Here is a 115,343-nt window from a genome sequence, read left to right on the forward strand (position 1 = left end):
ATTTTTGTTCTTGTCTGCAGGTGGATAATTAGCATAAAATGAAGCTTTATGACATTCTAATCAAAAAATAATTTTTTTAAGGGCACCATTAAACCATAATATGCCAAATTATAAAACGCTGCCAAAGCAGCTACTTCCGTTCCGAAAAATTGAGATGCAAATACAACTACAAGGGTATTATTTACATAGCTCATGATTACAAAGGCAGCAACTCTGGATGATTTATCCTTTTTTCCAATAATATAGGATGTAAAATACCCTATCAATCCATACACAAAGAACAAAACAAATGCTGCAATAATCATTGTTGTTACGAATGAATACTCAGAAATGAAATAGTTAGAGAATTTTGCATATATTCCTAGATTCATAAACGATATCAAGATGACCGAAGGGAGGAAAGAACTAGATTCAATTTTTTTTGCGATCTTTGGAACCTTGCTCTTCACCAGCCAACCTGCAAACAGGGGCAGGAAAAGGGCTTCAGCTAATAATATTATCATATCTAAAAAAGGGATATGGAATTTTTCTACATCAACCAAAAAGTATACCAGAGATGGCAAGACAAATGGAACAACAACAGATGATGCAATAATCATTCCAACAACTAGGGGTAATTGATGGCTTCTCTCAAAAACGTTGATTACAAACGGTGCTCCTAAACCCGTTGATATTCCTGAAAGAAGTAATACGGGAATAGCAAGTGATGGATAAATAATACTTGTAACTCCAAACAAGAGAAGAGGAATTGCAAAAAGTTTGATTGCAGTAAATAGAATAATAGGAATGGGTTTTTTAAACTGTAATCCTAGCTCTTGAGGATCCATCTTGATTAAATTTAAGAATAATAAGAATCCAAGTAGAACCAGAAGATGGGGTTCAAATATTATTCCAAATGATGGTACCAATATGCCTATTACTGTTGAAACTGCAATTGCAACAAGGAGGGTTAAATCGTCTTTCTCCAATCCTACTGTCTGTAAGTACGAGTCGGCTCTCCCTTTTGGCACTTTTCTTGCTCTTTTTTATTTATTTACAATGTATTTTAATAGTATCATTAGTTAAAAATACCTAGTTAAAGATTGGAGCGTTATAAATTACAATTTCATGTTAAATCTGTTTATATAATGTTATTATCGACGACAACTCAATGATCATCACTGAAACAACTAACACATCACTTGACAAATGATTTTTGATGAACTAATACTCCAATTTGCTGTGCCCATAGTCATTGCATCACTTTTTCCATACTCATCGGCTGGATACTGCTTATATCGATCGAAATTCATTGTTATTTGATGCCTTTCAAACGTATACTAGTGCCTTTTGATACTTCGAAGTTGTCAATTAAGGCCTTGGAAAAAGCTGTAGAATTGTCTATGATGAATCAATCTCAAATTTTCATACTACATGTAATTACCGAAATACCATTACCAATTCATTATTCAAAAATAGAGTCAAAAAATAATGAGGTGATTATCACTCCGCTAGTTAATAGACTCCATGAGGAGATAAAAAACGAAATGATTGTGATTCTGGAGGATGTGAAAGATACAGTATGTCTCAAACCCAACGTTTCTATTACAACAGAAATTAAAATAGGTGAGCCCGCAGAAACAATCGTTAATTTTACAAAACAGAATAATATCGATCTCATTGTTATGGGCAGTATTGGACATAAGGGAATTACAGGAATGTTCAAAAGATTAGGAAGTGTTGCAAGAAAAGTTGCCGAAGAAGTGGACTGTGCATTGTTGATAGTAAGATGACTGTCGAATGTCTCTACTGGTAACATAATAACGTCAGATTTGTATGGAATAAAAGAAATCGACAGATTCACTTATGTTCTTTTAATCCAAGGCATTATAATTCGAATCATAAAATAACTATTATTTATATAAAATTTTCAACCTTTTTAGATTTTTTGTAGAGGGGATAAGAATTCTGGCCTAAAGAGCGGGTTTTGAAATATTTTGAATTAATCTATGAATGCTTTCTCTTGCTCTATGAAATTGTAGACTACCTAGATAGCATAAAACTATAATGTTTTATTTACTATATTCCTAATAAACTACATGGTCGTCTCTATCATAATCTTGTTTTAGACAAATAGCAAATCCGACATGACCACAATCATCAGTATTACAGGTTATACACCAAGGCATGCCGTCTCTATAAGCAACTATAACATCTCTTGGAGATACTTTTGTCAAACAATATGACATATTTATTATCAAAGTAGTCTTTTACCGCTACCAAAGTGTCTCCAGAATTTGTATCTTTTGATATTAACCATTTCATGAACTCTGCAGTACCTAAATCAAGGGTAGACAATTCAGAATTATTCTCAGATGCTTTGGACCTTCCAGACAAGTCTTCTTTTATCTTTCCTTTCCAATATAGCGTAGGGGCAAAAAAGGTATTAAGGATATCTATCTTCTGTCTTAGTTAATTTATAACTTACCTTCTTACTTTAAAGCGATAGCATTCTATAATAATCAAAGATTTCTTTTTAACACTGCTAAGATGTTACTATAAACAATATTTTCCCGTTAATCTCTGATCGAATTAATGCGCCAGTGATTAAGACATACGATCCTTACAATTGCAGTGTCTAAAATAGCCTTAATGAAATCTATAATTAAAATTTCTCATTATGGAGGCTGCTTATTTGAAGTATCATCTGTGTTAGAAGGCGGCTGCTGCTTATGACGCTTGCTCATCGTCTTTGTCTTGTGACTTTGCAAATTTCTCTGTAAACCTCCATCCATATTTGATTACATACGGCGCGATGAAGGTTGTTATGATCGTCATTGTGCCAATCATTGGAAGAATAATCGGAGTCGCTGCTCCCACATCGATTCCCCCTTTTGCTACTACAAGCGCTATCTCACCACCAGAAGAAGAACATCCCAAGGCGGTTCTCGCTGAAGTAAGATTGTTTAGCTTCTGAATTCTAGATGAAACATATACGGTCAAAAATTTGGCACCTATCGAGACGCCTATCAATATCAATGCTGGTACTATAAACTGAGGGATTAGTGAGAAATCCATTAATGCGCCAACAGATACAAAAAACAATGCAGCAAAAATATCTTTTACTGGATTAGCTAAAACACTTGTTACCGAGTGCGATCTAGATTCTGCAACAAGAACACCTGCAAAAAAGGCACCAGCGGCTACAGAAATTCCCAATTGAAATGATACAAAGGCTAATGCAAAAGCCACCCCTACTGCTGCGACTATTAGTACATCGTGCTGATTGGTTCTTGCAACTACGTCCATCAATCTCGGAATAATTTTAGAACCTATTACTAGTACTGCTGCAATGAAACCTATGGTTATCCCTACGGAAATTATGATTTCATTAATAGAAAATTCTCCACTCGCACCTGCGGATTGAAATATTGCTAATAGTGAAATTATAATGATATCTTCAATGATTGTTGTCCCTAAAATTAAAGTAGCAGACTCGTCTTTCATCATTCTGAGCTCTCCAAGAACTCTCATTATGATAACAGTGCTTGTTACTGATATGGCAAGTGCGATAAATAAACTATCGTAAAATCCTAATCCCAATGATTGTGCAACAACAAAACCTATGGCTAGTGTTCCAAACGCTTCGCTTGAGGCTATAACAATTGCTTTTCTTCCAACCTCTTTTAGTTTTTGGATTGGAAATTCCATTCCAACTGTAAAAAGCAATAGTATTACACCCATCTCAGCAAATAGATTGAGTACATCTAAGTTATGGATTAGGCTAAAGGGTGGGCTATACGGACCGATTATAATACCCGCTACTATGAATCCTATGACCACGGGTTGTTTTAACCTGTAAAAAACCAGAGTCATTACAGAGGCAATAATCATTATAACGGCAAAATCTTGCAATATTTGTCCGATTGGTGCTTCCACGATAAGAATAGTATATCACGCTATTTATAGAGTTTAAAAGAAAGAGGGTGATCTATATTGAATTGTTATGATTTTCGGTAAATATTAGATTCGTGGATTTGGTTCAATGCCTTTTCGATCGACTTTTTAACTTCAATTAATAATTCTTTTAGTATCTTCTTGTCGAATTCATTTTTCTTAACCAACTCTAATTCACTATTATAGTATTTCATCCGTGAATATGCTCTTTGAATTGTTTGGAATAGTTGAAAGTCCAAAAGAGAGTGTTTACCGGCAATTATAACTGCGTCCCACATGTCGGTAAGAAATGGTTTATAATTTTCATCATGTAAGGATTCGTCTACAAATTTATCCCTGTGTTTTAGATCATCTTCTATAAATTTGAAAATGTTTATTAGATATTTTTCATCCTGCTTTTTCCTGGATCGCTGAAAAGCCCAGTGCTCAATATATATAGAAAACCATATTATTCCTGCCAATAGAACCATTTCTATTGTTAAAGAATCCCATTGAATAGTCATGATACTTTACTTCTGGCATTTCTTCAATTTCCAGATTTAAATATTCTAAGGTGTTCCTAAAATAACAGATAAAGGTATAAACCCATCACTTAAATTTTCCTAATTTACATTGTGTAAGAAAAAAAATCGGTATCTCTTCCTTATCCTAATCATGCCAAATGTTATGGTTCTTTATAGTTCTTATCAATCTTGTTTGTATTTCCTTCTCTTTCCCTAATCTCCCTCTCGATTGTTTTTTTGCCTAAAATTTGCATTTTCATAAACATAGATATAGTGAGTCAGTCAGTAGCGAAATGATGAATTTTCTTAATTTCGATATTTTGACCCTTCTTATGATTTTTGTATTTCGAAGAATCTTTTTAAGTTGGGTTTTCGTCCATTCATGATATTCAATTTAATCACAGACAATGATGTAAAGGGATTCTCATCATCCTAATGGTTTATGTAATCGAGATAACGATTGCAATAACAACAGCATTCTTTTTAATGGTCTGCTGTAATTATAATGATGATTCAAGATTCTGTTGGTGCAACAGCATTCAATTTTGGGCTAGTCGTAATTGACATGCAAAACGGCTTTGTAAGCAAAGATGGGTCCTATGACCATCTTGGAATGAACATTAAAGAATATCAGAGGATCATTCCAAAAATAAAGGAGCTTATTACATTTTGCAGGGCCAAGAATATACCGATTTTTTATACCGAGGCTGTTAGAGAGGCAAGTGGTGTCGACCTATTAACTAGGTTTCACAGACTTTTACCCTTAGCAAGGGAAGAACGGCTTAAAGTTCCTATCACTGTAAGAGGCACGTGGGACGCTCAAACAATAGATGAGATTAAACCCGTGGACAATGATCTAATAGTTATTAAGAGAAGAGATGGCGCTTTTCAAGATACTGAACTGAGGGTTTGGCTTCAAAGTGAGGGAATTAATACGTTAGTATTCTGTGGAATCGATACCTCTATTTGTGTAGAAACATCATTACGTGAAGCGTTTAACATTGGGTATGATGTAATTTTGGTGTCTGATTGTACTGCTTCGGGAAACAAAAGACATTACGAAACAACATTAGAAAGAGTTAGGGATTATTATGGCCTGGTACTCGATACAGAACGTTTCTATAAATTAATAAATTCACTTGAAGACCTGAAATTAGGCAAAATGGATGGCAATGAACTCGATAGGAGATATGAGAAGTTTCTAAACGAATTTCGATTGATAGATGTCAGGAAAAAATAATCTTTGAGTTCCACCAGATTACAGGCCTTTTTTTTAGCTATCTAGATTTATTTAAAAACAGTGACATTTAGTTAAAAGATGAGAATCCTGCCCATAAATACTAAATTTCAATAGATACATATATCTACATTATTAACATCAATCTACCAACAAATCCATTTTCAATCTAATCTAAAATCTAATAAATATTCGTTAGAAGTTTACTAATTTTGTTTTGTCAATAAATTGGATTCAGACGTGTTTGATATTGTATAAAGTATTTGTTAAAGTGCACTTATTCTTTGCTAAAACCTTCTTTATGTATCCAGTAGTAAGAAACTTTGTCAGCACCTATCCAATAGGTCTCTGTCCCTGCATCAATTACGATCTCTTTTGAATTATCATCGAATGTTACATTGTGTTTATGCAGTTAAATACTTTCATTATCGTCTAGCCTATGCATTACTTCTCCATTTTGGTCCAAACAATTTTTTATATTTTCATAATTTGCCATAATTGATGTTGGTTAACATCTTTTATAAGGTTTAAAATCTCACTTCCGTAGTCAAGATACTTTAATCTAAGGTTATGTATTTTTCAGGGTCGATTTAGTGGATTTGCCATCTTGGTTCAATTTTTTCTTAGTGTTTTCATAGCCGAAGCCCAGGCGATTACCTCGTCTAACATGTTGTTAGCGGATTTCTCGTGAATCTTATGGGGTTTAAATGTTGAAAAGTTTTCAAAATCTGTAAAAAGAGATAATTGCACCTGAGCCCTTACTGTTGCAACCTTGACCTCTGCCATGACCAAACGCAGGTGTTCAACTGCACGGACACCTCCGGCGCTACCATAACTAACAAATCCGGCAACTTTATTGTTCCATTCTTTGAATAGAAAATCTATAGCATTTTTTAATGCTCCTGAAATTCCGTGGTTGTATTCTGGTGTTACAAATACATATGCATCGAAGGAGTCAATTTTCGTAGCCCAAACCTTGGTATGTTCCTTTGAATATTGACCCATAGAAGGTGGAATCGGTTCATCAAGTAAAGGAAGATTGTAATCTTTGATATCCACTAACTCGTATTCGGCGTCGTCTCTCTGCTTGGCCAGGTCATATATCCATTGGCTTACTGCTTCGCCATTGCGTCTGGGTCTAGTACTTCCAATAATGATGGCAATCTTTAGCCTTGGGTTATCATATAGCATTAACATAGTTATATCAATTATAGTTTATAATCTTCTAATTCCTCAGTCAGGAGTTGAATTCTATTTCGTTTTACAAATGTTAGCAGGCATTCATATCATCAGTGAAAAAGGTTAACATGATAGTGATAAGAGTCGCCACGACGTTCTTAGAATACTTAGATTATACATCAGTAACAGGCCATCTCAAAAAAAATATCGCTTTATGCACTGTTTTCATGATTTTAGAATCTCTTCCCAATTCATTCTCTGAGTAGCAAAGCCATGGGTAAAAAGGATTTACTAGGTGTAGAACTCCAAGGTAAGTTCGAAAAACTTTTGATATTAAATACATCTAAGCCATAGTATATCTATGGATAATAATACTGCTTTCAACATTAATGGCGATGAAGCTTCTTTTATTGCCGATCCTTCTCTAAAGATCGACCACGTGCATCTGAAGGTATCGGATTTGAAAAATTCTATGCATTTTTATCAATCAATTCTGGGGTTTAATGTAATAGATAAGGATTCAAAAGAAGATACGGTGTATCTTGGATCGCAAACAGCACCCGATGATGACAAAAAAATTCCTCATTCAATATTGATTCTAACCCAAATAAATAATGGCACAAAAGTGATCTATCAACCAAATAACCTAAGAAAGGAGGCAGGACTTTATCATTTTGCGGTATTACTCCCTGAAAGGAAATATTTGGCAGTATTTCTACAGCATATTCAAAAGAATCTTGATCCTCAATTTTATGAAGGCATGGCAGATCACGCAGTATCCGAGTCTATATATCTTCATGATCCTGATAACAATGGGATTGAAGTCTATAGGGATAGAAATCCATCCGAATGGAAATGGTTAGATCAAAACAAGGTACATATGGTAACAGAACCACTCGATGTACAAGGCCTATTAAGTCAACATGGTAATGAAAAGTGGACTGGATTACCGTTACATACATCAATAGGTCATGTTCATTTACATGTATCAAATCTTACTAAAGCTAAAAAATTCTATCAGAGATCACTTGGTTTACACCATACTGCCACTTATCCTGGCGCTTACTTTTTTGCTGCAAATGGCTACCACCACCATATAGCTACAAATACTTGGATCGGAACAAACTTAGAACCAAATAGCGCAAATGATCTTCAAAAACCTGGTCTTGCTCATTATGCAATAAGACTACCTCCCGAAGAAAACACTATAAAACAATTAAAAAATCATTTAACTAAAAATGGGGCTGTTATTGATGAAAAAGGAACCGATGTCAATAAATACGATAATTCATCATTTTATGTTTACGATCAAGACGGAATAAAAATACAATTTCTATTCGGATAGGTGTTGGACTTTTGAAAATATTTTAAATTTTATCTGTCAGTTTATTTTACCAATGACTTGATGAATCTGAATCTTTGCTTAATTCAATATATGATCAGAAGGTCCGTTTAAAGAAGGATCTATATTGACAAAATTTGCTCTCAGATAACTCACTAGGAATAAGGGAATATCATCAATCTAAGGGTATTAGCAATGGGTGATAGGGACGGATCACACCTAGCCTAATATTTCATTAGACTAAATCATGCAGGATCGATAATATAAAATTGATCTATTTCCTTTAGAAGACTAGGATGTTGTCTGTTCTTACTTCTGATATTCTCTATAAGACATCTTGATGTCTAACAATTTTATCGTCCACATCAAGAATCTGTTTGTTATTTGTATTTGTTCTGTCCCTTTTGTGATGATATTAAACAATAGATAAAATTGTCAATAATTAGTTTATTATTATGCTTTTCTTATAGTTGTTCGTGTCTAATTCAAAACCTGAAAATACAAGAAAAGCCGATCATGATATCGATTCTATTTTTGTCAACAGGTGGTCACCAAGGTCGATGACTGGAGAAGTTCTAGATGATAATGTTTTGATGAGCTTATTTGAAGCAGCAAGGTGGGCCCCTTCTTCTTTTAATAATCAACCTTGGAGATTCATATATTCCAAAAGAAATAGCACCAAATGGCACGAATTTTTGAACCTCTTAAATGAGGGTAACAGAATTTGGGCTAAAGATGCTGGAGCCTTAGTAGTAATAATATCGAGGAAGAACTTTGAGTATAATGAAAAACCCTCAATAACTCATCAATTCGATACGGGTGCTGCTTGGGAAAACTTGGCTTTGGAAGCATCAATCAGAGGAATTGTCGCACATGGAATGCAGGGTTTTGATTATCAAAAGGCCAGAGAGAATTTGAAAATTCCAGAAAATTTTGATATCATGGCAATGATTGCGATTGGTAAAAGGGGGCCCATCGAAAAATTACCTCCAAAGTTACAACAGGTAGAGCATCCTAATGATAGAAAACCGTTAAGCGAGATTATTATGGAGGGGAGTTTTAGATAGATAAATAGTATCTAAAATACAAATCAAAAAGAATGGATAAGAAAGCCGTTTCGATAAAGTGCAGGAAAATTTTCACCTGATACACATCGAAACTCAATGGGAGAACAAGTTAGATTCTAACTATGTTGTTTTTTAATGTTATCCGTGCTATTATAGCAAAACTAACAATAGAATATTTCAAAATTAATATGTCCAGTAATAATTGTCCCTTTGTGAGGCCAGATCTGCAAAAATAGATCGGTAAATTATTTTTTGAAACCGTGTCTAACCTATACTTTTAAGATTAATATTTAACAATAGCTGGGAATTCTTCACCTGCATACATGATTATAATATATACTGAATATTAACAGGTGAAATGGTCAACACAGATTCATCCTTATCAGATTTAAATCTAGAATCCAGTATGAAAGCTAATCGAGCTGAGAGTGGTTCTGGGTGGTCAGAAATAGACGAATGGGGCCCCGAAAAAGTATTGCAGGTATACGATCCTGACACGGGTATGCAGGGGGTTTTGGTTATCGATAATACATCCACAGGTCCTGGTAAAGGAGGAATAAGGTTTGCAGAAAGTGTTAATCCTACAGAGATATTCAGGCTAGCAAGAACAATGACTTGGAAATGTGCCTCAGCAGGACTACCATTTGGTGGCGCAAAAGGAGGAATTATAGCGAATCCAAGTAATGTAAACAAAGTAGAATGGGTGAAATCCTTTGCTAAAATGATAAGCCCCTATTGTCCTTCACAATATATTGCTGCCACTGATGTAGGCACAACCGAATTGGACATGGCAGTATTTGCTCATGAGATAGGAGACATGCGTGCATGTACGGGCAAGCCACAGGAACTTGGAGGCATTCCTCACGAACTCGGAACAACTGGATATGGAGTCAGTGTTGCCCTCAGAACCACATTAGATTTTCTAAAAGATATAAAACGTAAAGGATTACCTGTATCATCCAAGCCTCTACTTAATCTCATAAACAGCTTTGATACAAAAAATAAAGATATCAGAGTAGTTATTCAAGGATTTGGTAACGTTGGTTCGTTTACTGCAAAGTTTCTAGATGATATTGGTATAAAAGTTATAGGCGTTAGTGATGTTTCGGGATTTGTATTTGAGGAAAAAGGTTTGAATATTCCTCAACTGATGAACGATATGAGAGACAAGTCTAAGTTAAGTGATCTTTCAGTATATAGCAAACAGGGCGATCAACAAGAGCACCATTATGAAATCTCGGACAAAGACGAAATTTTTAATGTTGATTCGGATATTTTTATTCCTGCGGCAATGACTGGTGTTATTAATGATGAGACTGCCCCCAAGTTATTGAAACATGATGTAAAGGTCATTGTGGAGGGAGCAAATATTCCTACCACTCCATCGGCCGATCAGCGTTTGGTAGATAATCATGTTCTGATCATCCCGGATTTTCTTGCAAATTCTGGTGGGGTAATAGGATCATTTGTCGAATATCAGGGTAGAACGGAAAAAGAAGCCTTTGACCTGATAGAATACAAAATTACAAATAATGTCAAGAAGGCACTTTATAATTCGCTCTTAATAGAAGATCCGGGTGGCGATACTTCACAGTTTGATGTAAGAAAGGTTGCGATGGAAACAGCAAAACAAATAGTGTATAGGGCAATGCTGTTGAGAAAGGGAGCAATTAGTGTTGCAAGAGAAGCTTATGCAAGAAAGGAGCGAGCAATTTACTAGGTTTTGAATAAATAACTAAATAAAATCGACAATAAGGGTTTATCCGCCTATTTATGATCTAATCATTTGATAAAATCTTAGGCGGGTCTCAGCGTCACAAAAGTCTTTTATCTGTAATCTATATCTAAGGTATTGTAATTAATCAAATTATAATGCCTGTATTTCACAAGCAATACTTAATTTATTTTAAGGATTTTCCAAGCTATTGTTATACTCAGTTATCTATTACGATTACGAGATTGCAGGTTCTAAAGCATTATAAACAATGGTTAAAGTTACGTTCTGCTGACTCGAGACCAAATTATAGCAAAAGAGATCATATCTGGACTTTTATCTAAGAAATTCTGTAATCATAGTATTATAATGAAATGATGCTTCGAAAAAAAAGATAAAGAACGTTGATTAGACATTATTGTCTGACTTGATCATGGATCGATAGTTATAGGATTCTGTTGCTTCTCAGTTAAGAGGCCTTTCCAGTACGTTGGCAGGTTCTGCACCCAACCATCGTAAACATTAGGAATTGCCAATACGCCCTGACCTCCTGTCCCTTCTAGATCTGTTATTTCATCATCTACTTTTGTATCGTTTGAAGCAACAAGTGAAAGCTTTCCCGCAATCGATGCATCCACTGGATTTCCATCACCGTTTGGGTCCCCATCTACTACTATAGCCTCATTTGAAAAAGTACTTGAAACATATGCGTAATATCCGCCACCTTTCTTGGCACCGAAATTAACTCCATGGCATCCGGGGTCACAGGGTAACTCTTTTACTATTTGATCTGTGTCAGTATCCAGTATTGTGATTGTTCCGCCGGTATTAGCTGTTACCATGTATTGACCATCCGGGCTGACAGGGGTCTGTATTGGAAGAAAACCTACTGGTCCAGTTGTATTACCCGTAATTGGATCATAATTTGCAAGTAGATTAATTTTCTTGATTAGCGTAGCATTAGCAGTATTTATGATACTCATAGTACTATCAAAAAAGTCGGCTACATATGATTTGCTACCATCTGGCATCATTCCGACAGCTACAGGAGAGACACCCGTCTTTACTTTTCCTACTATTTTGTCTTGCATCATATCATATATGGTTGTGGTTCCAGTAAGTGCATCTGGAGTTACCATGAACCTGTCATCCGAACTCATCCAATGGCCATGTGGATGAGTTGAAGGGGCAGCTGGGGATTGTAACAAGATGTAATTTGTGAGATTAAAGCCCGGATTAGATGATACCACCGTAACACCATCTTCACCGTTTAATGCTATATACAGTTCATCTGATTTCGTTCCAGTCATTACGTGTGAGGGATCGTCACCAACTTGTAAGTCCTTTACGAGGTGACCAGTTGTGCGGTCAAATATGGTTGTCCTGTTGTCAAACCACTGGGTTTGGTAGATGAGGTCTTGGTTCTTGTCTGTCCACATATTGTGGGGATTATTCATGTTGATTTCAGGAAGTGAAACCTTCTTACTTACACTCCATGTAGTACCATTAATTGCAGTAGCAGTTCCAGGTTTAGTCTTGCCAGCAGTTTTTTCAAATTGTGTATCAATCCAAATTTCTCCTACTGCAGGAACGGTCGGATTTGACAAAGGAGCCAAAGTAATGTTTTGTCCATATGTCTTTTCTAATACATCTTTGACATTAACGACAGTCCCATTTGTTACTCTGACATCTACATCAGGATATGAAACATGCCATGGTTGGGAGACATTTGTATAATCCTGCCAGTTTGATGGTGATGTTGCGATGAAGAATGTCTTTAACAACTTTAGGGCCAATTCACTATTTGTAGGAATTGTAGCTCCATTTACCAGAGTAAGCTCTTCGCCTAGGTCCAGTCCCTCTGTATCCGGATCATCAACTATGACCGCAGCTAGCATAAATGGATGGAGACTGCATGCAAATACATACAGACCTGGTTCCTCCAAGGCGACAATGGCTCCCCCTTTATACGCCATCATTTGGCTAAATGGCATGTGGCTAGCGTTCTTAGGATTTATTATGCTAGTTACAGTGTGAACTCCGTTTGTACTATCCATCATGAAATTAACTGTTCCTGATTTGTTAATTATTGCTAAAGATTCACTTCCAGTATTTGATATATCTCCCTTTAGATTCTTAAACCATTTTGCTGGCTCATCGCTAACAGAAAACGATGCGAAATTGTGATAGGGAGAAGCACCGGGGATACTATTTTGAACTCTTGTATCGTTACTCAACGTTGTATTTGCAGGAAGTATTCTAAATGTAGACATCATGCCTGCTTCCATATGAGAGAAGACATGACAATGATATTGCCAGTCTCCTGGTCCTACACCATCACCTGCATCTATGACAAATACATGGGTCTTACCCGGATGTATTTCTTTTACATCAATGATATTACTAGTACCCGGATCGACCCATCTATGAGCGTGAAGATGAAATGTATGAGAGTGACCATTGGGATTGGATGACGGGCCTATTCCAACAATGTGGAAGCGAATCTTTTGATTCTCTTCTGCCACTGGTACTGGGTTTGTCCACAGAGGAGTTTGAGTACCATTCTTAGCAATTTCCATTCCCCAAAAGGTGGACCCTACCATGAATAGTAACACTTCCTTATCCAATTCATCAGTAGATATAGAAGTGATATTTCCGTTTATTAGCGCCTCTATCATTTTGTCTTGTGGATTTACGATTACTACACCGTAAAGTCCTCTGTCACCTAATTCGTCATCTTGATATACGTATGTTCCGGGATTAGATGCAACAAAATCTTCTCGAGTAATATTCCCATCCAGATGGTTAATCGTCACATGAGCACTATCACCTTCGCTTATCACTATAGCAGGTCCAGGAATAGTGGCTATAGTGCTATAGTTATTTGTGATATTTAATTTAGTGCCATTAGATTGATTAACCATATGTTGAATCATCTTATATGCTGGCTCTCCATCTGGAAGTACCTGCTCTTGTATCACTATATCATGTACGTCTGAACTTGAATTTAGAAGCGGGTTTCTGTAAGCTGTATTTGACGAAACTTTCGATGATAATGTGTCAAATACCTTGCCGTCATTGTTATTTGTCTGAGTTATTGGAATAAATGATTCAGTTCCTTTTGCTACCCCTACAGATGTTATTGTCGAAGTAAAAATTAACGATGCTATAACTGCCGCAAAAAGAATATTTGTTTTCTTTATCCATCTATTATGATTATTATAATAGTTGTGTATCATTTCAAAATGCCTCCCTATTGATTGAATTCTCAGTTGCTTGTTCACCTACAGAATTGGTTACTACAAAATTCCCCTTCATACCCCCAAGAAGGTTAATTGTCGAATTGTCATAGTAGCTTGAATTTTTGTTTGCTTCAATAGTAAAAACATGGTTTGCAAGAGGGCCTATTACGTGAGATTTGATGACTTTATTTGTTCCCGGACTAAGCCATTCGATATTATCCATTGTGAAATTGTGAAACTCGTTTCCTATCGATTGAATGTTAAATCTAACGATGCTGTTACTGGGTGCAGTTAATGTCGGATTAGTTCCTAATTGTGTATGCTTTCCGCCCTTTGAATAATCTATTTCAGTTCCCCAAAACACATCGTCGTTAACATATAAAATATAGTCTTTGTAAATATCGCTTACATTTACTTGTTTTGGAACACCATTAATCAAAGCATTTACTTTTCCATCAGAGGGATTTATTATTATACTTGAAAAAAGCCCCACTGTTTCAAGGCCATCCATGCTCTTCCCTAAAACGTTTCTCCCGATGGTGTGATCATGAAAAGGCCATGAACCAGCCGTTCCATTTGCAGCATCCCATTCGAAAGTAAATGGTTTTGTGGGAGAAGCGGCCTGATCAGAAACCTTGTTTAATTCCTTTAATGTCCCATCGCTAGTTATTTTATAATGAGCACCATGGGTATGAACACCTGGAAAACCCCATCCCATTTCATTAACTAAAGTTATGATTACCTCATCACCCTCATTTACTATGATGGTAGGTCCAGGAATAGTGGTCTCGTTTGTATAGTTTGAAGTGATATCGATAGTTTCATTACTGGCAACATCTCGAACTAAATAACTGTTAAGATTATAGGCAATTCTATCGTCGCTTAGTTCATCCACGCCGATCTCAATTTCATGGGATCTCACATGATGGTTTTCTTGTTCTATTTTTGGATTAGATTGAGCAAATACATTAGCAGCACTATTTGTCGGTATGGAATTTGCAACAATCAAACCAACCGCAAGTGCTGTTACTATACTTTTCAATTTAATTAGATTGTATACATACAATAACCTGATCGAATAAATAATAAAACGGTGTTATATAATAGATCGGTATCGGATGCAAACCTCCGTAATTACTAGCAAACATTTGTGCACACAAACAAAAAAATTTAGATCGTTGCTGTATTCCTGTTCTGCTTTAATATTATAGGTGATGGTGGCACTGGATCAAAATAATCAATAATGGATTGTTTAAGTATGTCCTTATGATATACTTCAAGATAGTTATTGGAACCTACGACTGACAATTACTAAATAGCCCTTTGAAATATTATTGTTATTTTAATAAATACCATGTAACACAAGTGATTGCAATTGCTTAATACGCAATCCTTAGTTTAGAAACCTTATTATAGGAATAATCCTAACTAATTATACCTGCCTGTTTAGCAGCTTGAGCAAAACCGTTTACATACTCATACCAAAACACAAGTGATTGCAAATACGATGGTTTGCCAAATTAAGCCAACAGAACGAAGATTCATGCATGGGTGATGGGATATAATTCAATAACTCCTAGTACTTTCAACAAATCAAAGATATTCTATTGTATTCCATCACTCATTTATTTTGACGACAATTTCTAACAGGGATACACCTTTCCTATAGAAAATAAAATACTAAGGGGAAACAACATAACTGTTATTCTTGAAGAAAACAGAAATTGTGTCCCTAGTTATGCAGCTTCTGACATAATTTATTTTGATGATTGCATACGTTTGCAACACAAACGTCATGTTTATCTTATTTAATAATCAAAAGTTCCTATGCCAATAGATCCAGACTTTCCAAAAAACCACCAACCTATGGGTAGACATCAGCATACGGATAAGGAACATTATCACTTCGTATGGGGACCGGGAAGACCTGATGCGGAATCCGCCACTAATAGAGAGGTACAGGATGCGTACAAAGCTAGAGGAGAGGAGTATGTTCCTCTGGGTATTCATGGAACCATGGTAGCAGTCGACTGGGACTCATGTGTAGCAGATGGAGCATGTATTGAAGCATGTCCTGTACAAGTATTTCAATGGTACAGAACAGAAAATGATATTCCTGGTATTGAAATGATGAATGCTACTAGTGAGGGCAACGGGGAAAACCAAGACAGAGAAGGCAGAAAGGATTATACGGACAAATCCGATCCGATCAGAGAACATGATTGTATCTGGTGTATGGCTTGTGTATCTGTCTGTCCCCCTCAGGCTATTAAAGTGGATCAATCTAATTTGGAATTCCATGAAAGAGAATCTGGAACATTTAATGAGGCCCTATCCAAAGGAAGTGCACCTCCTCCACATAGTCATTAAATGCTCGAGATACTTTTCCTACAGATGAGGTTATGAATAATGATTATAGTAATAGCTAAATTTCCAACAGTATATTATGGCCGAGAAGAGGAATTTAAAAAATGGTTCGAGTGGTCAAATAATCTCTTAAAGGAAACGCCTGGGTTGATTTCAAGAAAACTTGCAAAAGACAGAAATCAAAACTACATTGCAATAGTCGAATTTGATTCTTTTGATTCTTTTAAAACTATGCATTCAAGCAACAAACATAAAATAATTCATGAGAGAACCTCCTCGCTATTTAGTGGAATACCCAAACCAGAATTCTTCGAGATAATAAACACAATATCTGGATTGTAAATCGATTTTTTGAGCAAAAAAATAAAGTCTTGTCAATCATCATAAAAAGATTAAGAGGAAGAATGGCGATTCTAATTACCTTATCTGCTTGGCTTTCCTTCCAAGTTCAATTACTAATATCAGAGTTTAAAATATGTTAACCCGTGTCTATAATCAATCGTAAATACTATTCAATTATTTCATCCAGTTCTGTTCTTCTAAATAATTTATTAATCTGAGCATTTCCTTTATCCTGATTTCTCCACCCACTTGATTTTTACATGCTTCATAGTGCTTTAGTAGGCCTTTGTCTTCTTCTTCAGACAGCAAATTGCCCGATTCTATCAAATCAAAGAATTTGTCCTCTTTCCCGGTATGATCATCAATGAAGACCGCATATGATTTTAGGAATCTTGCCACCGGTTCGTTTAGTTTGCTCTCATTATATGGTAACACTTTGTTGTCCTCTTTCCCGCGATTTTCTTTTAATACATTTATTTCTCTTCTCAACATTTTTGCTATCCTTCTTCCTAACTCATGTTCGATCAAGAACTTACGAACATCTTCCGCAAGACCGTCTTTTACTTTTGTTTCTGGAAAGTATGCTGTTTCTTCTTTACCGTGATGAAAGTTATCCACAAACTCTTCTATAATTACAGATATGATTTCAACATGTTCCAAGGGAACTTTTTTATTTGCATATAAATTCTCCGAACATTTCTGCGCAATATTTCTTACTCTTCTTATTGTTATATGATCGTTTTTCAGATTTTTGGTAGAACTCAAATGACTTTGTTAATTGAATTATGGTTTTTATCTTTTATTTTTCTAGATCTGGCCGAACTGATTCACTTTTCTGTGAAAAAATTGCAAAGGAAGCAATTTTATCTTGATATATTTAATTATTTCAAAGAAAAGTATTATATGGTTAAGTAGAATATTAAATTAAATTTATTGATGAAATTTTTCAAAGCAATATTATTCACAGCTATAGTGTTAACCACGCTTATATCTATAGGATATATTTCCAGTACTGTAATTGCCTCTCAATCTAATCTTTCTGGTCTTAAAAGCGCTTTTGGACCCGTTATTGGATTGAGTGTAAATGACACCGGAAATGTAGATTGGCTAATGTCTGGGACTTGGAGATCATTATTAACTGGAGATCCAACTGGCGATCTTATTTTATCGAACCAGTCTTCAGGAGCGTTTACTGCTGCAATCGAGATGATAAAACCCGACGGTACTGCTAGACATACTCATGCTCTAACAGATTTTGTTGTAACCGACAGAACACAAAATGCTGATAATAATTCTACTATTATTAATGGTACTTCTACTATAAGCTTGCTAGAGGGTCCTGCAGTTGCTATTCCTACCACAATTGAAAGATCAAATAACTGGAATGTTTTTATAATAATGATCGATCCCGAAAGCGTTGATTATCATTTTGGCAAATCGCCATACATATATGGCATCAGTGCCAATCCTGAATTTATGAAAGGTCTCCATTCTCCACGATAGAATTGGTCAATCCTAAGTAAAAAAATATTCATCTTTTAATTTTTCTTAATAATGTATTTTGAACCTGTTTCAAGAAGTACTAAGTGCACTTGTCATGCATCTAATATTGCCTCATCTTATCTACTTGTGGTTAGAAAAATCTATCATTCGGACCTTGATTAGTAATATTATTGGAATTAATTCTACCTGAAGAGATATAATGTATTTCTAATGCTTTTTCTATCATCCTCATTTGCAATATTATTGATGGGTCATTATGGATAGTTTCACAACATATTGAGAAGGTGGTCCACAACCTGGGGGACTAACGGTTCCTGAATAAGTATTTACTTGACTGTTTTCTCCATTAAAGGCAGTTATATTTCTCAAGGATTCAGAAGATAATTCAAACATGTCTATGAATACAACGCCGTTACATCCTCTCGGAATCAACGCAGGTGATATTGAGCTAATAATATTTGTACCTTGGACTAAATTTGTAACATTATAAGACGGTTCCATTAGTTGAATTAGCGTATCTCTAAGACTGATTAATGTATAGGATGCTGTGCCATCTTCCTTGTCTAATCCTAGTATGTATACTTTGAGAGTATCATTTTCATTATTAATTGAAAACGGACCAATTCTTAGATCTGTAGTTATGTTAGAACCATATCCTCGAGTTCCCAAATATTTAGTTGCAGCTAAAGGTGTTTCATCGTTCTTTTGTCCGCTTACGCCTACATACAAAAGATCCGACACAGGGGATCGAGGTATATTAATAAATACATTTTCCATTGAAACATAAATCGTTAGAGGACCGTGAACAGCGGGATCGTATTTGGTTAACATATTGATGGGATAAACATTATCCGATCCTGTTGCCTGCAGAATCTGATTCAGGGTTATATTGTTCTTCGATTTGTCGATAAAAAGTTCGAAATTGACAATTCCGCTCTTCATGTTGTTCGACAAAGGAGAATCGATCCATTTTCCAGTTATTCTGCTAAAGTTATCCTCTAACATTCCACTAAAAATATTTTTTATTGTGCCTGATGTATTATCTGGGGCTGTAGTACCAAAAATCCAAACAGTGTTGTTTATTTGTATGATATTATAAAGAGCCTGTTTGTCTGAAATGTAAATACCACTAATATCGACACTATTGTTAATTGGCGATTGTGCATTTGCATATTCTACAACAGTGATAAAGGAAATTGAAAGAAAAACAATGATAGGACAATAGATAATAACTTTCCTCATATTTTTTAACATATGTTAGAATATTACAAGTATGATTTAAATTTAAATCTAAATCATGATAATAAATATAGCTAAAAGTCAAATCTTAAGACAGATCCAGGATCTTGTTTGTTGTTTATTTTTTTTTAAGATAAAGGATGTTTCTCTATAATGTATGTCGCTCTTAATTCCCTAGATATTTGAAGATTAAAATCGGCTTTTTAGTCTGATGAGATACATTATGAGCAACCATCCATATAATGACTTTTTTGATTTTTCCGGTTCCCCTTCTTTCAATAATCAAAACATTGCCATCCTGTTTTTTTACATATTCCATTATTATGTGTAAAACATCAATTTCATTTTACTAATGCTGGTTCATGCTTTACTTTTAATTTTCTTGATTTCGAGTCGACTCAAATTTTCTCTTATTCTTTTTCCAATTAATTCATTACCGAGTCGACAACACTTTGCTGTAGAACATAGACAGCTGGAGAGATTTCTAATACATTTAGAAATAACAGTCAATTTTGATCCTAATTTGAAGGTTAAAAATAGTCCATGTTTTAATCTAAATGGAGTTATCAGATCCATCTATCGAAACTAGAATTTTAGTGTAAATCATCTAGAGGATGACTACAATCAACAAATTGATATTTGAAACATTTAATCGGCATAACTGAATTCGGATCAGATGATGAATGCTTCATATCAATTTAAATTTTGATTTGTAAACTTGACAATTTGTCTATTCTCGTCACTTTACGTCACTTTGAAGTAAAAAATGTTTGAAATCACGATATATTTATTTTGAGGCTACAAACCTTATCGTGTTCCTTTGCTATTTAATACAATGACATGTGAAAAAGACTATATTGTTTTCAAAATACTTGATTCTTTAGACAGCGAAAGCAAGGACTTGATAAAGGAAAATACGAGATGTGAACTCTTTATGAGATATATTGTAAAAGTGGTTACTGATGTGTCGATGGATAACAGAAGGGTCAAATACTGTTTATACATTTGCTAACAAATATTAAATTCTTTCAGTAGTGCATTGATTAAGATATCTCATATGTTATACACAGAAGTTAAATTAAATTTCCTTTTTTTACTGGTCTTAAAATCATTCAATACTAAATATTGAACACTTCTAGAACCTTATAAGATAGAGCGAGCCCAAAATATAGTAATACCATTTAATTTATGCTATTATCAAATTTGATTATAATATATGCTACAATGACAATGCGTTTATAAATATTGATCAAATTTTTATTAGCTATTTAAGGTTTGAAGACTAACTAATTCCTATGAGTAGCGGGAACAATGATTATTATGATGATTGGTTTAGAAGATTTTTTAACAGAAGCAATAGATTTGGATATGGTGGATTTAGTGATAGCGATTTTTTTGATATGAATCCCTTCAGGGATTTTGAGGATATACGTTCACAGATGCAAAAAATGTTTGACCAGTTTGACGATTCTAATAGTGATACATCTTCGAAAGAGCTAGTAAAAGAATATCAAACACCTGATGGTTCTAAAGTCCGACAGGTAGGTCCAATAGTATATGGTTATTCAATGACCATTGGGCCTGATGGTAAACCAAGGATACAAGAATTTGGAAATGTGAGGCCTTCCGAAAGGGGATTTGAAATAAATAGCAGAACCAGACCGCGGTTGTCTAATGAGACAGAACCATTAGTTGATATCGACACTACGGGAGACCAAATTACAGTCGTTTTAGAAATACCAGGCGTAAAGAAAGAGGATATAAAAATAAATGCTACCGAGGATTCGGTTGAAGTAAAGTCTACAGATCCTAAAAGAAGATATCATAAGAACATGAAATTACCTAACAGTATCGATATTGAGAGTGTTAAAACTAAATTCAATAATGGGATTCTCGAAATAACGTTTAACAAAAAGAAAGAAGCAATCTCAAAGGCAAAAGAGATAAAGATAGATTAGTATATCACCATATTTTTGGTAAATAATGGCGAACGTGATAATTCGTATGCCAGTCCTGTTCCAATTATTATTAAGGTAAATGTTATTGCGTTAACACCCTCTGCATCTATTAGCGCCTCCGTCATACTAGGGTTTCCAACAAATGTTCGAAATATTCCTTGCGGTACACCAACTTTATCAATGTTTTTTCAATTTCTATACTCCAATGCATTGTAGAACTTGCTGGTTTTAAGACAACAATATTTCCAACCATTAACAAGGGGATCGCAAATCTCAATACCTGCCAGTAAGGAAAATTCCATGGCATTAAACTTCCTATCACACCAAGTGGTTCAAATGTTATTGTGCTCTTTCTAGCATCTGTATTGATTACCTCACCATTTGAAAATATTTTTCCCATTATCTGCAAAATATTCTATCGCCCAAGCACATTTTTCTACCTCTGACTTGGACTCTTTAATCGCTTTTCCCATTTCGAGTGTGGCAGTCTTGGCTAGGTTTTCTTTATTTTCTCTAAATTCTTTAGCAAAAGCATAGGAAATATGCATGTTTATCTGGATCTATTTTCCACTCTAAAAAATACAGTTCTTGATTTTTTTTACCAAGTCGTTTGATTGATCTTTGTTAATTGATTCATACTCGTTTAGAATTTCTTCTTTAGCTGGATTGCCTGTCTTTATTTTATGATTATTATCCACTGTTGACAATGAATAAAATATACCACCATACCTTATTGACTTACCCCATGTAATTATTGACCTGGTATAATTTAGGAAAATGAAGCACGAAAACATTCATTAAATTATCATATCGAGATACCTTTAATATCCACAGTTAATTGGCTAAGTTGAAAACTTTATGCTAGAAATATTATTAGTGGGGGAATAACATTATTTGGAACTTTGAATAACTTAAATTTAATGCATTTTATGAAATATAACAAAGTCATTGTTAAACCAGGTAAACGAGATGATAGTTACCGAGGCCATTTTAGAGTTTTTCAAAGTGGTTCAAACGAAAGATACCAAAATGAAAGGATTTATTGTAATGAATAGTTTAGAAGACCATTCTGAATCCATAGTCCTAACCTTTTGGGAAACTAAAAAAGATATGGATGAGTTCTATCAGAAAGATAATCGACTTTTATCAGATTTGGTAGAAAAACTCAAACCCTCTTTTGAAATAATGCCCGAAAGAAAAAGTTATCAAGTATCAGATTTTAAAATTTAGCCATTAACAAACCTGAAAATATCTTTGAATGGGTGAAATATATATTCACATATTATTGACATGATAAGTAGCAATTAGACACTAAGCAAAGTAATGAAATTGACGATTCTGGTTTACCCAGGTTAGCAGATATTTATACTATAAGTAGAAAATATTACTATGACAAGTATAAGTAGCGATAAAGGGATTCTTGGGATACACCATATCACAGCTATAGCAGGAAACCCCCAAAAAAATATTGACTTTTATACTAGTTTTTTAGGGTTACGCCTAGTAAAGCTAACGGTTAATTTTGATGATCCAACAACGTATCATTTCTATTACGGAGATGATATCGGAAGGCCAGGTACAATTCTGACTTTTTTTCCATGGCACACCATGCCAAAAGGATTTAGAGGAACTGGTCAAGTGATTACTACATCCTTTTTAATCCCCGAAAACTCTGTAGACTATTGGATTAACAGACTAAAAAGCCGAGGGATTAGTTATACCGGTCCAATAAAAAGATTCGCTGATGAAAACGATGACGGGGATGAACAAGTAATTACGCTTTATGATCCAGATGGTCTGGAAATAGAACTTGTTGCACACAAGTTTGCTGAAGAAAGAAACAAACATGTTTGGAAAAATGGTCCTGTTCCTCTAGAATATGCCACTAGAGGATTTTATTCAGCGACCCTATCCTTAGAAGGATATGAGCGTACGGCTGATCTCTTAACTGAAAACATGGGTTTTTCAAATACAAAGAGAGAGGGAAACAGGTTCCGATTTGAAATCAAAGACAAAGAAAAAAGAATTGATAATTTCTACGGTAACAAGGAAAAAAGAGAACTTGATCTTTTAGATTCTGTGTCTACTGTGGATCTCGTATGTCTGCCCGATACTCGTCAAGGCTCTATGGGAGTAGGCAGTGTTCATCATATTGCATGGCGCACCCCCACTGACGAAAGCCAATTAGATATACGTAAAAGAATAGTCAGTTCGGGTCTTGATGCTACCCCTGTAATTGATAGAAGATATTTTCATTCGGTGTATTTTAGAGAACCCGGAGGTATTTTATTTGAAATAGCAACTGATCCTCCTGGTTTTATGGTAGACCAAAAAGAGGAGGATTTGGGACAAAAGCTCTTGCTACCTCAATGGTTAGAGCCTGACCGCAATTATCTTGAGAAAGTGCTTCCTAAGATTAGCACACCGTCACTTGATAAATTCATTAATTCTTCTTCATCATCTTCGTCTTTTAATCAAACTAGTAATATTTAGGTAGTGGGAGAAAATGAAGGACCTAGATTTTAAACACCGTTTTATCCCCTCCTCGTCACAGCAGGAGTATATTGCGGATAATTCTAATCGTGCTTATACCCAAAAAGACAATCAATCAAATTCATTAACTTTATTGTTGCTTCATGGCACAGGTGGAAATGAAGATGATTTGATACAAGTTGGTCAAATGATATCTTCCACTGCATCATTGTTAAGCCCCAGAGGAAAAGTCTTGGAAAATGGAATGCCTAGATTTTTTAGACGACTTTCGGAAGGCGTATTTGATTTAGATGACCTTGAACTCAGGACCAAAGAACTATCAGATTTTGTTAAAGATGCATCAAATATTTACCGTTTTGATATAAACAAAATAGTAGCAGTAGGTTTTTCTAATGGTGCAAATATAGCAACAAGTCTTCTTCTCTCGTATCCAGAAACACTAAGGGGTGCAATCTTATTTAGGGCAATGGTTCCTTTTATACCAGATTCTCCACCCAATCTATGCGACAAGCAAGTTCTTTTATCTGCAGGGATGTTCGATCCTATAGTATCAGAAAGTCAAACACAAAACCTTTTTGATCTACTCGAAAAAAGTGGAGCAAATGTGACTTTGAAATGGCAGCAATCAGGTCATAATCTTACGGAGTCAGATATCCTGTATTCAAAGGAATGGTTAGCTCGAAACTTTAAATAATTATTACTGACGTTCCAGTTTCTTCGATCCCACTTTGCAGTCGTTGCTGCCGCTATGTATATGATTTGAAGAACGTTAATAAATAGGGAATCAGGCGTATTTGACTTTTGGACCGCCTCGTATGGTAAAATAAAATCGTGCAAATTCGAATAATAAAACACCACTTCTGGTAGGATCACGAAATTCTTAAACAAGTCATCAGGTTCGGGATAAGCATAATTCTTTACTATAATCTTTCTGTATGTACGATGGTATTGAGCCTACCCATACCTATCTAAAAGGTCAGTACGTGAATCAATTCTGATCTTTTGAAGAATGATCCAATTTTATATTTTGCTCTTGTAAATCCATGTTCTAACCGATGTCTAATCTTATCACTACCTCTGTGTCTTGTTATCGGCAATTTTTATACTCTCCTAGTTTACTATGATTGATATGTATCCACATATTTAAGAGGTTTAGAATGTAGATGTTGATTAGGCATCGTTTTGATCTATCTACTGTGTAGTTGAGTTACCTCCTACATACTTGAATGCTATAAGAGCTCCTGGGCTCCATAGAGTTGTTGTCGCGGTAATTGGACCTTCTTTCATAACTTGTACTGGACCTGCCATATCTGTGATTCTATAGACAGTGCTCCCATCAGGACTAAATGCAATATCTCGATAACGATTCTCTGAGCGGAAAAGTTCCTCAGGTTGACCTGATACTGCCGTACCGTTATCGTCGAGCGCTATTTTGAATATCTTGCCGGCCTTAAGAGTTGTCATAAATAAGTTATTTTCCCACCCTGGAATGACATCCGATGTGTAAAGGCGCAAGCTTGAGGGTGCAACGGTTGGGTAGCATGTAGATATCAACTCACCACATGTCTTGGCTGCCTCTGTGAAGTTAAAGTCTTTATCTACCGTGTAGAATGTTTGGATTGGTGGGACGAAATTTGTTGCGTTAAATTCGGTCTCGTTTTGTACAGTCACGCCAGCAGGTGCAGGTGCAACGTCATTAAATGTCAACTCATTACAGTTCTCTGCAGCAGACCAGTTATAGTACTGGTATGCCTTGTCGTCAATAAAGCCAGAAACATAGGGCCATCCATAGTTACCACCAGCTACAAGGCGGTTAACTTCGTCATCAGAATTATCCCCATGCTCGGCAACATATACATCACCTGTGGGACCTACTGCTATACCTTGGGCATTACGGTGACCATATGTGTAGATGTGACTTTGGACTCCGTTAATGACGGGGTTATCTTCAGGAATTGAGCCATCTGGATTCACTCGAAGTACCTTGCCTTCATACATGCTCCAATTCTTTGCTGCTACCTCTTCAGTGGTCGGAAGGTGTTGTGCCATATTATTCAAACATACTAAAGCCAACTGGTTTTTGCCTTGATCACCTATAGTGTAGTATAGCATACCATCGGGTCCAAATGTCATGCGTCCAGAGTTATGATCACCGCTTCCTGAAAGACCACTAATTAGATCTTGTGGCTCACTAATATTATGAGTAGTTGGGTCGTATGTGAAACGTGTAATTTTGGTCTTGAGTTCAGGCGTTCCTTCTACTTCAGTTCCATTACTTCTGTCTGGTTCTTCCTCATAGGTATAGGCAACGTAAATATGATGTGTGTTATTAAAGTCAGGATCAAATGCCATTCCCAAAACGCCATCCTGACCCTGAGACTGATTAACGTTAGGGATGGGCATTGTACTTAGTTTTGTACCATTGGTTGGATCAATTCGTACGATATCCTTTCCTACCCGCTCTGTAATCCAGAGTGTATCGTCAGGACCAAACAGAAGATTTAAAGGTGCACTAAGATTTCGTGCTAATACATTTACCAAGAAACTTTTAAATTATTATATTGGTTATCCTTTACCCAATCCATATTCTTTTGCTTATGTTTGAATCACTTGATAGATACCCACTATCAAACAACGACCCTAAATCCTGTTTTTTGCAAAAACCTTTTGTTAACAATGTCAATATACAATCAGATTTTTCGATGTCCTATACTATGGTGTTAATATAAAACCTGGTACTACTATAGTCCGCTAATCTTTTATTAGTAATTATTTCTTTTTGTTTACTACATTATCGTCTTCATTACTATCTTTTGAATCTGGCTTACTGTTTGCAGTATACACAAGAATATGGAATAGATGTAGAGCAACCCCTTTGTCCATGTTGATCTTAATTTGTCTAAGGGATTCAATTAAGTATGAAAACTGTATGCTTAATGAGTTAAGAAGTCGCAATGACGTTATGGTCAATTCATTTATCATTTTAAACTGAGAGTTTAATTGATCAGTCTCTACCTTGAGTTTATCACGATATGATCTTTGTTTGTTAACTTCAAAATTGATACTTCCCATCCTTCTTAGTTCATTTATTAGTGCTTTCCAGTAGTATGTTCTTTTTATGGTTTCATTACCTTTATGATTGATGTTTATCTTATTTTGATTCTGAAAATTAGGATCAAAGATAATACTCCCTTCTATAAAAGATGATACAATACTGTTCATTTCAATAATATCATTATTGGTAACTCCATGTAAATAGAGATATTGTAATGTTGTAGCAACAGCGTATTGAGACAGTAGATACCCTTTGTACTTTGGAACTTCTTCCTCTAATTTTTTCTTCTTTAGTTCTAATTCATTAATCTTGGTTTCAAATCCAAGTTTATTATCATATTGACTTTCCACATCGTAGAGGAATTTTCTCATCGCATTTACTGTGCTTATATTATTGGCTACGGATATCTCCATAGTAATATTCCATAGTTTTTTAAGTTCTTTAAGTCCCCAACCCAGTTTAGTTAATTCTTCGTAGGCTATTAAAGACTGACTGACGTAACCTCTCCTCTCCTCTAAGGATTCCATATCTCTTGCTAATTGCTCCTTGAGTAGAAAACTTGAGTCAATACTACTTTTAATAATTTTAATTTCATCCCTCAGTGATTCTATTTGCTTGTAGTCACTTATTATTTGGAGAACGTCATAATTATAAAATCTAAAGTCATTAATTATTTTAGCAAAGTTTTTGAATTCTTCCTCTATTCTTATGTGGTAGTTATTGGACAAAGCAATTTTTAAGGTATTAAACCATGAGAGATAAGTCAAAGCAAAGGTCTCTTTATTTTTTAGCTTCATAATGTTGGACATCACTACACTTTTTTGTTCTTCATGACTGTTTATTTCCTCAAGTAATTTCTTTTTACGAGATGCCAATTTCTTTAATTCAATCCTTTTTTGTTCTATATAGCCATTGATTTGAGAGATGAATGGTATTTGTAATTCGTTGGTAACGAGGTAGTCATCGTTTCTTTCACTGTCAAATCCTTTTTTGTCGGTGTCAAATCTTGCAAATTCAATAGGTTTGTTTACTACGGCATTATTACTATCGTAATCTCGTAATTGATCACTCTTTTCTATTAATATTGAATTAACTTCAAATAAATCTTGCATCCATTTGATTATGAACGAAGGTTTGATCCTAAAACGTTTACAATTATTATAAAGCTCTCCTAGAAAGTAATAAAAATTATCTTTAGATGTGTAATTGTTGTGTGCAAATTCAATTCCTCCAGCTTCATTCTGGGTATTGTTGATACTTTTTCTAATTGTATCGTTTAGAATGGTTTCCGAACCTATTTCAAAATCTGGATCATAACTGGAATCCACTTCATCTGTAATTCCAAAATTAGAAAGTATCTGAATGAACCTAAAGCTTTGAGCACATTGCCTAATGGTAATTTCTGATTTTCTGAGCAAAACGGAAAATTCCCTTATTTCATCAATATCAGGAGCCTCTATCCGGCTTTTCCAGTCCTTGATAATGTTAAAGACATTTCCTTTTGAAATAGCATTCTCCTTAGCCAACTGGTCAAAAGATTTACCATTGAGATATCCTCTAACTACTAATTTTTTTGTAGAATTTGAAGTGCTCATATATATACCCTAGTATACACGAACTTAATAATGTTCAAAAAACCGTTCAAATTGTTCATTTATACGACTGTAGTGTTCAAATATTTGTAAGTTCTATATTGAGCATAGTATGTAACTAGGTATAATGACTATACCTTGTTTTAATTTATGAGGCGACTCCATCAATACTGATAAATCCCCTGCCCGTCTAATTCTTTACAGTCTAAAAAATAATTTGTTTATCTAAGGGATATATCATAATCAACATATTTTTTCCTTTGTTTTATATATTCACTGTAGGTAAATTAGATTTTTTACTTGGAAAATCGCTTGTGATTATTTTTGATAATGTTGTTTGTTTTTTCTTCTCCTTCCTTTATCGCATTCTTAATTGTCTGGGGCGAAAAATCGGCATTCTCAGTTATATGGGGATTTGACTCCTCGCGTTTCACATGGTAAATTTCTTTTATTTCGGCACCATGTTCCTGTTTGTATACTTTATATTTTTGACGTATTCTTTTGAGTCGTTTTTCATCTATTTGTAATTTATCAACATTATTTTCTAAGGTCTGATAAAGCTCTTCAATATAATCCAAATATCTTGATATTACTTTTGACATTTGTATATTGTGTTCTGTTTTATCCGAAAACATGATGTCACGGGCCCTGTGATAAACTTCGGGCAAATTTTCCGGCAGACTGTCAATGTTCTTTGGATAATTTTCTACGATGAATATTCTTTTATCTCTTACTGGAGTAGCTGCTATAACCTCCCTTAATGGAGTGTTACTAAGTAGGCTACCATCCCATGCAAAAACTCCGTCTTTTACTTTTATCCAATGAAAGTTATATAATGGATATGCAGATGTAGCGAGGATATGTTTTGGTGTTATTTGTTCTTTATAACTATCAAATGTTAATGGTCGAGCAGTCATAACATTTACCGCAGTTAAAATCAAGCGTATATTCGAATTTCCACCAGGCTTTAATTTGTCATAGTCAACATACTTTTCCAAGGTTTTTTCTAAAGGTGAATGATCGTACAAATAGGTCCATTTTTGTGGTGAAAAATATTCTGGATCTTTTAAAGCGCACTCTGGTGCCCATCTGGGGATAAACATTTTGTCATTTCCAAAAATGACTGAACTGTAAAAGGATTTTATTTGTTTTACCTTTGTCTCCATTTCAATTCTATTCAAAGAATAGTTTTCCTTTACTCCTGCTAGGGTCGCAGATAAAAGGGAATCAAAGGGGTAATAGTTATACATGGAAGGTATTTGCAATGTTTTCATATACCAGTTCCAAGCTGAAAATGGCGAAAGCTTATCGATATCCACAAAGCCCTCGGATAGTTCCATCCAAAACTCCTCTAAAGTTTGATCTATATTTTCCTGCTTTTTACTGCCAGCTATAATTGCAGCATTTACTCCGCCAATGGAAGTGCCTGCAATCACATCTAAACTGATATTATTTTTTACAAGAGCTTTGTAGACTCCGCACCCAAAAGCACCTAGAGAGCCCCCGCCTTGAAGTATCAATACATTTTCGAGGGTGTTATCAGACATAATCAAATATTCTCTCCTTGAACATGTACTTACTTGATATTACTTTATTGTTGCTTGTCATTTCTTGCTGTCACTCTACATGATGGTTGTGAATCAATTGATCATAAAATCTGACTGATTTTATATTTACAAATTCAAGCATGCCGTACCTTGATAGCTCCCTTCCATAACCACTCTTTTTTAATCCGCCAAAAGGTACTCTGGGATCGGAAGCGACAACATTATTTACAGATACAATGCCTGACTCGATAACACTTGAAAGCCTTTCTGCCTTGTCTAAATCTTGAGTCCATATACTTGCTCCTAGGCCATATTCTGAATCATTGGCAATTCTTATCGCTTCTGTATTATCACTGGCTATGATAATCGGAGCAACTGGACCGAATACTTCCTCTTGGGCAATAGACATTTCGGGTTTGATATTCCTAAGTATTGTAGGCTTGTAAAAATATCCTTTTTTTCCTATCTGTTCTCCCCCTGTCAGAACTTCCGCACCTTCTTTAATTGAGGTTTTAACCTGCGAATCTATTTTCTTTAGGCCACTGGCATTTACAAGAGGACCTATATCAGTATTGTCAGATAGGGGATTTCCCACATTAAGCGATTCAGTTTTTTTAACGAATTTTTCAATGAATTCGTTAGCAATTTCATTTACTACGATAAACCGCTTTGAAGCTATGCAACTTTGACCACAATTTATGAATCGTCCTTTAATGGCGCCGTCAGATGCTTTCTCAATATCGGCATCATTGCATACTATGAAGGGATCACTTCCTCCCAACTCTAATACCGTTTTCTTTACTCGAGATGCGGCCCTTTGTGCAACCTTTGCACCTATCGGAACACTCCCTGTAAATGTTACGGCGTCAATTTCCGAATCGATTAGTGACTCTGCAATACTTGAGTCGCCTATCAGTGTTTGAAACACTCCTTCTGGTATCCCAGTTCTGTCGAAAGCATTTTCTATATTGATCCCACATTGCATAGTAGCGCTAGATGGTTTTAACATAATTGTATTACCAACCATTAGTGAAGGTGCTGCAAACCTTAATGCTTGCCAGTAAGGAAAGTTCCACGGCATTATGCTGCCTATTACTCCGATCGGCTGAAATTTTATCACAGTTTTCCTTGCGTCTGTATTTATGATTTCATCCGTTGAGAGGATCTGTCCATTATCAGCGTAATACTCCATTACCCAAGCACACTTTTCAACTTCCGATCTAGCTTCTTTTATTGGCTTACCCATTTCATTTGTAGCTGTCCTAGCCAGGTTTTCTTTATCTTTTCGTAATTCATTAGCAAAAGCATGGAGAAAATCTGTTCTCTTATTTGCATCTTTTTTCCACTCTTGAAATGCAGCTTTGGATCTCTTAACTTTGTCATTTATCTGATCATTGGTAATAATTTTGTATTGATTGATTACATCTTCTGTTGCGGGATTTATTGTCTCAAATTCCATAACTGCGGATGGCAACGAATCTTTCATGGTTTGATCACACCCCTACCTATAATTTTGCCCTCTTTTAGCATCGTCAAAGCCTGTGTACTCTCCTCAAGTTTGAAGCGATTTGAAATTACCGGTTTTATTACTCCCCTTTCTGTTAATGAAACTAATTCTACCAAATCATTTATCGTTCCAGTGTATGATCCAATTAACCGGTATGCTCTTGTCGGTACGCTTACCAGTCCCAATTTTAATTCTCCGCCAAACAGTCCAACCAAAACTACCCTTGCCCTTCTTCTTAGAAATTCCATATCAGTCTCTACGGTTTTTGATGCATTGACAAAATCAATCACTGCATCTGCGCCAAGATTGTTTGTTAATTTCATTATTGCCTTAACGGGATCTTCTTTTTTTGAATTGATTACATCATTTGCACCACTTTCTTTGGCAGTTTTTAATTTGTCGTCGTCAATATCAAGCGCAATTATTCTAGCTCCTGTAACTGCTCTTGCTAATTGTATGGCCATCAATCCCAATCCACCTGTGCCGACAATCACAACATTGTCACTTGGTTTTAACTTGGCGTTCTTAACTGCTCCGTATGCAGTAAGCGCTGAACATGACAAAGTTGCAGCTGCGTCCATGTCCAATTCATCACTTATTTTTACTAGATATTTGTAACTTGGTACTAAAACGTACTCTGAATATCCTCCATCTAAATATATGCCCAGTGATCTCGGTTTATCGCAAAGATTTTCTTCACCACTTCTACAAGCAGGGCATAAACCTTCACCTATCCAGGGATACACAATAACTTTTTCATTTTTACTGAATCCTTCGGCTTGATCTCCTAGATCTTCCACCATACCAGATATTTCGTGACCTGGAGTCAAAGGATATTTTACACCTCTATCTGTTGTTTTCAGGAGTTGCCCATCAAGCCCTTCATAACCTCCATCCCACAAATGAATATCGCTATGGCAGACTCCAGAAGAATTTACTTTAACGAGAACCTGTGGTCCCATAGGTTTAGGAATGTCGAGTTGTTGTACTTCCAAAGGTTCGTGTGTTCTAGTAATTCTTGCAGATTTCATATTAGTATTAGGCGGTTACTGCATATAAAGAATGATCAATATAAATGGCGAAATTAAAAGATATATTGAGATTATTTTTTTAATAATAGATACTTTTGGTAATAGTTACTCAATTGTTTTATTCGTCCAGTATATGTTAAAAATAATATACTTGGCTTATTATTATTCCATAAATGGATTCATTTTTGGCTTATGTGCCATTAATCTCTCTTATAGTAGTTGCTGGGCTATTTGTTGTAGCGATAGTAAATTTTTCACTTGTAAGAAAAAATATGCATAAACAAAGTGAACAATGGATGAAAAACTCGAAAATACAAAGTGAACAGCAGATTTATTCTAGAATAATGGATGCGAGGCTCAAACTTGAAAACACCGAATCATTTACCAAGATGGCAAAGGAAAGTCCCATTTTTGCAGATCGATTTTCTTTAGTCGATAGTCCAGACGAATATTATATAATAGTGGCATTCTTAGACTTGTTTGAATTCTTATTTTCACTTAATAAAAGAGATATGATTGATTCCGATGTATGGTTTCGCTGGAGAGGTCTTGCGAAAACAATAATGACTATACCAAAATTTAAGAAAGTGTGGGATAAGACAAACGATGTTCACTCTGTCGAATTTAGAAATTTCATGAATTCCCTGTAAATATCAATTTTCTGACATCAAACAGCAAAACAACCTCCTCTCTTTCTCTCCTATCCTATATTTAACTGGAGACAGGTTTTCTATCTTATTGATCATTTAGTTTAGATATCTAATTAACAGGTAATTTCAATATTGATTTTATTTGTATCAACTAAGAACTAATAGTAATTTTGTCTATTATACAAAAATCTCTTCAAAAGTAAAATTATCGTTTTAACCTTAGAAAGATATGCTAATCGCCAATAACTAAGGCAAATTATGAAAATATAAAAAATTGTTTGGATCAAAATGGAGAAGTAATGCATAGGCTAGACGATAATGAAAGTATTTAACTGCATAAACATAATGTGACATTCGATGATAATTCAAAAAAATTATCATTGATGCAGGGACAGAGACTATTGGATAGATGTCGACAAGGTTTCTTACTATTGGATACACAAAGAAGGTTTTAGTTAAGACTAATATTTTTTCTCGTCATTTCCATTTGAAATAATAAGATGCAAGTAAACTACGATCAAATCATGTAGTATCACTAGGTTCAACACGAATACCCTAATCAACTAAATAGGAACTATTTCACGTCAAAAGAGTATCACGAGATGAGAGATAAAGTTTCAATAGAGAGAAACATTCCTGTGTCAGAGACGAGTGGAGGTATGATATCTCTTTTGGTTAAAGAAAGAGATGATTGTAAGGTCGCGCTAATAAGTAAACCTATTATATCTTGTATAATTCACAAAATGCCTTTTGAATTAAATTCTTTTATTCAATATTATTTTTGTTGTCCATCGGATTTTTTTTGTATATGAAATCTAGAAATTAATATCAATAGGTGCTTAATGCCATCAAGATCATTGATTACGGATATCCACACTTTGGATCTCTTATTGTGTAATTTTGTTACTCTTGATAGCTTTATTTGCCTTCTCTTCTCCTTCCCTTATAGCATTTTTGATTGTTTCAGGTCTAAAGTCTGCATTCTCATAAAGGTGAGGATGGTGTTCATCTCTAGTTATATAATAAATTTCTTTTATTTCGGCACCATGTTCCTGTTTATATTTTCTATACTTGCGACGTATTCGTTTGAGCTGTTTTTCGTCTACATGTATTTTATCAATATTATTTTCTACTATCTGATAGAGCTCCTCCATGTAATTTAGGTACATGGATATTACTTTTGACATTCTTACATTGTGCTTGGATTTATCAGAAAACATGATATCGCGGGTCCTGTGATAGACATCCGGCAAATTTTCTGGAAGTTTATCTATTCGTGGAGGATAATTTTCTACCAAACATATCATTTTATCTTTTACTGGCGAAGCTGCTATAACCTCCCTTAATGGAGTGTTACTAAGTAGGCTACCATCCCATGCATATATTCCATCTTCGACTTCTACCCAACGAAAATTGTATAGTGGATATGCAGATGTAGCGAGGATATGTTTTGGGGTTATTTGTTCTTTATAACTATCAAATGTTAATGGTTCTGCAGTCAAAACATTTACAGCAGTTAAAATTAAACGCATTTTAGGATTTCCACCAGGCTTTAATTTGTCATAGTCAACATACTTTTCCAAGGTTTTTATCTAAAGGTGAAGTGATCGTACAAATAGGTCCATTTTTGTGGCTTGAAATACTCCTGATCTGTCAAGATATAATCCGAAGACCATCTGGGGATAAACATTTTATCATTTCCAAAAATGGCTGAACTGTAAAAAGATTTGAGTTGGTCTATTTTAATTTTCTGTTCATTTACCTTGGTACTGACATTGTATTTAATATCCGATCCTTTCGTTAGGTTTGTTGGTATCGATTTTATAAAATCATAATCGGGAAAAAAATTTTGTGCCATTAATCTGGGCCAATAACTAAAAAATCCGCGTTTATCTAAATCTACAAAGCTATCAGATAATTCCATCCAAAAATTTTCCAATAGTTCTTCTGCACGTTCTTTGTTTTTAGTTCCAGCTATTATTGCCGCATTAATACCGCCGATAGAGGTCCCTGCAATTATGTCGATATTGATATTATTTTTTACCAGGGCTTTATAGACTCCACACCCAAAGGCGCCCAGAGACCCCCCTCCTTGGAGCAATAATACGTTTTCAAGATTCTTGGTCATATGTTATAATCTACTTACTTATGTTTTCGTGTAGTTGCTATTATCCTATACGGTATTTCGAGTTGGTTGATAATCTTGTACGCATTTTATTTTTCACTAATTCTGCTATTCCATTTACTTACGAGGTGCTACACGAATCGGTATCATTAAAATTTCTAAAAAAATTCTGGTAAATAATATCAATATATTATTAATCTATTTTATCACGATGAGAAAGATGGCAAGTGCTAGGATTCAATTGGATCTCTCAATTGGTTTGGTATATATACCAACCAGTATCCTTGTTCCTTTGGCTTTTTGGCGTAATTGGTAGAAAAGAGGAACCAAGTAAATGAAAGACGTTAATACGTTCTATAATGCAATAATGAGAAACACAACTTTGAGGTTGAAGTTCAATTCACTTCCAAAATTAGTTTATTTTGTCGCTAAAAAAGATACGCTAATAGTTTCCATCCAGTAAACGGCATTGAATTTCCAAATAATCTTTTGACGATGATTTTGTATACAGAATTTAAAACATCCTAAGTTAATTGATTTCTTTGGTGAATTACGGGTTTGTCATAATTTATATTTTACTAATCTATTTTTTATCTCTTTTTATTTAAGTCATTTAATTTATGCCATATTTAATATTTATTTTATGACCTCTATGTGATCAATCTAGGTGTAAGGCTTTTCTTTCGATGATCTTAATTTTTTTGCTATCTTTTCATAGACCTCTTTAAATTTTCCAAGTTTAACAACGTTTTGTCTTCCTTCTACCTCCTGCTTCCATGCAATATACCCACCTCTAATACTAAAGGCGTTGAATCCTTGTTTATTAAGCTCATCTGCTGCAATGTCTGCTCTATTACCCACTGTAGAGTATAGATATATTGTAACTTGTCTAAGTCTATCTAAATCCCCATTTCTTAAGTCACTTAATAACCGTGTAAGTGGTATATTGACGGCTCCAAATATCTTGCTGTCTCCGCCATCGGATTCTTGGCCTTCTAATTCCTTACCATCTCTTACATCTATTATGATATATTTTCCCTGCTCGCCTCTTTTTCTATGCAATTCTTTCGGATCTATTTTATTTGTCACTAAAAGACAATACTATACATCAACTATATTTGATTTCCTTAAGCTGTTGACAACCGAAGTAAAAAAGCTCAAATTTCAAAACATAAATCACATGGTATAAAAAGCTGTCCCATTCCAAGGTAATGGTTAATAATACAAGGTATTTTTGACCATACCTTATACGAAATTCTTTTCTCTAGCTACTTTGATTGACTTTGAAAATTGTGGTAAGAAAAAAAGATGTCTCGTTAATTGCGATTCCTTTCCGACTTCATCTTTTATTAATTACACAACTCAAGATCCGTCACTGTCATACAAACTAGAATATTCTAATTGTATCTGTTTAATCTCACTCTATCTCTCTTGTTTGACCATCATATAACTTACACTGACTTGAAACTACTAAATATAGTACTTTATTAAGACTTGGTAACTTACCGATATTATAATTCGATCTAAATGTATTTTGTTAGTTTTAAACACTTTGTGAATCTGGATATCAAAGATTCCTTTTTATATACAGTGAATTAACTATTACTAAAAATATAGTTGTGTGGGGATAACTAACTATCTAGATAAGCGCAGTACCTGAGCCAGAGCCCAGAGTCACGTCGCTCCTAGATTTGGTGGTTGATAATTTCTTGGGTACTAATTAGTTGTCAACAATGTATAAATAATTAGCATTTGATGTTGGTAATTGATTATAATTTGGATTCGCTTTACCGAATTTTAAGCTCCTTCAAATTAAAAGACCTTTGGTATGATTCAGTACTTTGCTAACGACGATAATGTCTTTCGAACTTGGCGATTAACTTCATTGTAAAATCGTTCTCATTCTAAAAACTTCATGTGGCTAATTATTCACTTCCAAAACACAGAGTTACACGATGTAAATAGAGCGTTTGTAGGACTCATATCTAAAAATTACTCTATTTAAAGTATAATATCACGACAGCTAGTTTCTTTCATTGTTCCATTATAATATTTTAGCAATCCGTGTCTGGAGTACATTAAATCAAATAAGAACAATGTTAGTAGGTAAAATATTTGGAATTCAAACTCAACTTTTGAAAGAGTAACCCATATACTAAATGTAATGCATATCAAAATTATCGAAAATGGGCGAAGATTTCATTATAGTTGCTGACACTAAAGATATACCTCTATCACAGTTAAAAGAGGTTCAGGTCGACGGCGAAAGTGTTTGCATTGCCAATATCGATGGAAAATACTATGCAATAGGTAGTATCTGTACTCATGAAGGAGGCCCGCTGGCAGACGGCACCCTAGAGGGATATGAAGTTCAATGTCCGTGGCATGGTGCTAAATTTGATTTAAGGACAGGAAAGGTAACAAATCCTCCGGCGAGTGAACCAGAGCCTGTATATGAGGTAAAAATAGATGGCAATAACGTTCTAATCAAAAAACCAGATAAAAGTAGATCCTCAGTTCAATTTGAGCTCAGATTGTTAAAAGTAATTAGGGTTGAGGGCACTAATGTAATGTCATTTAAATTTAGTAAAGAGAATAGTCAATTAGGAGGAGACGCGCTAACACCACCTTTGTTAGAATATACTGCAGGCCAATTCGCATTTTTTGATATCGGTGGTGTCAATAATGATCCCAAGGGTCCGATTAGGCACTTTACCATTTCATCTTCCCCAACTGAGGATTTTATAATGTTTACTACCCAAATAAGAGCTTCTCCATACAAAAAGAGGCTTTCTACCTTAGAGGAAGGTGCCAAAGTCAAGGTTAGAGGTCCTGAAGGTCGGTTTGTGTTAGAAGATGATTATTCAAAGCCTGTGGTGTTTCTTTCGGGTGGAATAGGTGTTACTCCATTTAGAAGTATGATAAAATATGCTACAGATAAACAGATTCCTTTAAAAATAGTAATGTTTGATTCAAACCGGGATTCCAGCAGTATTCTTTTTAAAAGCGAGTTTGATGAATGGACAAAATTAAACAAGAATTTAAAGATCATCTATACTATTAGTAAAGGTAAAGATGATGGGAATCAATCAAATGTCAGTAATAACTGGAAAGGAGAATATGGAAGAATAAATAAAGCGATGATTTTAAAATATCTTGACACTGACTTATTAAACAAATCTATTTTCTACATTTGTGGACCACCGGGCATGTTAAAGGCCATGCGAGTATTATTACAAGAAGAATTGGGAATTTCAAGTGAGAAAATCAAGATAGAAGAATTTACGGGTTACTGACACGATATTATAGTTTAATATAAAAGAACCTAGTAGATAAATGATGGGTTTAGAATCGATTGGTATTTCAGAGATCGTTAACGAAAATGTCAAAGTAATCGATCAAGAACAAAATATTTTTGATGCCTCTAAGGTTATGATTGATAATAATATAGGTTCTGTAGTCGTTATCGATAACAACGAAAGCAAGAACCCTATAGGTATTATTACTGAGAGAGATATCGTTAGAATAGTAAGCGCATTTTCGTTATCAGACTTGGAAGTTCCTGCCAGAAAACTGATGAGTAATCCCTTAATTACACTCTCAAAAAATGCATCCGTTTTAGATGCAATGAAATTGATGTATGAGCGAAAGATAAGGCGAGTAATTATTTTGGAAGGAAATATGCTGGTAGGTATTGTTACTGAGCATGACATATTTAAGCTGCTAATGGGTAATAAAGAGCTAATTACTACTGTTATAGCAAGTGATTTTCCAATCCCTCAAAAAGATGTATACGAAGATTTTTCGCGCTTGTGGTTTAGCAATTCTTTTTACAAATAAATATAACAGCGCCCATGGTATAATCATCATGAATTTGGAATACTAATTATTAGAACAGTGGGGAAGAGAAATTATCTTCAATTCTTTTATCCAAAGGATTATCTCAGTTTACTAAAAATTATCCTATGTTTCATGCCTCTCTATTGATTTAAAACTGATAAAAAGTGTATAAAGATAATAGATTAAACGAATGGTTTGTTCCAAAGTTTGGTCCACGAAAGTTTAGGCTATTTTGCGGTATGTTGTTCCTGCCTTATACAGGAATGTGTATATCTTTCGTAATATGGGGAAACATAATCGTAAATGATTACGATTACAAAAGGCTAGGTGTAATTGTATTGATTTACTTTCTATCATTGGGAATTGCTGCCCATATAGCTGATAACATTGGATCAAAGAAAATCAAACCGTGGGGCGACTTTCTTGACAAAAAACAGTCTTGGATAATTATAATAATCTGTTTGGTGGTTTCTTATGTTCTAGGAGTTTACTATGCATTGGTACACGCACCACTTTTAATACTGTTAGGAATTGCAGAGGGTTTTTTTCTATTTGCATATAATTTTGAGTTGTTTGGTGGGAGATTTCACAACAACTTTTGGTTTGCGATTTCGTGGGGTATGTTACCATTTCTGGCTGGATTTGTAATCCAAACAGATTCAATGACTCTTAAGTCGATATCAATTTCATTAATACCGTTATTGTTAAGCTATTTGGAAATCAGAGTTTCGAGACTGTATAAGGAGGACAAGAGAGCCAACAATATAAATAACAAAACATCTCTATATGAAATAATTCTAAAGACTCTTAGCATTGGTACCATATCTATAACTATTGTATTGCTCTTGATTCCAATTTTTCTACAATTATTTGAGATATATTATCACAATTTATGACTAATTCGCAAAGAGATTCTAATTCATATGTTTTTCAAAAGTATTAAAAAATGTGACGGTATTTAAAATATCCATGCAGAAATTGTTATTCATGGATATCTTTGATTTGTAACTTTTATTCTTACAAAATCAATCGAGATAATAATTACATTTGCACAATTTACTTGATTTTATTTATCTAGAATTTGAAATCTCTTTAATACTTTATAGACAGAATAGTATCATAGTCGTTGTAATATCAATGATAAAAATTGAAAGAATATATGATAACCTTAACAGAAAGGATGGGGATCAAAACAGCGCTTTCCGGATTTTAGTGGACCGGCTCTGGCCCCGTGGTCTAAGCAAAAATGAAGTAAATATTGATTTGTGGATAAAAGATATAGCACCAAGTACTTTGTTAAGAAAATGGTTTAACCATGATGAAAAAAAATGGGATGAATTTAAATTGAGATATTTCAAAGAACTTGAAAAATGTAATGAATCCGTAAATATCATTTTAAATAAGACAGAAGAAGGCTCCGTAATCTTGTTATATGGGGCAAAAAATGAAAAATTCAACAATGCAGTTGCGCTGAAAGAATATCTTGACAATATTAAAAAGTAGATAGATTTTTGGTGCTAATGTTTGATATCTTGTAAAAGTAACATAAATTATAAAAGAAATACGGTCATTCTTGTTATTAATATCGATTGGTTCTAATGACATGGATATATATGTAAAGTGTATGTCTTGAATAATAATAAACTTGAGACAATTCATCACAATGGTGAAAAGATCGTTACTCCATAATATGAGATTAAATTTATGCTACTGATAAGTTATTGCTCATAAATATGCTGATACATCAACAGTTTTTAAATAAAAGAAAAAATTATGACCTGTTCACTGTATTTTTCTAGATTTGAATTCCAAACTGAAATATTATAAAATTCCTCCACAAAAACTTTTAGGATCATATTAAAGCAAATTGCCTATGGGTGTATTTATATTTTCATAAATTAAAATAAACAAAATCGTTAGTTAATTGGTATAATATGGATAGTTCTTAATCGAGAAATAGATCTTGTAATAAAAAAGTCTTTCATTTTGATTTCGATCTTAATGCACATAAAAACAATTCAGTCTTCTTCCAAGCGATTATTCTAATTCGTCACGGAAATGAATTTATCAAAAATAATTTTCCAAGTCAAATGTATTTTATTTGACGTAACAAGTAATAAAAGAAAATAAATTTAAAGAACCTGATTTAATTTTGTTAATGTTTTGTTTCAAATTAGCCGAGTAGTAAGAAAGATAACTTTCCTGGTAATAACATTGCCGGCATTATTGAATGGTTTTGATTACTTATACGACCTGAATTTCTTTAGATTCCGCTTTAAAATCTATCTTTACATGCATACCATCACAATATGGCTTATTCTTAGAACTACCGCATCTACGTAGTACTGTGAAGGTTTTATTGTCTACCATTACGATAATTGGTCCGTTCTCGGTACAATTAATTTCTACTTTAGCCATATTCTGTAACCACAGAATCAATATATAAGAAATATTTTTGAGCCTCAAATAATGTTAGCATCTTGACATAAATCGCAATTAATAATATCGGTAATGCTTTTAGAAGCAATTTTATTGATGAATACAAATTAATTGCTGTCCAAAACCTTGCTTGATTATTCAACTGCCATGTTTAACTTATCTGCCTATATTTTGCCCAGATGTGACCAACTTTAAACAAGGGTATGGTTGTCTAACTATGTTGTAATTCCCACATGTACATGATGATGTTATATGATTAACAAATTTTTTTGACTCGTAAAGATCTGAAAGCAGGTAGCATACTATTAAATTGACTTATCATGTCAGGTACTATGGATAAAAATAAAATATTGCTCGAGTCATTAATTGTTGCATTTAGGACTACAATAAAATATAAACTGAGTTCGAATTTATGCTTGTTAACTTGTATTTTTTTATTCTTTACATTTTCTGTCAAAAAATTCAAAAGATAAATTTTTTTATCAAAATGCTATCACAAGTTGATAATTTGTTATCCATATATTTCGTAGATTTATTAATGGTCTTTGGATCTGAGTTATAGTAAATGTTCTGATCCGACTATATTCTTTACAGGAAACATATAATGCTAAAAACACAACTCTACTTTACGATCAGATGATTTTTCGATTACCTATTTTTGAGGAATGTCTAGCTCGTATAAACTACAAGAATTCTTAATTGGTTTTATATTTTGATTGTTATATACCTTTATAATTCAATCCATGTTTAATTTCTCTCTCTCTCTCCTATGACTAATTAAACATTCTTTAACTCAGACTTGGGACAATATCATTATAAAGATAACCTGAATCGAAAATTGGACTGGATGCATGCTTATTGGGCCTTCAATGAAAAAGTGAGACTGAGAGGAAGATCTAGGTGAAATTAGTCCATGTATTGGAAAAATTGTTTTTCTTTCGCTATCCATATCCATAATTAAAAATGGTGACACTGTTTACTCTAGTATAAATAGCAGTAAAACCATTTCAAAATTACCTTTGATGAAAGAGCTGTATGAAAGTTGTTTGACAATTTTGTCGATAAAGTAATTGAATGTAAGCAATGTCCTCGTTTGACCAAGTACATAGAGCATGTACGTCGGACAAAAGTCAAGCGGTTTATTGGTGAGGATTATTGGGCAAAACCTTTACCAGGGTTTGGTGATCCCAATGCCGCCCTTTTAATTATTGGATTGGCACCTGCAGCACATGGTGGTAATAGAACAGGTAGAATATTCACAGGAGACAGCTCGGGTGATTGGTTAGCAAAAGCATTATATGAGACAGGTTTTGCAAATCAGCAAATCAGCATCTCAAAGAATGATGGCTACGAATTAAGGAACACGTATATTACAGCCATAGTTAAGTGCGCGCCACCAAAGAATATTCCTACATCGCTAGAAATAATGAATTGCTCTCAACATTTGAGAACGGAAATAAAATTGTTAGGAAATCGTATTAAAGTTATTATTACACTTGGAAAAATTGCTTTTGATGGTTACTGTAAAATATCAGGTTTGAAAGGATTATCCTTTGGTCATAATTTAGTCTATCCTATAAAGGAGGATAAAAAATTAATATGTTCTTATCATCCTAGTAAGAGAAACACAAATACAGGAACCTTGACATGGGATATGTGGATTAACGTATTTAGATATGCTCAATTATTGCTCAAACTATAGGAAAATAGACTCCATTTTCAGACAAATTTCATTTAACTCAAATAACAACAAAAACAAACAAATGTTTTTCTTATTTATATAAAGAAATTATACTTTCCATTATACCAAATTAATTTCAAACGAGAATTTATAGAGTTATCAGACAGATGATTATGAGAATCAAGTTATTTAACTATTGTAATAGATATACTTGGTAACATTTCTAATGCCACTATTTCTGTATTTAACAACTGAATCTAAGATTACTTTAGAATTTGTAGATGTTATTTCCAACTTCTTATCAAAACTCTTTGACAGGGAACAAAAAAATATCAATATGGTTTATAACTTAATATTCTAATGTTTGAATAGATGATAAAACACTTTCATCATTCTAATTGTGTTACGACGATATTAATTAAAATTTAATCTATTGATTACTAACGATTGCAAATAATTCCAAGTTGTTATATAGGCGGGTTGGGCTAACACAATATGCCAATAGATCCTGAATTTCCAAAGAATCATCAAATTATTGGAAAACACAAAAACGCAGATGGAAGATTTCATTTTGTTTGGGGACCGGGAAGAAAAGACGCAGAATCCTCCGAAAATGCAGATGTTCAAGATGCTTATAGACAAAGAAATGAAGAATACGTAGGTCTGGGAGTCCATGGAACATTCGTAGCGGTAGACTGGGATTCGTGTATTGCAGATGGAGCATGTATTGAAGCATGTCCTGTACAAGTATATCAATGGTATAGATCAGAGCAAGATCTTCCCGCTATTGAAATGACGAATGCTACAAGTGAAGGAATAGGTGAAGATCGCAATAGAGAAGGAAGAAAGGATTTTACCGATAAACCAGACCCGATAAGAGAACGTGATTGCATTTGGTGTATGGCCTGTGTTACTGTATGTCCAACCAATTCTATCAAAGTAGATGAAGAAAACCTAACAGTTCATGACGAAATGTCAAAGACTTTTGGCTAAAATAGGGTAAATAAATGAAGACAAATTTTGCTCTTAAAGTTTATCGAAAGTGATCAATATCTTAGCTGAATAGGATCCAAAAAAAAGTTGACTCTCGAAAGAAAAACTATTGGAATTAAGAGAGGTTCAAATGATAAAGGTAAATATGCAACTTCCACCGAGAATCGCAGATTAGTATGGGAGTATATTATTTGGCCCTTAATATTAGAACTAAATAGGAACTATTTTACATCAAAAGAGTATCACAAGATGAGAGACAAAGTTTCAATAGAAAGGAACATTCCTATGTCAAAGATGACTGGAGGTATGATATCTCTTTTGGTTAAAGAAATTCTTGTACAAGAAAAGAAGTATTATTCAATCCATTATAAATTAATTCCCTATATGAGAAAAAGGACCGATGTAGATTATGGAACCGTTCTAAGAGAAACAAGTTCAAAGAAATAAGTTGTTTAAGGCTTGTAACTCAATTTATTTACCATCAACTTCCGCAATATGACTGCTTATTTATCTTCAGTCTAGGAACAGAAAACTGATCATGTTCATTTATAGCAAAATTTTGTATATTTTCATGAAGAAACAAGAGATATGTCTATTGCATTACAAAATGATATGCCCGAATCTGCTTCATAATTATTTCATAAAATAGTTATATACATATGCAAATACAATCCTCTCAAATTATTATGCGATATGCTCTTATATGTTAATTTGAGGAAAGTTAACAGCGCCTTTCTGATAATTACTGTATATAAATAATATATTAGACAAATAAATTTATGGTTACAAATAGTGATATCATACCTACAAGTAAATCAGATACTGCATTTTCTAAAGATATTGATAAATCTCCAAATGAAATTAAACCAATCAATAGCACTTCTGATTCAGTAATTGGAGCCAACAAACTTTCCTTTAATAAAATATTAGTTACTTATGATGGTACCCATGATTCAGACAAAGCAGTTGATTATTCTATCTACTTATCTAATATTTCAAAAGCTGAAATTGTCATTCTACAGGTTATTGGAAATTTGGACAATTTGGAAAATTCTTCCATGAATTTATCGAACAAAAGGACCAACATGGGGTCTAAAGTAAATTCATCGATTTCATCTAGTAATGAATCAAAGGTGAGAAATGGTACCTACACTATTAAGATAGAGGGAAGATTTATCAAATCTATGGAAGACAAGATTAAAGAAATCGAAACCACCGGTTTTGGAAATAAAATATCTTACAAAATAAGACCGGGGTTTGTTCCCGACGAAATTGTGAAGGAAATAAAAGAATCAAAATATGATTTGCTTATCATATCATCATCTCATATGGATTCTTGGATAAACTCATTGTTTAGTAAAACGAGAAAGATAATTAGTCATGTTGACTTGCCCGTCCTGTTGTTACAATAAAATATAATTTGGAAAAACCAACTACCAATACCTCATCTTATCAGTTTTCAAAATTAAAATACTGATAACTATAGTTATTGCTGTTTGAACATTGCGTTAAATTTCATTCCTGTTTCAATCTTTATTTTCTTATTATATACCTATGGTTAAATCCCCTTCTTAGTATTACCTTTTCACATTTCGTTCAAGACCATATAAATACCATCTACTAAGAGAAAAAACCATCTATTTCCAATAGTTCCTTTGCATCACATACAAATGGAATCGCAGCAGAAAATATTAGAAATGTATTTTTTAGAGGTTTAGTAATCCTGCAAAGAATTTGGGTCCTATAGCCGATACAAAGGATAAAATAGACTCGGAAATATTCTTCAGCAGGAAGTTAGAGTCGAATTGGAACTTGGGAAATCAAAGTAGTTATTCAAAGAATGGGGATTATGATATAAACCAACAATTTGATTTATAGGCTCTGTTAACTTAAGAAAATGATATAGCTTGAAGATGCTCTATTTCAGTTATGATCATCAAAAGAAACAGAACATCTTCGTTAGATATTGACCATGCTTTGTATTTGTACTTTCTTGGTTTATCAACCAGAAGTGTTTCCAAAGCAATATTTCATCTAAACAAAGTAAAGAGAAGTCATGTTGCAATCTGGAAATGGATTCAAAAGTATACACCTCAGAAGATATCAATCAAAAAGAAAAGGATCTCAGAATTTATCATAGATGAGACATTGATTAAAGTTGGACCCGAGTATATTTGGTTATGGGTTACAATTGAACCCGAAAACAGGGATATTCTCGCACTATCCATCTCCAAGGAAAGAAACATGTTTGTAGCCGAAAGATTCCCTGATGGCTTGATTAAGATTCACGGAAAACACGGTGTATCTACTGATGGTGGTACGTGGTATCCTCAAGCATGTCGATTCCTGAAACTAAAACATCATATCCATTCCTCATTGGAGAAAAGCCTTATCGAGAGAACTATGCAATACCTAAAGGATAGAACTGAAAGTTTCGATGATTATTTTCCCTGTAGAATAAAGAATTGCAGGTTGAAGCACGTAAGTAACTGGTTGAATATGTTTTCAGATTATCATAACAAGGAGGTGAACAACGCTTAAGTTAACAGCACCGGGTTAGAGGTTAGACAGTCACCTTTTTTTAATTTTTTAAACGAATTTGCAAGCTGTTGAAACTTGTACTTTTGTTGTCATTACTAAAAGTATTCGATTTTCCAATTTAAGCATATGGTGATAATAACTGCGAATTAAAGTTCAAAATATTGATATGAGGATGGCATACAAGATTTTCATGGAAAGTTACAATCGCAAATAGATGCATACTGCTACTCTCCAAAATATTTTAAAGCTCAAGGACAAAGATTTACTTGGTTTAGATGATGATAATTCAAATCTTAGAAATGAATTAGATAGATGAGATGAGCTTAGTATTCGGCGTCATAACCCATTTCTAAGATTTGAAAATTAAGTTCTGTAGTTTGCTGTATATAGAATCTAAATAATATCATATATATACCCTGATCAGTTACTAGATGGAAAATACCTGAAAAATACTGAAATATGAATTCAATTACAAGTTACAGAGGAATATTATCCATTTTCTCTTTATGCATTAGTACCTGGAATAACTTCAAGATCGAAGAGCAGTATATTGCTAAAAATTACTATTTCATGCCATATCCTGTGAATTTATCCAGGAAATTACAAAGGAAGAATAGCAATCAAAATACGATTCGCCTATCACGTTATCATATCATATCATATGGATTATTGAATAAACTCGTTCTTCAAGAACTAGAAATATAATTAGGAACATCTATGTTCTATTTTTGTCGATCTTGTAAGGGATTAATTTTAACAGGTATCTTAGCACTAAAGTGATTTTTAATTTGGATAAAACCGCAATAAAAAGACATGTTGATAGATTATATGGATACATTTGTTATCAACTGTAGCAAAATATAAATTGTAACTGGATATGGCCAATTATAATATCACCTGTACTTGGTTCTGTTCCTCACTATAGAAAATATCTCTAATCTCAGACTGAATCTACAAAATATTTACATCGTGCGTTTTCTGTGGTCATATTATGTTGGTAAGAAGATTAATTATTTTTTAGACCATCTGGTCATTCTATATTGATTATGGAGAAATAGAATATCTATGACAAATCTAAATTCGTCAAGAGATGTCCGCATTCAAAAAAAAGTACTGTTGTTGTAGATGGAATGTTATTGGATGCCCGTCATTTTATTTATATTTTCTCCTACATATTTGAACTCTAGTACAGAACCGGGATTCCACAGTTCGGTAGTGGCACCACCTCCTATAGCCTGAGCTGGTCCTTCCGAGTCGGTAATTACAAACAGTGTACTACCATCAGGGGATATTGCAACATCACGATACCTATTCTCAGAATGGAAAAGTTCTATTGGTTCGTTGGAAAGGGCAGTACCATTGTCATTTAGAGTGAGTTTGTAAATTTTTCCGGCCTTTAATGTTGGCATTAAAAGCGTATTTTCCCATCCAGGAATTGTATCGGAGTTATATAGGCGCAAACTAGATGGAGCTACTGTTGGATTGCAAATATAGGCGAGTTCTCCGCAATTGTGGTCTGTAAAGTTGTAATTACTTTCAACAGTAAAGAATGTAACTACAGGTTCGATAAGGTTTGGTGCATTAAACTCACTTTCATTTGACATCGATACTCCTGCAGCAATGCCGGATGTTATATTGAAGGAGTTAAGATTTGGACATTGCTCTCCTGCGGAAGACCAATTAACATAACGGTAGGCCTTATCGTCTTGATAACCTGCAATATAGGGCCAACCAAAGTTACCTCCAGCTACCAGATGATTAACTTCATCATCAGAATTAGGACCGTGCTCTGCAACATACAGATCGCCCTCAGGTCCAACTGTTAATCCTTGTGGATTTCGGTGTCCGTATGTGTAGATGTGACTTTGAACGCCGTTAATTTCAGGGTTGTCTTCAGGTATTGAACCATCTGTGTTCATCCTCAAAACCTTTCCTTGATATGCAGTCCAATTCTGATCAGCTACTTCTTCTGCAGTAGGAAGGGTCTGAGCTTCAATATCCAGACAGAATAAAGATAATTGGTTCTTTCCTTGGTCACCTATCGTATAGTACAACTTACCATCAGGACCAAATGCCAGACGGCCAGAATTATGATCAATGCTTCCCTGAAGTCCACTTATCAAATCTACTGGCTCGCTTATACTATATGTGGAAGGATCAAAGGTAAATTTGGTTATTTTGGTTAACCTTTCTAGATCTTCGCCTGGATTGGCATCATACGTGTATGCTACGTATATGTAATGATTGTTACTAAAGTCTGGGTCCAATGCCATTCCCAATAATCCATCTTGACCTTCAGACTGGTGAACTTCAGGAACGGGCATAGTTGCTACTTTTGTCCCGTTTAACGGATCAACCAGAGTTATAACTTTGCCAAAACGTTCAGTGATCCACAGCATATCATCAGGGCCATAGATGATATTATGTGGTTGACTGAGATTCGTTGCTAGGACTTTTGTTTCAAAACCCTGTTGTGTTGGAACACGTTCTGTTGTAGCATTAGTAGTAGTAGTAGCATTTTGTGAAGATTCATTCTGATTTTCTGGTGATGTATTAAATGGGGCAGAAGAAGGATCCTCTTGCGCACTAACCATTGTGACCGGTGAGTTTATGGAAGAGGAATAAAGTGTAGTTGGCATCAAAGATAATATGAGCAGAGCTAATACCGTAGTTACGGTTTTGGATGCTTTTGGTTTTTGCAATGTAATTCATAAAGAAACATAGTATTTATAGCACATAGAGTATTTTAGAAATCTTGTGGATTTTTATTTACTTGATATAGAATTGAAATTTGAAAACAATTTAACATCCAAGCATTAATATAGATAAAATTAGTAATATGGTCTCATTCTATTTATTATTAGAACTAGATGAAAGTTTCGACTATTTGATGTTATGCAATTTAGACAGTCAAGAAGAAAAAGAGTGATTCAAGTCCTCACTTAATGTATAAATTGCCACAGACGGACTTAACCACCTTTCGACAAACCGATGGACAGATTTAGCAATATCAAACCATTGAGAAGGGCCCATTTTTTCCAATTCGATCAACAAAAGAAAATGGGGGACAACAAAGGTCCAGATTATTATAGAAACAAGAAAAGTTTGGCAATGGTTACTATATATGACCTTAATAGCACAGGAGTCAGACCTATTAAACTAGAGGTTCAAATCACTAGGATATCCTTCTATATCATCGAAGATTAAGTGTCTCTTCTGTATAATGCAGGAAATGATCCAACATACTTTTATTGGTCAAATCCGATCTTGTTTAGTTTAGTGTGTGGGTGTGTGAGATAGTATGAATTCTTATTATAATGATGATATGGATGCTGGATATGTCAAATTCACCGATAATGAAATAGTAAAAACATAGCCAATAAGCAAAAAATATCTATGTTGATCTAGACAAAAGCGACAAGCCAGTAGGGGTAGAGGTAGTAGGGATGAAAAATAATGTCAGACATAATATCATGGGTAGACAAATAGAGAATAGTTTATCTGATTTAGAATCCGATAAGGTTAAAGAATTTGCCATAGGTGAATATAGGCTCTGTTCAGTTAACAGGTTTTAATTCCTTATTATGATAGTCGACAAACAGGTTCAACCAGTTTTTTACATGTTTTAGGTTGCAGTTCTTTATTCTGCAGGGAAAGTAATCATCAAAATTCTCTGTCCTATCCTTTATGTATTGTATTGTTCTTTCAATCAAACTTTTTTCATAGGAGGAATGGAGATGGTGTTCTAATTTAAGGAATTGACAAGCCATGGGGTACCAAGTACCACCATCGTCTGTTGAAACTGGATGCTTTCCATAGTCTCTGATTATGTTTAACAGAAACCGTTCGGCAACAAACATGTTTCTCTCTTTAGAGATAGATAGTGCGAGAATTTCCTTACTTTTTGCATCTATTGCAACCCATAACCATGTGTATTCTGAACCTACCTTAAGCAATGTTTCATCTACAATGAATTCACATATCCGTCTTTGTTTTGTCTTGATAATCTTAGGTTGGTACTTTTGAATCCAGTTCCAGATAGTGACATGATTTCGTTTGATACAGTATGATAATCTTTCAGATGTTCTCCTAAGAGATAGCCCTGAAAAATACAAATACAAGCCCCGATAAACGTATTCTGGAGGCGTTTTATTTCTGGTAAACACATATGAAATAAGACGTCTTCAAGCTATAGGTTTTTCTTAACTGAACAGAGCCCTTCTTTTGAATGTAATAACCATACCCCTTCAAATTAATATCCTAAAGTCAATTAACAAAATTTACTTCTTTCAAAGACCATGGTTTCGTTTATTTCTGGATTAATCATCTGTGATCATCATAATCCATGATTCTGAATGTCTGCTAAGAGTATCTTGGGTGTCAATTAGCATATAATATAAAATAATATGCAAAAAGATCATAAGTTGGGGGAGAGATTTGATCCGGAGGTACTATCAAAACTTTGAATAAAGTTGAATTACCCTCATCCTTATTCTTGGTGTTATAATCGATGGGATTAACCTATTTAATCGTTATAATACTAAAAATATGAATATAAAAGATTTATTTTGTTATTATAAATAATAAAAATCTATTAACTCACACATGTAGAATTTAAAGTTGAGGTAGAGTAAAATCTGAATTCATATCACTGTAATTTCCAGTAATCACAGTCTGTATGAATAATGAAATCAATTCGTTACTTTCGTTTTCATGAGTATTAATGTCCATTTAGTACTCGGATTACAAAGTTATCAGAATATGGATAGGTAATGATAGATAAAATGAAGCCTTTCTAATTAAATATTAAAATATATACGTGGTGATTAACAAGAAACATATCGAAACACAGTCATGTTCTCTTTGCAAATATCATATAATACAATCGATTGCAATTGATTAAAATGCAATCCTTTGTTTAGAAACCTTATTATAAGTCGGATACTAAATTATAATACCTACCAGCATAACAGATTGAGCAAGTCTATCTACACACACAAAAACTACCATATTGCAAATAAGTTGGTTTATTAAACAAGGCCAACTCCCCTATCTTCATGCATGGATGATGGGATATAATTGGATGTTTTTGATATTGGTACTCTTCATCAAAAAGTCAAAGATATTCTATTTTATTCCATCATCCATTTATTTTTTTAAAATTATAGACTTGGTTTGCCTATAGATTTAGTAACTATGCTTTTTATTTAATAGCACGTATAGCTATTTGAGAGGATCATTCTTGTCGACGTGTATTCATGTAAGAATACCACCCATGTTTGCTTTCAATTGCAAATGATACGTAAATATTAAGTAGATTAAACACGAATAGAATATACAGATATGATAAAAGAAAACACTCGTTGTGAATTATTCGCAGACGTTATCTGTGAATGTGGATATTGCTGCATTGATGGATAGTTAGTTTCAACTATGCTGAGTCTACAATTGCTATAGATAAAAAAGATAATTATAATAAAATTAAGAACAATAAGCCGATTATCATAGTTGGACTTGACAGGAAATTAAATCATAACCAACAGCTCATATTCTCTTTTTTTGTCGACCCAATGTATTATTTTCCAGGTTCAAATCTGCTGATTTGAAATTGTCGCTGATCTCAATTTATTGTTTTTAGACATCTGATCTATTAAAAAAAAAGCCATAGGATAGGCAACTTAACTTAAAAAAAGAGTAAACCAAACCCAAATCTTTATGAATCATGTAATATATGGATTCTATTACCCCTTTGTAGTTCAAAAGGAGCAAGAAACGATGAAGTTATTATACCGTGACTGGTCAATGAGGTCGGCTGTAAAATAAAATATGGTATGAACTTAGTCTTATAAGAGATAAAATGAACGTTAATTGAATTAGCATGAAATCAATCCCTATCGTTTAAAGATGTTAGAAATGGAAATTTTTACAATAGGTCAAGTATAGACCAAAATACTATGCTTTTATGTGATGATTTGTTAGTATCTTTTTAGACATGAGATGAATCTCGAATTTGTAAAAGATATTGATTTAGAAAGAATGGAAAAGATAAGAGACGGGTTTGAATGGTTTTATTCACATTACGAATATTTTAGGAAATATTATCTAGGTAAACACGTTGCAATAAAAGATCAAAAAGTAATAGATTGTGACAAGAATCTTGATACGTTAGTAGACCGATTGCAAATACGGAATTACAAGAATTCTATTGCTATTGAATTTGTTTATCCGTGATTATATGTGTTTTACATTCCTCGAAATATGCTCACTGTATCGTCATAAACCTAGGATTTAAAAAGAGTGGGACCCACTACCAAAAAATGAATCGAAACAAGTTTTTCAATCTAACTTATGTGTTCTTACAGATTGTTAGAATGATAGTTAAATAGTTTGTTATACTAATTTTTTGACTAGATCCACGACTAGCAAAATGAGACAATTGCATTAACCTCATCTGCACTTCTGTCTCTCAGAATTTAGAAATTTCATGAATTCTCTCTTAGTAGTTTGATTTAGGAATATCTACAGATCAGATTGAAAATATTATTCCTGATAGTTCCGGATAAAAGTAATGGGTAGTTATATAAAGTCATTTTGTAGTTTAAGGTATGCAAAATATTTTCCGTTAGAATTTCACTAGCCGAGACAAACATGGTAAAAAATCCATCGGACAGATCTTTGACACCCCATCATATCATTTCTAAATAATATTTAATTCATTTATTTTATATATGCATGAATACTATTAATCCTACTTTTTCATTCTTCATGTATGAATGTATATACTATAACTCGCATATATTGATTTGATTGTTTAAATGGGCATAGAAGAAGATGCGATAAATCTCCATCGAACATTAAAGGGAAAAATCGAAATTCACAATACAATTGCCATAAACAAATCTTTTAAAGGCAAGAACGATATACTCGACCTTATTTATACTCCAGGTGTAGCATTTGTATCCAGAGACATAGCTAAAGATAAAAAATTAGCATTTGATTATACATCAAAATGGAATAATGTTGCTATAGTTTGTGATGGGACACGTGTACTGGGATTAGGAGATGTTTGTCCAGAAGCGACAATTCCCGTCATGGAAGGAAAATATGTACTATTCAAAATTTTAGGTGGTGTAAATGCTTTTCCTTTGTGCGTTGATACCATAGATAAGGAGGAGATAATCAAATTGGTCAAATCCATACAGCCAATGTTTGGTGCTATAAATATAGAGGATATTGAATCGCCGAAAGTATTGGAGGTTGTAGAGACTACAGAAAGAACTTTTGATACCAGTCTTCCATGACGATCAACATGGTACCGCAATAATCGCTTTAGCAGGATTATTAAATGCGCTTAAATTAGTACAAAAAAAATAGATAGAATAAGAGTGGTAATTGCAGGAGCAGGCTCAGCTGGATATGGAATATTCAGAATATTAATAGAAGCAGGATGTACGGATATTATCGTAACTGACAGCATCGGAGCATTACATGTAAATCGGACAGTTGGTATGGAAAATCCATATAAAAGAGAGATAGCAAATAAATCAAACCCTTTGAAATTAAGCGGAAGTCTTTTTGAGGTTATGAAAGGCGCAGACGTATTCATCGGGGTATCTGGAAAGGGCAATTTGGTAAATAAAGATATAATAAAAACAATGAATCCCGATCCCATTGCTTTTGGATTAAGTAATCCTGATCCTGAGATTTTACCTTCTGATGCTTTAGAAGGCGGTGCTAGAATTGTTGCCACTGGAAGATCAGACTTTGTAAATCAGATAAACAATGCGGTAGTTTTCCCCTCAATACTTCGCGCTCTTTTGGATCTTAGAATCAATACGCTTAGTCAAGGTATGCTGGTTGCCGTTGCTACCGCCTTATCAGCTATACTAGATAATAAACAGTTAAGATCAGATTACATAATACCTAAAGTTGACGATCCAAGAATCATACATATTGTTACAGATACATTAAGAAATGCAATACAAAGTCATATGGAAGATAAAAACTGAAACTATGATATAATCAATGTATGGTCTCGCATGCGACGTCGAGTAGAGAATTCCGATCACCTATTGATTGCATCATAGACAAAAGGCAAAAAACCATCTACCATCCTTCCAAAGTTGCTAATGTATTAATAAATGACAATTCTAATTAAATAGTAACAAGGTTTAAAAAGGAAGACGTTCTTAATGATAGATGGCAAATTACGACAATATAAAAAATTGTTTAGACCAAAATGGAGAAGTAATGATTAGGCTAGACAATAATGAAAGTATTGAACTGCATAAACATAATGTAACATTCGATGATAATTCAAAAGAGATCATTATTGATGCAGGAACTGAAACCTTTTGGATTGGAGCCGATAAGGTTTCATACTACTGGATACATAAAGAAGGTTTTAGTAAAGAATAATAGTTTTTCTAGAATATACTCATTTGTATCCACTTGATCAAAGTTATACTCTAGTCAAAAGACAAAAAACAAGATTTTGAACAATCACTTATCGACTCTATTAGTGAGTGTAGCAATGAGTTTCTAAATTATCAGGAAATGTTAACTAAGGGAAAAGGTTAACATACATAATTCTTTTTTTTCATAAGCAAATAGAATGTGTACCATATTAACCGATATCCAAAGAAATATTCCAGATAGGAAAGAGTATAATGCAGTTATTTATGATATTATTATCAACATGTTATAATGACGTGGGTAAATGTGTGTAAAGTAGATGTTCTAGATAATGATAAAATTGTGGCTTTTGATTATAATGATAAAAAGATTCTTGTAACCAAAATACAAGACAAAATATATGCAACTGATAGAATATGTACTCACGAGTACGCTGATCTATCGACAGGTTTCTTAAATGAGGATGAAAAAACAATAACCTGTCCACTGCATTTTTCCAGGTTTGAATTAGAAACCGGTGTATCACAAAATCCTCCCGCAAAGATTCCTTTACAGACCTATGCTAACAAAATGGAAGGTAATTGTGTGTATGTCTTTATCGATTAAAGGATTTCAAAATCACAGATGGATTGAATTAAAGTGCTTGAAATAATCAGGTGATAATACATGAAGACCTTGAAATAACTCGAAAGTTCTACACTTATTTAAAAATCTGTTAATCAATAGTGGTTATGATTCTGAACTTAATATTATAATTATATACTTTGTTTTTTATTTTACTGCATGAATAATGAAAATCAAAATAATAAAGAACGTAATACTGATTTGATCCCGCCAAATGTACTTGCTAATATGGCTAATTTTAATATGCAATTCTACAATAAAGTCTATAATGAAGACAATCCTGAAATCATAAATATTGCCAAGATGTTAACAGTAATGGGACAGCAAGAAAACACTATTAGAATCTTGTACAATATTATGGGACAAAATTATAGCGACAAACAGTTACATGATATGCACAATACAATATTTGGAGGTCTAGAGGGCGGCGACATAAACGAAAAAGATGTTAAAGCTATAAACTTTAAAGATATTATCGACAAACTAACTGCATGTATACATCAGCAAAATCAACAGATAAAAGAGCTATCTGATAAAATCAGACAAAAAGTGCAGCACATTAATAACGACAACAATTAGGTGACATAATCTTAAATGGATCAATATTGTGAAAAAATTGCAATTGTAAAATATTATATTAATTTGCAAAACATCAAGTATTACATTTAAAATAGATTGAAGATCTTAAATTAATAAATGATACTTCAAATAAAATAAATTCTATTACAATGTTGTTTTAATTATATAACCATTGAATGGTATCATTATGAACTCCTAAGCACTAGATTTATCCTTATCTCGATCTGCTTTTAACGCAAGTGGAAAAACAATCTGTTCTTCTTCTTCAAAGTGATTCCTCAGATTTATAACAAATTCATTAATTTCATTATGAGCTTTTTTTTGAAATTGTATATCTTGTCCATCCTGTTGTTTGTCGATATTTCCTTTTATAGTCGGTATTTTTTGTTTTAGAAAGTCTACAACCCAATTATGCTCCTGCATTATTTTAATAGAATCCGTAGATGCTTCCTTAGCGTTATGCATTATTACACGCATTATTCTTGCTTCTTCTTCGACAGCATGTTTTATTATGGGTTGACTCATATCGTGAATAGTTTCTATTGCCTTGTCGATGTTATTCTCGTCATTGTATTTGGTTATTTTGTTTAAAGTTATTTTAAATTGTATGTGTTCCTGTTTTAGTCTATCAATCATATCAGAAATGGATTCGTCAAAATTGATTTTATAAGCCACAGAGATTATATATAATAGCATATATAAACACAATTACTTTATTTTAAATCGACCCTTGCATTCATTATCGGTTTATTTCAATTTGATTTAAAAGATGAAATGACATTCTAAAAATAAAAATACTGTAGGTATAAGATGTTTTCAAGATTATGAAATCTGAATCTCTTTGGCTTCTGCTTTAAAACCTATTCTTGTATGTGTTCCATCACAATATGGTTTATTATTAGAACCACCACATCTGCATAACACTGTAAAAGTTTTATTGTCTACCATTACCATGATGGGTCCATTTTCAGTACATTTAAGTTCGACTTTAGTCATATTCTATTACTATAATATAAGTATATAAAGAATACTGTTTCTATCCAATAATGCATTTTGAGGTATCAAAAAGTGTAATTTAGATTAGTTAGTACTGACCGACTTACTTTATTTTGATAAAAGAAAACATAGTAATTAACAAGTAAAAATGATCCTCATTTATCTACAGGTATTGACTAAACATGCCCATACGCTATTAGCTATTCTCAACTCTAAAGGTAAAAGCAGGCATTGGTTAACTAGTACTAAAATTTGTTATTTCTTACAGGATAAATTGATTGCATTCAATGAGGTCTTTTGAAAATAAAGTAAAATGACATCTAATCAAAACCTATTCATTCGACGGCGAATGAGCGTGATAATTTTTCAGTACTTCATGTACCTTGTTTCTGAATAAAGTTAACCCAATTCTTTTCGCATAGGGTTGCCCTTTTGCAAATGATTCGGCTAAATTATTAATATACTCCATACCAACATTTGGAGGCATAGGTGGTTCGAAAGGATCAACATATGCTTCAATTAACGTTGGGTTATTCTCCTTCAAGGCCTTATGGATAGTAGATGCTGCTTCAGACGCTTGTTTTATTGAATACCCTTTACCTCCACACGCTTCAGCAAACTTTGCAAAATCAATTGGAGTAAACTCTACTCCATATTCGGGATTTCCAAGAAACCCCATTTGTTCCCATCTGATCATTCCAAGTGTATTGTTTTTGATAACAATTACTTTTATTGGAAGATTGTATTGTACAGCGGTGGCAAACTCGCCCATTAACATGGTCAAACCACCGTCGCAAACAAGTGCGATAGATTGTCGGTCTGGGAAAGCAATTTGTGCTGCGATTGCATATGGTAAGCCATTTCCCATACTTGATAAAGTACCTGAGAGACAGGCTCACTGGGTAATTTTGAACTCAATGTATTCAAACCAGTTATTGCATATAATATATTACATTCAATTAGGCTTTTAGCTGATGCATGTTATACATTCCGTGAATTTTGTATACAAAAAAGCGTAATAGGACTTGATGAAAAACAAACAGAAGTTACGGGAATAGAGCCAAATAAAAAATATATGCTCGACACGGTTTCAAAATCTCTTATGTTAGTAACTGCATTAAAATCTATTATCGGATATGATAAATCAGCAGAAATCGCTAAAAAGGCACATAAAGAGGGTATCTCTCTTCGAGAGGCTACACTTGCTTTGGACTATTTGTCTGGAGAAGAATACGACCGAGTTGTTAAGCCAGAGGATATGACATTTCATGAAAATTGCATGGAGCCCAAAAACAAGTAAACATGTATATTAAATTGTTTAACTTCTGTTCCTTGATATTATAATATATGCACACAAAAGCAAGATCGATAAAATCATACACAGTGATTTGAAATGTTTAAAAGGCTTGCCAATAGAAGTTATTGTTTCTATAATAATACAAATAACTATTGTGATTCTGATAGTGGTAAAATTAAGATTGGAAAAGTAAAAGGTCAAAAGAGAATATTGGCAGAAGGATTCACAATTAATACTTTTTTGCATGCAATGGTGCGACATTCAAAATGCTCTTTACCGTCATCAAAGCATCTGACAATACTTTAACTCATGTATTTCAAAGAAATAGGATGCGAATCAGATAGGATCATATATCTTAGTACTAAAAAAATCGCGACAGCGACAAAAATTACGACTGGACGACTTCAGAAGATAGAGATGATGCAGGTAACAAACCTTGAATGTGAAATTGTGACAAACTCGGGGTGATAGCTAAAGTTCTTGTATGTATCGTAGAAAACTACTTTTCTTTCGCTACTGGTTTTACCGAAAAAATAGATCGAGGTCAGATATTATGAGGAAAGAATAGTACGGAAAGACTTTAAAATTTATCATTGATTTATCAAATAGTGGAATTATAGTTGTTTGATAATTTTGTCGATAAAGTGATTGAATGTAAGTAATGTCCTCGTTTGACTAGAAACATAGCTCATGTTGGTCGGACAAAAGTCAAGAAGTTTATTGGCGTGAAATATTGGGCAAAACCTTTGTGTGGCTATGGTGATTTCTCTATTTAAAAACAGAATCCGGGGATATCTTGGAATTTGTAAATGTTCTTTCACATCACTATTTATAACCATTTCAAAGAGAATATAATATTATCACCATTGAGTTTAATGATTATTATCCTGATGTTTAAATCAATGGTAAAAAATTCTATTTATTTGATGGTTGTACCAACATTATTATTTCCAAATAGAGGTTTTAGTTGCTAACAATTGCAAATGATTGCGAGTTGTTATATAGGTAAATTGGATAAGTACAGTATGCCAATAGATCCAGAATTTCCAAAGAATCATAAAGTAATTGGAAAACATAACCATTCTGATAATGAACACTTTCACTATGTTTGGGGTCCAGGAAGAACAGATGCAGAAACCTCCACTAGCAATGAAGTTCAGGATGCGTATAAAGCAAGGGGTGAAGAATATGTAGGATTAGGAGTCCATGGAACTATGGTTGCAGTCGATTGGGATTCTTGTTATGCTGATGGAGCATGTATAGAAGCATGTCCCGTACAAGTATTTCAATGGTATAGAACTGAGCAAGATGTTCCAGCTATAGAAATGATTAATGCTATAAGTGAAGGAACTGGCAGCACAGAAAAGGAAGAAAGAAAAGATTTTACAGACAAGTCCGATCCAATCAGAGAACACGATTGTATATGGTGTATGGCCTGTGTATCTGTATGTCCGCCTCAGGCGATCAAAGTGGATCAATCTAATCTAGAATATCATGAAAAAGCCGAAGGTACTTATAATGAAGCGCTATCAAAAGGTAGTGCACCTCCGCCTCATGCACACTAAAGAAGTAATGGTAGTTACTGTAAAAACAAAGAATATTGATTTAACTTGCCTTACTATTATATAATGAAATACATTTGTTAGTCGATTAGTATTGTGGAGAATAGTAAAGGATAGAGGGAGTTAGGGGATTTCCTTCTTTGTTTATTAAAATAGGTTTTTATGCGTAGATTGCTCCCGTATATAGTGAGATTATTTTCTGTTACCTCCGCCTCAAGATAATTTCAAGGATATAGAATTAATTGATTGCAAAGTCTGATTAATACCAGTCATCCTATTGTACTTCAGAGTCAATTCCATTTTTTTAATATATTTAATTTATTCCATTCCTGATCTGCTATGACGTATTAGGAGCGTAATAATATTCCTCTAAAGTATTTTATGTTGATATTTTATCTTCAGAATGGACTGAATTTCGTACCTCCAATGTTAACGAAATTTAAAATTGTTTCTCAATGATGTTTTTCCTATTAGTTAATTTATTATAAAACAACTCGAAGGTATGATTAACAAACGGAACCTTGACTTATAATTCATATAACAAGATTTTCTAAGATTCATACATAATTGAACCCTCAATATGACCTCGCCCATCAAAGACCTATTGGCTTACATTTTTAGTAGTAAATACTGTGTAAGGCTTTTGAGTGTGCATATCAACATATTTCCAGTTTTTATTTTCCAAAGAGAGTATTTCAAAGTCGGATTGTGTTTTAGGATGTAATAGTGAATAAAAGGTTCCTCCGACAGAAATCGCGTTAGGAAGAGTTATTGACGTTATTTTGGCAGTAACGTTCATGACATATCCTATTAAATCTATTTGAGAACTGTTATCTTTTCCATATTGGATAACAACACTTTCTCCTTCAGTCATACCTATTTTAATCTGCAAATCTGGATAACCATGTTTATGAAATACTGGATTAATATCATTTCTTAGTGTTGATATCATCGATTTAGCGCAACGGTATGCTCTATCACAAATAAGATACTTGTTAAATCCTGAGGGAAAAAAGGCTATAATGGCGTCGCCTACATATTTTAAAACAAAGCCTCCGTAACTTTCTATTACTGAGGATAGCTCATGAGAAAATGCTTTTATGATGGTGACGACCTTCTCGGTAGGTAAGGTCATGCTCATTTTGGTAGAGCCCACCATATCTGCGTACATAATTACAAGATCAAGTTTGGAATTGACATGTTGAAGCAGAAATCTTTGGCCTTTCTCAATAGATGTGTTATACTGATATCTTTCACTTAGTACACTTTCTAAGCGACCTTGTCGTAAATTACGAAGGGTTTTAAAATCTAAGACACTGTTTTCTTTATAATTCATCATATTCTCATAGGTACTTTCGTCAGAAGTTTCTTTCTTAATAAAATGCTCGATTCTACCTTGTTTACTGTTATTGATTGACGTCAGAGCGTTATATACTATAATATTATATAATAATATTATTGTGCTTTAATGATTAATATTATAGAGCTATTGCTAACTTTGATCATCAAAAGTAAGTTTTAATCGATCTCCAGTTGATTTAACCGATTTCAACAAGATTTTCTGTACTTTGAACAGGATTTATGACCTTGTGCTCCAAAATGAAATAGCTGATTGCAATGATAATATTGAAACTCAATTGACAAATTTAGATATCATGACATTGCCGTTTTGTTATATAATTTATATGTATCGTAACAGTTCGACACATGAAACTTTTGATAGTAACTATCTCAATTGAATATTTTCCCTTTAAAATATGCTATCCAATATTCTTAATAATTAGTTAACCAATTAAATATGAAATTCAATAAGACAAATCAATGTCAAAAGGCAATAGACAAATGACTAAGAATGGTATCACTCTAAGAAACTATATATCTTTTGCATTATACCGCAATCACCCTCGGGTAGCCTTTCTCTTTGACTGATTGATGAAGCCACTCCTCGGAGATATACTCGGCAATTTTATCGACCTTAGAATTCTAACAAAAAGAAAAAAGTTGCTTTTTGTTCTTATACTTATTTAATAATTAATACCGGCTTTTTAGTATGATGAAATACATTATGGGCTACACTCCCCATTATCGTAGTTTTGATTTTTCCATGCCCTCTACTTCCAATTATTATAACATCGATATCATGTTGATCAGCATATTCATTTATGGTGGACGCCACATGATGTCCTTTTACCAAAACAGGTTCAAAGTTTACACTATACTCTTGAGATTCTGTATCGGCTCTTTCAAAAACTTTCTTGGATTCGTTTTCTAACGAATTATTCACCGAGTCGACAACTTTTTGAGATTGAACATAGACGACTGGCGGTATTTCTAATACATTTAGAACAGTTAACTTTGACCCTAATTTAGAACTTAAGAATAATCCGTGTCTTAATGCTCTGATGGAGTTATCAGATCCATCAATAGGTGATAGAATTTTAGAGTACATTATTTACTATATGATAACAACTTATAAAATGTTATTTACAAATTACTTTGAAAGAATAGTTCTGAACTATAAATATTAACCTAATTGTTGTTATGTTACCCCTAGATAGATACCGTTATCCCAGACCTTGATTACTCTCACGATTTATTGTATTTGTTTAAATGTAATGATGTATATGAGTCAACATGACTAATATCAACTTAGTGGTTGTCTTTGTAGGGCCTTGCGCTTTATTGTATATCTTTTTCATATTTACCACAGGATTTAGCGGGAGTATCTCCGGTCAAACCATATCCACTACTAATATTTACGAGTCGGCAATATCAGAATCTAGTTCAGTACTGGGGTTAAACACCACCTTAATAGGGAAAACTCCCGTCGATTATTACCCCGTGGAATACTGGCAATGATATGGAGAATTGAAGGGCCATCATAAATCAAATGAACTTTTTTCATGTTCTTGTTAGTGTAAACCTCTAAATTCTTGCTTCTCTTTTGCAAGTAATTGCAAATATTAACAATAACGTATAACCTAAACAAACATAGGATTATTTCTTGCCTTTAATATCTGAACTAACACAAATGATATTGTCAAGTGACTAAATAATAATAAATCATCTGTTAATCTACTATCCAAATAAAATAAAAATTGAAATAATCCAATAAATTTTGAATTCCAAATTCTTGTTCTGTTTCTGGATATTGATGTAATATTTTTAAATATATGACATAGATCATAATCTAAATATCCAATACGCTATATTTTAATAATAACTTGGAAAAATAATGACCACATGTACTATGTAAATAACCCATATGTCATTGGCAATCAAAACCAATAGTTAAATAATTCAATTAGATAACCATTCTATAATGGATGTAATCATCATCTTCATTTACACTCACCTTCTAATTGAAATTTCTCAGTGTTTAAACCGGGAAGCGATGTCCTATAACACAGACGCCTTATCTATGAATTGAAGTCTATTAGAAACGGTTACACGATTGGAATAAGAAAGATGAGGTTTTCAAATTAGTCCGAAAGAAAATGAATAACAGACCACGTTATTAAAAATTTGATCCTCTAACCATTTACGCCTAATTTAGTAAATATAGTTACCGTGTTGTAGAATCTTCTGATGGAATACCCCGATCAATTGATAATTGCACTTATCAATTAGGAGAGAATGTAACTATAAATTATAAACAAAAAATACCTGCAATTGAAAGTCATAGATAATAGAAATTGATAATAACCATTCGATTTTCATAAAAAAATGAATTGTATCTTAAACTCCTTTCTGAAGTGAAATTCATCCTACGCTTATTTGATGTGCCAAAAATATTGAAGGAATTTTCTGATGAATTGATTAATGGCAGGACATCAAAGTTAACAGACCCGTGGCTGTCATGAAAGTTACATGGTTATCAGATTGCGTCGAGCATAAAACATAAACATGATCTTGTACCAACAAGATCGTGAACGATAAAATTAAGATACTTGGATTCGCTGGAAGCCTAAGAAAAGAATCCTTCAATAGAGCACTTTTACATAATACCGTTAGTCTCGTTCCTGATAATTCAACTCTGGAAATTTTTGAACTCGATGTCATTCCACCATTCAATCAAGACACTGAGAAAGACATGTATGAGAAAGTAAGGGGTTTAAATCCAAAATAAAAGGAGCAGATGATGTTTTGATTAGTACTCCGGAATATAATTACTCTGTACCTGGAGTGTTAAAGAACGCAATTGACTCGGCTTGAAGACCCTATGGTGATAATCCTTTTGATGGTAAACCAGTTGCAATAATGAGTGCCTTGATAGGAATGTTAGGAGGAGCTAGAGCACAATACCATCTTCGTCAAATTTTTGTCTTCCTCAATATGTACCCCATTAATAGACCTGAGGTTATGGTCAATTTTTTCTTCGGACAAATTCGACTCCAATGGTAATCTAATGGATGACACCTCAAAAAAACTAATAGGCGAGTTAATTCGAAACCTTGTAGATTGGACTATACTCTTGCGGAAATAAATCAAGTTTATCCCAAATTTACCTGTCACAGAAAAACAATTGGTCTACAATAAGTACTACGGTTTTGCAACCAGATTGACGAATGACTGACACATATGCATCAAAATTTGAACTAAGTTAAATATGGTATTTGTTGTTGTCCATTGTTGTGACATCTAATACTTCTAAAATATACAAGAAGAGAAAAAACTTGCGCATAACTACATAAAACCTCTATCGGCGATTCAGTATCACGATTAGTAGAGACCACTAACATAGTGATACAGGACAAGTGCTAGAAGATTTTGGGTCCTATCTAGTCACATGTTCAAATCCCAAAAACTAAAGGAACCAGAACGCTTGTTAACGTCGTAACTAATATGATAGCTATAAAATCCAATGGTAATCCAGCTCTTGCCATCTCTCTCGTAGTCACTAACCCAGATGAATATACAATTGCGTTAGGTGGAGTACCTACTGGCATGATGAAACCATAGCTAGCAGCAATAGCTATGGGCGCCATTAAAAGCAGTGGATTTAATCCCATGGACATCGCAAGTGATGCGGAAATTGGAAGTAATAGCGCCGCTGTTGCAGTATTGCTTATCATTTCAGTTGGCAAAATTGCCAACATAACAAAAACAAGCAATATTACAAAGTAATTTGCATTTCCAAGGAAATCTAGTTGATTTGCAATCCAGTCGCCTAATCCCGTGGATGTAAAACCATTTGCAAGAGCTAAACCTCCACCTATCAGGATAAGGACGCCCCAAGGAATTGTTACCGCTGTGTCCCAATCAAGTAGTTTCTTCGACGATGTCTGACGATTGACATCAAAACCTGTTTTATTGCGTTTATGCTCGCTATCATTTGTCTCTTTGTCTTCTTTTGGTTGACTGTTGTAACCTACAAACTCTCTGTAATCTTCATCGTTTTTCTTGGAATTTTGTTTTTTTCCAAAAACTGAAGGTATAAGGAATAATGATATCGATGATGCAATCACTATCATAGAATCGTCTATCATAGGTGCGATATCTTTCCAAAGTATTCCTCGTGTAATCCAAGCGGCTATAGTAATAAGAAATATCAATGCAACTATCTTTTCATCGCGAGATATAGGCCCTAGATCTTTTAAATTTTTTGCAATAGTGTCTTTTTCTCCAAATATGTCAAATTTGATATTTGTAATTTTTGAACCAATCCTTATTAGATATAGCCATAGTATTACTAGCGAAAGTGCACTAATCGGTAAGCCTAATAGCATCCATTGTCCAAAAGTAACTTCTACTCCCGCTATAGAATCAGCTAAAGATGCAAATATTGCATTAGGTGGAGTTCCTATAAGTGTAGAAACGCCACTAATATTTGCAGAATAGGCTACAGCAAGTAACAAACACACGACAAATTTATGGTGCTTGTCTTTATCTTTGATCAGAGAAATCACTGCTAATGCTATTGGGAGCATTAGAATAGCCGTGGCAGTATTGCTCATCCAAGCTCCTAAAAACCATGTGACTATCATAAATGATAATACGACAAACTTTGGATCGGTTCCAAAGAAACGCAACATTCTATATGCAAAACGTTTGTGTAAATTAGACTTTTCAACTGCTTTTGCGAGGAGAAACCCTCCTAAGAATAGGAATATGATATTGTCCGTATAATTACTAGAAGTTTCTGTAAAGGAGGTTACTTTTAGGGCTGGAAATATTACAAGAGGTAATAAAGCAGTAACGTATATGGGAGCACATTCTGTAATCCACCATACTGCCATCCATAAGGTAGTAGCCAATACAATTTTAGAGGAAAACGATAAATCCCCACTTATTTGAGGTATTGGTATCAAAATAACTATTAAAAATAATATGGGTCCCAAGAATATACCGAGGGTCTTAGTCAAAGTTTTGGACTGCATACACTCGATTGTAATTAGATCAGTATTATATAACAGAGTTTACCTGACAATATTAGTGGCTTCAAATCTACGGAGCATAAGGGAACTAAATGGATATTTGTTTAGGTTTGGACGGTAAGCAGTTTAAATATACTAATTGAATAAAAAAATTCTTAAATTCATCATTTCAGTGATTATTTGCCAGTGTGCAGTATATTTCGTTCGAAATTCGCTGGATAATTTTAGTTTCTATGCTATATTTTGTAATATTTTCATTAATTAATTCCATCAATTTTTAATGAGTTATTTTGATAAGGAAAAACAGTACATATCGAATGGGACGGTAGGTTTAGCAATATATTGGTTCTATTTTCAAACCAAGACAAATCCATCTAAAATATTATCATACCTATGGTTGCTAATTAGTAAGATTGGCATAACTACTACACTGAACTTAGTACTCTATTTTCCACCTGCTTTGTATTATATCAAGTATTATGACTCATTTTCTTTAGATGTTATTTCTTTTTGATCAAATTATAAGAATTGTCTACGGACAAGAAGAAATCGATATAAGTATTGAAAGCGAAGGTAATTCTGCAGTAGATAATCGTGAAGGAGGTGAACTTTCTGTCGGCGAAGAGCCCTCAGAATCAATGTCGTCCTCTTCTTCTTCTTCTTCTTCTTCATTTTCTCCGCCTACAAATACTATTACAGGTTTGGGTAGTTATGTAGATAGCATTATTTTCTTTACCATGGTGGTATCGGTTGCTATTGCAACTTACTTCATCCTAAAATTCTTCATCAATAGATATGCGGATTCCTTAAACCTTGATAGAAGACAACTAGCCGGATTCAATTCCATAACGAAAATGGCAATCATAGTAATAACAATAATCATATTAATATTTCATTTTTCATCATTAAGCGGGGTGGCAGCAGGGGCAATTAGTGTAGCTGCGGGAACTATCATCGGGTTTTCATCAAGAAACACAATCAGCAATGCGATAGCAGGTATCTTGTTACTATCTGCTCGTCCATTCAAACTAGGCGATAGAATTAGAACTACAGAAGATGAGAATCTAATTGGAGATGTTGTAGAAATTTCATTGCTATATACAAAAATTAAAACCATACGAAATGAACTTGTTGCAATTCCAAATCAAACTCTGTTACAAAGACAGATCGTAAATTATAGTGGGCTGGATGTTCTTTCAATTACAATCAATGTTACATTAACGTATGATAATGACCGTAGATTAGTTGAAAAAATATTAATAGATTGTGCCAAAGGTACGGAAGGAATAGTAACGTCAGATAATTTTCCTGATGATGTAGCAAGGACTTCTAGATCTATCAATACTGCTGATAATTTTGTTACGGATCCATTTGTTTTGCTTGTAAAGTTTGAAGATTACGGTGCGGTATACGATCTCAGAGCATTTACAAATAAGCCAAAAGAATTTCTTAAAATTGCTTCAGAGATTAGAAAGAGAATATATAATTCATTTCAAGATCATGGACTTGATTTGACTGTCCCTCAAGCACAAATTGGATTAGATGAAGAAAGGGATAGTGGCATAAACCAAGATAATAATAGTTTGAAAGATCTAAGATAATAAAAGATTAAGGAGGAATTTGTTACTCTCTCTCCTACCAATACTAATGGCTATCGCAGAGGGCTTTTTGCATATAATATTGCTATTGGTCAAACCTGGTGATGGATGTGATGAAAGTGGTGACGACTCAATAGAATGTACCCAGAAAATTCTAAGACCAAAGATCCATAAATGATTGAGCCTCTATCTACTAATACCTAAATTTTTATTTCTTTTCTTCTCCTCAATTGGTAAGGGATACTGTTGGCGGGAAAAAAACACACGATTATTGAGAATGTTAACTTTATTTTATCTCATTTTGTCGGTCAAGAATTCTTGTTTCCGCGTTCTATTATGACTACTAAAACTAGTGGTCAGGTTTTTGTTAGTTCTGAGGATCAAATGATGCAATATTTTGAAGTGGCCAACTTTGTAGATTGCAGAATTAATGGTTATCCCTTTCACCATGAAGAGGAAAAAAAGAAGTTGTATCCTAGTTTCATTTTCATCGACTTGGATCTATCTTTATGCTCTACTTGTAAGTACCCTATCAGGAAACTAGACTACATTCTTAAACAAACGTTGAATAAGATAAAAGAAGAAATAAATGGTCATCCAACTGTCCTTTGGACGGGTGGTGGATATCACATTTATCAGCCAAATAAGATAGAAACTAGAGATAAAGAGAGACCACCTTTGGAAACATTCAGAGAATTTGAGGAATTTGTACCTATTCTGAGAAATGATTTGTGTACTGAATTCATCAGATTTGCGGGCAAATATTTAACTAGTAATAAAGGGGACCCAAAACATTATCCTTCCATATACTCTTGTTTAATCCGAATTCCTGGAACGATAAATTCGAAGCATAACCAGACAGTTAAGATAATTCAGAAATGGGACGGTATTGAAGCAAATACAAACTCTCTCGTCATGCCATTTTTAGATCACTTGATACAACTAAAGATCGAAAACGAAGAACTACGAATGATAAAACAAAATTCTGATTCTAAAAGCAATATCAAAAAAATAGCTTGGATAGATAAACTCCTTGAGACGCCTATCCCTGATCACCGATACTTTTGTTTATGGCATATTCTAATACCATACCTTAAGAATATCAAGAGACTTTCACAAAATGAAATAATTTCTATATTAACCGAATGGTTTGAAAAATGCAACAGAATAAACAAAGTTAGATGGAATTATACCAAAAGAATTAGAGAGCAGTTAAGGTATGATAAAGGCTATCCACCTATCAGCTTTGAAAATCTAAAAAAGGAGAATTTTGAACTTTATAATTTATTGGAAAGTTAACTAACTTGTAATGGAACAGAGAGTTCAATAAAGTTCCGATAAGTCAAACGCTATCTATTCCGACAAACTAGAAATATGAGAGGTTTTGAGTCAATTTGATCTGTTTATTGGAAACTCTTGTATTCTCGAGGATTAGGATAATAACACAGGCACACCCTTGGTTGCCTCCAGAAATCCTTGTACTTTCGAATATTGGAACGTCAGGATCAATAAGTATACAATTCCATTAAACAGTTATTTCATAAAATACCTGCGCTGATAATTCAACTATGACGTCGATAGGATGCGGTTCAACTTCAGTTATTGAATATTCTCTAGTTCCAATACTGACTGGGACTCTGTTAGAGTTACCTCTGAGATTTGTGTGGTTAGGTTCGTTTCCCACTACAATAATTTAAATGTCATCGGGGTAACATGCAGCGGGTCTCAGCACGGTATCATTCCCTCACCATAGTTTCTGAATATATTATCAAAAGTCATTTATTGCATGGAGATATTCATAAGAATTTAGTGTATGTCAAGCCGACCAGCAGAAGATAATGACATTTTAAATGATCCAAGGGTTCTGAATTTAGATAGAGTCGTATTCATTGGAAGGACATTTTCCGAGTATATGGCAATGTTTAATTTGCATCCTTTCCAATTAAAAGGTTTGAGCGTGTTAGATTGCCCGTCTGGAACTTCCTCTTTTGTTGCTGAAGCTCTGTCTAGTCAATATCAATTAAAGAAAGTTATTGGATGTGATTTGCTATACAAAGAGGATGATGCAAACAAGCTAAGAAACCGAGGAAAAGAGGACTTGGATTACATGATAAAACAGCTCTCTCAAGTCCCTGATCTTTATAATTGGAAAATCTACTCTAGTATTAGCGATCTGTATGAAGCAAGAAACAATGCTTTCAAAAGATTTATCTCAGATTATGAATTAGATAGACTCATCGGAAGAAAGGGTGATATTACCACACATAGGTACATACATGCTGTACTTCCTAAACTGCCATTTGGAAATGCAACATTTGATTTGGTATTAAGTTCTAACTTGCTTTTTTATTATCACAATATGTTTGACTATGATTTTCACCTTGATTCTATATTGGAATTAATACGTGTTACCAGCAAAGAGGTAAGAATATTTCCATGTCAAAAACCCGATGCTACTTTTCCCGACTATTTTGATAAGCTCCTCGATGATATTAACAGTCGTATGAATAATAACATATCTTTTCAAATTGAAAAAGTAAGTCATGAATTTCGTCGTGGTATAAATAAAATGCTCAGAATAAACAAGAAAGAATAAATTGGTATTAAACTCTCCCAGGGAGTTTTGCTAAACAATTTTACTCCTATTCTTAATATAGGCATAATTTATCTTTTTTCTCAAATGTATCCAGTAATTCTAAGAGGTGATACTGTAAATGTAAATTAGTTCTCTAATCTACTAATTTCAAGTAGGCAGGGCAGGTTAACACTAGTTCTATTATAAGTCTTAATTCATAATTTACTTTAAAAAATTATTTTTACTTTATGATGTGTATTGCTTGTTCGTAACAGGACTTACATGCCATCTCTCCAATTCATTGGATAGATGGCGTAAATGTGGATTCTCCAAGAAAAAATTATTGTATGCTGTACGCAGGTTTGATAAATTCAGGATTGGCACTGATGCCATACATCAAAGACGAGTTACCAAAATGATAATCAACGCTTTCTGGATCTATAGTTACTATAAATAAGTTTCCGTTATTTGATCTCTCAATTGTGGTAGGAATATCAACTGCAGGACCCTCACGTAAACTTACCGTGGAAGCACCATTAAATATAGCAGAATCTCTATCGGAATTTTCTGTTGCATTTAGTACAACAAAATTGGTCAATGTGTGAGTATGTCTACCTATACCATCAGGTTTTATCATCTCAATAGCAGCTTTAAATGCTCCGGAAGATTGGTTATTTTAGGTGATAGCTTCACCTGTATCATTAGCTAAGACCGACCTCCATATTCCAGACAATACCCAGTCTACACTACCAGTATCATTTTCTGTCACTCCTACGAGTATTCCAAAAACATATTTATGATTCAGTAAATCGGATGGAATAGCGAATACAAAAGCTAAAGTATATTCATTTGATACTAGACCAGATATCAATAAGGTAGTAAATAATACTACTTTAAGATTCTTCATTAACAAGAGTAGACAACAATCCTAATCAATTGTAAGGTTTTAAACGCAAACTAATCCAAACAATTACCATTATTATTTTTTCTTTTGGTTATGGTTACAACTTGTTAATAGTGGAATCAGTGTAAAAATTGTATAACATTACATAAAAGTCAGATAATGAACAAACGGATCAGTAATTAAATACTATGTTATACAAACTACTCTATCTCGTTTGGATGAATTACTGGTTAAGAATCTGTAATTATTCAAAAGAGATGCAATAAGGCTACTATATATTCTCATCAGTTATCTATCAATGAGGAGAACTAGAATATGAGTGGGAGGTCTATAGTATTCTGTATAATAGTATTGCCAACATACTAAAATATCAAAGTAGACCTCAATTGAGACCTTATTACTTTTCCAAAAGTTATACATAAATCAAAAAGTGCTAAAGGAAATCTATTCTACCTAATGAGAAAACTATAATATCATGACGGAAAAAGCAATTGGTTTGAAGGAGTGATGCTCACAGCTGTTTCTATCATAATTGTCTTAGGATTTTATTTCATTGGATGACTTTTTTTCCCATTTTCATTTGATACCTAAAAAGTGATAAGGAGTCTATCGAGTACACTCATGAGTATATCATCATTTAGTGAATAAAAATTAGTTTGTTTCATTAGCATAGGTAGGCCCGATTTCTGGTGGTGGCCTAACATTATTTGTATTTGTGCTATTATACACAGGCTGACTTTGAGCGTTGGAAAAACAATTAGATTGAGAGGTATTTATCCCCCTATCTGGAGTGCAAAGTTCTTGTAATGCTTGCGCAAATGCATCATTATACTTAAAGTCGATATATGAGACTCCAAGAATTCCTGAGAAAATAATTACCATAAATACTCTCATAGTTAATTTTTTATTTTGTTTTAATTTCCCATTTAAAAATTTCATTTAAGATTTTAGTTTAACATATTATTTAATATTCGATATCATTAGAATTTTTGGTTAGATGTAAAAGATATCAATTTTACTCGTCGAGTCCAACAAACGGGAAATATAAAAAAGAATACACGATGTATAACTGGGGTATATAAAGTATTTATGATATTACCATTAAGCAATCATGTTTAATGTCTCTTTTATCTTAGCTTGATGACATGAGGTCAGTAGATTACTATTCCGTAGCCAAGCTGCCTCAAGCTTTGGGGCCGAAGGTTGAAATTTTAATATCTTCTGGATATCTAGATTAAGATTTAATAACTTTATCATTCTTTTTTTTTGTGAATTTTGTAACTACATCAAGTATTTCATCTATAGAAGATGGTTTTTTCAAAATATACTTGGCTCCGTCCTTTAACATATTAGCAATTTCAGTGCTCTGCGTAGATGACGCCGTAAATATTATTATATTATTAGTATCTAACAACTGCTCTTCCTTTAATTTGTTGAAAACATCCAAACCACTAAATTCGGGCATGGCCAGATCCAGGAAAATCACGTCGTAATATCCATTCTTATTTCTTATTTCCTCCAAGCCATCTTTCCCTGAATTAATTATCTTGCATTCGATATCTTCTGGTTCCAAATAGTCTTTGATCAACTCAGTTATATCCTCATTATCATCTATAATGAGGAGTCTGGAAACGGGTGCCACAGAGGATGAAGATGACATATTATTACTCATTGTAGGGGTATTATAGCCATTTCTCTCAATTCTAAAGGGGTATTGTAAACCTGAATGCTGCGCCTTCTCTGTATCCTTTGTCAATCCATATCGTACCACCATGTGCTTCAACTATACCTTTGCAAATTGCTAAACCTAGTCCACTTCCACCATGTTTTCTTATTAGGCTCGTATCAACTTGATAGAATTTGTGAAATAGTTTATCCATTTTTTCATAAGGAATTCCGGTACCATTGTCTTCAACTGAAAATTGTACCATTGTATTATTATTTACCAATTCTGCGATAATGGTTATTTTGCCAGATATAGGTGGTACAAAGTCTATCGCATTTTTGATCAAGTTTGCAAATACCTGTTCGATTCGTCTGCGGTCACACATAATAGTAGTTTCCTCAACTAATCTTAAATCTACGATAACAGTAATCTGTTTTTCACCAATAAGAGAGTCTAAATCTGATATGACCGATGAAATTAATACTTTTACGTTTACCAAATTTTTTTGAACCTTTAATTTTCCCATGTCAATCTTGTACCCGTCAAGGACATCATTGACCAGAACTTCTAATTTTAGAATATTCCTATAAATGATATTAGCATATTTTTTTTGCTTTTCATTTAAATCTCCTATTTTTTTTTGCCTAAGTAGAAGCTCGATGTATCCTCTAGCGGGAACTAACGGAGTTTTTAGTTCATGACTTACCATGGACATAAATTCTTCTTTGGCTTTGTCGGCCAAACGTAATTCTTTGTTGACATTTGCTAAGTATTCATCATTTTGTCTTAGTTCTTCATTTGCTTCTTGTAGTTCCCGTGTTCTGTCATCTACTATTTTATTTAAACTGCGATTTACATCATGTACGTTCTGTCTCATTATCTCAAAGTTTGTGGCCAGTTCTCCCACTTCATCGGAACTCTTAATGTCAATTTTTGAATCATAGTTTCCCTTACCTATTCGAATTACTAGATCTGTAAGCTTTGACAAAGGCAGGGAAATCGTCCTTGCAATAAATAAAATAAGAACTATTGAAATTGTTAGTATGATACCAGATATGACTAAAAATTGATCGACTGTTCTCTGTAAATTTCCAAATACGATATCAGTATTTTCTCTCAGCAAAAGAAACCAACCGCTTCCTGTATAATCCAAATGACCTGATCCTTGAGGCACACTCACAAGTATCTCAAAATCATTAACTTGTATTTGCGGGGCAGTGGAATTGAACAAGGAAGAGTTATTCTGGGAAATCAATTCTTGAAAATTTGGTAGAACTTTCAAAATTGATCCTCTATCGTGACTTGAATATATGACGGTACCATTTGCAGATATCAAATCTAATTTGATATATGTATTAGTATTATCCATGTTCTCATCAGAGGATATTACTTCTTTAAATATATCATTAATCTTATTTATTGGGTGTCTTGTAACCACAACGCCATCTATCGTCTTATTCTCGTCAAGTAGTGGAGCAGCAAAATGTATTACATACTGTTTCAAAGATTCTGAATAAGTAGGCACACTATCATAATACAGATTTCCTTGTATTGCCTCTCTGAAAAACTCTTTGTCAGATTCATTTTCTCCTAGATGAATGTTCCGTGTATCTCCAATTTTAATACCCATTTTATCGTATATTGAAATTGATGAATATGCTTTAAATGCTCGTTCCATCGAACGAAGATAATTCACCTTTTCTTGATTGGTTAGATTTGAATTTCCGAGTATATTACTATCTGATAGAAATCGTATATCGGCAAGCCTTTCAAACATCTGACGTGAAAGGTTATCCATAGTATTACTAGCTATTGTTTCTAAACCGTTAATTAATTGCATTTGCATTGTTGTAGCAAAATTTTGGAATGCTACATATGATAGCAACAATACAGAAAACGACAGTAGGGGTATCAGGGCAAGAATAAGCTTTGTCCTGATCTTCAAATGCCAGTTCCTTCCTTTTTTTGCAGCAATTTATTGTAGATTCTTTTCTGCCATTAAATCTTTGACAAATCTTGGGTCCACTATATTTTCTATATCTGGATACTCGCTAATTACTCCTCTTTCAGCATAAAACTTTCCTATTGAATTTCCAGAATCATACAAGGATATCGTCTCATTTAACTTGTTATTCATAGAAAATTGAGAATTGTAGTCCAGATCTAAAAACTTGACATTATTTAGCCCTTCCTCTATTAGTGTTTTGTTTAATCCTGACTTTGCAGACATTATTTCAATATCTTCTGCTGCATTTCTGTCGAAATCTTCTTTTGCTTCAATCAGTGATTTAATTATGTTCATAACCTCTTGAAATCTTTGTTCCACTATTTCAGAATGAAACACTAATACATTTGTTATTGTACCTGGTACGTCTGCCCCGGTAGATAAGACGTTTAAATTCTTCTTTATACCTTCCGTTATAAACGGTTCGTAGACATGACCTGCCACTATCTGACCACTCACCACGGCATCTGGAATATCTTTGCCAAGTATGTTTTCAAATTCGACATCCGATTCACTGAGACCAATATTTTCTAAAGATCTCAGCATAAAAATGTGTGAGAAGCTATTGATTCCTTCTACACCTACCTTTTTACCCTTAACTTCGGTAAGGTTTTCAACATTCCCTATAATTGCATCAGCATAATATGAAGTATCTATGTTATAGACAACTTTGGTATCTACTCCTTCGGAATCTTGTATTAAAGCGTCAGAATATACTATAAACATTCCATCATATTCCCCATTAGCATACCCTTTCACTGCATTGGCATAATCTTGAACAAGTGTAATGTTTACATCCACATTGTTTTTGTCAAAATACCCCTTTTCTTGGGCTATATATGCAATAAAATTAGGAACCCACAAAGTTAGTGCCATATTTATCGGTTTTTCATCAGGCATCTGAGCACCTGCTAAATTTGAGTTAGAAAATGGTATCGTAATAACAATACCAAGAATTATAGCAAAACATAGTTTCATGTCTATGCTCTTTGATCTCATTTTTGTTTAAGTTATATTGACACTGGTATTTTTCCATATCTAATTTATCACAAACAGGCAGATTTATTCCGAGAAACAAAATAGTTATTGCGGTTAAAGTTAGATATTGTATTCCGTTAATAGTTATTTACTTTTGATCTCAATTAGCTCCACTCACACAGATACTTATTATTAAAAGTGGAATATATAAAAATCAAATTAGTTATTGTAATTCAAATTTACCTAAAATGGTTATAAAGCTTTATCTAGAGAATAGTTAATGATTAATTTTATATACTCCAAATATAATATAAATATGATAAGTCATAACTGATAGAGTTACTAATGACAGTAAATTTGGAGTTTTTTTCGACTGTAAAAATGCATCCAAAAAAGCAATTAGTTTCATGCAAAATACTACAAAAAAAATGGATATTACGTTTGATAAGAATGCTCCGTCCGTTGTCATTAACCTTGAGGATTATTTTAATGGCTTTAAAGATATATTATCAAGAGGCGGAAAAATTAGATGCATAACTGAAGTTACTTTAGAAAACGTGATATACTGCAAAGAATTACTAAATATAGTTAGTGAACTGCGTCACCTAGATGATTTTCAAGGAGGATTTGCCATTAGCGAATCAGAATATATGACCAATCTAATTTTTCCGAAGGAACAATTGTTAACGAGAGTCATTCATTGTAATGAAAGGGAGATGGTTAACCAGACTCAATACATGTTCGAGAATCTTTGGAAAAAAGCTGTACCCGTTGATAGGAAAATAAAAGAAATTGAAAAGAGCAGTATAAATTATGAAACAAAAATAATTTCCATGTCAGATGATCCACTTAAGGCTGAAGAACTAGCCACATACTTGTTCCAATCCACCGAGTTGAATATTTGTACCTATTCTGAAGGATTGAAGATTGGTTATGATCTTTTTTTACGGTGGATAAAAGATTTCCTTGAGAAAAAGAAAAATGGCACACACAAAGGTATTAGGATCCTAATCGCAATATCAAAGTATAATTTAGAATTAGTTAAACGATATCTCGACCTCGGAATAGAGATTCGTCACCTAAAGGAATCACCTTTTATCAGCTTTGGTATCACTAAATCAGACATGGTAGCAACAGTAGAAGACGTGACAGAAAATAATTTTGCTAATAATATTTTGTATAGTAACGATCCAGCGTATCTACATAATTTTAAATCCATGTTTGACAAATTATGGGAAAATAGCAAACATGCATCAGAGATAATAAAGTCGATTGAAGAAGAAACAGAAATACCTTTTATAGAAACAATTGAAAAATCTGGTGATACATTGAGTTTAATTAGAGACCTGGTTGCTTCAGCTAATCAGGAGATACTAGGAATATTTCCAACCGTAACCTCATTTAAGAAACAGATAGAAAATGGTTTCTTTACACATATGAGAAGTATTTCTCAGAATAAGGATTTATCCATAAAGTTTCTTGTTACTGATAAAATAGATTTTCAAGAAATAAAGGATATTAATAAATTATTTAAAGACGATCTTTATCTTTTGCAAGATAACAAGAAGGAATTTTATACGGGTAATGTTAGTGCTAGACCATTTGACTTTACAATTAACCAATTAAAGAATTTGAAAATTAGAGCCATTGCAAATAACGATATACAATCAGAAATAGGATTGATAATAGCGGATAGAATCAAATCAATAATAGTAGAGTTTAAAAATGATACATTCGGAGATTCGTCCCATTCCATCGGACTGGCATCTTACTCAAATAGTATTCCTATATCAAACTCGTATGCATTTATTTTTGATTCCCTGTGGAACCAATCAGAATTATATCAATTTTTAAAGAAAATATACAACAGACTCAAAATTCATGATAAAATGCAACGAGAGTTTATAGATATAGTTGCACATGAGTTACGGACTCCGGTTCAACCAATGATTGGATTAACTGAATATGTGAAAAACAACTTAGAAAACGAGAAACAGAGAGAACTACTAGAAATTGTCATCACTAGTGCACAAAAATTACATGCGTTAGCCGAAAACATTCTTACAGTGACAAAAATAGAGGGAAAAATGTTTAATCTCTCCAAGAGTACATTTAGTCTTACAGAATTAATTCTGGAAATTATAAAGAATTTCGAGGTAATACTCGAAAATAAAATTAGATTAGATGGCATACAGAAGAAAAAAATAAGGTTTAAACTAGTTGGATGTGAACAAAGATATATCGTAGTTGCAGATAAGCTAAGAATCTCTCAGGTTATTTCAAATTTAATAGACAACTCCGTGAACTTTATTATGGATACTAAAAGGGGTCTGATAACCGTAACAGTTGAGGCCAATGAAAGTAACCTCACGGTTAAGATAACAGACAATGGCGAAGGAATACATTCCGAAATACTTCCGAGGCTATTTAGCAAGTTTGCTACAAGATCTTTTTATGGCACAGGACTGGGATTATACATTTGCAAGAGTATCATCAACTTGCACGGTGGGAAAATTTGGGCTGAAAACAATAAAGATGGGATTGGAGCAACCATTTCATTTACTTTGCCACAGTAATCAGCACACATAAGAACCAATTACGAATTCCATAATGAAAAAAATAATTAATCACCATTCCACTAATACTATCAATGCTTTTTAGAATTTAAAAGGGAAACTTTGGATCTCGATAAGGGATTATCTTATATATTGCTGCTACCATAGCAACTTGACGCGATAACTAGGAATGTTAACAAATACTCCCAAGTTTGAAATCCTATCCGGTTCAGAAAATGCTGTAGAAAGAGGGGTAAAGTTCATGAAAAACACTAAAACAAGAATGGATATTACGTTTGAAAAGGATGACCCTTCCATAGTGGCTCAAATACCTGCTTATAATGAAGGATATAAGGACATTATTAAAAGAGGAGCGAAAATAAGATGCGTAACGGAAGTCACTCCGGAGAATATTTTATATTGCAAAAAATTATTGAAGATGGTTACAGAATTACTGTAAGTGTGTTGTAGACTTTGAATGCAATAATGCTCTGAGAATAAGGCGCAGTTCGAAATAATCCTATAAAGCATTTTATATGATCAGGCCTAAAACAATATTGCATCATTTAGGCTCGATGCTTTACTGAGGTTAATTAAAAGACTTCCTATGTAAACAATTTTTAGCAAAATCAAAACTCAATCATTGAATGATAAATACAAAAGCAAGAAATAATTAATGTATCAAAAATAGATTATTGTTAACTGTATGGCAAGTCCGATGAAATTTCACTTAGTGATGAAAGCGTTTCTCCCAAATCTTTCCCACCTGTGGTCCACACAATCAAAGTTTGTGTATCTCCAGTTCCCTCTTGTCCGCCTCTCAAGTCTTTAAAGTCAAAAGTATTGTCTACAGTAATTCCTGCGTCAGTTATTTGTGAAATATATTGGTCGATATCTTGTGTTGGAACCATCAGAATTCCTACTGTGTCGAAATTACTCGAATTTGAGGAAGGTGTCGTGCTTGTTAAACTGGCTGATGAGGTTACCGGTGATTGAATATTATTTACTGTTACAGAACCGGTCATTGTTACACCTGGATCACCTTCTGCTTCATAGTTATAGATACCTGAATTGCTGAATGTAAATGGATTAGATGCTTGACTATCAACTATTTCTCCAGTATTAAATACCGTATCGCCATTGGGACCCTTAACATCAATAGTGCGCTCATGCCCTGCATCTCCATTAAACCACTGCACGGTTGTACCTGTGTTGACTACGGCATTTTCTGGCACAAAATGTTGATCCAAAAATCTAGCTTCATTGTCTTCGCCAGCTGCATGATGACCTTCATTGGGGATAAGGATTACAAGATTTTTCACATTATTTCCCAATATCATAGTCTTGGTATTGAAAATGCTTTCTGCACTGATATTTGGGGTTACACCAATGGCTGTTGAATTCTGCGATTGAGCGTGTACGCCATTGGAGATGATATAGGAATAGCCTGTTAATATCAGTATACCAACAATAGCTAAAAATACATGAATACTTGAAACTCTCATATAATTGTCAAGAGGTAATATGAGATTTATCACATAAAAACTATTACCCAATGGAAATAAGTACAAAATTAATAATTCTGTAAAATATGTAATAAATCTGGGGTTGGGTCTAATAATAGACCTATTTTACGTTAACAATGCCGGACATCCAGGGATGAATTACACAGATGTAGTTGTAAGTAACCGGATTTTCAAAAGTCACTGTGAATGAGCTAATTGGTGGTGCACCTAGGGGAATCAGTTCCATTGAAAATATCCAACCGGAATTGACATAGCTTTCGTCACCACTAAAGGAATAGTTGGAGTTAGGTGGAAGGTGGATTATATTTGTCTCGGTACCGTCAATTACAACTGGAGCAGATGCCCTAAGATTATCCACTATCGCCAATTTGTTACTCAAGTTTGAGCTGTCCAGCATTATGGTTGGTTCAACATTCACAGATGAAATAGTAGCAGTTAATTTAGTCTCGTTTGAAATGCTGAACGGGACAATCAAAGGCGGGATCATTTCCTTGTCTTTAACAAAAGTGACAGTATGAGGTTCTGTAACCTTCATGGGATTGGTCCAAGTGATGCGCTCGCCCGTATTGATTGTTATGTTTTGAGGGGAAAAATTATCCGAACTTGCGCCATCTCCTCCAGCACTAACGTTACTTGAAATGGCACTGACTTCTCCTAGGAATGATGTACCGAATATTACAAAAATGGAAAATGCTAATAAAGTTGCACTAGCGTTTATTATCGTAATTTTCATCATTATTAGCCTTGAGCTAATACATTGTTTCCAAAGTTCTGTTGGTTTTGGAAGTTAAAGTTATTACCTGAACCGATACTATCTCCTCCAGATACTGCCTGGCTGTTTTGATTTGAAAATTGTGATTGAGATATGGACTGTGATGCTTTGTTTCCATTCTTTTTGTGATTAGCACGAGCATCGTCGAAGTCCATAATGGGATCCAGGATTAGTGCGAATGCGACCACGATTGCGATTGATGTTACTAAAAGTTTTTTGTTTTATTTTGGTTATGAATAATACAATTATTCATATCTTTAGTATCATAGAAAAATATATTTAATTTGCTAACTAGATGCAATACTCTAATACTCTAATAATTTTAGACTCAATCCACGAAATTCAAAACATATGTGATTAGATAGGATTGTCTGGCATGCATAATACCTCGATCCGATTGAAATTATTAGTAACTAGTTTCCCAAAGACTATGCACTACAAGTAGTAACATGTTAGGGGCAGGTGAAGTAGTTTGCCCATCGATTCTTTTTCTTCTTTGAAAATACTTGGACTGGATCATATTATCAAAACCAAATTCTAATTTCAAAAGTATCTGTATTTTCCAAGGAAAGATAGATGCCTTGATTGTGATTGTCTTTTCTAACGCTTGTAATGAACAAATGCACAATAGATGAGTTTGTCTAAAAGAAGGATAAAACGATTCTAACAAAACATATATCTATCAAACTTTATTTATTCTATCTGATAACAGGTATGCAACATTTTGTCAGAATTTGCACGTTGTTGATTATTATTATTACAGGAACAATGTCAACAGCGACGTTAAGCAATATCGATTTTCTTTCTTCTGAGGCTAATGCCCAAATATTTTCTGATAGAAGACACACAACTTTGGTAATTGATGCTCCTATCGCTGTATCTGAAGATAATGTATATGTAGCTTGGTGGACCAATAAATCTGGAAACAATGAAGTTTTGTTTAGAGCATCCAATGATAATGGTGCTACATTTGGGGATAAGATAAATCTAAGTAAGACTCCCGAATCGGAATCAGAAGACGTTGAAATACAAGCATCGGATAATAATGTGTATGTTACATGGTGGGAAAGAAACCAAACATCAAACGATCCTGTAATGAGAATTAGTAATGATAATGGAGAAACCTTTGGGCCTTTATTACCCCTTGCTGTGAATGGAACTCTATCTAGCAGTACTGAAAACTCGAATTAGAGCATCATTATATTTTTCCCCACAAAATAAGAATATCACAGCAATACATTCACATATCTCATAACACAAGATATCTATACTTTGTAATCCCACTCAAAAGGGGTAAACGAAAATTGGACACGTCATGGTACTCGTGAATTGAGGATCTTGAAACTAATAAATTGATCTAATCTACAAAGTTTTAAAGCTCGTCAGAATACTTCAATTCAATTTTGAACATGAGTATTTTCACATAATTATTACTCCCATTCTACAAAATGGTTACAATTACACTTTGGATATTCGCATTTAGGATCGTTATTTTGTTCAGATACATCATATTTATGATCACGTCTTTGATGAGAACAATTCTTGCATAGTTTTTCTTCATCAAAAGAAATTTTCGCATTCATATTTTCATATTACTTAAATATTCTTAGGATTAATAGTTTTTGTACCTTTTATATATTTGAATATTAGAAAATGAGACCTTCAATATTGAAAGGTGCATCTATATATACATCATATATAAACCTAGTATAACAAATACGTAGTATATTTTTTGATAATAACTATCAGAAATAAAATTAGATAACAAAACGCATGAATAATATCCTTATTTGCAATTGCTAGTATTCTCGCAACCGCCTCTTTGATGGCTGGAACCTTTACGGTCAAACAATCATTTGCCCAAGGATCAATCACTCCACCTCCAGCTGGTGATATGGGTTCAACCGTGGACATGGAATCCTCTAATATGACTGGTGGAGGCGATAACGCAACATCAGGCATCACTGATAATTCAACTACACACCTATGTAGATTTTAGGCGACTAATAAATTAAAAAAACTAGATACATTAATTTATTCATCTACATTTTTTTCACATTCATTGGTTTTGATTCCGAATTTATTCATTTAATGCTGTGTAAGGGACATTTTTCAAAGTAATAAGGTTTCAACATGGGCTGATGAACTGAGCGATAGATATACTGAGGCAAGCAGTAGATGATAATATCTTGCAAATTATCGCCAGACTCTATTATACTATAGTTTCCGTCAATGTGAATAACATGAAGAACACAATCAGTCCCTATGATTATTAATGATTGTAAAACTTGTGAAATGATTGTAGTCCTATTACACTTATTTAGACATGAAAGATCTCATGAGGAATTACCCCTCTATCAAAAAAGGTTTTTTATACATCTTTCTGCTCTATTATTTTAATCAATAATATCATCATCATCAACGCTTCCTCACATTATTCCAGATCCAGCAATCAAAAAGATTCTCCTGTTTATTTAGAACATACTTCGAATTTCCGTCTTCAATTTATCTTACAAATTTCAAATATGTATCATGATCGAAGATAAAATATTATTCGAAATAAATGAAGTAAGAGAACACGCATTAACAAAGAACAAAGAAACACATCAAATCCTTGAAACAACATTTGGAGGTTAGATAAACTTGTCAACTACAAATAATGAACAATATAAGATAAACCAACGTCAAGGTTGGAATGGCGTGGCTGATGAATGGCTTAAATGTTGGGATGTTATTGAACCTGCAAGCAAAAATATCAGTCTGCGAATGATAGAACTTGCGAATATAAAGGAAGGTTCAAAAATTCTGGACGTAGCCACTGGTATAGGAGAACCATCCATAACCGCTGCTTATCAAGTAGGCAAAAATGGTCATGTATTAGCCACCGATATCTCATTGAAAATGCTATCAATAGCAAAACAAAGAAGCATAACATTAGGTCTTGATGATCGGATGGATTTCAAAGAGGGTGATGCAGAAACGATTGTTTTACCTCCACTATCATTTGATGCAGCGCTTTGTAGATTTGGGATCATGTTTTTACCTGATATTAAAGCGGTCTGAATAATATCTACAAGTCACTGGTGGATAGAGGATTCTTCTCAGTAGCTGTTTGGTCTACACCGAGTAAAGTATCATTTATTACTCTAACCTTTGATAAGATAATTAAAGAAACAAAGATCTCGCCTATTCCGCCAAATTCACCTGGACCATTTAGTCTAGCAGATGAGAATTTGCTTAAGGAGTTATTTCTCGAATCAGGGTTTAAAGGCGTTACTATTAAGGAAATTGATATGATTTTGACACTTGATTCAGCCGACTCGTTTACGCGCTTCGCTTATGAGACTGCTGAGCCTGTTGAAACAGCATTGTCTAATCAAACTCCTGAACGAAAGTTACAAATTTTGAGAGCAATAACTGAGTAAGTAAATCGATACGTTGATAGAAGTTCAGGATCTATCAGCCTAAGTAACGAAGCTTTATGCATTGTTGGCAAGAAATAGGCAGGATTCTATCTATTTTGAGCATCCAAGTAATATGGTGATTCCAATTCGCCCTTGTTTTATCAAGCCATCGAAGATTTGATTCTCAAATACGATACATTGTGAAGTTGGTGAAAACTTTCAAATTACAAGAGATGGACTTGATGGACTGAAAAATAAAAAAAAGAATCAATACCGTTCTACTGGACAAGACTTTCATTCAATTTATTCTTACCGAGTAAATACCATATACTGTTTCAAATCTCATGAGACTAACAAGACCTGTATCGAAGTTCTCCAAATCTATTGAATGAGAATTACTATACTTAAGAATTATGTAAGCTTGGAATCCATTAGGTCTATGGGAACTGTTACTTTTCAAATTTTTTGAATAGAAGGCATCTACTGTGGCAGAACAGATAAGGATTAGAAATATTGTGAAATTTCTTGAATTATTTCAATTGCAAAGAAAATTTAATTAATATCTTCTCAATCAATGAGACCATGAAACAAATCCTTCTTGTCGCATTTTCTACTCTCGTTTTTATTCTAACATTGTCGTTTGCTTACGGTCAATCACTTGATACTGCCACACCAAATCTTGATACGGATACAAGTCAAAACATGACTACTACTACTATTACTACTACTCCCCCGGAAGCTACTATTGGCAAGAGTGAAAATCTTTCCATAACTGATGTTAGATTTCGTGGAGATTCGTACCAAATAACCGGAACGGTCATAAATAATTCTACAAACGAACAATCTTCTATATCCATTTATGCCGTATTTTTTGACAAGGATGATTCATTTATTGGATTAAGTCAAGGGAGGCCCTTAGTTGAATCACTTCCTCCAGGCGACAATTCACCCTTCTCCATAGATTTATTCTCGGGATTCCATTATTCAATGCCTGAGGAAGTAAAAGGTATTGATCATTATACTATCTATACAAGAGGTTATGAACCGCTTTTTGAATTTATGGATAGTCAATAATGAATAAAAATTGAAAGCCCAACTGATCGTTAACTCGATAATTTTTTTCTAATGCATGTAATTCGATAAAATTTGTCTAAACCTTACTTATTTCTGTAAGAAGCTTTGATTAGCAATCAAATGACAAATTAGATCTTGCTTATACAAATGTGAATGAATGTTCTACCGATTCCCTTATCGACTTGTACTTGACATAGAGAGATACCTGTTCTATACTGCTTGCCGTATCTATTATTCCACCGATTTTCAAAAACAGTAAGCGAATTCAAAGAGGACTCAATGGACTACAATGTAGCCGTCTTTAAATAGAACAATGTTCAATAAGAATATATAGTAAGACTTCTCTATATCTGTTGATTGCAAACTCATTCAAAAATAAGAATGTTAGATCAAACAATTACCAAACAAGATGAAGAGGATTCCGAATTCAGTACTCACGAGCTGATTACGGATTACTATTATCTCAAATATCGACATGATCATAGTTTTGTAATCCGAGATAATAAGTTAAACCGTAATGTTGAAGTTATGATTGGCAAGCGGACCCTGTATTGTTCCCTTCATGATACTCGCAATCCAGATCATGGATGCGATCATATTACATATGTCAAAATATTAAGTGAAATAGGGAATTAGTCTCTATTTTTTTATTACCCGATTCAGTATTTTGGACCTTCAATCTCTTGATATTCATAGTTAATTTTCTGCTTTTTTAGATTCATGCAATTATTCGATGGCAACTAGATATAAGAAACGTAGTTGTTTTTAGAATCGAATCCAAGGTAATTTTACTAGATGAATTTCCTTATAAAACATGAAAAATAAAGTAAATTTTTGAGAATACATGATATCCATTAGTTCTTATTGTATTTTATTTGCCATTAATTAGTCTTCAGTGGTTTGAATTATGCTTGGTCGACTTTCAACCGCTGAGTTTAGTAGTAGATATATTTCAAGGCTACTGATAAGCCTACAGTAATCACTTGATGTATGTCAAGTTTTGTGCAATTAAAAAAAAGTTCCTATACTACTGCTATTGGAAGATTCAGAGGGTTCTCTACTAATATTATAGAGAAGTTAAACTGAGATGAATTATGATATGGGTTTTCCTTTATTTTGACATGTCAAATCCAAAACCACTTGGTAAGGCATAATATGAAATAAAAAAAATTAGTGGATTATTCTATTCGCCTTTCACTTTATCAACCGATCGTTCCGTTAGTTGCGAGTTTCCAAATGAAGATACGTTATATGAACTTCTGATTTCCTTGATTATTAGATAAAGTAAAAGACAGGCTCATTTTCGGTAGATAGGTGTTATTAAATTGGTCTCAAAAGTAAGAGATATCAAACGGGCCGGTAGGCTTCAGGACAATATCAGTCCTCTGAAGTGGGTTCGATCTAAAATTCTATTACCTTATGATGATTATACACTAATCTATTGCGGTCTATACTTCGATAATTAATCTATTTTATTGAGCTAGTTGATGGCAATGGATTTAGCAATCATTTTAATTCCACTATGCTGATCAGGTGATGACGACAAAATAACAAATATGACAGGATCTGAACTAAAGTGATTGCTTTTTGACATTATTATTACTTCTATTCCAATTTTGCAAGAATATTAGAGTATTGCAATTAGTTAGCAATTTCAATATAATTATTTTTACCTTAAACCTTTATGAGAACAACAACTCATAAACAAAAGAACAAGGACGCAAAAATACTGGTGACTGCTTCAGTAGCACTGGTGGTAACCATAGCACTTTTCATGGGTTCGCTTATTCCCATGAGTAATGCTGAGGTAGCTACAGTATTCAAATTGAAGCAAATGGATTGTCCGGATGGGTGGATAAAGTTACCGAGTAATCTTAACCCCCAGCTTGGAGACTGTATGGCCAATACTCTAAAGGCAAGGTAGATACTAGTTCAACCTATCTACATCTCTTTTTTTTCCAAATTGAAAATCAAGTTTTTCGTATTTTGCTTCTTTATGGTTTATTGAAAATAAATAGCTAATAGGATGGGCCTTACAACTGTGCCGAATGTCGAATTAGAAATGCAAGACCCCTTATGAAAGTATTGGAGATGCGACTACTGTTATAATTATGTGTCTAAAAATGGGTTGTACTTTCAATCATGCTTTACTGTGTGTGCAGTCAAGTTTTGAACAGTCATACTAAGAATGAATTTTGTAAGATGATGGAGAAATTTACTCATTTCTTATTCGATTTCTTTATGTGTTTTCTTATTCGTGACCATGCTTGTCTAGTTTCATAATCTGTAGGTCGAACATCTGATTCTTTTAATTTTCCATACCTTTCAAATTCCCTAGCAAATACTGTTTGTAATCTATTTAGAACCTCTTTCCTATCCGTTCCAACAATAATAGCTTCAGTGTTATTTATTGCGTCGTCATACAGAAGCTCTTCTGTAGGGATCTTGATCACCCCTAGATGAATATCTATAGGAATCGGATTAAATTCATATCCATCAATTGGATCAGGTTGGAATAGAAATTTGGGCATGGGATATAGCTTTCAGTCAAACAGGTATTAAGCTAATCGATAAACTGTTTTAGTATACCTGTTGTTCAATTAAACAAAAGGAACTAGGGTTGTTGTAGGGTAGCTTGATCTTGTGGAACAACATTGAACGAACCCGGATTTTCTGAAGATACCCTTATTTGATAAAAATAGTACTAGTCAAATGGGCCTATTGGGTTTAGTAATAGATATATTACGAGTCTGTAAGATGAGCATAAATAGTACAAGACTATTTAATATGTAAATTGAGAGAAAAGGAGAGCACTCTAATTATTCTTTTCTATAGGAGAATGTCTTTATGCTAGACTTCTTTGAAATGGGGCGGGTAATAGAAGAACTTGCGAAAGCCTATCCTGCTCAGTGTGCTACTACTTGGTTCAAGATAACAAAAAATCACAAACCCTCTGAGGAAGAGTATCGCAGGAAAGTAGTCGAGTATATGAAAATTTTTGAATATTTATTAGCTACATATCCTCAAGGCCCTGATACAAACAAACTCAAAGAATTTGTTAAAAAGTGTTTAGCAAAAGAAATAGAAAAGGTCCTTAAAGGAGACAATAAGGATGTAGAAAAGCGACATAAACACTATGTAATTAATTCTCCTTCTCTTGTTCCTTTAGATGACTCTATTAAGGAACTTGCTGAACAACGATATCCAGAGAAATCTATTGACACTACTTTCAAAATTTCAATTAAAAAAAGACAAAAAAATAAAGATAACTTTCTAATGGTAAAAGAAAAAAGGGAAGTATATCGAGAAAATCAAAATGAAAAAGACATCATCATAATAAGTAACCGTCGTCGCAAAAAGAGGTCAATGATTGCAACAGATTAGCAGTAACAATTCTAATTATAATGTTTTTGGAATTAATATTGGATCCATTAAGTTAGTCAAGGAAACTATTGACTTATGTCAATAGTAGGTTTGTTCTATGAACATGGGTTAAACATAAGGCGGGCCCGGTGGGCTTCGAATCCATGAGGTACATGGGAACTGTACTTTTATTTATACTATGATACTCCCTTACGTTGTAATGATTAATAGTCAAAATAATAAAAAGATAAAAAACCATGGAGAAAGTTTTAGTGACTTTACTAAAGAGTATAGCAAAAATGAAAGACCCACAGATGAGAGTCATCTGGATCGGCCAGTTGATAAAGTGAAAGCAGGAACAAAATTAGTTATTGATAGAGTTGAAAATACTGACAAAGTTCTAGGCACACATTATTGTAAAGTAACCGCATCAATATTTTATAAATAAAATGGTGTGTGTGAGGCTAATGAATTTCCTAGGCTATCTATCATTTCTCTTGGTTGTATTTATTACAGCATTAATGAATTTCCTAGGCTATCTATCATTTCTCTTGACTGTAATTTTCATACTATTTTTTATTGTTTGTATGGCTATACAACAACTAGCGACTTATCGTAGTATCATAGAAAATGCGAGGAAATTTGCTAACACTAAATATGTGAAAAATTAAATAAGTATTACATTACTTGAGATATGGTCCCTATTTTTTCTGATAGTTTGAATAGTTTTGTATTCGTTGCACAATTGGACAATTAACCAAACCTTTTGCAATTTCATTTAGACATTGCAAAATTGGTCAATAAACTGGTATCAAGTCGGCGAAGTAGGTAAATAGTTATGGATTGGGTTATTCTGATTCTAGGAATAGATATATGCTGTTAGTCCCCAAGTTAATGGCACATTTGAAGGAATCATTTCTGTTGTTATGAAATGGTAATTAAATTACCTGAAAACCTATATTTGTCTCGATATGTTTAAGAGGTCCGCAGTATACATAAGCATGTGGTAATAGAAAAAAGTTATACTAATAATCACCTTCTTTATATGTCCCTAGATTCTCTTCATAAAAGTCATGAGGTCAATCCAAATAAGAAAGAAGGTTCAGTTCTACTTGTTGAAGAAGAACAATCGACTAAAGATATAGAAGGATCTTTTCGTCAAAGGTATTCTCAAGAATTGAGGAGTAAAAGACAGCAAATTCATGATAATGATAGAGGCTTTCATGAATTAGATGATGAAAGGCGAAGTGTTCAACAACAGATGATGAGAACGCCTGGACGGAGGGGGGAGATCATAAAAGAAGAGGAAATTTCGATAGAATTTGGCAGAAGATTCAATGAATATTGTAAAGTCATCCGCCGGTCTTTTTTTACACCTAGTCGTAGTTGATTAGTTTATTTTTGTACTGTTTTTACTATATCGCGAATAGTTAATTATTATTATAATAACATATTCCATTTCCAATAAAAACAACATAATGTATACAGGCTAATTTTAGGTAGTTATGATTATTAGAATTGAAAAGTCATCATGTCGCCTTTAATTACTCTGTTAGTTAATTAGTTAGTTAATGTCGCTGAAAACATTCTGTCGATATTCCAAACACGTAGCTGATTATTCTATCTTTGATAATTTTTTCTAAACTATGTTTAAAGATTGGTTTGTTTCATCGATCTTTTATTGCTCAGGCATATTTCCAGTATTGTAATACAGGATGTAAAGCCTTTATTTCAAAAATAATTGTTATCAGATCCTGTTAATGCTTAATTATAAATAACAAAAAGAGTTAAATGAAATCTTATTAGTTTCCATAATGAATTATAATCATGCCTATAGTTAATGTTCAAATGTATAGTGGGAGAACTCAAAAAGAAAAGGATAGATTGGCAGAAGCAATTACGGAGGATATTGTCAAGATATTGAAGGTTGACAAACAGGAAGTTATAATAACATTTACTGAAGCGTCTCATGGAAATTGGTATGCTTCTGGTGTTCGGCTATAAGGAACAACTTAGATGGATTAATTCTGAACTTTATGCCCTTGTAATTGCCGTAGTATAGTATTAGGTTGATATTAACATGGACATGAACTTCTATGAATGATGACGTATGCAATATAAAGAGCAACTAGTTAAACATGCCACAAGATATACAGCGATTTTTTCAAAAAATTGTGCAAGAGATTCAATATATGTTACTATTAACCAAAAATTAGATTTAGAAGGATTTTTCTGTTTGTGTGTACCAGAATATACTGAATAAACTATATATCTACATAAATAAAAAAATTAGTTCCATATCTTGTTAGTTATTGATGATCTAATACAAATTTATCGAATTCTATAGCGGTTATAAGACACGCTCTAGCAACAGAATGAACAGCCTGCATAAATAATTCTCGTGTCAAATTATCAAAAAACAATGGATATATCAATGTAAGTCCAATAGAGTTTCCCTCCTTGTTTGTTTGCAATGAACAAAATACACCTACTTTCAACAAATCCTTGGTCAATTGTGTTTGAAAATCATTAATTATTTTGTCATTTATATTTTGTAAAACCTGGCTATCCTCAGTTAACAAACGAGGGCTTGATATTATTTCGACCCTTCCAACGTCGTTTTTATAAACATAAATTCCAATTCTAAAATCTTCAAAATAACTAGTATTAACAATAGAAACTGAATTATTATCGTCAATAGTTTCGTCTACATTGCAGACTGGATCCTTTTTGAGCCAATCAATTATATTTTCATACTGTGAAGTTACATTTTTTGTTGATTCCGACACATTGTAGTATTGAATTATACACTATATTAAGAACTACTTTGATTACTAAGTTAAGATTTATTCGACTTAATGTGTTGTACTATATTTTTTTAATTATTATCTGGAGCTAAAGGTTTGACCATATTTTCCACATGAGAATATTGCGTTAACATTAGTCGGAGTTCGAATTAGACAAGCAAATCCTATGAACATAAAAGGATACAAAGAAGATCATCTTCTTGTATTCATGATGCGGGGATTCCATTTTCATATCGCCTCGGATCTCACAAATATATTTTGGAAATCCCTTTGAATCAAACTTTGATGTCTTTGCAATTTTCAAGACTAGCGGTCGAATTTTTATAGTTGTCCCATCATCAACTACATATTCGTTCCACTATTCAATTACAGTAGTAAATCGAATATCCCCATTGATTGGGGCTTTAAGCTCATCTGCAGAATATGCTTTAGAGTCTGGATTTCCTTTTTCGTTTGTCAAAATTATATGAATTGGATGTATTTCAAGCATTAGTTGACCTTGATTTTTATAAACCTTCGTTAAAACCACTTTAACCTTCAAAATAGAGTTATCAGATAAATCATATTTACGCCAATCCTCTCTTGTAACAACAAAATCTAAAGGGGGGTCTTATGAAACTAGTCGTTCATGTTTGATTAATCGCCTCTTTATTTAATTAGTTCTTAGGCCGAAAAAATGGAATTGCAATAGTAACGATCTCCTATTATTAAGACATGAAAACTAGTAACTATTTAAAGTATTTTTACAACATCTATTTAGAATAATCATATCACTACCCGAAAATAAAAACAATACAGGATTGAATGAAAAAGACCTTCTCACAATAAAAACGGGTGAATTACTCGCAAAGACCGATGAATTGAGAGAAATAAGCGAGTCTCTTCATCTTTTAACTAAAGAAATTAAAAAGAAAACAGAAGAAATAAGAATACAAAAAAAAGGTTTGAAAGAAATTGAAATAGACCTCATTGAAGCCAATGACCAACTTACAGAAACTAACGAAAAATTCGCATTAACCAATAAAGAACTTGCACAAGTCAATAAGGATTTAGTTGAGGCCAACCAGCAGATAAAGCAACTTTTATTAAAACAAAGAGAGCTATTAGACATCACTGGTCATGAACTAAGGACCCCGATCCAAGCCTTGTATGGAAATTTTGAATTAATTGAAAGGGATATCCCATCACTTTTGCAGAATCCCTCAAAAGGCAATGATAATATCAATAGAGAATTTGAAAGTTTAGTCCAAGATAAGCCTAGGCTAGAACAATTTACAAATAGACTTGTGTCAGCATATAGAAATTCTCAGAGACTCGAAAAACTTGTAACTGGAATTCTGGATATATCCAAAATAGATAATAACAGGTTACGGTTGAATAAAGAATCCTTTAATTTAAACGAAAAAATACAAAATGTGATTAAAGACGTTCTTACTAAAACAAACCTTGGTTTGCTTTCTGCTAATTCGCTTCCTCCCATTAACATAGTTTTTAAACCCCATGATGATCCTATTATTGTATTTGCAGATAAAATAAGGATTTTTGAAGTTCTCTCAAACCTGCTAAATAATGCAATCAAATTTTCAAACGGCGAATCCATCACTGTTTCAACCACAAAGGGTCAAAATAAAGGGAGTATAGCAAACGATGTCAATTTTGAGAATCCCAAAGATGGAAAAAGCAATATCGAGAAGATACGGGACAATGAATTAGTAATAGTATCAATTAGAGATAAAGGAAAAGGTATTGACGAAGAAATTTTACCTCGACTATTCAATAAGTTTGTTACAAAATCAAATCAAGGTACAGGATTAGGACTGTATATAGCAAAGAGTATTGTTGAAGCACATGGAGGAGATATATGGGCTCACAATAACAAGGATGAAAAAGGAGCAAATTTTTCATTTAGCTTACCATTACACACATAATACAGTATTCGATATCACATTGTTAGAGCTGCTAACCCTTTATGAAATTTCACGATATCAACCATGAGTAATACCTTTCCATCTTTCATTCTGAAATATATATTAAAGTATAAAAAAGTGTTATTAATCTAGTTTCTGGAACCTTAATATTAATTCATCGTATTTGTGACATGTAAAAAATTTAATAATACTACGTTTGGCTATAAACCATGTTATAAATATAATAGTCGGTAGAAGTTATTTTGGATAGTTTATTAAAATCAGTATTAAAACGTCAAATGCCTTATCTCATAGGGGGAACAATAACCGGAACAATTATGGCTTATTATTATGGATTCTTGTTTACTATTATAGTAAATAGCGTTATCTGGTTTGCAATCTCAACTCTTGTCAACAAATTTTATTGGAAGTATACCGGATTTAAAGAAGAATTTCAGCTTATATCGAAATATCTTGGACGTATAAAAAAGAAAAAACATACTAACAATTTTGTCACTAGAGATGATGAGCACAAAGAAGGACAGAATTTAAGGAATGACTCCTCCTCTAACGATAAGAGGGACGATAATAAAACGGATAATTTGGGAAGTCCCCTAAAATTCTAATAGATGGGTGTGTAATATATTCTTGTCAACCTGAAATAAATTTTCTATTTTTGAATCCGGATCAATTTATAATGGCTTGGGTGGACTTTGAATCTATGAGGTATACGGAAACTGTCAATAAATAAATTTCCATCTAGGACAATGATGTTAGCAATTTCCTGATAAATAGAACAAAAATTTGACAAATTCCTGTGTATATAGTCCGTATCAATCCAATATGGATTATGATTCTTATACCACCAAATTAGTGATTCTCTAATATTATCAGGGCGCCCTTTCCCTAGCATGATCTAGAGTTAGTGTCATCATTTACATGATTTCAAAATCAATAAATATTGCCGCGACCATTTTTCACTTTTGGAGTCGACAGAGTTAAATTTGATAGTGCTAATTGCATTGAGGAGATTAAATAATCTGTAACAGAATTATGAATAATGTTATAAAACAAAAAGAGTTTATGACTTTTTAATTTTCTTCATTTGTTCCTCTGCCAATCGTGTAAGTTCCTCTCTTGAAACGTCCTTTTTATGAGTGGCGATATACCAACTGTTGCCTGCAAAATCCAATATGCCAGCGCCTCTATCTCCGTAAAATTCGTCTGTAGGTTCTCTCATAATGGTAGCGCCGGCGTTTATCGCTTTTTGAAATGTTTCATCAACATTGTCGACATATAGATATAAAAAACAAGGCATTGGTTTCATATTCTCATTAGAATCAGAAATCATAATTTTAGAGTCACCGATTTGAACTATTGCATGCATTATTGAGTTTTCGGTTTCAAATCTATCAATCTCTTTTGCATCGAACGATTTTTTTTATAAAATCTATTAACTTCGATGCGTCGGACACTATTAGATAGGGAGTTACTGTATGAAACCCTTGCGGAATTGGATTGACATTTTCCATATTTGATAATGTTTTTTATCCTATAAATTTTAGCTTGTCATATTCAATTGCCAAACCTCACACCTACTAAATAATCATTTTCTTAACACAAAGTGACCATGTTTTTAAAAACTAGTAAATATAAGTTTGGTACGTTACCACTGAATCTTACCTTCAATTGATCACAAAGTCATGATATCTTGATTTATTGTTGTGCATACATGGGTTTGTCATTGATACGTATTCGCATAGCTAAAAAGAAGGTGATGGCAGAAAGAGGAGTTTAATGGATTGCTCAGATATATTTCAAAGTCGACTCTATACTACAATGTTTACTAATCTTTTCAAAATTAATGGTCAAAACATGAAATAGTAATCAAAATTCGATTTATGATTCTCATGAAGGAATCAATCTAAAACATGGCTAAAAAGATGCTTAACGTTAAGATATGACGAGTTACTTAGTGATAACCTTAATAGGAACAAAATGTATATAAAGATATGCCAATTGAAAAATATTTCAATCGAGAAGTAACGGCTTTAGATTCCCCTCATACTAGCCATGTAGTCAAAGAAACAGATCACAATTTAGAAGTATTTGGAGAAAAAAATGAGAGATGCGATATCCCGATTTCTGAAAACAAAACGGGATTAAATGACAATAGAATTATGAACTTGCAAGGGGATAAAGATAGTGAGAATGATCATTCTAATAAGGTATTAGATGATTTATTGAATTATACTTTTGAAATTCAGAGATCGAACAGTCCTGAAAAATACGGTGTTTGGAAATCAAGGATTGAAAGGGATATTGAAAAAATATATGGAAGTGATTCGATAGAGCTAAAGCAGATAAAAGATGCATTGAAACTTAATTTTCTAACAACTAGTGGACAGTCTGAGGAACAGCGACGTATCTATTTTAATAACCTGTATGAAAGGCGATTTAATAGAATAGAAAAAATGATTAGCCAATTCAAGTTGGATCAAGTGAATCATGGAAGAAAGTAAGATTCTACGGTATTACTTGTGATGTATACTATTTACCTAATCTGGAAAATAGTATCATGGAATGCAAAAATAGTATGCAAATGAAACTGGCTCGGTGGGTTTAGTAATAGATACTTTACGAGTCTAAATTTTCAGTCGATTATATAATAATAATTTTAGATTGAATGAATGATAAAATATTCTCTAACAATAAGCATATAATCCGATCAAAAGGTCAAAAATTACACGGGAACGTACTACAATATCAAAATTCAGTGGGCTTCGGATCTGTGAGGTAAATGGGAACTGTTACTTTATTAATATTTAGGTTATCTGATAAATAGATTAGATATGATATCATATGTACAAAAAGTTCTTAAATTTATCATTTCAATAATTATTTGTCAATCCGCAGGTATATTTGGTTCATTATTTACTTTCGACTCTATCTCTGATTGGTATGTGACACTGGAAAAACCTGCATTTGCTCCACCTAATTGGATATTTGGTCCTGTTTGGATTACCTTGTATTTTCTTATGGGTCTATCTTTGTACATAGTCTGGAAAGATGAGTTAAAATCAAAGACTAGAAACGCCTTTTTTGTAGTATTTGGAATTCAATTAATTCTGAATGCTTTGTGGTCATTCTTGTTTTTTGGATTAAGATCACCATTCTTAGGATTATTAGATATCATACTACTTGATATTATGGTAATAGTTACTATAATTTATGCAAAATCAATTTCTAAACTTGCTATGATACTTTTAATTCCATATTTAATCTGGATAGTTTTCGCTTCTTTTCTAAACTATGTGATCTTCTTGGTTAATTAGTCCCTTAATTTTTTAATGTGTTAATTTGAAGAGGATGAAAGTATACAAATCAAACGGGCCCGGTAGTTTCCGCTGCATTTTCACCACTAAAAAAGAACTCGTTTACTATACAAACGGATCAAATAAACATTTGCAATCCTTTGAAGAAATGCAACGCCGGGAGAGGGATTTGAACCTTTGTTTCATAAATGATGGTTTATTTACCATGATGAATGAGTTTATCTTCAAACTCTGTTGAACCTGCTTTAACCAAATCATAATTCTCAACGTTAACGATGTATGCCTTGTAAGTTCAAATTCCTATCAGGTACCATTGTTAAACATTTAATAGATTTCAAAGGATCAAAAAAATCATATTTATTTGCAATAACCATATTTGAGATTTCAAAGAAAACCGTGACATAGTGGCTAATGCAGGAGCAACAATATCTGCTTTTGATATATTGGATGAATTCCGATTTGAGGGAAATATGTCGATTTTATTATAAATCAAACGACAAATTCTTAATAAACAATAATGCATATTCAACTCGTGGTGGGGAGATTTAGTTTCACCTATTGATTATGGCCAGTTGATGAATCCGAGAGATGCAGCCGAGACTATTTCGCAAACTGCATTTGGACTACATTGTCTACTTATTTATCGTGATCTTGTCACTCTTAGAGAATTTTATTCTAGTTATTTCCAGAGGCAAATCAACCAGAATGGAACGATTCAGGTTATGCCCTTTTATGAAACGGAGAATTCTGTTAGGGAAGTACTGTCTAAAAATGGTAAGACCAGTATCGATATACTCAAACAAGTGGGAGCTTCATTGATCATTGTTGACGCTTTGAGAGGATATTTTGATCATGGTAACGTAGAATCCATCTGGAAAAATATCAAAGAAATAGTCCAAAATGCTGAGGAAGTGGGTAAAAAAGAAATTTCTATTTTGGGTGACGCGGGTGCATTTTTCTATAAGCACCAAATACAAAGTCTTTTGGATTACGAATCCATTTTACCCTTAAATTTTGACATTAATCTGAAGGGCATTTGCATGTATCATCAAAAAGACTTTAATAAAATGTCAAAAGACTTTCAAGAAAAAATATTAAAAAGACATTCAATGGCGATAATGATATAGACAACGTTGATCAATATCAAGATTGTTTATCTTTACTATTCTCAATGTTCACTTGAAGACCCGGATTAATTGTCTTGAGTCGGCCAAGCGAATGGGTTTTTGAAGTAGCCTATCTATCTTTGCCTTCTTAAAATCCTCGTTATCTTTCAAATCCGCTACATCAAAAGCCGTCATTAAAAAATTGTTATTTTATTGTTAATATGTCTTATCTTCTTAGCAAGATCTGTTCCATACATACCGGGAATTCGCAAATCTGTTATGATCAAGTTATGTCTATCAGTAGTTTCCTTAAAATATTCCAAAGCCAATTCCGCATCAGTAAAAGAGAATACATTAAAGCCTTCTTTTCTCAAAGATTCTTTGAAAAGTGATACTAGTTCTACTTCGTCATCGATCACTATAATTTAAGGTGCAGATAACGATGACTATCGCTATTATTGTTTTTTAGAATTATTTAACTATATCTAGATATTTTGATTTTTGACACTAGAGGATTTTAGTGAAGTAGGTAAAAGGTTATCACTGTCTCTCAACAATAGTCGGGGATTTTGAGTTTATTTGTTTGTATAATAACTTATTGACCTTGAGGATCTTTTTCTTTTTGTTATGATGCTTATAAACAAATCTAAATCCCATTTATGCTCTTCAAATAAGTATAGATCTACTCATACATTTGAGGTTCTTCTTTACCTGGAGTAATGTTTTCCTCATAAATAATTAGAGCGGTATATTCATTATTCCCGTCTTTAACGCCCGCACTAAATTTAATATTAATTAACTGCTTTACCTCTTCTTTTTTGAGGAATTCATTAATACTTTTTTCAATTTCAGATAACTGCTGGTTACTATAGAATTTTACCCTTGTCATATATCAATCGCGTCTAAATTTAATATAATTGTTATTTCTGGGCTAACGTAATTAAGGAATCTTGATTAAAGAGAATTTTTTCAATTTATATTACAGTTTATGATAATTTCATTTAGTGTTCCTTCCAAATGGATCATTACATCGATTTAATTTATCTTGTTTATCATATAGGCGTATAAAACAGGAGTAGGATTTAATCTCTTATGTATAGAAAATCATTAGTAGAATTATATTTTAAATCCGACATTGTTATTAAAGTTATTATCATAAAGATACTTTATCTCCTTTTCCAAAAGATTAGAACTAATTGTTAGTTTGCCCTCTGAAGATTCGGCAACATTATGATACACGATGATTGGAATAGCCACAACAGAAAAAGAAACTATTCCCTTCGCTGTTATCTTTAGGTGCATTATACTTCATTTGACTGTTGACAAATTCAATAAAGTTCTCATACAATTCTTGAATGTTATTGCCTCTATCATTTTGATGTGCCCATCTTAACATAGAATATCTTGTTATTGGATTTAATTCTCCGTTCTCATTGAAAGTTCTGCAGTTTTTCTGATCTGACTTATTGGGCCATCCATCGCAATGTAAAAACATCAACGTGCTTCCCCCACTTCTACCTAAATCATTGTATTTTGAAATTGTGTTTATGACAAATTCATCATCAGTCCCGCTACTAAAAGGATAGGCAAATGTTGAAGCGTTTATCCCTTGATTCAGCAAGCACTACTTTGATTCTCCTATTTCATATTCAGTTTCAGAATCAGATAATCCTTTTAAATCCTCATGATTCATGGTATGGGAACCTATGTCCATTCCATCATTTTTCAATTTGCTTATTTCATTCCAATTCATACGCTTATTATCTACTTTACCGCCATCCTCATTTTCCTCTGCTTCTACATAATTGCAAACAATGTAGAATGTAGACTTGAAATCATACTCGTCCAGAATAGGTTTGACTATTTGATAATGACTTTTCCAACCATCATCAAAGTTTAATATTGCAAATTTATTTTGGTCATTAGATATGCTCAAAGAACTATTGTGAATTTCTGAATTATGTTGCGAGTTGTTGTGACCTACTCCTATACTGCTAATCCGCCGGTGATGATTGACAATTAAAACTAACAATAATCATAGAAAATGAAATTATGATTATTACATTCAGAATATTTATTTTTTGATATTCCTTATGATTAAAATACAAATACATAGTTACCTCGAATAAACCAGATTATCAACAAGGTTGGGATTTGAATCTTTGGGTTTTGGATGAGGTTCCAGAAAGGTAAATAGCGAATGTAAATCTGCTTCATAATTTAGGGCTGTACATATATTTGCTATTAATATACAGATTCTTGTCATAGTTAAGATTAAATAATTTTATAATGTCATAGTCATGATGTCGTCCAATCACAAGTCTTTTGCCTCTAATCATTCAATTATTGTGATAGATGACGAAATTGAATTAGCAATGCTATTTAAAGCCTTTTTATCAAAAGAGGGGTTGAATGTGAAATCCTTTACTGATCCACTATTGGCTTTAGACTATGTTAAGGAAACTCCCGATAGCCTTTCGCTAATTATTACCGACCTGAGAATGCCGGGCATGAATGGAATAGATTTAGCAAAAAAGATAAGAGGACTCAATAAAAATATCAAAATATTTTTAATGACGGCTTTTGATATTTCAGACCTAAAAAATAATCCTGATTATAAAGCCGCTAGGATTGATAACTTGATTCAAAAACCTATTCATTTTTCTGACTTGCGAAATATGATCATTAGTGCCTTAAAAACTTCAGTTTAATATGTTGTAGTAGGATATATACTACCAATAATATCAAACTTGTAATCTTATTTTTAAATTTTAACTGCGATCTTATGATGTTTTATTATCTTTTGCTTTTGATCATAAGTTAATCGGTCAAAATCCTGTATATGATACAGGCAAATGCCCTTCAAGTTTAAATTTGTATCAAATTCAGTAGGTAAAGAGAACTCATAATCTATAAGACTTTGGATTTGATTTTTAAAAAGAAAAGCCCCCATATCACCTAAATATGAAAGCCCATTCTTGTTCAAGGATTTGGCATACTCTACTAATTTATGATTGGCATTTAGTATTGACTCTATTTCAAATATTTTTGCAACCTTGTCATAATAGTTTTCTAATGAATCTGCAATAATTAAGGACTTATGTTCTTTTTCGTGTTTTTGTACATCTATTGACCTGTGTCCTTCCGAAAGTGATTGTCTTTTAGATCCAACTGTTTGATAGAATGGTGCTAAATACAACAATTCATTTTTTTCCTCGATACTTTTCTTTGCATAAAATGAACAAAATTCTCTTAATGTTATCATGTCTGAATAAATAACTAATGCATGTATTCCATAAGGTGATACTATTAGTGCATCTGTAGCCTCTTCTACATGCATTGTTTTAATATTATTGATACCATTTGGTTCGGAAAATATCAATCTACCATCGCCAATCTATTTACATATGCATAAAAGTTTAATAGCGATACCATTTGGTTTATTATGCATTGTTACTACAAAATCAATATAAAAAATCAGTGCCATTAAAGGACATTAAATTTTTAATTATGATCGTTTAGAACAATGTATTGTTTTATTAATCCTTGATCTTTACCAAAGACCTTTACTATTCTGCATAAGATATTCATTATAATACTTGGCCATTTTATCCCATCATATGTTTGTCAAATCCAATATGATAAGATATGCTTTCCAATATTATTGTCATAGGTAATACTCCTCCAAATGTAAAAAGCACAATATAGATACCCATCAACCATCCGATTAACCATAAGCCAATGCCTTTGCTGGTTTTACCTGTATACATATGTCCAATTCCTTGAAATCCAAAGAAGCCTGCAATTAATGCAATCAGAACTGCTGCTCCTGGATTTTTGTTCTGAGTTACAACCATGGGCCGGGTTACTTCTTGACTTGGATATCGGGGTTTTCCACATGAAGAACAATAAGTAATTTCATTTATGGAGAATTCCTTTCCGCAGTGTTTGCATTAAACCATTAATTATTTTTTATTTTAATATATTTAAAAATATAAAACCAAATCTGTGAAAAGTTCAAGTTGGTGGTCTATTAAGTTCCCATACCAGTCTTATCAAATAACTCTAAAATGCGTCCCGGTGGTTTCCGCTGTGTTTTCACAACTAAAAAAGGGACTCTATACTATGAAATAGGATAAAATAAACTTTTCATCTAAAGGAAGCAAGATAATACTATTAACTATTGACATATCCTAAAATTGCTATCTTAAGTCAATGCTCCCACCATTATCAAAATGACCATGAATCCTAAAATGCTCGTCACAATATCTTTTCATACAGGTTGGACATTGATATTCTGCAGGCGTATAACATCTTTGAATAATACATGTTCTGTTATCTTCAAATTCCTTTGACGGTTCATCTTGGTGAAAACCACTATCGCCCTGCATATAGATATTATAATAAATTAAACTTGACTATTTCATCATATAATAAATGATTCTTGTGTGAGTGATAATGTAAAATATTTTTGAATATTTTTCATAAAAAGGACAATATGGATATAATATTATTGTGTCAAAGACAATATGCAAATATAGTAAACCTTCAACTGTAGCATTTGGTTTGTCGAATAATGTCGTCATCATCTCATAATACATGTATCCATTCAAAAATTGCAAGCATAATTGATTTTTCATATAGAAAATTCAATAAAAGCAACAATTCTAATCAATTAAATAAATTTAAAAGTACACATATGAAGGAATTTGTAATTTGAGGACGGAGAAAATCGCAGCAAAGTTCGCCATTGCTATTACTCCTCGATTTGCGGTGTGAGTCTGATCTCAGTCTTCAGGTCACAGAAAGAGATTCTATATTTATTTGAATTGGTTTCGTTTTGACAGATAGTTAAACAGAAACGAAATGGGACAACCCAATCGAAGATAATGGTACAGAATGATATACTACATTTTTCAACTAGAAGTATATTTGCTATTTATTTTTAGAAATAATTTTATTTATACTTTACTTGTATAAATTATAATCAAAATGACGTTTTCAAAAAATAGGCCAAACCTAATGTTATTTCCTCTAATCATGATCTCACTTTTTATTTCGGTCTCTCCTTTTACTGAATTGAATCTTTTACAAAATAATCCCTTTTTTGCATCTGCACAAGTATCAGATTCGAACCCTATCCAGATTCAAAGTACTTCTACATACACAGATGACTTGGGTAATTTTCATATTATTGGTGAGGTAAATAATACCTCAACTCAATCTCAAAACAGCATTGTAATTACAGCCTTTTTTTCTAATACCGCAAACAATACTGTAGTTGGAAACCACTCTGCATTCTCATCAATCGAAACTCTCAGACAAGGTGAATTATCTCCATTTGATATCGTAATACAAAATCCCCAACAAATCTTAGGCACATTTGACTTTATGGAATTTTCAACTACTTCTCAGCCTGCATCAGCAGAAAAACCAGCAAACCTTGTACTAAATGGAAGCAGTTCCTTTGTGGATAATATCGGGAATCCTCATATCACTGGTAGTATTATTAATCAAGGTCAAAGTCCAGAACAGTTCTTAAATCTAGTTGCAACATTTTATGACAATTCTAGTATAGGTGTTATTGGAACTCAGACATCTGGTCTAAATGTTGGAAACCTTGCTCACAATCAAATGGCTCCTTTTGATATAACTATTACAGACAACAAAACTAAATCACAAGGTGCATTTTACTCTCTTAATGTCGATTCCTCCCAAAGTTCAATGAGCATTCCTCTTAATACAAAGACATCATTTGCTTCAACTGATGGATTTGCTACTAGTGGTGGAGACTCTTTGGCTAATACATTCTCTGTAAATGATCAATCCCAATTCTCAAATAACGATAATGATGATGACGAATCTCGATCGAGTGACGATGACGATGACGATGATCGAGATAATCAACGTGGAGAAAAGAAAACAGATGATGAAGGTAATCCATGGTTTGATGATGAAAATTGTAGTGAAGAGTCAGGTTCTTCTGGAGGCAGTTCCTCGGAATGTGAAGAAGCAGAAAGAGAGGAAGAGAGTGAAAGAGAAGATGAGGATTCTTTAGAAAAAGACCAAGGCCCTCCCTCCAACTCTGAATCTACAGGTAATAATAATGACGAGTCTAACGACGAGGGGAAGGATGATAATGAATGAGAGAACACAGAAAACAATGATGACGACGATAAAAACGAAGTGGAAGGTATCAACAACTAATCGTTTTATTCATTTTGAAAGAAAAGGAAAAATAGAGATTCATGTTTGAACCTTTGGTGTATGGATGTAGGTTCCATACTATGATGTTCGTGATATTATCTTAGAACTCCTTTGATAATGCTTTTTACCAAATCACAAATTCAGGTAGTTTAATAATTGATACGACATTTTATTTTAGTGCATCACCATATTTGGAGGTTAGAGGATAATCGATAGTAACCTTAAATTTCAACAACCAAATAACTGAATTTGGATCTTCATTATGCTGTAAACTAAACAACCATTAAGAGTATGGATGACGTAATAAATAGTTCCTATTTAAGACTACCAAAATACAAAATGAGGCTTCTATAATCATTTTTCATCTACATAGGAACTACAGGAACGACATCAGTTGCATTTTCAGCCGGCGAAGTTTTGTTTAACACATCAACCGTTGAATTTGTTTCGTTAATTGTAGTCATTGGTAAATCAGAAGTTGTTGGTGTTTTTGCTTGTATAGAATGTGTCATAGACACTTCAACTAATGTTACAATTACAAATGCTAGCGTAATTAAGAATATACCTAACATATTCATGATTTACTAATATGAATATCATAGTATTTAATAGGCAGTCTAAAGTTATATCAAAATGAATTCTATATTTAGTCGTGACAGAGCATAAAGAACAGAATTATTTAAATTATATTTATTAATTCTGATAATCTCAAATTCTCAATGTTTCAAAGAATTCTTTACTTTTGGTTTCGAAATTGATTATGACACTTTAATTAAAATCATTTCTGGCTTACATAGAGAAGGACATTTAGATTAAATATAGGATGACAAAAATTTTTTGGTTGACGTCCGTTCCTTTGGGATTTCTTCACAGACTCGGATTCTTCTACTTTTAAGCAAGGGTGTTAATAAAAAGTTGGTTGAAAAGCACATATTTTACTAATGATGGTTGCAATTACTGTTTATTTGGTGTGGACATTTGCCACCTATCTTTTTGAAGGTCGAATAAACCTACTACATAGAGACGATCCACTAGGACGATTCGAATACTCTGTTATTGTAAACATGATCATAGGAACTGTGATAGCCATTTTGGCCATCAAACCATCTATTACAGCGTCTGGTCCACTGTCGTTAAGTCAGATAGGATTTAGATCGGTAAAAAACACGGTTGTGCTAGTAACTGTTGCAGGAACGATGGGGTTTCTGTTATTTGTTATTCAAGGACCTGCATCGCTAAATCCTATTGTAATTTCCAATGTATATTCTCAAACATTACCTACATCTGTAGCAGAGGTGGTGGTATGCTGGGCGGTCATAGGTGCTAGCATGGAATCTTTTTCAAAGAACAAGTTTGGGAAAAAACTTTCAGTTATAGTAGGCATCATTACATCAACAGTGCTTTTTGGTGTTTATCACTCTGCTCATAGTGAGCCTTTTAATCAGATCAACATGGTTATGATACTAATGTTACCTGGATTATTAACAAGCATTGTTTATTTCGTTGGACGCAATATTTATGCCACTATCGTTTTTCATAATTTCCAGGCTTTATTTGGTGTAGTCGCTTCTGTTGAAATAGAACGTATGTTACAAGTACAATTTCCTGTGGTATTACTTGCAGTGGCCTCTGTTTTGGTATTGATAATTATGGATAAATTCATACTCCGAAAAAAATCAAAAGCATTTTTGGATGGAAAGTGAATAGGTAGAACAAGAAAAGCAGCCTCCTATTCCAAATCGCCTTTCTTATTGCTACTGCTACTAGTGCTACTACTACTGCGCCACTTTCCTTCTCTACTCTGCTTCATGCCCCAGGAGGCCCAAGTGGCTGCCATTATAGCGATAAATCCTAAAAAGATAACTACAACTATGGCAACGTTCTGATAGATAGTGTAATTTTCTGCATAGAAGAATAACCAGATAATAATGATTATTATAGACGCGAAAAAGGTGATAATAGATGCAGTGACCCTCCAGCCCATACCGTCAGAGATTGGATTGGACATCTTTACTTTCACTCACTTATACTTTCAAAAATTAATAAGGGTTTTCATACTGCTACTGGATCATGGGTTTTTGGTTGTAAAAGCAGAGTGTTGAGTTTGCAATTTAACGGCTATTGGAATTAAATGCCATCTAAATAATAACAATGCAGTCTAATGAGTTTATACCTTGCGATATTTTCGGAAGTTGCTATCCTGACTTACCAAATTGAGAAACCTATATTATCGCATCTCAAATACTAAAGGAATAATATTTAACATTGTTTTGTAAAGTATAATCTCAACGGTAATATTGATTTGGGGCCTGGTGGTTTCCGCTGCATTTTCACCCACTAAGAGAGGACTCAATTGCTTAGAGCATTTATGTAATTTAACTATTATTCCAACCGGTTCATATTCAAGTTTACCTAATAGTGGGAACACATTCAAGGTCATTGTCAAAATTACGATCACAGATTCTATTGATTACAAAGGTCAAATCACTGTTTCAATCGATGAGGGACCTGTACAATACCAATATCCAACTTTTCCTGCTGAAACTACTATTCAAAGAACTTTTGACTTTGATTCAAGGTATGTTCCTGTAGGTACGGGATTTTTCGCAGAAGTGAGATATGGAGATGACTATGATACTGGGATATATGGAGAAAATACTCAAAAAGGCTCCTGAAACTGTTCAAATTCGTATACCGTACTGGTTAAACTAAAGGGAGAAGAATAGGACAGATACATCCATTCAAATCAGACCTAGATTGATATTTGGAATAGCGGATGATGAACAACTATTTTAGTAGAGTATTTTACTTATAATAATGCAGGAAAAGCATCCGCTTAGAACCATATGTTCGAATTTGTTTAACTTCTATTAGAATATTAATAGATAATCCATATAGTCAATAAGAATTGAAAATTGGAATTATTATTAGTAATACTGATCCAGAATTGGTATGGAACGCATTGAGATTTGCAAATACTGCACTTTTGGATGAACATCAAGTAGAGATATTCTTACTAGGACAAGGTGTTGAAATTGAAAGCATAAGGAGTGAAAAATTCAACGTTCAAGAACAACTGAATAAATATAACGAATTGAAGGGTCACCTACTTGCATGCGGAACTTGTATAAGTTCTCGTCAAATGAAATTTGATATTTGTCCAATATCTACGATGAAGGACATGTTAAGAATAGTAACAGAATCTGATAAACTGCTTACTTTTTAATAGTGAAGAATATTAAATAATTTTCTTGTCTATTCCTATTTCTTCTGCAATAGTGATTGTTCTGCATAAGTGATCTGCGATATAGAAGTTGTCGCCTGGATCATTAGAACTTGGACATGTCCAAGTATCAGATCCAAGATACTTTCTGTATTATCCTCTTACCTTAATCTTTTTCTCTAATGCCTTGTAATATTGTAGCGATGATAATTGGTTTGTCATTTTGTTCTTGTGATTGTAATTTCAAGTTGCAAATCTGCCATCATGTCTCTCATGATTGCTCTCTTCATAACCTTTGATATTGTTCGTTTAACTTTTTGATCTCTTCATCATTTTCTTGAAGATTTCCTTTTACTATATGATTTTCCTCTTTGCCTTTTTGTTCTATATCTCTTAATTCTTTTGTATTTTTTTCTATTCTTGAAATATTGAGGTATAAAGATCTATTCGCTGTAACGTTTTTCACTAAAACGGTGGACTTCGGGATGATATCAGTCCTCTAAGGAAGGTTCGATTAATTATCGACCACATCGACTATTCATCCATTCGTATTCAAAAGAAGTTTGTTGTTATTCTAATGTCCTCTCATTGCTACTTGGCAAATTCATAACGCTACCTTTATTTGGCTTGTCTGGTTGTTCTAAAACTCCATCATCTTGTATAGGTGATGCAGGGTCTTGTGGTGATGAAGGTGTTTCAATGTAGAGTTCGCTGCAGTTACTTGGTGGAATTGTGTTTATACATGATTGACACCAGTTGACGGTTTTTCCAGGATTTAGTAAATCAGGTTCATCCCAGCAACAATTTATTATCTGATCCTTCTCACCAAAAGGCCCATCTCTAATAGAACATTGGTTTTGGCTACCAAAATTGGGATCGGGTGGTACACCAAATACCAAAGGTGCGCTGCAAATAAAACATATCAACGATATAGCCATAAGGGATGTTAGGGTTACAGTACATTTGTTCTTCATTGTTAAAGGAACTCCCTTTTGTTCGACATTTCTACACTATAATTATAGAAAATAGGTTTTTCAGTTATTTGGATATTATTGTTTTTATCCATAAGTATCGAAAAGGATGAGAAATATTTGAAAATGTCTAACTAATTCTGAGAATGTTAGAATAACAATAACATTAATAAACCTTTTTTCGTTGTTGCTAATAGCTGGTTTGATGCATTTATTGTTAGAACTATGGATAGGATTGGTAAAGGAATAAGAACCGCTCCACGTGATGCTTTGATAGCAGATTCAGTGTCTGAATCATTATCTGGAAAAGCATTTGGAATTCACATAACAATCGGCCAGTTAGGAGCCATTGCTGGACCTCTAGTCGCATTTGCTATACTTCAAGTTATGGATTTACAAACTGTTTTTCTTTTGTCTCTAATACCCGGAGCTATTGTAGTTATAATTCTGATTTTCTTTGTAAAAGAAGTTGCCGTAAAAAAACTTGCTTCATCAACAACTATTTTTGGAAATATACGATATTAGTTAAAAGTTAACAAACCATTTATTACTGCGTCAGATCAATAATTAAACAAGTTTGGTGCAAATCAAAATGATATCCATGCAGATTGGAAAAATGGTTAGAGTCTTTATGTCCTTTGATTGATAAGGATAGTAACTCGAGCACATGTGGTTCCAATTGCCTTTTTTGGATCCCAACTACAGCAACTCATTGATTTGGTTTATTATGTATCAAATCAAACAAAACTTGCTAACATGTTATATTCAGATTTACTTGCTAGTGTTGTCGTAATCGATCTGCAAAATGTGTCTTGAACTCTCAGAAGATCACTCTTTTTCTCTATGGTTAGAATATAATAAGCTAGTATTGTGAATATGTCCCATATCATTTTGAATTAATACTTCTTTCCAAAAATCATCTATCTACCTCTTACTATTGCCAAAAAGAACAATACCAAAATAGCAAGGGTTAATGCAGATGTCATAATATCAGTTAATGGACTTTCCAGAAAATCATATGTCTCTTCCAATGATTGTAATAACAACTGGATCGCAAATAGGACAAATGCGCCTGCTGCGTATACCATCATTTTAAGCCTTGTTCTTTTATATGCTAGAATTGATAATGAAAACAAGAGTAGGGCAAAGACTCCGATTACTGCGTCGATACCAAATTCAATGTCATCAAAATGCTCTATTTCAATTTCATCAAATTCTTCGACAGCAAGAAGAGGAATTTGTGGAAGAAAAAGCGATATAGAAAAAAAGACAAAAGCTGCGGTTAACAATTATAGGTTGTCGCTCCTTGATAATGAAAGAAAGACATTTACCAACCTGTTACTCCATTTATCCCAAATAGCAGGATAGTAATTTCGCATCAATGTCGAGATATACTTCGCTGAAACCTTTCTATTATGCAATTGATATCTCTTGTATTTACCTTCTCTAATTTCTTCCACAAGTTTGAACTCTACTAACCTTTTAATATGCCAGCTAACGGAGGCAGCTGAAATATTAATACTGTTTACAATATCAGTTTGAGTAGGAGCCTGTTTTTCTATTATTATCATGAGAATTTCCCTAGGGGTATCTTGACTGAGGATTTGCAGTATTTCTTTTTCATTGTCTTGAAAGACTCCTACTGGAAAGTAATGCTTATAGAGTCCAGTTCTAGTTGAAGTTATTCTCCCGGCTTTCTCTAGTCTATCTAGTTGATATTGTGCAGTTCCCATTGAAATATGCATCATTTCCTTGATTTTGCGCAGATGGCAGCCGGGATTGTTATGGATAAAATCAAGAATCTTCTTTGCTGTATCGCCAACAATATCATCTCCCACAATCTATCCAGCCACCATGCAAATGATTAGGTATCCAAGCCCATCATGAGAGTGGTATTGATCATAATAATAATAATAACTACTGCAATGAACCAAACCCCCTGAATACAATTTTGTTTTACTCCACCACTGCTAGGTATAAAACATTTCTGGTACAAACAACAAAATGAACTTTAAATAATAATCCTAAATTGTTAGTCACATTTGACACCTTGTACCAAATATCTTATTATCTAATGGCTTGTAAAGACGGTTACAATGAACAAAAAACTCGCATTGGGCTTCATTATGCCAATTATTTTAGCATCAATGTCTTTGGCCATCATGGCCATGAACAATTCAGCTGCATTTGCTCAGAACATGACAACAGACACACAGGGACAAGAGCTACAACAACAATCTTCGTCACTAAATCAAACAGCCGATGTAAATCAGATAAAACAACATCTTACAGAAGCCATTACAGCATTGGATAATGGTAATAATACCAAAGCAGCAGAACAAATAGAATTAGCAGACGAACAATTAGAGATGTTGACTGGAACAGACTCTGATGAAGAAAATGAGGATGCTCATGAAGAGGAAGAAGGCGAACAAGAAGAACAAGAAGAAGAGGAAGAATCTGAAATGGAAGACAGATCTTAATAACAAGGCTAGCATGAATAGGCACTATATTATATTCCAAGGATAAGATATATGGAATAGCAATAGGAAAGTAAATAGGTATACGGATGAATAACAAACATTGTTCCGCTATTGGCAACATCTACAATCTGAGCTCATTAGATTCACCTTGTTGTATCCAACCATTTCACCTATTTTTAGATTTGTTAACCTAAATCCTCATGACAGAACGGTTATCTATAAGGATTATTTTTTGATTATATTATGAAGTGATTTTTCTAACATTCTTGTAAATATGGATTAGTCATGAATAATAGGGTATTTTGCGGTGGTCCTAATAAGTATAAACGGGATCGAAAGTATATCAAAAGTTTATTTCATTTTGCTTCTTAACTTTCTCTATACGCTGTTATTTCCTTATCTCAAATTTCTTAGTCTCAATATATACAAGTTTTAAAATAGCGTAATGAGTGATATCAAATATCCGTTAGACGGGAGTAGAGTCAAATGTCAGTCAAGTTATTTATATTTGTGTGCGCTTGAGTAAACTCCTGATATATTATTACTATCGCATTATCATATACGATATCATTTAGTCTGGGCATATGGGGATTAAGTTCCTAGTGATAAGAGCGTTCTGTTATATTAAAACAATCAGAGAGTTTGTCACGATTTTAGAATGGACAGTATCGTATTCCTAACTTGTATCCAATACTTTCTATTCTCTAAATCCCTAGAAGGCTCCATTAATATTTCAAAAGCAATTCAATTAAACAAAGCCAATAGAACTTTTGACATTTCCTCAGTATTTTTTATATTCTTTTTTAATATTCCATTTTGAATTGCTTCATCCAATACTTTCTTAATCGATTCTGTTACTTTAGCACTGCATATAATTAACTCCTTTTTGAACTTATCGCTTCTTCTTGATACACACCACATTTCAAACAAAAATGCATAAAAGTCAGGATATTCCTTAAAGCTTTGGATACAGTCCTTGATGATATTATCTGCTATTTCATCTGCAGTTTTCCTTTAATACCCTTAATGGTAGTTTGAATAATATTTTCAGAGCTATACGCCAAGACTTTACTTACCAAATCTTCATTATTCGAAAAATAATAATATAATATGCCTCTACTTACCCTAGATTCTTTTGCTATGTCTGCTAATGTAGTATTTTCATATCCAATTTTTGACAAGGACGATCAATGCATTCTTTAAAATTTCATTGACTCTTTTGCTCTTTGCTTTCACTCAATCCGTCGATAAACTTGGTATTCGGACTAACATAGATATTAGTTGGATGGCCAACCAAATATTAATATTACAGTTTATTGTTAGTAAGTTGGATGACTAACCAATTTATGAATATAACAATGGACGAGTCCATAGACAGGACAAAAAAGGAGTTTAACAAAGTTGAGTGACTCGGTAGAGAAAATAGAGACGACTCATATCTTGACTGGCAAGACCGCCCTGATCACTGGCGGAAGTAGAGGAATTGGTGCGGCAATAAGTAAAACCCTTGCCAAAAGAGGCGCCAATGTCGTAGTCAATTATTTCAATAACGAAACTTCTGCAAACTCAGTGGTTTCAGAAATTAATGATTATAGAAATGGTAACCAATTGGTTGGAAATGCTATGGCAATTCAAGCGAATGTTACTAATGCTGAACAAGTTGATCATATGATGAATAAAATTCAGAAGACTTTTGGGGATGTTGATATCTTGGTGAATAATGCAATGATTGGAAGATATTTTCTTAAACCTTTTCTGGAATCAAAGTGGGATGATTTTAATGAAAAGTTTTATGATGAGATGAAGGCAGCTTATGAGATAACAAGAGCCACATTACCCGGTATGCTCAAAAATAATTACGGCAGAATTGTGTATATTGCGACAGGAAGCGCCAAATACCCAATCCCTATAGGTGCAACAGCATTCGGAACTGCAAAAGCGGGTCTAGTTGCGTTTGCAAAATATATCGCTCAAGAATATGGCAGAAATGGAATAAGAGCAAATATCGTGTCACCAGGATTGATAGAGACGGATCAAAACAAAAATATTATTTCAGGTTTCAAACAACAATTTGAATCCGTAACTACATTAGGACGGGCTGGAAAACCCGAAGATGTTGCAAAGGTGGTAGCATTTTTGGTCAGTGACGATGCCGAGTATCTTACAGGAACATATCTTCCAGTTGATGGAGGCTTCGTAATCGGAGGATAACGATACTATTAACAAAAGTCAAAATGATATCAATAAAGTGAATAATAGCAGAAAAGATTGTGCTGGGACACTTCCAAGATAATATATTGGATTGATCAGGCTTCTCTATAAATAGAAATATTATATCTGGCTATCCAATAATAATCAAGAACTAATAGAACTTTATTTACGATATTATTTTTTTACATTGAAAAATAAGAATAAAGTGAATAAACTATATGAATGATGGGTCTTTTACAAAATTCTTGATAACATCTCCGATTTGTTTAAGATAAAATTAAAACAAATCAAATACACTGAAATAACTTTTGGGGCTTCAAGTGGCAAAATAAGGAATATCATTTATCAGAAATACTATGATACCGGATGGACACCTGAAGACAATCAACATAATAATAAGCAAGCAAAAGTAATATGGGATATACCTGATATAATTATAACATTTTGAAACAATAAAGTTATTATTATAGATGCAAAAAATAGTGATCTAAATAAATCTAAATCATCATTATTTGTTAAATCATTTGGTCCCGGTGGGTTTAGTTATAATCACAGTACGAGTTTAATTTTATTCTAGAATTTATAAATTATATTTTTAAAAATTATTATACAATAAAATATTAAATACTTGAAATAAATGGGAACGTACAATGTATTAGGAATTCTGTGGGCTTCGAATCCATGAGGTATATCGGACCTGTAACTATTATTTATTGTATGAATTCAATGATTTTGGTTAAACAAGGGTGCGATTTGTAAAGGTGGAAGTTTAGAATCGATTCATTAGCGACGATGAGTTTTAACTCAAATGTGAATTGGTTATGGGTTAGCTTCGCAATAATAGATAAGGCAGTGAAGGATTAAAGTAATTTGTTGGTTGTTAATCATTTATGATAATATATGAAAGGGATCCATTCTATTTGAATAAAGAGGACATTGGCTTTACTAATGCAAAAATATTTGTTATCTTTGTGTCCTATTTCTATAGAATACATTTCTATGAGATGTCGTACAGTATCCACAAAAATCTATGATACCGGGTTTGCCATGACACATGCATTCGCAACTATTTCCTAATGAAAATCTTTGTTTCACGATCCTATATGTGGTCCATGCCTTATAATATTATGTAATGATTTGGCTTTAGTATAATAATTATATGATACTGGGCCATACTTCCAGACAAATAATGATAATTGTTCTTTCAATTATCTTTGGCTTATAGTCGCTAGGATAGTATCTTTGTGGGTTTTCTCTTTTATGCCTCGAATTTTTATTCCTTCCTTTTCTAGGTCAATGGCTGTAAAAAGAATTTTATGTTCTAAAAGATGCTTTATCTTTCTTTGTGCGGCTTTTTTTTATCCAAGCCATATTCGTTTATTATATCTTGAATAGTTATTCCAATTCCATTTTCATTATAGATTTTTTTGGCGAATTCTTTTACTAGATTACTAGGAAGGTATTTTCTTTTATCACTATAGTGACCTAAATGTTCTCTTGGTACTAATAAAGAAATAAATGAAGAGAAAGGCACTAATTCTTTACTAATTCTTTTCCGTTTTCATCGGTTATCGATTGAACCGTTCCAAATATGGGTAGTCCTTTAAAGTGGTCTTCGGTCTTTGCAGGGTCAATGCTGATGTTTATCACATTTCCATTAAAGAGAGTAACATGCACTGGAACATTGGTCCATTCGACAT

The 115,343-nt window shown here is 33.4% G+C and carries 128 protein-coding genes and 3 pseudogenes (1 of these 131 running past the window's edge); 67 read left to right on the forward strand and 64 right to left on the reverse strand.

All coding sequences use genetic code 11. The features are described 5' to 3' along the window. Positions 1-56: 56 nt before the first annotated feature. Together ACMT7R_RS09435 and ACMT7R_RS09440 are read right to left on the reverse strand one after the other, a co-directional pair. A complete protein-coding gene (locus ACMT7R_RS09435) occupies positions 57-1,010 on the reverse strand; it encodes a bile acid:sodium symporter family protein (protein ID WP_415311436.1) in 954 nt (317 codons plus the stop codon). A gap of 159 nt (positions 1,011-1,169) precedes the next feature. Beyond that, the gene (locus ACMT7R_RS09440; RefSeq protein WP_415311438.1) at positions 1,170-1,292 is read right to left on the reverse strand and encodes a hypothetical protein; all 123 of its coding nucleotides are present in this window, start codon (positions 1,290-1,292) and stop codon (positions 1,170-1,172) included. Between the two features lie 9 nt (positions 1,293-1,301). On the opposite strand from ACMT7R_RS09440, the gene ACMT7R_RS09445 reads away from it, so the two are divergent. Then, the gene (locus ACMT7R_RS09445; RefSeq protein ID WP_415311439.1) at positions 1,302-1,772 is read left to right on the forward strand and encodes a universal stress protein; all 471 of its coding nucleotides are present in this window, start codon (positions 1,302-1,304) and stop codon (positions 1,770-1,772) included. Positions 1,773-2,066: 294 nt separating this feature from the next. Here the strand turns inward: ACMT7R_RS09445 and ACMT7R_RS09450 are convergent, their stop codons facing one another. After that, the gene (locus ACMT7R_RS09450) at positions 2,067-2,216 is read right to left on the reverse strand and encodes a hypothetical protein (RefSeq protein WP_415311441.1); all 150 of its coding nucleotides are present in this window, start codon (positions 2,214-2,216) and stop codon (positions 2,067-2,069) included. A 47-nt stretch (positions 2,217-2,263) separates the two neighbouring features. Between ACMT7R_RS09450 and ACMT7R_RS09455 the strand changes: the two genes are divergently transcribed. Beyond that, positions 2,264-2,455, forward strand: coding sequence for a hypothetical protein (locus ACMT7R_RS09455; protein ID WP_415311443.1), 192 nt, complete (start codon positions 2,264-2,266; stop codon positions 2,453-2,455). 254 nt (positions 2,456-2,709) lie between these two features. On the opposite strand, the gene ACMT7R_RS09460 is transcribed toward ACMT7R_RS09455, so the two are convergent. Both ACMT7R_RS09460 and ACMT7R_RS09465 read right to left on the reverse strand, forming a co-directional pair. Beyond that, entirely contained in the window at positions 2,710-3,918 is a 1,209-nt protein-coding gene (locus ACMT7R_RS09460; RefSeq protein ID WP_415311444.1) for a cation:proton antiporter, read from the reverse strand. 65 nt (positions 3,919-3,983) lie between these two features. Beyond that, a complete protein-coding gene (locus tag ACMT7R_RS09465; RefSeq protein WP_415311445.1) occupies positions 3,984-4,439 on the reverse strand; it encodes a hypothetical protein in 456 nt (151 codons plus the stop codon). Positions 4,440-4,944: 505 nt separating this feature from the next. Here ACMT7R_RS09465 and ACMT7R_RS09470 point away from each other — a divergent pair. Next, on the forward strand, positions 4,945-5,679 hold the full coding sequence (locus tag ACMT7R_RS09470) for a cysteine hydrolase family protein (protein ID WP_415311449.1): 735 nt from the start codon (positions 4,945-4,947) through the stop codon (positions 5,677-5,679). A 609-nt stretch (positions 5,680-6,288) separates the two neighbouring features. On the opposite strand, the gene ACMT7R_RS09475 is transcribed toward ACMT7R_RS09470, so the two are convergent. Then, positions 6,289-6,867 (reverse strand): NADPH-dependent FMN reductase, encoded by a 579-nt coding sequence (locus ACMT7R_RS09475; RefSeq protein WP_415311453.1) that lies wholly within the window; start codon positions 6,865-6,867, stop codon positions 6,289-6,291. A 349-nt stretch (positions 6,868-7,216) separates the two neighbouring features. Between ACMT7R_RS09475 and ACMT7R_RS09480 the strand changes: the two genes are divergently transcribed. The 3 genes from ACMT7R_RS09480 (at position 7,217) to ACMT7R_RS09490 (ending at position 10,984) form a co-directional block, all read left to right on the forward strand. After that, positions 7,217-8,200, forward strand: coding sequence for a VOC family protein (locus ACMT7R_RS09480; RefSeq protein ID WP_415311454.1), 984 nt, complete (start codon positions 7,217-7,219; stop codon positions 8,198-8,200). A 473-nt stretch (positions 8,201-8,673) separates the two neighbouring features. Then, positions 8,674-9,264, forward strand: coding sequence for a nitroreductase family protein (locus ACMT7R_RS09485; protein ID WP_415311456.1), 591 nt, complete (start codon positions 8,674-8,676; stop codon positions 9,262-9,264). Positions 9,265-9,622: 358 nt separating this feature from the next. After that, positions 9,623-10,984, forward strand: a complete 1,362-nt coding sequence (locus tag ACMT7R_RS09490) for a Glu/Leu/Phe/Val family dehydrogenase (RefSeq protein ID WP_415311457.1) — start codon at positions 9,623-9,625, stop codon at positions 10,982-10,984. Between the two features lie 425 nt (positions 10,985-11,409). Here the strand turns inward: ACMT7R_RS09490 and ACMT7R_RS09495 are convergent, their stop codons facing one another. Further along, a complete protein-coding gene (locus ACMT7R_RS09495; protein WP_415311459.1) occupies positions 11,410-14,217 on the reverse strand; it encodes a multicopper oxidase domain-containing protein in 2,808 nt (935 codons plus the stop codon). A gap of 1 nt (position 14,218) precedes the next feature. Then, on the reverse strand, positions 14,219-15,262 hold the full coding sequence (locus ACMT7R_RS09500) for a multicopper oxidase domain-containing protein (protein WP_415311460.1): 1,044 nt from the start codon (positions 15,260-15,262) through the stop codon (positions 14,219-14,221). A gap of 785 nt (positions 15,263-16,047) precedes the next feature. Between ACMT7R_RS09500 and ACMT7R_RS09505 the strand changes: the two genes are divergently transcribed. Both ACMT7R_RS09505 and ACMT7R_RS09510 read left to right on the forward strand, forming a co-directional pair. Continuing rightward, positions 16,048-16,590, forward strand: coding sequence for a ferredoxin family protein (locus ACMT7R_RS09505; protein WP_415311462.1), 543 nt, complete (start codon positions 16,048-16,050; stop codon positions 16,588-16,590). A 39-nt stretch (positions 16,591-16,629) separates the two neighbouring features. Continuing rightward, a complete protein-coding gene (locus tag ACMT7R_RS09510; RefSeq protein ID WP_415311463.1) occupies positions 16,630-16,929 on the forward strand; it encodes an antibiotic biosynthesis monooxygenase family protein in 300 nt (99 codons plus the stop codon). Between the two features lie 174 nt (positions 16,930-17,103). On the opposite strand, the gene ACMT7R_RS09515 is transcribed toward ACMT7R_RS09510, so the two are convergent. Then, positions 17,104-17,694 (reverse strand): hemerythrin domain-containing protein, encoded by a 591-nt coding sequence (locus ACMT7R_RS09515; RefSeq protein ID WP_415311465.1) that lies wholly within the window; start codon positions 17,692-17,694, stop codon positions 17,104-17,106. Between the two features lie 171 nt (positions 17,695-17,865). On the opposite strand from ACMT7R_RS09515, the gene ACMT7R_RS09520 reads away from it, so the two are divergent. Next, a complete protein-coding gene (locus ACMT7R_RS09520) occupies positions 17,866-18,432 on the forward strand; it encodes a hypothetical protein (RefSeq protein WP_415311467.1) in 567 nt (188 codons plus the stop codon). Between the two features lie 240 nt (positions 18,433-18,672). Here the strand turns inward: ACMT7R_RS09520 and ACMT7R_RS09525 are convergent, their stop codons facing one another. Further along, positions 18,673-19,686 (reverse strand): hypothetical protein, encoded by a 1,014-nt coding sequence (locus ACMT7R_RS09525; RefSeq protein ID WP_415311468.1) that lies wholly within the window; start codon positions 19,684-19,686, stop codon positions 18,673-18,675. A 1,280-nt stretch (positions 19,687-20,966) separates the two neighbouring features. On the opposite strand from ACMT7R_RS09525, the gene hsp20 reads away from it, so the two are divergent. Next, positions 20,967-21,629, forward strand: coding sequence for an archaeal heat shock protein Hsp20 (gene hsp20 / locus ACMT7R_RS09530; RefSeq protein ID WP_415311470.1), 663 nt, complete (start codon positions 20,967-20,969; stop codon positions 21,627-21,629). Here the strand turns inward: hsp20 and ACMT7R_RS09535 are convergent. The 4 genes from ACMT7R_RS09535 to ACMT7R_RS09550 are packed head-to-tail and all read right to left on the reverse strand — an operon-like array spanning position 21,626 to position 22,336. Continuing rightward, positions 21,626-21,754 carry a hypothetical protein gene (locus tag ACMT7R_RS09535; RefSeq protein ID WP_415311471.1) on the reverse strand — a complete coding sequence of 43 codons (129 nt, stop codon included), beginning with the start codon at positions 21,752-21,754 and terminating at the stop codon, positions 21,626-21,628. The genes hsp20 and ACMT7R_RS09535 overlap by 4 nt on opposite strands. Then, positions 21,751-22,029 carry an aldehyde dehydrogenase family protein gene (locus ACMT7R_RS09540; protein WP_415311472.1) on the reverse strand — a complete coding sequence of 93 codons (279 nt, stop codon included), beginning with the start codon at positions 22,027-22,029 and terminating at the stop codon, positions 21,751-21,753. Before ACMT7R_RS09540 ends, ACMT7R_RS09535 begins: the two co-directional genes overlap by 4 nt. Further along, on the reverse strand, positions 22,004-22,177 hold the full coding sequence (locus tag ACMT7R_RS09545) for an aldehyde dehydrogenase family protein (RefSeq protein ID WP_415311474.1): 174 nt from the start codon (positions 22,175-22,177) through the stop codon (positions 22,004-22,006). The genes ACMT7R_RS09540 and ACMT7R_RS09545 overlap by 26 nt, the downstream gene beginning before the upstream one ends. A 24-nt stretch (positions 22,178-22,201) precedes the next feature. Next, on the reverse strand, positions 22,202-22,336 hold the full coding sequence (locus ACMT7R_RS09550) for a hypothetical protein (protein WP_415311475.1): 135 nt from the start codon (positions 22,334-22,336) through the stop codon (positions 22,202-22,204). Between the two features lie 262 nt (positions 22,337-22,598). Between ACMT7R_RS09550 and ACMT7R_RS09555 the strand changes: the two genes are divergently transcribed. The 3 genes from ACMT7R_RS09555 to ACMT7R_RS09565 all read left to right on the forward strand — a co-directional run bounded on the left by ACMT7R_RS09555 (position 22,599) and on the right by ACMT7R_RS09565 (position 24,816). Beyond that, on the forward strand, positions 22,599-22,859 hold the full coding sequence (locus ACMT7R_RS09555) for a hypothetical protein (RefSeq protein WP_415311476.1): 261 nt from the start codon (positions 22,599-22,601) through the stop codon (positions 22,857-22,859). Between the two features lie 159 nt (positions 22,860-23,018). Further along, a complete protein-coding gene (locus tag ACMT7R_RS09560) occupies positions 23,019-24,122 on the forward strand; it encodes a ring-cleaving dioxygenase (RefSeq protein ID WP_415311477.1) in 1,104 nt (367 codons plus the stop codon). A 13-nt stretch (positions 24,123-24,135) separates the two neighbouring features. After that, positions 24,136-24,816 (forward strand): alpha/beta hydrolase, encoded by a 681-nt coding sequence (locus ACMT7R_RS09565; RefSeq protein WP_415311479.1) that lies wholly within the window; start codon positions 24,136-24,138, stop codon positions 24,814-24,816. Here ACMT7R_RS09565 and ACMT7R_RS09570 read toward each other — a convergent pair. The 7 genes from ACMT7R_RS09570 to ACMT7R_RS09600 form a co-directional block, all read right to left on the reverse strand. Next, entirely contained in the window at positions 24,753-25,049 is a 297-nt protein-coding gene (locus ACMT7R_RS09570) for a DUF5996 family protein (RefSeq protein WP_415311681.1), read from the reverse strand. The two genes, ACMT7R_RS09565 and ACMT7R_RS09570, sit on opposite strands and share 64 nt — an antisense overlap. A 41-nt stretch (positions 25,050-25,090) precedes the next feature. Beyond that, positions 25,091-25,219: a hypothetical protein gene (locus ACMT7R_RS09575; protein ID WP_415311480.1), complete on the reverse strand. Its 129-nt coding sequence runs from the start codon at positions 25,217-25,219 to the stop codon at positions 25,091-25,093. 94 nt (positions 25,220-25,313) lie between these two features. After that, positions 25,314-26,663, reverse strand: a complete 1,350-nt coding sequence (locus tag ACMT7R_RS09580) for a glucose/sorbosone family PQQ-dependent dehydrogenase (protein WP_415311481.1) — start codon at positions 26,661-26,663, stop codon at positions 25,314-25,316. A gap of 228 nt (positions 26,664-26,891) precedes the next feature. Next, on the reverse strand, positions 26,892-28,772 hold the full coding sequence (locus ACMT7R_RS09585; protein ID WP_415311483.1) for a hypothetical protein: 1,881 nt from the start codon (positions 28,770-28,772) through the stop codon (positions 26,892-26,894). Between the two features lie 293 nt (positions 28,773-29,065). Beyond that, complete coding sequence (locus tag ACMT7R_RS09590) at positions 29,066-30,316, reverse strand: patatin-like phospholipase family protein (protein WP_415311485.1); 1,251 nt, start codon at positions 30,314-30,316, stop codon at positions 29,066-29,068. 70 nt (positions 30,317-30,386) lie between these two features. Beyond that, on the reverse strand, positions 30,387-31,802 hold the full coding sequence (locus tag ACMT7R_RS09595; RefSeq protein WP_415311487.1) for an NAD-dependent succinate-semialdehyde dehydrogenase: 1,416 nt from the start codon (positions 31,800-31,802) through the stop codon (positions 30,387-30,389). Next, positions 31,799-32,854 carry an alcohol dehydrogenase gene (locus ACMT7R_RS09600; RefSeq protein ID WP_415311489.1) on the reverse strand — a complete coding sequence of 352 codons (1,056 nt, stop codon included), beginning with the start codon at positions 32,852-32,854 and terminating at the stop codon, positions 31,799-31,801. Before ACMT7R_RS09600 ends, ACMT7R_RS09595 begins: the two co-directional genes overlap by 4 nt. Before the next feature lie 173 nt (positions 32,855-33,027). On the opposite strand from ACMT7R_RS09600, the gene ACMT7R_RS09605 reads away from it, so the two are divergent. Beyond that, positions 33,028-33,504 (forward strand): hypothetical protein, encoded by a 477-nt coding sequence (locus tag ACMT7R_RS09605; protein ID WP_415311491.1) that lies wholly within the window; start codon positions 33,028-33,030, stop codon positions 33,502-33,504. An 887-nt stretch (positions 33,505-34,391) separates the two neighbouring features. On the opposite strand, the gene ACMT7R_RS09610 is transcribed toward ACMT7R_RS09605, so the two are convergent. From ACMT7R_RS09610 to ACMT7R_RS09620, 3 genes are all read right to left on the reverse strand, one after another. Next, positions 34,392-35,087, reverse strand: a complete 696-nt coding sequence (locus tag ACMT7R_RS09610) for a hypothetical protein (RefSeq protein WP_415311493.1) — start codon at positions 35,085-35,087, stop codon at positions 34,392-34,394. 5 nt (positions 35,088-35,092) lie between these two features. Beyond that, positions 35,093-35,632 carry a patatin-like phospholipase family protein gene (locus tag ACMT7R_RS09615; protein WP_415311495.1) on the reverse strand — a complete coding sequence of 180 codons (540 nt, stop codon included), beginning with the start codon at positions 35,630-35,632 and terminating at the stop codon, positions 35,093-35,095. A gap of 660 nt (positions 35,633-36,292) precedes the next feature. Further along, positions 36,293-36,718: a rhodanese-like domain-containing protein gene (locus tag ACMT7R_RS09620; protein WP_415311496.1), complete on the reverse strand. Its 426-nt coding sequence runs from the start codon at positions 36,716-36,718 to the stop codon at positions 36,293-36,295. Between the two features lie 1,097 nt (positions 36,719-37,815). On the opposite strand from ACMT7R_RS09620, the gene ACMT7R_RS09625 reads away from it, so the two are divergent. The 4 genes from ACMT7R_RS09625 (at position 37,816) to ACMT7R_RS09640 (ending at position 40,972) form a co-directional block, all read left to right on the forward strand. Then, on the forward strand, positions 37,816-38,925 hold the full coding sequence (locus ACMT7R_RS09625; protein WP_415311498.1) for a Rieske 2Fe-2S domain-containing protein: 1,110 nt from the start codon (positions 37,816-37,818) through the stop codon (positions 38,923-38,925). A 40-nt stretch (positions 38,926-38,965) separates the two neighbouring features. After that, positions 38,966-39,469 carry a cyclic nucleotide-binding/CBS domain-containing protein gene (locus tag ACMT7R_RS09630; protein WP_415311500.1) on the forward strand — a complete coding sequence of 168 codons (504 nt, stop codon included), beginning with the start codon at positions 38,966-38,968 and terminating at the stop codon, positions 39,467-39,469. Positions 39,470-39,633: 164 nt separating this feature from the next. Next, the gene (locus ACMT7R_RS09635; protein ID WP_415311502.1) at positions 39,634-40,365 is read left to right on the forward strand and encodes a hypothetical protein; all 732 of its coding nucleotides are present in this window, start codon (positions 39,634-39,636) and stop codon (positions 40,363-40,365) included. A 241-nt stretch (positions 40,366-40,606) separates the two neighbouring features. Further along, the gene (locus ACMT7R_RS09640) at positions 40,607-40,972 is read left to right on the forward strand and encodes a DUF488 domain-containing protein (protein ID WP_415311503.1); all 366 of its coding nucleotides are present in this window, start codon (positions 40,607-40,609) and stop codon (positions 40,970-40,972) included. Positions 40,973-41,713: 741 nt separating this feature from the next. Here the strand turns inward: ACMT7R_RS09640 and ACMT7R_RS09645 are convergent. Then, positions 41,714-41,887 carry a CDGSH iron-sulfur domain-containing protein gene (locus ACMT7R_RS09645; RefSeq protein WP_415311504.1) on the reverse strand — a complete coding sequence of 58 codons (174 nt, stop codon included), beginning with the start codon at positions 41,885-41,887 and terminating at the stop codon, positions 41,714-41,716. Positions 41,888-42,950: 1,063 nt separating this feature from the next. On the opposite strand from ACMT7R_RS09645, the gene ACMT7R_RS09650 reads away from it, so the two are divergent. From ACMT7R_RS09650 to ACMT7R_RS09670, 5 genes are all read left to right on the forward strand, one after another. Beyond that, positions 42,951-43,610 carry a uracil-DNA glycosylase gene (locus ACMT7R_RS09650; RefSeq protein WP_415311506.1) on the forward strand — a complete coding sequence of 220 codons (660 nt, stop codon included), beginning with the start codon at positions 42,951-42,953 and terminating at the stop codon, positions 43,608-43,610. 474 nt (positions 43,611-44,084) lie between these two features. Next, on the forward strand, positions 44,085-44,582 hold the full coding sequence (locus ACMT7R_RS09655; RefSeq protein ID WP_415311507.1) for a ferredoxin family protein: 498 nt from the start codon (positions 44,085-44,087) through the stop codon (positions 44,580-44,582). Between the two features lie 87 nt (positions 44,583-44,669). Then, a complete protein-coding gene (locus ACMT7R_RS09660; RefSeq protein WP_415311509.1) occupies positions 44,670-45,029 on the forward strand; it encodes a hypothetical protein in 360 nt (119 codons plus the stop codon). A gap of 332 nt (positions 45,030-45,361) precedes the next feature. Continuing rightward, positions 45,362-45,994 carry a universal stress protein gene (locus ACMT7R_RS09665; RefSeq protein WP_415311511.1) on the forward strand — a complete coding sequence of 211 codons (633 nt, stop codon included), beginning with the start codon at positions 45,362-45,364 and terminating at the stop codon, positions 45,992-45,994. Positions 45,995-46,511: 517 nt separating this feature from the next. Next, positions 46,512-47,123, forward strand: a complete 612-nt coding sequence (locus ACMT7R_RS09670; protein ID WP_415311513.1) for a DDE-type integrase/transposase/recombinase — start codon at positions 46,512-46,514, stop codon at positions 47,121-47,123. Positions 47,124-48,256: 1,133 nt separating this feature from the next. On the opposite strand, the gene ACMT7R_RS09675 is transcribed toward ACMT7R_RS09670, so the two are convergent. Further along, a complete protein-coding gene (locus ACMT7R_RS09675) occupies positions 48,257-49,825 on the reverse strand; it encodes a glucose/sorbosone family PQQ-dependent dehydrogenase (RefSeq protein WP_415311515.1) in 1,569 nt (522 codons plus the stop codon). A 289-nt stretch (positions 49,826-50,114) separates the two neighbouring features. On the opposite strand from ACMT7R_RS09675, the gene ACMT7R_RS09680 reads away from it, so the two are divergent. Continuing rightward, a complete protein-coding gene (locus ACMT7R_RS09680) occupies positions 50,115-50,330 on the forward strand; it encodes a hypothetical protein (RefSeq protein ID WP_415311517.1) in 216 nt (71 codons plus the stop codon). A gap of 239 nt (positions 50,331-50,569) precedes the next feature. After that, positions 50,570-50,698, forward strand: coding sequence for a hypothetical protein (locus ACMT7R_RS09685; RefSeq protein ID WP_415311518.1), 129 nt, complete (start codon positions 50,570-50,572; stop codon positions 50,696-50,698). On the opposite strand, the gene ACMT7R_RS09690 is transcribed toward ACMT7R_RS09685, so the two are convergent. After that, positions 50,681-51,289 carry a DDE-type integrase/transposase/recombinase gene (locus ACMT7R_RS09690; protein WP_415309458.1) on the reverse strand — a complete coding sequence of 203 codons (609 nt, stop codon included), beginning with the start codon at positions 51,287-51,289 and terminating at the stop codon, positions 50,681-50,683. The two genes, ACMT7R_RS09685 and ACMT7R_RS09690, sit on opposite strands and share 18 nt — an antisense overlap. A 1,831-nt stretch (positions 51,290-53,120) precedes the next feature. Here ACMT7R_RS09690 and ACMT7R_RS09695 point away from each other — a divergent pair. The 6 genes from ACMT7R_RS09695 to ACMT7R_RS09720 all read left to right on the forward strand — a co-directional run bounded on the left by ACMT7R_RS09695 (position 53,121) and on the right by ACMT7R_RS09720 (position 56,741). Continuing rightward, positions 53,121-53,354 (forward strand): DUF5678 domain-containing protein, encoded by a 234-nt coding sequence (locus ACMT7R_RS09695; protein ID WP_415311519.1) that lies wholly within the window; start codon positions 53,121-53,123, stop codon positions 53,352-53,354. Positions 53,355-53,938: 584 nt separating this feature from the next. Then, a complete protein-coding gene (locus ACMT7R_RS09700) occupies positions 53,939-54,424 on the forward strand; it encodes a hypothetical protein (RefSeq protein ID WP_415311521.1) in 486 nt (161 codons plus the stop codon). A 69-nt stretch (positions 54,425-54,493) separates the two neighbouring features. Then, on the forward strand, positions 54,494-55,132 hold the full coding sequence (locus ACMT7R_RS09705; protein ID WP_415311682.1) for a malic enzyme-like NAD(P)-binding protein: 639 nt from the start codon (positions 54,494-54,496) through the stop codon (positions 55,130-55,132). Positions 55,133-55,322: 190 nt separating this feature from the next. Continuing rightward, complete coding sequence (locus ACMT7R_RS09710; RefSeq protein WP_415311523.1) at positions 55,323-55,541, forward strand: hypothetical protein; 219 nt, start codon at positions 55,323-55,325, stop codon at positions 55,539-55,541. 288 nt (positions 55,542-55,829) lie between these two features. After that, positions 55,830-56,144 carry a Rieske (2Fe-2S) protein gene (locus tag ACMT7R_RS09715; RefSeq protein WP_415311525.1) on the forward strand — a complete coding sequence of 105 codons (315 nt, stop codon included), beginning with the start codon at positions 55,830-55,832 and terminating at the stop codon, positions 56,142-56,144. A gap of 177 nt (positions 56,145-56,321) precedes the next feature. Further along, positions 56,322-56,741 (forward strand): hypothetical protein, encoded by a 420-nt coding sequence (locus ACMT7R_RS09720; protein WP_415311527.1) that lies wholly within the window; start codon positions 56,322-56,324, stop codon positions 56,739-56,741. A 195-nt stretch (positions 56,742-56,936) separates the two neighbouring features. On the opposite strand, the gene ACMT7R_RS09725 is transcribed toward ACMT7R_RS09720, so the two are convergent. The 3 genes and pseudogenes from ACMT7R_RS09725 to ACMT7R_RS09735 form a co-directional block, all read right to left on the reverse strand. Continuing rightward, a complete protein-coding gene (locus ACMT7R_RS09725; protein WP_415311529.1) occupies positions 56,937-57,416 on the reverse strand; it encodes a hemerythrin domain-containing protein in 480 nt (159 codons plus the stop codon). Positions 57,417-57,563: 147 nt separating this feature from the next. Further along, positions 57,564-57,737: a CDGSH iron-sulfur domain-containing protein gene (locus ACMT7R_RS09730; RefSeq protein WP_415311530.1), complete on the reverse strand. Its 174-nt coding sequence runs from the start codon at positions 57,735-57,737 to the stop codon at positions 57,564-57,566. 331 nt (positions 57,738-58,068) lie between these two features. Then, positions 58,069-58,611 (reverse strand): annotated as a pseudogene (locus tag ACMT7R_RS09735) (thiamine pyrophosphate-dependent enzyme); the annotation flags it as partial. Positions 58,612-58,629: 18 nt separating this feature from the next. Between ACMT7R_RS09735 and ACMT7R_RS09740 the strand changes: the two are divergent. Together ACMT7R_RS09740 and ACMT7R_RS09745 are read left to right on the forward strand one after the other, a co-directional pair. Beyond that, a pseudogene (locus ACMT7R_RS09740) lies at positions 58,630-59,037 on the forward strand (hypothetical protein); the annotation flags it as partial. Positions 59,038-60,059: 1,022 nt separating this feature from the next. Further along, positions 60,060-60,599, forward strand: a complete 540-nt coding sequence (locus ACMT7R_RS09745; protein ID WP_415311531.1) for a ferredoxin family protein — start codon at positions 60,060-60,062, stop codon at positions 60,597-60,599. 598 nt (positions 60,600-61,197) lie between these two features. Here the strand turns inward: ACMT7R_RS09745 and ACMT7R_RS09750 are convergent. Both ACMT7R_RS09750 and ACMT7R_RS09755 read right to left on the reverse strand, forming a co-directional pair. Next, entirely contained in the window at positions 61,198-61,935 is a 738-nt protein-coding gene (locus ACMT7R_RS09750; RefSeq protein WP_415311532.1) for an adenylate/guanylate cyclase domain-containing protein, read from the reverse strand. A 681-nt stretch (positions 61,936-62,616) separates the two neighbouring features. Beyond that, on the reverse strand, positions 62,617-63,045 hold the full coding sequence (locus tag ACMT7R_RS09755; RefSeq protein ID WP_415311533.1) for a universal stress protein: 429 nt from the start codon (positions 63,043-63,045) through the stop codon (positions 62,617-62,619). A gap of 185 nt (positions 63,046-63,230) precedes the next feature. Here ACMT7R_RS09755 and ACMT7R_RS09760 point away from each other — a divergent pair, with 185 nt between their 5' ends. The 3 genes and pseudogenes from ACMT7R_RS09760 to ACMT7R_RS09770 all read left to right on the forward strand — a co-directional run bounded on the left by ACMT7R_RS09760 (position 63,231) and on the right by ACMT7R_RS09770 (position 65,000). Then, the gene (locus ACMT7R_RS09760) at positions 63,231-63,455 is read left to right on the forward strand and encodes a hypothetical protein (RefSeq protein WP_415311534.1); all 225 of its coding nucleotides are present in this window, start codon (positions 63,231-63,233) and stop codon (positions 63,453-63,455) included. A gap of 1,069 nt (positions 63,456-64,524) precedes the next feature. After that, positions 64,525-64,725: an NADPH-dependent FMN reductase gene (locus tag ACMT7R_RS09765; RefSeq protein WP_415311535.1), complete on the forward strand. Its 201-nt coding sequence runs from the start codon at positions 64,525-64,527 to the stop codon at positions 64,723-64,725. A 17-nt stretch (positions 64,726-64,742) separates the two neighbouring features. Beyond that, a pseudogene (locus ACMT7R_RS09770) lies at positions 64,743-65,000 on the forward strand (NAD(P)H-dependent oxidoreductase). 389 nt (positions 65,001-65,389) lie between these two features. Here ACMT7R_RS09770 and ACMT7R_RS09775 read toward each other — a convergent pair. After that, positions 65,390-66,961: an SLC13 family permease gene (locus ACMT7R_RS09775; RefSeq protein WP_415311537.1), complete on the reverse strand. Its 1,572-nt coding sequence runs from the start codon at positions 66,959-66,961 to the stop codon at positions 65,390-65,392. Positions 66,962-67,470: 509 nt separating this feature from the next. Between ACMT7R_RS09775 and ACMT7R_RS09780 the strand changes: the two genes are divergently transcribed. The 4 genes from ACMT7R_RS09780 (at position 67,471) to ACMT7R_RS09795 (ending at position 71,167) form a co-directional block, all read left to right on the forward strand. After that, positions 67,471-68,574, forward strand: a complete 1,104-nt coding sequence (locus ACMT7R_RS09780) for a mechanosensitive ion channel family protein (RefSeq protein WP_415311538.1) — start codon at positions 67,471-67,473, stop codon at positions 68,572-68,574. A 19-nt stretch (positions 68,575-68,593) separates the two neighbouring features. Next, positions 68,594-68,749 carry a hypothetical protein gene (locus ACMT7R_RS09785; protein WP_415311539.1) on the forward strand — a complete coding sequence of 52 codons (156 nt, stop codon included), beginning with the start codon at positions 68,594-68,596 and terminating at the stop codon, positions 68,747-68,749. 68 nt (positions 68,750-68,817) lie between these two features. Next, entirely contained in the window at positions 68,818-69,870 is a 1,053-nt protein-coding gene (gene priX / locus ACMT7R_RS09790; RefSeq protein WP_415311541.1) for a DNA primase noncatalytic subunit PriX, read from the forward strand. A 514-nt stretch (positions 69,871-70,384) separates the two neighbouring features. Beyond that, complete coding sequence (locus ACMT7R_RS09795) at positions 70,385-71,167, forward strand: class I SAM-dependent methyltransferase (RefSeq protein ID WP_415311543.1); 783 nt, start codon at positions 70,385-70,387, stop codon at positions 71,165-71,167. Positions 71,168-71,486: 319 nt separating this feature from the next. Here the strand turns inward: ACMT7R_RS09795 and ACMT7R_RS09800 are convergent, their stop codons facing one another. The 6 genes from ACMT7R_RS09800 to ACMT7R_RS09825 all read right to left on the reverse strand — a co-directional run bounded on the left by ACMT7R_RS09800 (position 71,487) and on the right by ACMT7R_RS09825 (position 76,699). Then, positions 71,487-71,783, reverse strand: a complete 297-nt coding sequence (locus tag ACMT7R_RS09800) for a hypothetical protein (RefSeq protein WP_415311545.1) — start codon at positions 71,781-71,783, stop codon at positions 71,487-71,489. A gap of 39 nt (positions 71,784-71,822) precedes the next feature. Beyond that, positions 71,823-72,053, reverse strand: coding sequence for a hypothetical protein (locus ACMT7R_RS09805; protein WP_415311546.1), 231 nt, complete (start codon positions 72,051-72,053; stop codon positions 71,823-71,825). Positions 72,054-72,701: 648 nt separating this feature from the next. Beyond that, a complete protein-coding gene (locus ACMT7R_RS09810) occupies positions 72,702-72,989 on the reverse strand; it encodes a hypothetical protein (protein WP_415311548.1) in 288 nt (95 codons plus the stop codon). 295 nt (positions 72,990-73,284) lie between these two features. Further along, positions 73,285-73,806 carry a response regulator gene (locus ACMT7R_RS09815; protein WP_415311550.1) on the reverse strand — a complete coding sequence of 174 codons (522 nt, stop codon included), beginning with the start codon at positions 73,804-73,806 and terminating at the stop codon, positions 73,285-73,287. Then, the gene (locus ACMT7R_RS09820; protein ID WP_415311551.1) at positions 73,754-75,661 is read right to left on the reverse strand and encodes an ATP-binding protein; all 1,908 of its coding nucleotides are present in this window, start codon (positions 75,659-75,661) and stop codon (positions 73,754-73,756) included. The genes ACMT7R_RS09815 and ACMT7R_RS09820 overlap by 53 nt, the downstream gene beginning before the upstream one ends. A gap of 30 nt (positions 75,662-75,691) precedes the next feature. Then, positions 75,692-76,699, reverse strand: coding sequence for an ABC transporter substrate-binding protein (locus ACMT7R_RS09825; protein WP_415311552.1), 1,008 nt, complete (start codon positions 76,697-76,699; stop codon positions 75,692-75,694). A gap of 407 nt (positions 76,700-77,106) precedes the next feature. On the opposite strand from ACMT7R_RS09825, the gene ACMT7R_RS09830 reads away from it, so the two are divergent. Then, positions 77,107-79,275 (forward strand): ATP-binding protein, encoded by a 2,169-nt coding sequence (locus ACMT7R_RS09830; RefSeq protein WP_415311554.1) that lies wholly within the window; start codon positions 77,107-77,109, stop codon positions 79,273-79,275. A 169-nt stretch (positions 79,276-79,444) separates the two neighbouring features. After that, positions 79,445-79,714, forward strand: a complete 270-nt coding sequence (locus ACMT7R_RS09835) for a hypothetical protein (RefSeq protein WP_415311555.1) — start codon at positions 79,445-79,447, stop codon at positions 79,712-79,714. Positions 79,715-79,952: 238 nt separating this feature from the next. On the opposite strand, the gene ACMT7R_RS09840 is transcribed toward ACMT7R_RS09835, so the two are convergent. The 3 genes from ACMT7R_RS09840 to ACMT7R_RS09850 all read right to left on the reverse strand — a co-directional run bounded on the left by ACMT7R_RS09840 (position 79,953) and on the right by ACMT7R_RS09850 (position 81,707). Next, the gene (locus tag ACMT7R_RS09840; protein ID WP_415311557.1) at positions 79,953-80,759 is read right to left on the reverse strand and encodes a hypothetical protein; all 807 of its coding nucleotides are present in this window, start codon (positions 80,757-80,759) and stop codon (positions 79,953-79,955) included. Positions 80,760-80,880: 121 nt separating this feature from the next. Continuing rightward, complete coding sequence (locus tag ACMT7R_RS09845; RefSeq protein WP_415311558.1) at positions 80,881-81,516, reverse strand: hypothetical protein; 636 nt, start codon at positions 81,514-81,516, stop codon at positions 80,881-80,883. Between the two features lie 2 nt (positions 81,517-81,518). Next, positions 81,519-81,707 carry a hypothetical protein gene (locus ACMT7R_RS09850; protein WP_415311560.1) on the reverse strand — a complete coding sequence of 63 codons (189 nt, stop codon included), beginning with the start codon at positions 81,705-81,707 and terminating at the stop codon, positions 81,519-81,521. Between the two features lie 586 nt (positions 81,708-82,293). Between ACMT7R_RS09850 and ACMT7R_RS09855 the strand changes: the two genes are divergently transcribed. The 7 genes from ACMT7R_RS09855 (at position 82,294) to ACMT7R_RS09885 (ending at position 87,954) form a co-directional block, all read left to right on the forward strand. Further along, complete coding sequence (locus ACMT7R_RS09855; protein ID WP_415311562.1) at positions 82,294-82,743, forward strand: hypothetical protein; 450 nt, start codon at positions 82,294-82,296, stop codon at positions 82,741-82,743. Positions 82,744-83,377: 634 nt separating this feature from the next. Next, positions 83,378-83,551, forward strand: coding sequence for a hypothetical protein (locus ACMT7R_RS09860; RefSeq protein ID WP_415311563.1), 174 nt, complete (start codon positions 83,378-83,380; stop codon positions 83,549-83,551). Between the two features lie 644 nt (positions 83,552-84,195). Beyond that, positions 84,196-84,615, forward strand: a complete 420-nt coding sequence (locus ACMT7R_RS09865) for a methyltransferase domain-containing protein (protein ID WP_415311564.1) — start codon at positions 84,196-84,198, stop codon at positions 84,613-84,615. A gap of 20 nt (positions 84,616-84,635) precedes the next feature. After that, positions 84,636-84,977 carry a hypothetical protein gene (locus tag ACMT7R_RS09870; RefSeq protein WP_415311566.1) on the forward strand — a complete coding sequence of 114 codons (342 nt, stop codon included), beginning with the start codon at positions 84,636-84,638 and terminating at the stop codon, positions 84,975-84,977. 561 nt (positions 84,978-85,538) lie between these two features. Next, complete coding sequence (locus ACMT7R_RS09875) at positions 85,539-86,030, forward strand: FxLYD domain-containing protein (protein ID WP_415311568.1); 492 nt, start codon at positions 85,539-85,541, stop codon at positions 86,028-86,030. Positions 86,031-86,387: 357 nt separating this feature from the next. Next, the gene (locus ACMT7R_RS09880) at positions 86,388-86,666 is read left to right on the forward strand and encodes a hypothetical protein (protein WP_415311569.1); all 279 of its coding nucleotides are present in this window, start codon (positions 86,388-86,390) and stop codon (positions 86,664-86,666) included. A gap of 1,048 nt (positions 86,667-87,714) precedes the next feature. Further along, complete coding sequence (locus ACMT7R_RS09885) at positions 87,715-87,954, forward strand: hypothetical protein (RefSeq protein ID WP_415311571.1); 240 nt, start codon at positions 87,715-87,717, stop codon at positions 87,952-87,954. 295 nt (positions 87,955-88,249) lie between these two features. On the opposite strand, the gene ACMT7R_RS09890 is transcribed toward ACMT7R_RS09885, so the two are convergent. Further along, on the reverse strand, positions 88,250-88,561 hold the full coding sequence (locus ACMT7R_RS09890) for a hypothetical protein (protein ID WP_415311572.1): 312 nt from the start codon (positions 88,559-88,561) through the stop codon (positions 88,250-88,252). Positions 88,562-88,877: 316 nt separating this feature from the next. Here ACMT7R_RS09890 and ACMT7R_RS09895 point away from each other — a divergent pair, with 316 nt between their 5' ends. From ACMT7R_RS09895 to ACMT7R_RS09910, 4 genes are all read left to right on the forward strand, one after another. Beyond that, positions 88,878-89,414 (forward strand): hypothetical protein, encoded by a 537-nt coding sequence (locus ACMT7R_RS09895; protein ID WP_415311574.1) that lies wholly within the window; start codon positions 88,878-88,880, stop codon positions 89,412-89,414. 199 nt (positions 89,415-89,613) lie between these two features. Then, on the forward strand, positions 89,614-89,841 hold the full coding sequence (locus tag ACMT7R_RS09900) for a hypothetical protein (RefSeq protein WP_415311576.1): 228 nt from the start codon (positions 89,614-89,616) through the stop codon (positions 89,839-89,841). 597 nt (positions 89,842-90,438) lie between these two features. Next, the gene (locus ACMT7R_RS09905; RefSeq protein ID WP_415311577.1) at positions 90,439-90,783 is read left to right on the forward strand and encodes a hypothetical protein; all 345 of its coding nucleotides are present in this window, start codon (positions 90,439-90,441) and stop codon (positions 90,781-90,783) included. 437 nt (positions 90,784-91,220) lie between these two features. Next, a complete protein-coding gene (locus tag ACMT7R_RS09910) occupies positions 91,221-91,397 on the forward strand; it encodes a tautomerase family protein (protein WP_415311579.1) in 177 nt (58 codons plus the stop codon). Positions 91,398-91,702: 305 nt separating this feature from the next. Here the strand turns inward: ACMT7R_RS09910 and ACMT7R_RS09915 are convergent, their stop codons facing one another. Together ACMT7R_RS09915 and ACMT7R_RS09920 are read right to left on the reverse strand one after the other, a co-directional pair. Further along, positions 91,703-92,182 (reverse strand): DUF2299 family protein, encoded by a 480-nt coding sequence (locus tag ACMT7R_RS09915; RefSeq protein WP_415311581.1) that lies wholly within the window; start codon positions 92,180-92,182, stop codon positions 91,703-91,705. A gap of 376 nt (positions 92,183-92,558) precedes the next feature. Beyond that, positions 92,559-92,729, reverse strand: a complete 171-nt coding sequence (locus tag ACMT7R_RS09920) for a hypothetical protein (RefSeq protein WP_415311582.1) — start codon at positions 92,727-92,729, stop codon at positions 92,559-92,561. Positions 92,730-93,000: 271 nt separating this feature from the next. Between ACMT7R_RS09920 and ACMT7R_RS09925 the strand changes: the two genes are divergently transcribed. Both ACMT7R_RS09925 and ACMT7R_RS09930 read left to right on the forward strand, forming a co-directional pair. Further along, positions 93,001-94,128 carry an ATP-binding protein gene (locus tag ACMT7R_RS09925; RefSeq protein ID WP_415311583.1) on the forward strand — a complete coding sequence of 376 codons (1,128 nt, stop codon included), beginning with the start codon at positions 93,001-93,003 and terminating at the stop codon, positions 94,126-94,128. Between the two features lie 242 nt (positions 94,129-94,370). Then, positions 94,371-94,733, forward strand: a complete 363-nt coding sequence (locus ACMT7R_RS09930) for a hypothetical protein (protein WP_415311585.1) — start codon at positions 94,371-94,373, stop codon at positions 94,731-94,733. A 455-nt stretch (positions 94,734-95,188) separates the two neighbouring features. Here the strand turns inward: ACMT7R_RS09930 and ACMT7R_RS09935 are convergent, their stop codons facing one another. Next, complete coding sequence (locus ACMT7R_RS09935; RefSeq protein ID WP_415311587.1) at positions 95,189-95,494, reverse strand: VOC family protein; 306 nt, start codon at positions 95,492-95,494, stop codon at positions 95,189-95,191. Positions 95,495-96,119: 625 nt separating this feature from the next. On the opposite strand from ACMT7R_RS09935, the gene ACMT7R_RS09940 reads away from it, so the two are divergent. From ACMT7R_RS09940 to ACMT7R_RS09950, 3 genes are all read left to right on the forward strand, one after another. After that, complete coding sequence (locus ACMT7R_RS09940; RefSeq protein WP_415311589.1) at positions 96,120-96,629, forward strand: hypothetical protein; 510 nt, start codon at positions 96,120-96,122, stop codon at positions 96,627-96,629. A 330-nt stretch (positions 96,630-96,959) separates the two neighbouring features. After that, the gene (locus tag ACMT7R_RS09945; protein WP_415311590.1) at positions 96,960-97,442 is read left to right on the forward strand and encodes a TspO/MBR family protein; all 483 of its coding nucleotides are present in this window, start codon (positions 96,960-96,962) and stop codon (positions 97,440-97,442) included. 575 nt (positions 97,443-98,017) lie between these two features. After that, the gene (locus ACMT7R_RS09950) at positions 98,018-98,569 is read left to right on the forward strand and encodes an MEDS domain-containing protein (RefSeq protein ID WP_415311592.1); all 552 of its coding nucleotides are present in this window, start codon (positions 98,018-98,020) and stop codon (positions 98,567-98,569) included. Positions 98,570-98,617: 48 nt separating this feature from the next. Here ACMT7R_RS09950 and ACMT7R_RS09955 read toward each other — a convergent pair whose 3' ends face one another. From ACMT7R_RS09955 to ACMT7R_RS09975, 5 genes are all read right to left on the reverse strand, one after another. Next, on the reverse strand, positions 98,618-98,743 hold the full coding sequence (locus ACMT7R_RS09955; RefSeq protein ID WP_415311593.1) for a hypothetical protein: 126 nt from the start codon (positions 98,741-98,743) through the stop codon (positions 98,618-98,620). Continuing rightward, positions 98,743-98,967: a response regulator gene (locus ACMT7R_RS09960; RefSeq protein ID WP_415311594.1), complete on the reverse strand. Its 225-nt coding sequence runs from the start codon at positions 98,965-98,967 to the stop codon at positions 98,743-98,745. The genes ACMT7R_RS09955 and ACMT7R_RS09960 overlap by 1 nt, the downstream gene beginning before the upstream one ends. A gap of 263 nt (positions 98,968-99,230) precedes the next feature. Further along, positions 99,231-99,437, reverse strand: a complete 207-nt coding sequence (locus ACMT7R_RS09965) for a sporulation protein Cse60 (RefSeq protein ID WP_415311595.1) — start codon at positions 99,435-99,437, stop codon at positions 99,231-99,233. A 339-nt stretch (positions 99,438-99,776) separates the two neighbouring features. Further along, complete coding sequence (locus ACMT7R_RS09970) at positions 99,777-100,169, reverse strand: hypothetical protein (protein ID WP_415311597.1); 393 nt, start codon at positions 100,167-100,169, stop codon at positions 99,777-99,779. A gap of 3 nt (positions 100,170-100,172) precedes the next feature. Continuing rightward, positions 100,173-100,580 carry a polysaccharide deacetylase family protein gene (locus tag ACMT7R_RS09975; protein WP_415311598.1) on the reverse strand — a complete coding sequence of 136 codons (408 nt, stop codon included), beginning with the start codon at positions 100,578-100,580 and terminating at the stop codon, positions 100,173-100,175. Positions 100,581-100,848: 268 nt separating this feature from the next. Between ACMT7R_RS09975 and ACMT7R_RS09980 the strand changes: the two genes are divergently transcribed. Then, positions 100,849-101,259 (forward strand): response regulator, encoded by a 411-nt coding sequence (locus ACMT7R_RS09980; protein ID WP_415311600.1) that lies wholly within the window; start codon positions 100,849-100,851, stop codon positions 101,257-101,259. A 53-nt stretch (positions 101,260-101,312) separates the two neighbouring features. Here the strand turns inward: ACMT7R_RS09980 and ACMT7R_RS09985 are convergent, their stop codons facing one another. The 3 genes from ACMT7R_RS09985 to ACMT7R_RS09995 form a co-directional block, all read right to left on the reverse strand. After that, a complete protein-coding gene (locus tag ACMT7R_RS09985; protein ID WP_415311602.1) occupies positions 101,313-101,930 on the reverse strand; it encodes an MEDS domain-containing protein in 618 nt (205 codons plus the stop codon). Positions 101,931-102,156: 226 nt separating this feature from the next. Beyond that, positions 102,157-102,405, reverse strand: a complete 249-nt coding sequence (locus ACMT7R_RS09990; protein ID WP_415311603.1) for a hypothetical protein — start codon at positions 102,403-102,405, stop codon at positions 102,157-102,159. Between the two features lie 345 nt (positions 102,406-102,750). Beyond that, positions 102,751-102,939 (reverse strand): hypothetical protein, encoded by a 189-nt coding sequence (locus tag ACMT7R_RS09995; RefSeq protein WP_415311605.1) that lies wholly within the window; start codon positions 102,937-102,939, stop codon positions 102,751-102,753. A 601-nt stretch (positions 102,940-103,540) separates the two neighbouring features. Between ACMT7R_RS09995 and ACMT7R_RS10000 the strand changes: the two genes are divergently transcribed. Then, positions 103,541-104,695, forward strand: coding sequence for a hypothetical protein (locus tag ACMT7R_RS10000; protein ID WP_415311606.1), 1,155 nt, complete (start codon positions 103,541-103,543; stop codon positions 104,693-104,695). 425 nt (positions 104,696-105,120) lie between these two features. Here ACMT7R_RS10000 and ACMT7R_RS10005 read toward each other — a convergent pair whose 3' ends face one another. Continuing rightward, the gene (locus tag ACMT7R_RS10005; protein ID WP_415311608.1) at positions 105,121-105,333 is read right to left on the reverse strand and encodes a hypothetical protein; all 213 of its coding nucleotides are present in this window, start codon (positions 105,331-105,333) and stop codon (positions 105,121-105,123) included. Positions 105,334-105,696: 363 nt separating this feature from the next. Here ACMT7R_RS10005 and ACMT7R_RS10010 point away from each other — a divergent pair, with 363 nt between their 5' ends. After that, on the forward strand, positions 105,697-106,458 hold the full coding sequence (locus ACMT7R_RS10010; RefSeq protein ID WP_415311609.1) for a CPBP family intramembrane glutamic endopeptidase: 762 nt from the start codon (positions 105,697-105,699) through the stop codon (positions 106,456-106,458). 26 nt (positions 106,459-106,484) lie between these two features. On the opposite strand, the gene ACMT7R_RS10015 is transcribed toward ACMT7R_RS10010, so the two are convergent. Next, positions 106,485-106,763: a hypothetical protein gene (locus tag ACMT7R_RS10015; protein ID WP_415311610.1), complete on the reverse strand. Its 279-nt coding sequence runs from the start codon at positions 106,761-106,763 to the stop codon at positions 106,485-106,487. 289 nt (positions 106,764-107,052) lie between these two features. On the opposite strand from ACMT7R_RS10015, the gene ACMT7R_RS10020 reads away from it, so the two are divergent. Beyond that, positions 107,053-107,430 carry a hypothetical protein gene (locus ACMT7R_RS10020; protein ID WP_415311611.1) on the forward strand — a complete coding sequence of 126 codons (378 nt, stop codon included), beginning with the start codon at positions 107,053-107,055 and terminating at the stop codon, positions 107,428-107,430. A gap of 233 nt (positions 107,431-107,663) precedes the next feature. Further along, on the forward strand, positions 107,664-107,981 hold the full coding sequence (locus ACMT7R_RS10025; protein WP_415311612.1) for a DsrE family protein: 318 nt from the start codon (positions 107,664-107,666) through the stop codon (positions 107,979-107,981). Positions 107,982-108,264: 283 nt separating this feature from the next. Here the strand turns inward: ACMT7R_RS10025 and ACMT7R_RS10030 are convergent, their stop codons facing one another. Together ACMT7R_RS10030 and ACMT7R_RS10035 are read right to left on the reverse strand one after the other, a co-directional pair. After that, the gene (locus ACMT7R_RS10030; RefSeq protein WP_415311613.1) at positions 108,265-108,444 is read right to left on the reverse strand and encodes a hypothetical protein; all 180 of its coding nucleotides are present in this window, start codon (positions 108,442-108,444) and stop codon (positions 108,265-108,267) included. A gap of 103 nt (positions 108,445-108,547) precedes the next feature. Further along, positions 108,548-108,952: a hypothetical protein gene (locus ACMT7R_RS10035; RefSeq protein ID WP_415311614.1), complete on the reverse strand. Its 405-nt coding sequence runs from the start codon at positions 108,950-108,952 to the stop codon at positions 108,548-108,550. 162 nt (positions 108,953-109,114) lie between these two features. Here ACMT7R_RS10035 and ACMT7R_RS10040 point away from each other — a divergent pair, with 162 nt between their 5' ends. Continuing rightward, entirely contained in the window at positions 109,115-109,474 is a 360-nt protein-coding gene (locus ACMT7R_RS10040; RefSeq protein ID WP_415311683.1) for an MFS transporter, read from the forward strand. Between the two features lie 395 nt (positions 109,475-109,869). Here ACMT7R_RS10040 and ACMT7R_RS10045 read toward each other — a convergent pair whose 3' ends face one another. Both ACMT7R_RS10045 and ACMT7R_RS10050 read right to left on the reverse strand, forming a co-directional pair. After that, positions 109,870-110,238: a hypothetical protein gene (locus tag ACMT7R_RS10045; RefSeq protein WP_415311615.1), complete on the reverse strand. Its 369-nt coding sequence runs from the start codon at positions 110,236-110,238 to the stop codon at positions 109,870-109,872. Next, entirely contained in the window at positions 110,239-110,787 is a 549-nt protein-coding gene (locus ACMT7R_RS10050; RefSeq protein ID WP_415311616.1) for a winged helix-turn-helix transcriptional regulator, read from the reverse strand. It lies immediately after the preceding gene. A gap of 258 nt (positions 110,788-111,045) precedes the next feature. Between ACMT7R_RS10050 and ACMT7R_RS10055 the strand changes: the two genes are divergently transcribed. Then, positions 111,046-111,432: a hypothetical protein gene (locus tag ACMT7R_RS10055; RefSeq protein ID WP_415311618.1), complete on the forward strand. Its 387-nt coding sequence runs from the start codon at positions 111,046-111,048 to the stop codon at positions 111,430-111,432. 744 nt (positions 111,433-112,176) lie between these two features. Here the strand turns inward: ACMT7R_RS10055 and ACMT7R_RS10060 are convergent. Together ACMT7R_RS10060 and ACMT7R_RS10065 are read right to left on the reverse strand one after the other, a co-directional pair. Next, positions 112,177-112,362 (reverse strand): hypothetical protein, encoded by a 186-nt coding sequence (locus ACMT7R_RS10060; protein WP_415311619.1) that lies wholly within the window; start codon positions 112,360-112,362, stop codon positions 112,177-112,179. A 62-nt stretch (positions 112,363-112,424) separates the two neighbouring features. Continuing rightward, positions 112,425-112,613 carry a TetR/AcrR family transcriptional regulator gene (locus ACMT7R_RS10065; RefSeq protein WP_415311621.1) on the reverse strand — a complete coding sequence of 63 codons (189 nt, stop codon included), beginning with the start codon at positions 112,611-112,613 and terminating at the stop codon, positions 112,425-112,427. 220 nt (positions 112,614-112,833) lie between these two features. On the opposite strand from ACMT7R_RS10065, the gene ACMT7R_RS10070 reads away from it, so the two are divergent. Both ACMT7R_RS10070 and ACMT7R_RS10075 read left to right on the forward strand, forming a co-directional pair. Next, complete coding sequence (locus tag ACMT7R_RS10070; RefSeq protein WP_415311622.1) at positions 112,834-113,643, forward strand: SDR family NAD(P)-dependent oxidoreductase; 810 nt, start codon at positions 112,834-112,836, stop codon at positions 113,641-113,643. 262 nt (positions 113,644-113,905) lie between these two features. Continuing rightward, the gene (locus ACMT7R_RS10075; protein ID WP_415311623.1) at positions 113,906-114,091 is read left to right on the forward strand and encodes a hypothetical protein; all 186 of its coding nucleotides are present in this window, start codon (positions 113,906-113,908) and stop codon (positions 114,089-114,091) included. 885 nt (positions 114,092-114,976) lie between these two features. Here ACMT7R_RS10075 and ACMT7R_RS10080 read toward each other — a convergent pair. Both ACMT7R_RS10080 and ACMT7R_RS10085 read right to left on the reverse strand, forming a co-directional pair. Continuing rightward, positions 114,977-115,177 (reverse strand): hypothetical protein, encoded by a 201-nt coding sequence (locus ACMT7R_RS10080; protein ID WP_415311624.1) that lies wholly within the window; start codon positions 115,175-115,177, stop codon positions 114,977-114,979. Next, positions 115,177-115,343 carry the 3' portion of a hypothetical protein gene (locus ACMT7R_RS10085; RefSeq protein ID WP_415311625.1) on the reverse strand. The gene runs 598 nt beyond the window's last position, so the window shows 167 of its 765 coding nt (coding positions 599-765); the start codon falls outside the window, past its right edge; it ends in the stop codon at positions 115,177-115,179. Before ACMT7R_RS10085 ends, ACMT7R_RS10080 begins: the two co-directional genes overlap by 1 nt.

The sequence above is a fragment of the Candidatus Nitrosocosmicus sp. FF01 genome (genome assembly GCF_047711275.1).
Classification (GTDB): domain Archaea; phylum Thermoproteota; class Nitrososphaeria; order Nitrososphaerales; family Nitrososphaeraceae; genus Nitrosocosmicus.

Bases quoted from the DNA above. Each gene is read 5' to 3' on its own strand.
- ACMT7R_RS09440 (WP_415311438.1), bottom strand. From the start codon at position 1,292: ATGAATTTCGATCGATATAAGCAGTATCCAGCCGATGAGTATGGAAAA.
- ACMT7R_RS09445 (WP_415311439.1), top strand. From the start codon at position 1,302: ATGCCTTTCAAACGTATACTAGTGCCTTTTGATACTTCGAAGTTGTCA.
- ACMT7R_RS09465 (WP_415311445.1), bottom strand. From the start codon at position 4,439: ATGACTATTCAATGGGATTCTTTAACAATAGAAATGGTTCTATTGGCA.
- ACMT7R_RS09470 (WP_415311449.1), top strand. From the start codon at position 4,945: ATGATGATTCAAGATTCTGTTGGTGCAACAGCATTCAATTTTGGGCTA.
- ACMT7R_RS09475 (WP_415311453.1), bottom strand. From the start codon at position 6,867: ATGCTATATGATAACCCAAGGCTAAAGATTGCCATCATTATTGGAAGT.
- ACMT7R_RS09480 (WP_415311454.1), top strand. From the start codon at position 7,217: ATGGATAATAATACTGCTTTCAACATTAATGGCGATGAAGCTTCTTTT.
- ACMT7R_RS09490 (WP_415311457.1), top strand. From the start codon at position 9,623: ATGGTCAACACAGATTCATCCTTATCAGATTTAAATCTAGAATCCAGT.
- ACMT7R_RS09495 (WP_415311459.1), bottom strand. From the start codon at position 14,217: ATGATACACAACTATTATAATAATCATAATAGATGGATAAAGAAAACA.
- ACMT7R_RS09505 (WP_415311462.1), top strand. From the start codon at position 16,048: ATGCCAATAGATCCAGACTTTCCAAAAAACCACCAACCTATGGGTAGA.
- ACMT7R_RS09510 (WP_415311463.1), top strand. From the start codon at position 16,630: ATGATTATAGTAATAGCTAAATTTCCAACAGTATATTATGGCCGAGAA.
- ACMT7R_RS09520 (WP_415311467.1), top strand. From the start codon at position 17,866: ATGAAATTTTTCAAAGCAATATTATTCACAGCTATAGTGTTAACCACG.
- ACMT7R_RS09525 (WP_415311468.1), bottom strand. From the start codon at position 19,686: ATGTTAAAAAATATGAGGAAAGTTATTATCTATTGTCCTATCATTGTT.
- hsp20 (WP_415311470.1), top strand. From the start codon at position 20,967: ATGAGTAGCGGGAACAATGATTATTATGATGATTGGTTTAGAAGATTT.
- ACMT7R_RS09535 (WP_415311471.1), bottom strand. From the start codon at position 21,754: ATGACGGAGGCGCTAATAGATGCAGAGGGTGTTAACGCAATAACATTT.
- ACMT7R_RS09540 (WP_415311472.1), bottom strand. From the start codon at position 22,029: ATGGGAAAAATATTTTCAAATGGTGAGGTAATCAATACAGATGCTAGA.
- ACMT7R_RS09545 (WP_415311474.1), bottom strand. From the start codon at position 22,177: ATGCATATTTCCTATGCTTTTGCTAAAGAATTTAGAGAAAATAAAGAA.
- ACMT7R_RS09555 (WP_415311476.1), top strand. From the start codon at position 22,599: ATGATAGTTACCGAGGCCATTTTAGAGTTTTTCAAAGTGGTTCAAACG.
- ACMT7R_RS09560 (WP_415311477.1), top strand. From the start codon at position 23,019: ATGACAAGTATAAGTAGCGATAAAGGGATTCTTGGGATACACCATATC.
- ACMT7R_RS09565 (WP_415311479.1), top strand. From the start codon at position 24,136: ATGAAGGACCTAGATTTTAAACACCGTTTTATCCCCTCCTCGTCACAG.
- ACMT7R_RS09585 (WP_415311483.1), bottom strand. From the start codon at position 28,772: ATGAGCACTTCAAATTCTACAAAAAAATTAGTAGTTAGAGGATATCTC.
- ACMT7R_RS09590 (WP_415311485.1), bottom strand. From the start codon at position 30,316: ATGTCTGATAACACCCTCGAAAATGTATTGATACTTCAAGGCGGGGGC.
- ACMT7R_RS09595 (WP_415311487.1), bottom strand. From the start codon at position 31,802: ATGAAAGATTCGTTGCCATCCGCAGTTATGGAATTTGAGACAATAAAT.
- ACMT7R_RS09600 (WP_415311489.1), bottom strand. From the start codon at position 32,854: ATGAAATCTGCAAGAATTACTAGAACACACGAACCTTTGGAAGTACAA.
- ACMT7R_RS09605 (WP_415311491.1), top strand. From the start codon at position 33,028: ATGGATTCATTTTTGGCTTATGTGCCATTAATCTCTCTTATAGTAGTT.
- ACMT7R_RS09615 (WP_415311495.1), bottom strand. From the start codon at position 35,632: ATGACCAAGAATCTTGAAAACGTATTATTGCTCCAAGGAGGGGGGTCT.
- ACMT7R_RS09625 (WP_415311498.1), top strand. From the start codon at position 37,816: ATGGGCGAAGATTTCATTATAGTTGCTGACACTAAAGATATACCTCTA.
- ACMT7R_RS09630 (WP_415311500.1), top strand. From the start codon at position 38,966: ATGATGGGTTTAGAATCGATTGGTATTTCAGAGATCGTTAACGAAAAT.
- ACMT7R_RS09640 (WP_415311503.1), top strand. From the start codon at position 40,607: ATGATAAAAATTGAAAGAATATATGATAACCTTAACAGAAAGGATGGG.
- ACMT7R_RS09645 (WP_415311504.1), bottom strand. From the start codon at position 41,887: ATGGCTAAAGTAGAAATTAATTGTACCGAGAACGGACCAATTATCGTA.
- ACMT7R_RS09655 (WP_415311507.1), top strand. From the start codon at position 44,085: ATGCCAATAGATCCTGAATTTCCAAAGAATCATCAAATTATTGGAAAA.
- ACMT7R_RS09665 (WP_415311511.1), top strand. From the start codon at position 45,362: ATGGTTACAAATAGTGATATCATACCTACAAGTAAATCAGATACTGCA.
- ACMT7R_RS09670 (WP_415311513.1), top strand. From the start codon at position 46,512: ATGATCATCAAAAGAAACAGAACATCTTCGTTAGATATTGACCATGCT.
- ACMT7R_RS09680 (WP_415311517.1), top strand. From the start codon at position 50,115: ATGGACAGATTTAGCAATATCAAACCATTGAGAAGGGCCCATTTTTTC.
- ACMT7R_RS09685 (WP_415311518.1), top strand. From the start codon at position 50,570: ATGAAAAATAATGTCAGACATAATATCATGGGTAGACAAATAGAGAAT.
- ACMT7R_RS09695 (WP_415311519.1), top strand. From the start codon at position 53,121: ATGAATCTCGAATTTGTAAAAGATATTGATTTAGAAAGAATGGAAAAG.
- ACMT7R_RS09700 (WP_415311521.1), top strand. From the start codon at position 53,939: ATGGGCATAGAAGAAGATGCGATAAATCTCCATCGAACATTAAAGGGA.
- ACMT7R_RS09710 (WP_415311523.1), top strand. From the start codon at position 55,323: ATGGCAAATTACGACAATATAAAAAATTGTTTAGACCAAAATGGAGAA.
- ACMT7R_RS09715 (WP_415311525.1), top strand. From the start codon at position 55,830: ATGACGTGGGTAAATGTGTGTAAAGTAGATGTTCTAGATAATGATAAA.
- ACMT7R_RS09720 (WP_415311527.1), top strand. From the start codon at position 56,322: ATGAATAATGAAAATCAAAATAATAAAGAACGTAATACTGATTTGATC.
- ACMT7R_RS09730 (WP_415311530.1), bottom strand. From the start codon at position 57,737: ATGACTAAAGTCGAACTTAAATGTACTGAAAATGGACCCATCATGGTA.
- ACMT7R_RS09745 (WP_415311531.1), top strand. From the start codon at position 60,060: ATGCCAATAGATCCAGAATTTCCAAAGAATCATAAAGTAATTGGAAAA.
- ACMT7R_RS09750 (WP_415311532.1), bottom strand. From the start codon at position 61,935: ATGATGAATTATAAAGAAAACAGTGTCTTAGATTTTAAAACCCTTCGT.
- ACMT7R_RS09755 (WP_415311533.1), bottom strand. From the start codon at position 63,045: ATGTACTCTAAAATTCTATCACCTATTGATGGATCTGATAACTCCATC.
- ACMT7R_RS09760 (WP_415311534.1), top strand. From the start codon at position 63,231: ATGACTAATATCAACTTAGTGGTTGTCTTTGTAGGGCCTTGCGCTTTA.
- ACMT7R_RS09780 (WP_415311538.1), top strand. From the start codon at position 67,471: ATGTTATTTCTTTTTGATCAAATTATAAGAATTGTCTACGGACAAGAA.
- ACMT7R_RS09795 (WP_415311543.1), top strand. From the start codon at position 70,385: ATGTCAAGCCGACCAGCAGAAGATAATGACATTTTAAATGATCCAAGG.
- ACMT7R_RS09800 (WP_415311545.1), bottom strand. From the start codon at position 71,783: ATGATAAAACCTGATGGTATAGGTAGACATACTCACACATTGACCAAT.
- ACMT7R_RS09805 (WP_415311546.1), bottom strand. From the start codon at position 72,053: ATGAAGAATCTTAAAGTAGTATTATTTACTACCTTATTGATATCTGGT.
- ACMT7R_RS09810 (WP_415311548.1), bottom strand. From the start codon at position 72,989: ATGAAATTTTTAAATGGGAAATTAAAACAAAATAAAAAATTAACTATG.
- ACMT7R_RS09825 (WP_415311552.1), bottom strand. From the start codon at position 76,699: ATGAAACTATGTTTTGCTATAATTCTTGGTATTGTTATTACGATACCA.
- ACMT7R_RS09830 (WP_415311554.1), top strand. From the start codon at position 77,107: ATGCAAAATACTACAAAAAAAATGGATATTACGTTTGATAAGAATGCT.
- ACMT7R_RS09835 (WP_415311555.1), top strand. From the start codon at position 79,445: ATGTTAACAAATACTCCCAAGTTTGAAATCCTATCCGGTTCAGAAAAT.
- ACMT7R_RS09840 (WP_415311557.1), bottom strand. From the start codon at position 80,759: ATGAGAGTTTCAAGTATTCATGTATTTTTAGCTATTGTTGGTATACTG.
- ACMT7R_RS09845 (WP_415311558.1), bottom strand. From the start codon at position 81,516: ATGATGAAAATTACGATAATAAACGCTAGTGCAACTTTATTAGCATTT.
- ACMT7R_RS09850 (WP_415311560.1), bottom strand. From the start codon at position 81,707: ATGGACTTCGACGATGCTCGTGCTAATCACAAAAAGAATGGAAACAAA.
- ACMT7R_RS09860 (WP_415311563.1), top strand. From the start codon at position 83,378: ATGGCTGGAACCTTTACGGTCAAACAATCATTTGCCCAAGGATCAATC.
- ACMT7R_RS09875 (WP_415311568.1), top strand. From the start codon at position 85,539: ATGAAACAAATCCTTCTTGTCGCATTTTCTACTCTCGTTTTTATTCTA.
- ACMT7R_RS09885 (WP_415311571.1), top strand. From the start codon at position 87,715: ATGAGAACAACAACTCATAAACAAAAGAACAAGGACGCAAAAATACTG.
- ACMT7R_RS09890 (WP_415311572.1), bottom strand. From the start codon at position 88,561: ATGCCCAAATTTCTATTCCAACCTGATCCAATTGATGGATATGAATTT.
- ACMT7R_RS09895 (WP_415311574.1), top strand. From the start codon at position 88,878: ATGCTAGACTTCTTTGAAATGGGGCGGGTAATAGAAGAACTTGCGAAA.
- ACMT7R_RS09900 (WP_415311576.1), top strand. From the start codon at position 89,614: ATGATTAATAGTCAAAATAATAAAAAGATAAAAAACCATGGAGAAAGT.
- ACMT7R_RS09905 (WP_415311577.1), top strand. From the start codon at position 90,439: ATGTCCCTAGATTCTCTTCATAAAAGTCATGAGGTCAATCCAAATAAG.
- ACMT7R_RS09910 (WP_415311579.1), top strand. From the start codon at position 91,221: ATGCCTATAGTTAATGTTCAAATGTATAGTGGGAGAACTCAAAAAGAA.
- ACMT7R_RS09935 (WP_415311587.1), bottom strand. From the start codon at position 95,494: ATGCATGCAATAGTTCAAATCGGTGACTCTAAAATTATGATTTCTGAT.
- ACMT7R_RS09940 (WP_415311589.1), top strand. From the start codon at position 96,120: ATGCCAATTGAAAAATATTTCAATCGAGAAGTAACGGCTTTAGATTCC.
- ACMT7R_RS09945 (WP_415311590.1), top strand. From the start codon at position 96,960: ATGATATCATATGTACAAAAAGTTCTTAAATTTATCATTTCAATAATT.
- ACMT7R_RS09950 (WP_415311592.1), top strand. From the start codon at position 98,018: ATGAATCCGAGAGATGCAGCCGAGACTATTTCGCAAACTGCATTTGGA.
- ACMT7R_RS09955 (WP_415311593.1), bottom strand. From the start codon at position 98,743: ATGACGGCTTTTGATGTAGCGGATTTGAAAGATAACGAGGATTTTAAG.
- ACMT7R_RS09965 (WP_415311595.1), bottom strand. From the start codon at position 99,437: ATGACAAGGGTAAAATTCTATAGTAACCAGCAGTTATCTGAAATTGAA.
- ACMT7R_RS09980 (WP_415311600.1), top strand. From the start codon at position 100,849: ATGATGTCGTCCAATCACAAGTCTTTTGCCTCTAATCATTCAATTATT.
- ACMT7R_RS09990 (WP_415311603.1), bottom strand. From the start codon at position 102,405: ATGGTTGTAACTCAGAACAAAAATCCAGGAGCAGCAGTTCTGATTGCA.
- ACMT7R_RS09995 (WP_415311605.1), bottom strand. From the start codon at position 102,939: ATGCAGGGCGATAGTGGTTTTCACCAAGATGAACCGTCAAAGGAATTT.
- ACMT7R_RS10000 (WP_415311606.1), top strand. From the start codon at position 103,541: ATGACGTTTTCAAAAAATAGGCCAAACCTAATGTTATTTCCTCTAATC.
- ACMT7R_RS10005 (WP_415311608.1), bottom strand. From the start codon at position 105,333: ATGAATATGTTAGGTATATTCTTAATTACGCTAGCATTTGTAATTGTA.
- ACMT7R_RS10010 (WP_415311609.1), top strand. From the start codon at position 105,697: ATGATGGTTGCAATTACTGTTTATTTGGTGTGGACATTTGCCACCTAT.
- ACMT7R_RS10015 (WP_415311610.1), bottom strand. From the start codon at position 106,763: ATGTCCAATCCAATCTCTGACGGTATGGGCTGGAGGGTCACTGCATCT.
- ACMT7R_RS10035 (WP_415311614.1), bottom strand. From the start codon at position 108,952: ATGAAGAACAAATGTACTGTAACCCTAACATCCCTTATGGCTATATCG.
- ACMT7R_RS10055 (WP_415311618.1), top strand. From the start codon at position 111,046: ATGAACAAAAAACTCGCATTGGGCTTCATTATGCCAATTATTTTAGCA.